We start from the raw sequence: 111,684 nt of genomic DNA, 5'->3' as shown, positions 1-111,684 counted from the left end.
CGACCCGCGCGCGACGCTGCTCGTCGACGCACTCGCCGCCCGCGCGAACCCGAACGCCGCGCTCGACGGCGCGCTGTCGCTCGTCGACGCGGCGCAAGCCGCGCTCGGCGACAAGCCGACGATCGATTTCGCGCTCGTCGCGCTCGAGCGCACGCTCGCGCTGCCGCCGGGCGCCGCGTTCGCGCTGTTCGCCGCCGGGCGCGTCGCCGGCTGGATCGCGCATGCGCTCGAGCAGCGCGCCGACGGCAAGCTGATCCGGCCGCGCGCGCGTTACGTCGGCGTCGACCAGGCGGCCTGAGCGCGCCAGACGGCCGCCGGTCCGGATAGCCGGGTACGCAGGTGCGGATTTCGCGCATGGCCTGCTCCGCTCGTGAAAGTCCTTCGATATCCCGATGATTCATCGCGATGCGCGCGCGTCGCCCCATGCACGCCTGCGCGCGCCGCTCGCTGCACGCATCGCCGGCTTTCCCTACAATGTCGGCTGCCCGCCCGAACGCGCCCGCAGCGCCCCGCTTTCATGCTCCAAGCCCCGCCCGCCGCCCCGAGCGAGAAATCGCTGACCGTCATGCTGTGGCTCGTCGCCACCGGTTTCTTCATGCAGACGCTCGATGCGACGATCGTCAACACCGCGCTGCCGTCGATGGCCGCGAGCCTCGGCGAATCGCCGCTCAGGATGCAGTCGGTCGTGATCGCGTACTCGCTGACGATGGCCGTGATGATCCCCGTGTCCGGCTGGCTCGCGGATACGCTCGGCACGCGCCGCGTGTTCTTCAGCGCGATCCTGGTCTTCACGCTCGGCTCGCTCCTGTGCGCGAACGCGCACACGCTGCCGCTCCTCGTCGCGTTCCGTGTGATCCAGGGCATCGGCGGCGCGATGCTGCTGCCCGTCGGGCGGCTCGCGGTGCTGCGCACGTTCCCCGCCGAGCGCTATCTGCCCGCGCTGTCGTTCGTCGCGATTCCGGGCCTGATCGGCCCGCTGATCGGGCCGACGCTCGGCGGCTGGCTCGTGAAGATCGCATCGTGGCACTGGATCTTCCTGATCAACGTGCCCGTCGGCATCGCGGGCTGCATCGCGACGTTCTATTCGATGCCCGACGCGCGCAACCCGGCCGCGGGCCGCTTCGACCTGAAAGGCTACCTGCTGCTCACGATCGGGATGATCGCGATCTCGCTGTCGCTCGACGGCCTCGCCGATCTCGGCATGCAGCACGCGATGGTGCTCGTGCTGCTGATCCTGAGCCTCGCGTGCTTCGTCGCGTACGGCCTGTACGCGGTGCGCGCGCCGCAGCCGATCTTCTCGCTCGAGCTCTTCAGGATCCACACGTTCAGCGTCGGCCTGCTCGGCAACCTGTTCGCGCGGATCGGCAGCGGCGCGATGCCGTATCTGATCCCGCTGCTGCTGCAGGTGAGCCTCGGCTACGACGCGTTCGAGGCAGGCCTGATGATGCTGCCCGTCGCGGCCGCGGGGATGTTCTCGAAGCGGATCATCACGGTGCTCATCACGCGCCACGGCTACCGCCAAGTGCTGCTCGCGAACACGATCATGGTCGGGCTGATGATGGCGAGCTTCGCGCTGATGAGCGACGCGATGCCGGCATGGCTCAAGATCGCGCAGCTCGCCCTCTTCGGCGGCTTCAACTCGATGCAGTTCACCGCGATGAACACGCTCACGCTGAAGGACCTCGGCACGGGCGGCGCGAGCGGCGGCAACAGCCTGTTCTCGCTCGTGCAGATGCTGTCGATGAGTCTCGGCGTGACGGTCGCGGGCGCGCTCCTCGCGACCTTCACCGGCATGATGCGAAGCGTCACGCCGACGCACACGCTGCCCGCGTTCCATGCGACGTTCGTGTGCGTCGGCCTCATCACCGCCGCGTCCGCGTGGATCTTCGCGCAGTTGTCGCCGGACGTGCGCGGCGCCGCGCGGCGCAAGACCGATCCGTCCGAGCGCGCGTGACGCGGGCGGGACTGCCGCGCGGCCGGCATGGCCGCGACGGCGCGCTCGAGATGGCTGGCGGGCGAGCGGGATTTCGCATCGCCGTCGAAGGAGGCCGTGTGCGGCCGCTTCGGCGCGGTTGCGGCGCGCGCGCGACGGACCGGCCCGCGCGAACGCACGCGCCTGCCCGGACGTCGCTGCGGCCGGCCCTACGCCCCTCGGCTCTGTTCGCCTCCGGCCGTTCGGGCATCCGAGCGCTTCGACACCCGAGCGCGGCGCCTTCGAGCGTCCGATTGTCGCAGCGCGCCCGCCGCGCGCCGGTCCGGCGCATGTCCGGACGCGCCTCGCGGCATCCCGGCGAACTGCCCGAACGCCGCGCGCCGCGCCGCCGCGACGCACGGCGCACCATGCGAGTGCACCATGTCCGCGCTGCGCGCGAAGCGGCGGCGCGCCAGCGCGCCTTTTTGCGCATGGTTCTTGCTCACCTATTCTGTAGGTAAACTGACGGTTCTCAAGCAGCCGAATCATGAGCATGATCGACATCGATCCCCCCAGCTTCCAGTCGCCGCGCCCGATCGCGGGCGACGACGGCAACCGGCGCACCGTGCTGTACGGCGACTACACCGTATTCAGCGTATTCCAGCCGGTCTTCTCGGTGTCGCATCGCCGTGCGATCGGCTACCACGCATCGCTGCGCGCGCACGATTCGCACGGCAACCAGGTGCCGTCGCACGAGGTGTTCACGCAGGCCGCGCGCCGCGGCGATCTGCTCGAACTCGGGCGGCTCGCCGAATCGCTGCATCTCGGCAACTTCCACACGTTCGACAGCCATGACGAATGGCTCTTCCTGAGCCTGCATCCCGCCGCGCTGATGGACACGGTCTACGGCGACGCGCTCCTCGCGAACCTGAAGGCGCTCGGGCTGCCGCCGCAGCGCGTCGTGCTCGAGGTGCCCGAGCAGGCGGGCGGCGAGACGCCGCGCTTCGCGGCGATCGTCGACGGCCTGCGCAAGGCGGGCTTCCTGATCGCGCTCGGCGGCTTCGGCGCGAAGCACTCGAACATCGATCGCGTCTGGCACCTGCATCCGGACATCGTCACGCTCGATCGCGGCATCCTCGCGCAGGCGAGCGAGCATTCGCATCTCGAGCGCGTGCTGCCCGGCCTCGTGTCGCTGCTGCACGAATCGGGGCAGCTCGTGCTGATGGGCGGCATCACGACCGAGCGCGAAGCGCTGATCGCGCTCGAATGCGACGTCGATTTCGTGCAGGGGCAGTATTTCGCCGGGCCGAGCGTCGAGCCGGTGCAGCCGCAGGTCGCGGCAGGCATCATGGATACGCTGTCGGCCGCGCTGCGGCTGCGCGTCGCCGAGCGCTCGCGCGCGCAGGAAGCCCGCCTCGCGCCGTATGTCGCCGCGCTGCTGCGGGCGGGCGCGCTGTTGCGCGAGGGCCGCGACCTGACCGAAGCGTCGAAGGAACTCCTCGAGCTGCCCGAGGCCGCGCGCTGCTTCCTGCTCGACGCATCGGGCCGGCAGATCGGCGACAACGTGCTGCCGCGCGTGCATGCATCGCAGCGCGCGAAGCGCTTCAGCCCGCTGCTGCATTCGGAAGGCGCGAGCTGGGAGCGCCGGCCGTACTTCATCGAGGCGATGCGCGTGCCGGGGCGCGTGCACTTCACGCCGCCCTATCTGTCGATCAACGAAGCGCACCTGTGCGTGACGGCGTCGATCGCGACGCCCGCCGCGCAAGGCATGCAGGTGCTGTGCGTCGACATCAACTGGGAAGCCGCGGCGCACCGCGACTAGCGGGACACGGCCGAGCGCCGGGCGCCCGTCGCCCGGGCGTTCGCGCGGCTGACGCGCGTCATGCGCGTCATGCACGTTAGCCGGCCGCGGCCGCGCGCCTTCTCACGACGAGCCGATGCACGCGCTTGCCGGACGATTCGCTCGTCCGCTCATGCTCAAACAGCACGTCGCACGCATCGCCGAGCGCCGCGTGCACGCGCTTGGCATCGACCACCTCGTAGAGCCGCCCGCGCCCGTCGCGCTGCGCGTCGCCCGTCGTCACCCGCCAGCTCAGATACAGCGTGCCGCCCGGCGCGAGCAGCTCGACGAGCCGCGCAACCGCCGCATCGACGTCCGAAGCCGGCAGATGCATGATCACCGTCTCGCACAGCACGTTGCGAAACGCGCCGGACGGCACGCCCGCGAGCGCCGGCAGCAGCGCCTGCTCGAAGCGCAGCGCCGGATGGCTGCGCCGCGCTTCGGCGACAAGCGACGCGCTGCCGTCGTAGCCGCAAGCGTCGAAGCCGCGGCTCGTGAGCCATGCGACGTCGCGCCCCGCGCCGCAGCCGACGTCCGCGGTCGGCCCGGGCTCGAAGTAGCGTTCGAGCAGCGCATACATGTCCTCAGGCGCCGGTTGTTCGTCCCATTCGCGTGCGTAATCGGCCGCGTGGCGGTCGTATGCGTCGAGTGTCGTGCGATCCATCGTCGTCTCCTCGGTTGGCGGTCGCGCGCCGGCTCGCCGGGGCGGGCACGCGCCGCCGTCATATTAATCGGGATGGGCTCTTCACGCTTCGGACATCGCGGCGTCGCGGTGACGGCCAACGCGATGCGGCGGCCACGCGTCCGGGATGTCGGCGAGGGCCGACGCGCCGTCGCGCCGACTAATTGCGTCGATGTCGACGGCTCGATGCCCGCATCGATTGCCATCCGCGAACGACGTTCGACGTCATCGGCAGGCGAGCGTCGACGATCGGCAATGACGCGTCCGGGCGGACCGCGCACGCCGAACGACCGTCTCCCGCGGCCACGAGCGATCCACCGCGCCCATGCCGACAACCGCACGGCGACACGGCCGCGCGTGCGCGTCGCGAGGGCCTGCCGGCCGATGCGCGCGAAGCACCCGACCGCCTCCCGGCGCTACCCCGCCCGCGCCGCCGCGCGCAATTCGGCGAGCAGCGCGTCGCCGCCCCACGCGGGCCGCGCCTGCGAGCGCTCCGCGTCGTGGACGAGCGCGCAAAGGCGCGCGTTGACGGGCGCCGCGCGTCCGAGCTGGCCGGCCAGACGCACGATCTCGCCGTTGATCCAGTCGACCTCGGTCGTCCGCCCCGCCGCCAGATCGTCCGACATCGACGAACGCGCGAGCGGATCGATCTCGAGCATCTTCCGGCCGAGCCGCGCGAACAGCGGGTCCGGCACGCCCAGCACCCGCGGCACCCATGTGGCGGGCAGCGGCGTGAGCCGCGCGGGGCGGACCCCGGCCGCCGCCAGCAGGCGCAGCGCCTCGATTTGCGCCAGCGCGAAGCAGCGCCGATAGCTGCGCGCCGCGAGCTCTTCCTTCAGCGGCCGGTTCGCGAGCGCGTTGATCGCGTTGTTGAGATTGAGCAGCAGCTTCGCCCACTGAACCGCGCGCATGTCCGCGCACGGCACGAGCGGCAGCCCCGCGCGCGCGAACGCATCCGCGAAGCGCCGCAGCGCGGGCGCGGCCTCGACCCGCAACTCGCCCGCCGTGCCCTGGTGGAACGCGCCCTCGCCGCGCGCGATCACGTTGAACGGCACCATGCCGGCGAGTACGGTTGCGTCGGGCAGCGCAGCGCGCAGCGCGTGCGCGTTGCGCACGCCGTTCTGAAAGCTGATGACGACCGCGTCGGGCCGCGCGATGCGCGCGAGCGCGGCGCCGGCGGCGGGCGTCGCGGCCGATTTCACCGTGACGAGCACGAGCTCGGCCGATGCGGCCGCCGCATCGGCCGTCGAGAACGCGATCGCGGACGGCGGCACGCGCGCGTCGCGGCCGCGGTAATCGGACAGCGCGAGCCCATGCGCGCGCAACTCGCGGCCGATCCGCTCGCGGCCGATCAGCGCGACATCGGCGCCGCCCGCTAGCAGCCGGCCGCCGATATAGCAGCCGACCGCGCCCGCGCCATAGACGCAAATCGCCGCCATCGACGCGACTCAGACGCGCGCGTTGCGCGCGCCGACGCGCACCGGCCCGGCGCGCCGCTCGACCTCGTCGCGCACTTCGCCGCGCAGCCCGGCGAAGAACGCGACTTCGGCGACGACGAACAGCGGGCCGACGACGAGCCCGATCAGGTCGTCGACGAACGCGGGCTTGCGGCCCTCGAAGTAATGGCCGACGAACTGGATCACCCAGCCGGCGAAAAAGAGCCCGAGACCCGCGCCGAGCCAGAGCGCGGTCGTCTGCGCGGCGAGCGCGCGGCCGGCCCAGAGACTCAGCGCGAGCAGCGCGGCCATCGCGACGCCGAAGCGCAGATCGAACCGCAGGTAGAAGAGCGCGGCCGCTAGCGCGACGAGCGCCGCGGGCGTGAGCGCGAGCGCGCCCCATGCGCCGAACGCCGGCCGCGACAGCAGCACCGTCACCGCGACGACGATCATCGGAATGCCGACGAGATGCGTCGCGATGTTGCGCGCGTCGCGGTGATAGGCCGCGTACTGCGCGAGTTGATCGACCAAGGTTCTCATCGTGTCTCCTCCTGCTTCTGATGCGAGTGAGCGCTATCATGCCCGTCACGCGACGTTTTCTCTGTCAGCTACCCGACACCGCGACGGCCGATGCATCCGCTCTTCGAACCCTATCGCCTCCAGCTCGACACGCACCCGTGGTTCGGCGCGCTGCCCGCCGCGCTGCGCGAGGCGCTCGTCGCGGCCGCGGTGCCGCGACGGCTCGCGTCGGGCCAGGTGCTGTTCCGCCGCGGCGACGCGCCGTGCGGGCTCTACGCGGTGCTGAGCGGCGCGCTGTCGGTGGGCGCCGTCGACGCGAGCGGCAAGGAAGCGCTCCTCACGGTGGCCGAGCCGACGACGTGGTTCGGCGAAATCGCGCTCTTCGACGAGTTGCCGCGCACACACGACGCGATCGCGCTCGAAGACGCGCTGCTGATGCACATTCCACAAGCTGCGCTGCAGCAACTGCTCGACGAAACGCCGCGCTACTGGCGATATTTTGCGCTTTTGATGGCGCAGAAGCTGCGCATGTCGTTCATGAACGTCGAGGCGCTGACGCTGATGCCCGCCGCGCAGCGGCTCGCGGCACGGCTGCTGATGATCGCGGAAGGCTACGGCGGGATCGGCACGCGGCATCGGCGGGTCCGGCTGTCGCAGGAACGGCTCGGCGCGATGCTGTCGCTGTCGCGGCAAACGGCGAACCAGTTGCTGAAGGATCTCGCGGCGCGCGGCGTCGTGAGGCTGCACGTCGGCGAAATCGAGATCGTCGATCTGGATGCGCTGCGCGCGGCGAGCGGCGCGGGCGATGCACGAGCGGACGGCAACGCAAACAGCGCCGCCGGCGACGCCAACCGCACAGACGCGTCGCGCGCTTCGCGCCGCCGATCGTAATCGCGCAAGCGGCCGCGGCAACGGCGGATTCGGAATCCGAATCGATATCGATCGAGATCGGGGCCAGCACCGGCAAGAACGAATGCCGTCGCCAACGCGCTTCGTCGCGCAATACGCATGTCCGCCGATGCACGCAACGGCGCGCGCGCCGCAAACCTATCCGTCGCCGCGTCGCCACGCGCCCGCCAATCCGGTCGGCGATTTTCCCACAACGCACACGCGAGCCCGCTATCATCGCGCTTCGCTCCTCTCGCACCTTCATGCGCGGCCGCCATCATATGCACGCCTCCCGCTCCACCATCGGCCGCGCCTGGCCGGTCTTCGTCGCGTTCCTGCGCCTCGGCGTCACGTCGTTCGGCGGCCCGATCGCCCACCTCGGCTATTTCCGCGACGAATTCGTCGTCCGCCGGCGCTGGCTGAGCGAGCGCAGCTACGCGGACCTCGTCGGCCTCTGCCAGTTCCTGCCCGGCCCGGCGAGCAGCCAGGTCGGCATCGCGATCGGCCTGTCGCGCGCGGGCTACGCGGGCGCGCTCGCCGCGTGGGCAGGCTTCACGCTGCCGTCCGCGCTCGCGATGATCGCGTTCGCGTACGGGATCGCCGGCGCGGCAGGCCATGCGCTCGCGCCGGGCGCGCTGCACGGGCTGAAGATCGTGTCGGCGGCCGTCATCGCGCAGGCCGTCTGGGGCATGGCGCGCAATCTGTGCCCCGACGCGCGGCGCGTGACGATCATGACGGCCGCGACGGGCGTCGCGCTCATCGCGCCGTCGACATGGACGCAGCTCGCCGTCATCGCAAGCGCGGGCTGCATCGGGCTGCTGCACGTCGCCCCCGCGCGCGACGGCGCGCACGATCCGCTGCCGATCTCGCTCGGCCGCCGCGCCGGCGCATGCTGCCTCGTGCTGTTCGCCGCGCTGCTGGCCGGCCTGCCGCTCGCCGCGCGCGCGTCGGGCAGCCACGCGCTCGCGATCGTCGACGCGTTCTACCGCGCGGGCGCGCTCGTGTTCGGCGGCGGACACGTCGTGCTGCCGCTGCTGCAGGCGTCGGTCGTCGCGCCCGGCTGGGTCGGCGGCCAGACATTTCTCGCGGGCTACGGCGCCGCGCAGGCCGTGCCCGGCCCGCTCTTCACGTTCGCGGCGTTTCTCGGCGCGTCGATGAAAGACGCGCCGTCGGGCTGGCTCGGCGGCGCGCTCGCGCTCGCCGCGATCTTCGCGCCGTCGTTCCTGCTCGTCGCGGGCGCGGTCCCGTTCTGGGAGCGCTGGCGAACGAACGCACGGATGCAGGCGGCGCTCGCGGGCGTCAACGCGGCCGTCGTCGGCCTCTTGCTCGCCGCGCTTTATCAGCCGGTGTGGACGGACGCGATCCTCGCGCCGCGCGACTTCGTCGCGGCGCTCGTCGCGTTCGTCGCGCTGACGTTCTGGCGCGTGCCGCCGTGGATCGTGGTGATCGTCGCGTGCGTCGCGGGGTGGGTCGTCTTTTCGGCTTGACGCACTTGATGCGCTTGACGGGTCCGTCGATCGCGCGCCGAGCGCGGCGATCGGTTCACCCTCGTCGAACGCGCGCCGCCGCTGCCGGACGATCGCAGGCGCGACAGCGGCCGCGCATCCGGCCACAGCGTCGCCGCGCGTGCGTCGCCGTGCGGATGACGAGACGAAGAAACGAAATTCGGGGAAAGCCATGAACGCGGATCGCGCGGACGTTCCTTGCGATGCGCATCCGATCCGAGACGAGCAGGCGCAATCGCTGCGGCCCGCCCGCACCGCCGTCGCCGGCCGCGCGGACGAGCCGGGCCCCGGTCAAAGGCGCCCGGCGGCAAGCACGCAGTCCGGCCGACGCTCGCCGCCGCCTGCCGGACTCACGCGCCGATCAGGGGAACGCCTTCATCCCGAGCAACGCCGCGACCGCAAACCCGGAGACGTTCGTCTCCTGATCCGGCGAGCCGGGGTAGTCGTGGATGCCGTGCGTCCGCGGATCGAGCACGTTGTTCACGATCCATGGCAGCGTCGTCGACGGCGCCTGCATGCCCTGCGTCGGCGCGCCGAGCAGCAGGATCACGTCGGACAGCGCGTACGCGGGGTCGGTCGACGGCGAGCGGATGCTGCCGTCGGCAGCCGTCTGGTTGGTCATCCACTGGATCGAGCCGATGCTCTGCGAATTCGAGCCGAACACCCACGGCAGGTAGCCCTGCGGGAAGATCGTATCGATGCCGAGATCCGCGTCGAGCGGCGCGCCCGTGTCGCGGCCGACCGAATAGCGCTGCGCGTCCGCCATGTAGAACTGCGACGGCACGTTGTTCCTCAGGAAAGCCGCCTTTGCCGCGTAGTTCGGATTGTCCGGAAACAGCAGCGCGCCCGCATTCATGCCGAGATAGACGTCGCCCTGATCCGCCGCGTACTCGTATGGCCAGAACTGCCACGTGGTGCTGCCGACGGGCAATTGCCACGAGCTGCCCGAGTAGCCGCTCGGATTGATGTTCTTCGCGAGCACGAAATCAAGCGCCGCGCGCGCATTGGCGCCGTACTGCGTGACGAGCGCCGTGCTGCCCGTCAACTGTCGGTCGAGATAAAGCAGGTAGACGAACAGCGCGGACGTCGCGTCCACGCCGCGCACGTCGGCAATCCCGGTGCCCGGCGACGTCGCAATCGCAGCGTACGGCGGCGTCATCGAGTAGGCATAGCGCCAACTGCCCCGCCAGGCCGGATCGGTCATCTCCTCGCGCGCGGCGAGCCACGCGATGCCCTTCTCGAGGCCGGTCAGGTACTTCGCGTCATGCGTCGCGCCGTATGCGGCCGCGAGGCCGATCAGCGCGTACTCCATGTCGGAGTCCGTATTGGCGGTGTCCGTGCCCGCCTCGTCCGGAATCGCGCCGTTGATGTCCTGCTGAGCGAGGATGAAATCCGCGATCTGCAGCGCCATCGTGCTCTGCGTGCCGGTACTCGTGCTGCTCGTGGTACTGCTGGTGGTGCTGGTCGTGCCCGTGGTGCTCGACGTGCCGGTACCGCTCGATGTGCCCGAGCCGTGCGGCGATTTGAAGGCGCTGGCGCCGGGTGCGCCGCCCGAGCCGTCGGAGCCGCCGCAAGCGGCGGTCATCAGCGTCACGGACGCGCAAAGCGTTGCGCCGATCAAGGTACGAGTGCCTCGTAAGAGTGCCATATTGTCTGTCTACCTTTTCTACAAGCAAAGAAAAGTACCGCGCCCCCCCGGACGCGACGGCACACTGAATGCCGGGCGACAGCGAGATCACCGCCGCCCGGCGAAATCGGGCATGGCAAGCACAACGCCATGCCCCGAAAACAACGATGGGATCGCGCCCGCTCACGCGAAGCGCGCGCTGAACGAGCGAACTCGCCGGCCGCCGCGATTCGTCCCCCGACGAGCGGATGCGCTTCGCTCGTCGATGCCGACATTCACGGCTACCGGCCAATCCGCTGAAGGAATGGCAACCTGATGCAAGTAGGGTGGGCCCCCGTTAAAGACGAAAAAAAAGCCCTCCGATGGAGGGCTTGTTCGCCGAGACTGATTCGAGATCTCGTCACTATGTATCGCTCGATTTTTTCCGAACTGTAATCGTCAGATGACGGGCGCGCCTTAAGCGAAGTTCTTCGCGGCGAAGTCCCAGTTCACGATGTTCCAGAACGCTTCGACGAACTTCGGACGCGCGTTGCGGTAATCGATGTAGTAAGCGTGCTCCCACACGTCGATCGTGAGGAGCGGCTTGTCGGCCGTCGTGAGCGGCGTGGCCGCATTGCTCGTCGACACGATGTCGAGCGAACCGTCCGCCTTCTTCACGAGCCACGCCCAGCCCGAGCCGAACGTGCCGACCGCCGCCTTCGTGAACGCTTCCTTGAACGCGTCGAACGAGCCCCACTTCGCGCTGATCGCGTCGCCGAGCGCGCCCGTCGGCGCGCCGCCGCCGTTCGGCGACAGGCTGTTCCAGAAGAACGTGTGATTCCAGATCTGCGCGGCGTTGTTGAAGATGCCGCCCGACGACTTCTTCACGATCTCTTCCAGCGGCAGGCTCTCGAATTCCGTGCCGGGGATCAGGTTGTTCAGGTTCGTCACATAAGCCTGGTGATGCTTGCCGTAGTGATACTGGATCGTCTCCTGCGAGATGTGCGGAGCGAGGGCGTCTTCAGCGTACGGCAACGGCGGGAGCGTATGAGCCATGATCGGTTCCTTCGAAGTGTATGTAGGGAGGACAGTGTTGGGTGCCGCGGAACGCCCGATTGTAGGCGAGTCCGAATAACCCCGCAAACTCGCGGGCCTTTATCCGTCTCATCCGAAAAATCGACGCTCGCGCGGCACGCGCGACGCGCGAACCGGCACGCGCAAGACGCGCGACGTCCGCGTGCCGCGCGTGCGTCGCCGGGTCAGAACGGGTCAGAACGTATCCGAAAGACGCGGTTGCACATCGGCGAGCGACACGTCGGCCGAGCCCTCGGCGAGATGCACGGTCAACCGGCGCTGCGGCTTGAGCGCCGCGGGCGCGCGCACCGCGCGGCCCGTCTGCGCGTCGATGATCGCCGCGTAGCCGCGCTCCAGCGTGCGTTGCGGGCTCAGCACCTCGAGCCGCGCCGCGCACGCGGCGACGCGCGCGGTGTCGCGTTCGAGACGCCGCTGCAGCGTCGCATCGAGCCTTTGCGCGAACGTCGCGAGCACCTGCCGCGCCTGCGTGACGTCGGGCCGCGCGCGCTGCCAGCGCAATTGCACGAGCGCGAAACGCGCGCGCGCGTCGCGCACGGGCCGCGCGCCCGCCGCCGCGAGCCGCGCGGCGAGTTGCCCCACGTGCATGGACTGGCGCTGCAGGCGCTCGGCCGGGCTGATCAGGCGGCGCGCGAGCCAGTCGAGCTGCTGCGCGCGCGAGTCGAGGCCGCGCCGCAAGCCGCGCGCGAGCGCGTTGCGCCGGTCGCCCAGCTCGCGCAGCAACAGCGCGCGCTGCGGGCTCACGAGCTCGGCCGCGCCGGTCGGCGTCGGCGCGCGCACGTCGGCCGCGAAATCGGCGATCGTGAAATCGGTCTCGTGGCCGACGCCGCAGACGACGGGCACGTCGCTCGCCGCAATCGCGCGCGCGAGCCCCTCGTCGTTGAACGACCACAAGTCCTCGATCGAGCCGCCGCCGCGGCAGACGATCAGCACGTCGACCTCGCGCCGCGCGTTCGCGGTCTCGACCATCGCGGCGAGCTTCTCCGCCGCGCCCGCGCCCTGCACGGGCGCCGGATAGACGATCACCGGCACGTGCGGCGCGCGGCGCGCGAGCGTCGTCAGCACATCGCGCAGCGCGGCCGCCTGCAGCGACGTGACGATGCCGATCGCGCGCGGATGCGTCGGCAGCGGCCGCTTGCGCTCGGGCGCGAAGAGCCCTTCGGCCTCGAGCTGCGCCTTCAGCCGCAGGAACGCTTCGTAGAGCCGCCCCTGCCCGGTGCGCCGGATCGCCTCGACGTTCAGTTGCACTTCGCCACGCGGCTCGTACATCGTGACGAGCGCGCGCACTTCGATCTTGTCGCCTTCGCGCGGCATGAACTCCGCGTGTTGCGCGCGGCCGCGGAACATCACGCAGCGCATCTGCGCCTGCTGATCCTTGATCGAGAAATACCAGTGGCCGCTCGCCGCGCGCGTGAAGTTCGACACTTCGCCCGCGACCCACAGCAGCGGGAACGTGCGCTCGAGCATCGTGCCGATCGCGCGGTTGAGCGCGGACACGGGAATGACGCCGTCGCCCGCGGGCGCGCCGCCGGAGCCGGCAAAGGTGGTTTCGGAATGCATGGACGGTCGGAAAATTTCAGGCGCCCAACGATAGACCGCCTCGGCGCGCGCGGCAAGCCGCGCGTGCGGGCCGCCCAGGTGTCCACACGGCGCGCGAAACGGGGACGGGGTTGTAACAATCGCCCCGAAACCCCTGATGATTTCGATCAAATGCTTGATTTCAATGGTTTTTTTATCGAGCCCAACACGCATTGCGCCGACTGGAAGCCCGCCGCACGGCCTTGACGAACGCTTCGACGCGGAGTTTTTCACAGAGTTATCCACAGGCCGTTCACGCACGCGGCCATGCGGCGCGCACCGCATGCCGCGTCCGCGCGACTTGCGGGCCGCGCGGCGGGCGCGCTAGAGTGCCGCCTTTCGAAGACCCCGCGGCCGCCCGCCGCCATCCGGAGAAACCGTGTTGACGAATCCGTCCTCAGCCGCGCCGCGCGGCGCCTCGCGCATCGCGTCATGAGCGCTCGGCCGGGATTGCTCGCGCGCGCCGAAGCGCGCCTCACTCGCGAATGGCAGCGCCGCGGCGCGCTCGCGTGGGCGCTCGCGCCCTTCGCATGCGCGTTCGGCGCGATCGCCGCGCTGCGCCGCGCCGCCTATGCGCGCGGCTGGAAGAAACGCGTCGACTGCGGCGTGTCCGTCGTCGTCGTCGGCAACGTGACGGTCGGCGGCACCGGCAAGACGCCGACGGTGATCGCTCTCGTCGACGCGCTGCGCGCCGCGGGCTTCACGCCCGGCGTCGTGTCGCGCGGCTACGGCGCGAAGATCGTCGCGCCGACCGCGGTCACGCCCGAGTCGCCGCCGCAGCGGGCGGGCGACGAGCCGCTGCTGATCGCGCGCCGCACGCTCGCGCCCGTGTGGGTGTGCCCGGACCGCGTCGCGGCCGTGCGCGCGCTGAAGGCCGCGCACCCCGAAGTCGACGTCGTCGTGAGCGACGACGGCCTGCAGCACTACCGGCTCGCGCGCGCAGTCGAGATCGTCGTGTTCGATCATCGCCTCGGCGGCAACGGTTTCCTGCTGCCGGCCGGGCCGCTGCGCGAACCGCTGTCGCGCCGCCGCGACGCGACGCTCGTCAACGATCCATACAGCCGCGCGCTGCCGCCGTGGCCCGACACGTTCGCGCTCGCGCTCGCGCCCGGCGACGCATGGCATCTCGATCGGCCGTCGCGCCGCAGGCCGCTCGCGCAGTTCGCGGGCGAGCGCGTGCTCGCGGCGGCGGGCATCGGCGCGCCGGAGCGCTTCTTCGCGACGCTGCGCGCGGCGGGCGTCACGCCCGCGACGCGCCCGCTGCCCGACCACTACGCGTTCGCCACGAACCCGTTCGCCGACGATCATTTCGACGCGATCCTGATCACCGAGAAGGATGCAGTAAAATTGGGGACTTCGTGGCGCGACACTCGCATCTGGGTCGTCCCGGTCGAAGCCGCGCTCGATCCCCGCCTTATCGCTCTCGTTGTGGAGAAACTCCGTGGACGCACGTCTGCTTGAAATCCTCGTCTGCCCGATTTGCAAGGGCCCGCTCCACTACGACCGCGGCGCGCAGGAGCTCGTCTGCAACGCCGACAAGCTCGCGTATCCGATCCGCGACGGCATCCCGGTGATGCTCGTCGACGAAGCGCGGCAGACCGTCGAAGGCACGCCGGTCGATCCGGCCGGTCCGGCCCAGGGCCGCTGACGCACACGCGGCGCGCCCGCCGCCGTCGCGCCGTCCGGGCGCTCGCGCCAGGCCGGCGCCCGCCCGATCCAACGCCGCTGCCCGCATGTCACGCGGGCGCATTTTTCGAACCCTTTGCGCTTCGCGCCCGTCCGATGACCTCCCCGCCCCCTTTCGTCGCCGTCGTCCCCGCCCGTCTCGCGTCGACCCGCCTGCCGAACAAGCCGCTCGCCGATCTCGGCGGCAAGCCGATGGTCGTGCGCGTCGCCGAGCGCGCGCGTGAAGCGGGCGCGCAGCAGGTGCTCGTCGCGTCCGATGCGCAAAGCGTGCTCGACGCGGTGCGCGAGCACGGCTTCGACGCGGTGCTCACGCGCGCCGACCACCCGTCCGGCACCGACCGCCTCGCCGAGGTCGCCGCGAAGCTCGGCTTCGGCGATGACACGATCGTCGTCAATGTTCAGGGCGACGAGCCACTGATCGATCCGCAGCTCGTGTGCGACGTAGCGTCGCACCTCGCCGCGCATCCGTCGTGCGCGATCGCGACGGCCGCGCACCCGATTCACGAAGCGCACGAGGTGTTCAATCCGAACTACGTGAAGGTCGTGCTCGACGCGAACGACGTCGCGCTGTACTTCTCGCGCGCGCCGATTCCGTGGTCGCGCGACGCGTACCTGCCGCACTGGCCGAACGTCGCGGCGATGCCCGCGCCGACGTGCCCCGTCTATCGGCACATCGGCCTCTACGCCTATCGCGCGCGTTTCCTGCGCACGTATCCGACGCTCGCGCAGGCGCCGATCGAGGCGGCCGAGCAGCTCGAGCAACTGCGCGCGATGTGGCACGGCGAGCGGATCGCGGTGCTCGTCACCGAGCACGCGCCCGAGGCCGGCATCGACACGCCGGCCGATCTCGAACGCGTGCAGGCCCTTTTTCGGTCTCGCGCCAAATAACCCATGGCATAATCGGGCGATTGTGCGAGCGATCCGCCCGCGCCGCTCACCGAGATTCCGCCCCAAGCCCGACATTCGCCGGCCGCCGCGCGTCGCTTTCGACCCGCCGCAGTCAGACCGGCCGATCGCGCTTGCGGCAGGGTCGCCGAGCCGCGCAGCGGTTCCCGTAGCGTCTCGCGCCAAAGCATTCACATACCGGAGATATCACCATGCGTTTGATCCTGTTGGGCGCGCCCGGCGCGGGAAAGGGCACCCAGGCAAACTTCATCAAGGAAAAGTTCGGCATCCCGCAAATCTCGACGGGCGACATGCTGCGCGCCGCCGTGAAGGCCGGCACGCCGCTCGGCGTCGAGGCGAAGACGTACATGGATGAAGGCAGGCTCGTGCCGGATTCGCTGATCATCGGCCTCGTCAAGGAGCGCCTGAAGGAGGCGGACTGCGCGAACGGCTACCTGTTCGACGGCTTCCCGCGCACGATCGCGCAGGCCGACGCGATGAAGGAAGCGGGCGTCGCGATCGACTACGTGCTCGAAATCGACGTGCCGTTCCCGGAAATCATCGAACGGATGAGCGGCCGCCGCACGCACCCGGCGTCGGGCCGCACGTACCACGTGAAGTTCAACCCGCCGAAGGTCGAGGACAAGGACGACGTGACGGGCGAGCCCCTGATCCAGCGCGACGACGACAAGGAAGAGACGGTGAAGAAGCGCCTCGACGTGTACGAAGCGCAGACGAAGCCGCTCATCGCGTACTACGGCGACTGGGCGGCGCGCGGCGCGGAGAACGGCCTGAAGGCGCCCGCGTACCGGAAGATCTCCGGCCTCGGCTCTGTCGACGAAATCCGCGCGCGCGTGTTCGACGTGCTGAAATAATCGCGCCGCGGCGTGCGCCGCGCATGCCGCACGCGTGACGATGACGAAGGAACCGCCCTCCCCGGGCGGTTTTTTTTCGTCCGGTCGTTCGCTTCGCGCCGGGCTTCGGCGCTCGCTCGTACAATCGTCGCAGCGCGCGTGTCGCTTCACGACATTCGATCGACATTCATTCCAATCAATCCAAGGAGAAGGAGCAAACATGGAGATTCGCGACAACGTCTTCCTGATCACGGGCGGCGCGTCCGGGCTCGGCGCGGGCACCGCGCGCCTCTTGACCGAGGCGGGCGGCAAGGTCGTGCTCGCCGACCTGAATCAGGAAGCGGGAGAAGCGCTCGCGCGCGAGCTGGGCGGCGTGTTCGTCAAGTGCGACGTCGCGCGCGAAGAAGACGCGCAGGCGGCCGTCGCCGCCGCGACGAAGCTCGGCACGCTGCGCGGGCTCGTCAACTGCGCGGGCATCGCGCCCGCGGCGAAGACGGTCGGCAAGGACGGCCCGCACCCGCTCGAGCTGTTCGCGAAGACGATCACCGTGAACCTGATCGGCACGTTCAACATGATTCGCGTCGCGGCCGCCGCGATGGCCGCGAACGAGCCGGCGCAAACCGGCGAGCGCGGCGTGATCGTCAGCACCGCGTCGGTCGCCGCGTTCGACGGCCAGATCGGCCAGGCCGCGTACGCGGCGTCGAAGGCGGGCGTCGCCGGCATGACGCTGCCCATCGCGCGCGACCTGTCGCGCAACGCGATTCGCGTGATGACGATCGCGCCCGGCATCTTCGAGACGCCGATGCTGCTCGGCATGCCGAAGGAAGTGCAGGACGCGCTCGGCGCGATGGTGCCGTTCCCGCCTCGCCTCGGCAAGCCGGCCGAGTACGCGATGCTCGTCAAGCAGATCGTCGAGAACCCGATGCTCAACGGCGAAGTGATCCGCCTCGACGGCGCGATCCGGATGCAGCCGAAGTAACGAAGCGGCGCGCGCGGCCGTCGGGCGCCCCGCCCGGCCGCCCCGCCGCTCAATCGTCGTCGTCGCGCTGCATCCGCTGCCGCAACTCGCTGACCTGCGCTTCGACGATCGTCGCGTCGACCGCGTCGGGCCGCTCGCCGAGATACGTCTGCAGATCCTCGAGCGCGGGACGCAGGTAGTCGAGGCGCGCGTACGCGAAGCCGCGGTCGCGCACTTCGTCGAGCTGCCCCGGCAGCAGGATCACGAGCCGTTCCTGCACGCCGAGCAGCCGCTGCCAGCGCTCCGTCTGCAAATAGACGGCTTTCAGGTTGTTCAGCATCCGCGCGACGATCTCGCGTTCCGTCGCCGGCTGTAGCAGCACGCGCAGCACGCTCGCCGTGCCGCCCTCGGCGTGTGCGACGTAAGGCTCGAGCATCTCGACGAGCTCCGGTTCCGACAGCGAGCGCCCCGTCGTCGGATCGAGGATCGAATCGCCGTCCGGCAGCGCGATGCGCAGCAGGAAATGCCCGGGAAACGACACGCCGCGCGCCGGCACGCCAACCTGCCCGGCAAGCTCCAGATACAGCACCGCGAGCGTAATCGGAATCCCGCGGCGGCGCTTGAGCACCATGTTCAGATAGCTGTTGTCCGGATCGTAGTAGTCATTATGGTTGCACGCGAAGCCGAGCTCGCGGAAGAAGAAGTCGTTCAGGAGCGCGAGCTTCTCGCTCGCGCCCGCGCCGTCCGGCAGCCGCCTCGCGAGCCGCGCGGCGAGCGCGTCGAGCTCGGCGAGCACGCCTTGCAGGTCCACGTCGGGATAGGCGTCCTGCGCGAGCGACAACGCCGCCTCGGTGAGCGGCAGGCCATCGTCTTCGGCGACGAGCGAACTGAAATAGTCGAGAACGCGAGTCATTGGGGTCCGTTACTTGGCGCGCCGTCTGAAGTACGCGTATTTGAAACCCATCAGCCACAACATACCGAAATATAGTGCAGCGAACAGAACGAGGCAGGCGGCCATCAGCGCGATCCGCTCGAGCGGCGCCGCGCGCATCGCGGTCCAGTCGAAGTTGATCGCGAGCCAGTGCATCACGCCGGCGAGCACGAGCGACGCGCCCGCGAGCTGCGCGAAAAAACGCAGCCAGCCGGGCGACGGCTGGTAGATGCCGCGGCGGCGCAACCCGATGAAGAGGAGCAGCGAATTCAGGCACGCGCCGACGCCGATGCTGAGCGTGAGCCCCGCATGGCCGATGATCGGCACGAACACGTAGTTCGATAGCTGCGTGACGACGAGCACGCCGACCGCGATCTTCACGGGCGTCTTGATGTCCTGCTTCGCATAGAAGCCGGGCGCGAGGATCTTGATGAGGATGATGCCGACGAGGCCGATCCCGTATGTCGCGAGCGCGCGCGCGACCATCGTGACCGTGTGCGCGTCGAACTTGCCGTAGTTGAAGAGCGTCGCCGTCAACGGCTTGGCGAAGAAGAAGAGCGCGAGCGCGCTCGGCGCCGCGAGCAAGAACGTGACCCGCAGTCCCCAGTCGAGGAGCGCCGAATACTCGGTCGAATCGGCGTCGACATGCGCCTTCGACAGGCTCGGCAACAGGATCGTGCCGAGCGCGACGCCGAGGAGCGCGGTCGGGAATTCCATCAGCCGGTCGGCGTAATTGATCCACGACACGGCGCCCTGCCCGAGCCGCGACGCAATGTTCGTATTGATGATCAGCGATAACTGCGCGACCGACACCGCGAACGTCGCGGGCACCATCTTCGCGAGCACGCGCTTCACGCCCGGATGCGCGAGCGCGCGCATCGGATTGACGCCGATCGCGGGCACCATGTCGATCTTCTTCAGCCCCGGCAACTGCACCGCGAACTGCAGCACGCCGCCCGCGATCACCGCCCACGCGAGCGCGTAGACGGGCACCTTCAGATGCGGCGCGACGAACACGGCCGCGACGATGAACGCGACGTTCAGCAGCACGGGCGCGAACGCCGGCAGCGAAAAGCTCTTGTATGTGTTGAGCACGCCCGACGCGAGCGTCGTGAGCGAAATGAACACGATGTACGGGAACATGATCTGCGTCATCGCGACGGCGAGCGGGAACGCCTGCCCGTCCGCGCGCAGCCCCGACGCGACCGCGAACACGACCCACGACGCGCCGGCGATCCCGGCGAGCGACAGGAATGCGAGCGCCCACGCGAGCACGGTCGACATCGCGTCGACGAGCGCTTTCGTCACATCATGCCCTTTTTGATTCTTGAACTCGGCGAGAATCGGCACGAACGCCTGCGAGAACGCGCCTTCGGCGGACAGCCGGCGCAGCAGGTTCGGAATGCGGAAGGCGACGTAGAACGCGTCGGTGAATTGACTGGCGCCGAACGCGCGGGCGATCAGCGTCTCACGGGCCAGTCCGGTCACGCGCGACAGCAGCGTGAAGCCGCTGACCGTCAGCAGGGCTCGGAATAGATTCATGGGGCGCTTATTATACGGACCTCGGGCGACAGCGACCGATACGTTCGAGCAAAAGGGGCGTACCGGCGCGGGCGTACCGGCGCGGGCGTACCGGCGCGGGCGTACCGGCGCGGGCGGACCTGCGAGAGGCATCCGGTCATGGGCGCGCCGCCGTCGACATATCGGCACGGACGCCCGCGCCGGCGTTTCGGCGAATGCGTCTTGCGCTTGCCACTCGCTTGATTTTGTTGTTATAATTGCCGGTTTCTGAGCCTGTCATACGATACGCGTGCGTTGCGTGCGTCGCCCAAGCGTCGTTTCGCGGTCAAGCGCGTCGGCCGGCCTCGGTTAAAACCGACGTTTTTTTGCGCTCCCGGGCAATCGCTCCCGGGAGTCGGATCGAAAAGCAGCGCTTGGCCGTCAGGCTCCAAGCTCTGGAAACAGGACAGGATAAGGAACCGTCATGGCTAACTCCGCACAAGCACGCAAGCGCGCCCGCCAGGCAGCGAAGGCAAACTCGCACAACTCGGCGCTGCGTTCGAAATTCCGCACCGCGATCAAGGCCGTCCGCAAGGCGATCGACGCCGGCGATCAGGCAAAGGCCGCCGAACTCTTCAAGGCCGCGACGAAGACGATCGACACGATCGCCGACAAGAAGATCGTTCACAAGAACAAGGCCGCTCGCCACAAGAGCCGCCTCTCCGCAGCCGTCAAGGGCCTGCAGGCACAAGCCGCGCAGTAAAGATCCGGCGCGCCCGCAAGGCGGGCGCCCTGTTTCCTCTGCGATCGACAAAAAAGCCCGCTTCACGCGGGCTTTTTTGCTTCGGATTTTCGCCGTTCTCACGATGCTCGGCCGCCGCGGCCCGATCCACGCCCGCCTGCGTCGCCCGCCCTCGCCTCATTGCCGAAGCGCAGCCGTTTCGCCTATCTTTGCGTCTTGCTGTAATCGGGCAGCTCGCACGCCTCGGTGACAACGAGGTTGTTGTCCTTAGCGAAATTCATCACGAAATCGAACGCCATCGGCTCGACATCGCGCAGCCGGGCATCGACGATCACGCACTTGAGATCGCCGAGCAGCGTCGGCCGCACGTAGCGCGAATATTGAAGGCGGGCATTGGGCCCGCTCGCCCCCGGACCGTAGCACGACATCACGCCTGCGAGACGCTCGGACCAGTCGCTCGGCCGAAACTTCTTCCCATCTTTCGTGATGCCCTGAATGAAATATTCGGTCGGGAGAGTTTCAGCCATGAGGGTACCCAAGTGACGGCCCAGCAGTGCTCCGGCGCCGTTGCGCCTGGACACTTCGAACACAATGGAAGCGGCTTCGCGGCGGCTCTCGACGAGCGCACCCGACCGTGCATTCCGGCTTGCGGCTTGCGGCGCATCGCGCGCAGGCGAGCCGTCACGTCGGCCGATTGTGTCCGGCAGACCAGGCATGAACCTTGCCCGCCGGGCTTGAGAAAACCTTGAAATTATACCGCAGCGCGCCATTGCGCGTCGTGTCGAGGCATGCCGGAAATCGGCGCGGCGGCGCGGCGAGCGCCCGGCGGCCACGCCGCGCGGCTCGTCAAAGCATAAAAAATCCTTTATGCTGGTTCGAGTTATCACATCCGACGGCGGCGCCGTCCGGCGCGTTCGCCGCCGGTTTGAGTCCGCCGTATTCCGTTTCATGACCGCCAAAACCATTCGTCACTACCTGCAGTTCAAGGATTTCTCGCTGGAAGACTACGAGTACGTGCTCGAACGCACGGGTATCCTGAAGCGCAAATTCAAGAACTACGAGACCTATCACCCGCTGCACGACCGCACGCTCGCGATGATCTTCGAGAAGAGCTCGACGCGCACGCGCCTGTCGTTCGAGGCCGGGATCTTCCAGCTAGGCGGCCACGCCGTGTTCATGAGCACGCGCGACACGCAGCTCGGCCGCGGCGAGCCCGTCGAGGATTCGGCGCAGGTGATCTCGCGAATGGTCGACATCATCATGATCCGCACGTTCGAGCAGGACATCATCCAGCGCTTCGCCGAGAATTCGCGCGTGCCCGTGATCAATGGTCTGACGAACGAGTACCACCCGTGCCAGGTGCTCGCCGACATCTTCACGTATTACGAGCATCGCGGCCCGATTCGCGGCAAGACGGTCGCATGGGTCGGCGACGCGAACAACATGCTGTACACGTGGATACAGGCCGCGCGCATCCTCGACTTCAAGTTGCGGCTGTCGACGCCGCCCGGCTACGCGCTCGACGCGAAGCTCGTCGACGCGGAAAGCGCGCTGTTCTATCAGGTGTTCGACGATCCGAACGAAGCGTGCAAGGGCGCGGACCTCGTCACGACCGACGTGTGGACGAGCATGGGCTTCGAAGCGGAGAACGAGGCGCGCAAGCAGGCGTTCGCCGACTGGTGCGTCGACGGGGAGATGATGTCGCACGCGAATCCCGACGCGCTCTTCATGCACTGCCTGCCCGCGCACCGCGGCGAGGAAGTGGCGGCGAGCGTGATCGACGGCCCGCAAAGCGTCGTGTGGGACGAGGCGGAAAACCGCCTGCACGTGCAAAAGGCGCTGATGGAGTTCCTGCTGCTCGGGCGCCTGAACCACTGACGCACGGGCGCGACAAAAAACCTCGCTGATCGACAGCGAGGTTTTTTATCGGTCTACCGCCGATGCGGCCGATGCGCGCGGCCGCGCCCCGCCTACAGGCATACCGGCTCCGGCTCCAGCTCGACGCCGAAGCGCTCGCGCACGTCGCGCTGAATCGCACGCGCGAGCGCGAGGACGTCAGCGCCCGACGCGCCGCCGCGATTGACGAGCACGAGCGCCTGCCGCTCGTGGACGGCCGCCGCGCCGAGCGCGCGCCCTTTCCATCCGCAGCGGTCGATCAGCCAGCCGGCCGCGAGCTTCACGCGGCCGTCCGGCTGCGGATACGACACGACGTCGGGCTCGCGCGCGCGCAGCGCGGCGAACGCCTGCGCGTCGATCACCGGATTCTTGAAGAAGCTGCCCGCGTTGCCGAGCTCGAGCGGATCGGGCAGCTTCGCGCGCCGGATCGCGACGACTGCGTCGAACACGTCGCGCGCGCGCGCGACGTTTGCGTCGATGCCGCGCGCGGCGAGTTCGCGCGCGACGTCCGCATAGCCGATGCGCGGCGTCCATGCCTTCGGCAGCCGGAACGTCACCGACACGATCGCGAAACGGCCGCGCCCTTCCCGCTTGAAGAAACTGTCTCGATAACCGAACGCGCAGCGCGTGGCGTCGAATTCGGCGATCTCGCCCGTCGCGAGCTCGACCGCGCGCAACGACGCGAAACGCTCCCTCATCTCGACCCCGTACGCACCGATGTTCTGGATCGGCGCCGCGCCGACCGTGCCCGGAATCAGCGCGAGATTCTCGAGCCCCGGCATGCCTTCGGCGAGCGTCCATTCGACGAACGCGTGCCAGTTCTCGCCGCCGCCCGCCTCGACGTACCACGCGTCGTCGTCCTCGCGCGCGAGCGCGCGGCCGCGGATCTCGTCGAGCAGCACGAGGCCGTCGAAGTCGCCCGTCAACACCACGTTGCTGCCGCCGCCGAGCACGAGCGTGTCGAGCCCCGCGACGCGCGGGTCGCGCGCGAGCGACGCGAACTGCCCGGGCGAGCCGATCCGCGCCGCAACGCGCGCGCGCACATCGAAGCCGAACGTGTTGTGCGCGCGCAGCGGATAGTCGGGAAGCAACTGGACGGAGGAATCGGGATGGAACATCGGCATTCGCGGTTGCGCCGGCGCGCGGTCAAGTCCGCGGCCTTGGGCAAATGTAGGGGCGCCGGTAAAATGGCGGTCGTCCGCAATTATAGCGAGTGCCCGTGCGCTGGCCGCGTGCGGCACGCTCTACAGGAGAATGCCATGCCATCGTTCGACGTCGTTTCCGAAGCGAACATGATTGAAGTGAAAAACGCAGTCGAGCAATCGAACAAGGAAATTTCGACCCGCTTCGACTTCAAGGGCTCCGACGCGCGCGTCGAGCAGAAGGAGCGCGAGCTCACCCTCTACGCCGACGACGACTTCAAGCTCGGCCAGGTCAAGGACGTGCTGATCGGCAAGATGGCGAAGCGCAACGTCGACGTGCGCTTCCTCGACTACGGCAAGATCGAGAAGATCGGCGGCGACAAGGTCAAGCAGGTCGTGACGATCAAGAAAGGCGTGTCGGGCGACCTCGCGAAGAAGGTCGTGCGCATCGTGAAGGACAGCAAGATCAAGGTGCAGGCGAGCATCCAGGGCGACGCGGTGCGCGTGTCCGGCGCGAAGCGCGACGATCTGCAAAGCGTGATCGCGCTGCTGCGCAAGGAAGTGACCGATACGCCGCTCGACTTCAACAACTTCCGCGACTGACGCCCGGACGGGCGGCGCGTGGGCGGCTCATCCGCGCGCCGCGGGCGAGCGCGCGGATCACGCGCCCGTTTTCTTTCGCCCGATCCGGCTTTCCTCGCCGGCGAGCAGCTTCGAGATGTTCGACCGATGCCGCCAGATCAGCAGCACGCTCATCGCGAGCACGGCCCACGCGACCGGATTGTTGCGCGTGCCGAACAGGAACACGTCGAAAACCGGCGCGAACACGGCCGCGACCAGTGCCGCGAGCGACGAATAGCGAAAGAAGAACGCAATGATGAGCCACGTGAGCGCGGTCGCGAGGCCGAGCGCCGGATGCACGGCTAGCAGCACGCCCGCCGCGGTCGCGACGCCCTTGCCGCCCTGGAAGCGGAAGAACACCGGATACAGGTGGCCGAGGAATACGGCGATCGCCGCGAGCGCGACGCCGATCTCGCCGCCGATGCCGAAGCGCCTGACGAGCCAGACCGCGAGCCAGCCCTTGAATGCATCGCCGACGAGCGTGAGGATCGCCGCCTTCTTGTTGCCGCTGCGCAGCACGTTGGTCGCGCCGGGATTCTTCGAGCCGTACGAGCGGGGGTCGTCGAGCCCCATCGCGGCGCTGACGACGACGGCGAATGACACCGATCCGATCAGATAGGCGGCGACGGTAGCGAGCAGGATCTGCATGCGAAGGACTCTTGTTTCAACGTATGGGTTGGATGGGCGGCCTCGATCGCGAAGCCGCGGCGGCGCTCATTCTACCGAAGCGGCGCGGCGCGCCATGCGGGTGAAACCCTCAGTCGACGCTCGCGCACTGCACCGGCCGCGCGTTCAGCAGCGTCGTCAGCACCGCCGGCGCGAGGCTCACCAGATAGCCGCGCCGGCCGCCGTTCAGGTAGATCGACGGCAGATCGAGGATCGTCGATTCGACATAGACGGGCATCGCCTTCTTCGTGCCGAACGGCGACGTGCCGCCGACGAGGTAGCCCGAATGCCGGTTCGCGACCTCCGGCTTGCACGGCTCGACGCGCTTCGCGCCGATCTGCCGCGCAAGGTTCTTCGTCGACACCGTGCGGTCGCCGTGCATCAGGATGATGAGCGGCTTCGCGTGCTCGTCTTCCATCACGAGCGTCTTCACGACCGCGTGCTCGTCGGCGCCCAGTTGCCGCGCCGATTCGGACGTGCCGCCGTGGTCGACGTATTCGTAGACGTGCTCGCCGAATGCAACGCCGTGGCGGCGCAGGAACTGCGTCGCGGGCGTTTCGGAAACGTGTTTGGATTTGCTCATGCGCGCATTTTAATTGCACGCGGCGCGCGGGACCATTGTCCGAATGGCAGATTGTCCGCGCGGCGGCTGCGTGGCACGATCGTCGCCACACGATCGGCGACGCGCGCGACACCGCGCTCGCGCCGATTCATCGGAGAAACCATGACCATCGAGTTTTCCACCGGCGCGGCGATCGACGTCGATGCGCTGATCGGCGCATTGCCGTCGCGAATCGCGGCGCTGCCCGCGCGCGTCGCCGAGCGCACGCCCGATCACGTCGCACTGATCGAGGACGCCCGTCGGCTCACGTATGCGCAGCTCGCGCGCGCAATCGACGCGGCGGCGGACCGGCTGCGCGGCCTCGGCGTGCAAGGCGGCGACCGCGTGATGATCGTCGCGGAGAACAGCATCGCGCAGATCGTGCTGCTGTTCGCGGCGACACGACTCGACGCGTGGGCGATCGTGTCGAACGCGCGCCTCTCGGCGGCCGAGCTCGACGCGATCGCCGCGCATGCGCAGCCGCGCCTGATCGCGTTCGTCACCGGCACGTCGCCCGATGCGCACGCCCACGCCGAGCGACGCGGCGCGCAGCCGGCCGCGCCGTTCGAGCTCGACATCGGCGCGTGGTCGTACACGATCGATGCACGCCCGCGCGCGGAGCCGGTCGAGGCGGACGGCGCACGCCAGTGCGCGGCGCTCGTCTATACGACGGGCACGACCGGCACGCCGAAGGGGGTGATGCTGTCGCACCGCAATCTGCTGTTCGTCGCCGCGGTGTCGAGCGCACTGCGGCGCGTCGCGCCCGCCGACATCGTCTACGCGGTGCTGCCCGTGTCGCACGTGTACGGGCTCGCGTCGGTCTGCCTCGGCAGCCTCTACGCGGGTGCGACGCTCAGGCTCGCGCCCCGCTTCTCGCCGCAGGCGCTGCGCCGCGCGCTCGTCGACGAGCGCGTGACGATCTTCCAGGGCGTGCCCGCCATGCACGCGAAACTGCTCGAGCATCTGCGCACGCACGGGCATGCGTGGCACGCACCGCACCTGCGCTTCGCGTACTCGGGCGGCTCGCCGCTCGACGCCGATCTGAAGGCGCGCGTCGAACGCGTCTACGGCCTGCCACTGCACAACGGCTACGGAATGACCGAGAGCAGCCCGACGATCGCACAAACGCCGATCGACGCGCCGCGCGCCGATTGCTCGGTCGGCGTGCCGATCCCGGGCGTCGCCGTGCGCTTCTGCGCGGCGAACGGAGCCGATGTCGCGCCGGGCGAAGTCGGCGAGCTGTGGGTGCGCGGGCCGAACGTGATGCTCGGCTACTACCGCAATCCGGAGGGCACGCGCGCGGCGGTCACGGCGGACGGCTGGCTGAAGACGGGCGACCTCGCACGCGCCGGCGCCGACGGCGCGGTGACGATTGTCGGCCGCAGCAAGGAACTCATCATCCGTTCGGGCTTCAACGTCTATCCGTCCGAAGTCGAGCAGGCGCTGAACGCACATCCGGACGTCGTGCAGTCCGCGGTGATCGGACGCGCGGTCGAAGGCGACGAGGAAGTGATCGCGTTCGTCGAGCTCGCGCCGAACGCGGCCGCAACCGAAGGCGATCTGAAGGAATGGTGCGCGGACAGGCTCGCGCCGTACAAGCGCCCCGCGCAAATCCGCGCGCTCGACGCGCTGCCTGCCGCGTCGACGGGCAAGGTGCTCAAGCACCGGTTGCGCGAGATGCGATGATTCGGCGCGGCCCGCGATCACGCCGCTCGTCGGTGAGCCCGCAGCCGCGCGAACGAGACGAGGATGCCGGCGCACGTCGAGATCCGCGCGCATCGACTCCGACGATCACGCGCGCGCAACGGCGCCCCCGATTGCAACGCGAGAGCGTCACCCGCGCGGATGATGCGCCGCATGCAGCATCTTCAACCGCTCGCGGGCGACGTGCGTGTAGATCTGCGTCGTCGAGATATCGCTATGGCCGAGCAGCAGTTGCACGACCCGCAAGTCCGCGCCGTGATTCAGCAGGTGCGTTGCGAACGCGTGCCGCAGCGTGTGCGGGGACAGATGCACGCGAACGTCCGCCTGCTGCGCATGGCGCTTGATGATGTTCCAGAACTGTTGGCGCGTCATGCCGTCGCCGCGCGCGGTGACGAACAGCGCGTCCGCCGCGCGTGCACCGAGGAGCGCAGGCCGCGCGCCGCGCAGATAGCGCTCGATCCAGCCGTGCGCGACTTCGCCGAACGGCACGAGCCGCTCTTTCGAGCCCTTGCCCGTCACGCGCACCACGCCTTCGTTCAATCCGACCTCGACCGTCTTCAGCGTGACGAGCTCGCTCACGCGCAGCCCGCTCGCATACATCAGTTCGAGCATCGTGCGGTCGCGCAGGCCGAGCGGCGTGTCGACGTCGGGTGCGGCGAGGAGCGCCTCGACCTGCGCCTCGGACAGCGTCGACGGAAACCGCGGCGCCTGTTTCGCCGATGCGATCCTGAGCGTCGGATCGACGGCCGTGCGGTGCTCGCGCACCGCCCAGCCGTAGTAGCGGCGAAACACCGACAGCCGGCGATTCGACGACGTCGCCTTGCCGTCGCTGCGTGCGGCGATGTAGCCCTCGAGCATCGGCCTTTCGGCACGATCGAGACTCGCCGCGTGCCGCGCGGCGAGCCACTGCGCGAACAATTGCAGGTCGCGCCGATACGCGTCCAGCGTGTTGCGCGACAGCCCGTGCTCGAGCCACATCGCATCGCAGAACAGATCGATCGACGTGCGGCTGTCGAGCCACGCGGGCGACGCGGCCGACTCGTCGGCCGGACGGTCGGCCGACGGCGCGAGCGCGCGGCCGGCGTCGCCGCCCGCCGGGTCGGTTGCGGGAATGCGTACTGCGCGCGCCATCAGTACCGCACGCCCTCGTGCGCAAGCAGCCAGCGCTTGACCTTCAGGAAGTAGCCTTCGTCGTCGTGGTTCGCGAATCCGCCGATCCCGCCCGACGCGACGACGCGGTGGCACGGAATCACGAGCGGAAAATAGTTCGCCCCGCAGGCCTGGCCGACCGCGCGCGGCGCGCTGCCGATCTGCTTGGCGACCTGCCCGTAGGTCAGCACGATGCCGGGCGGAATCGCGTTGATCGCGCTCCACACCCGATGCTGGAACGGCGTGCCGACTTCGGCGAGCGGCAGGTCGAAACGCGCGGATGCGCGCTCGAAATAGCGCTCGATCTGACGCGCCACCCGCTTCGCGAGCGCCGTGTCCGGCGCGACGCTCTTCATCGAATCAGGCAGATAGACGATCTCTCGCACGACCGACGCGTCGGTGCGGATGCCGACCTTGCCGAACGGCGCATCGATTACTGCGTTGAACATCGTTCTCTCCTGAAAGGGCGCGCCCGCGCGATGCGCCGGCCGCCCGCCAAACCGTCACAAGCCGTCACTTTACGCCGCCTTCACGCGGCGCGCAGCGCCCATTCGACGTGCTCGCGCACGAGCGCGGACACGGACGGGTCGCCCAAACGCGCGCGCAGCGCCGCAACGATCGCCGCGCGCGCGCCGGGCTCGATGCTGCCGGGCGCGGCGCGCAGCGCGTTGCCGAGGCCGACCGCGAGATTGCGCAGCCAGCGCTCGTAGCCGATCCGGCGAATCGCGCTGCCTTGCATCCGCTCGCCGAATTGCTCGGCAGTCCATTCGAACAGCTCGACGAGCGACGCGCGATCGAGCCCGTGCCGCACGTCGAAATCGGCGACGGGCGCCGCCTGCGCAAACTTGTTCCACGGGCAGACGAGCTGGCAGTCGTCGCAGCCGTACACGCGATTGCCGATGAGCGGCCGCAGCGGCTCGGGGATGCTGCCGTGCAATTCGATCGTCAGATACGAGATGCAGCGACGCGCGTCGACGCGGTACGGCGCGACGATCGCGCCCGTCGGGCATGCGCCGATGCAGCGCGTGCAACTGCCGCAATGCGCGCCGGGCGTCTCGGGCGCGGCGTCGGGCGACGTCTGCGCGTCGGTCGGCAGCGGCACGTCGACGTAAATCTCGCCGAGGAAGAAGAACGAGCCCGCGTCGCGCTGCAGCAGCAGCGTGTGCTTGCCGCGCCAGCCGGCGCCCGCCTTCTGCGCGAGCTCGACCTCGAGCACGGGCGCCGAATCGGTGAACACGCGGTGGCCGAACGCGCCGATCTCGGCTTCGATCCGCTCGGCGAGCGTCTGCAAGCGGTTGCGCAATACCTTGTGATAATCGCGGCCGCGCGCGTAGACGGACACGACGGCCGCCTGCGGATCGGCGACGCGCGCCGCCTCTCGCGCGCGCCAGTCGCGCCGCGCGGCCCCCGAATCGGGCGCGTCTTCGAGCGTTTCCGCGGGCAGATACGCGAGCCGCGCGGAGATCACGCGTCGCGTGCCGGCCACAAGTTCGGCCGGCCGCGCGCGTTTCATCCCATGTTTGGCCATATAATCCATCTCGCCGTGGCATCCGGCTTCCAGCCAGGCGGCGAGCCCTGCTTCGGCATCCGAGAGATCGGTATCGCTGATGCCGATCGCCCCGAAACCCAATTCGCGCCCCCAGGACTTGATGCGCGACGCGAGCTCGGCGAGCTCGGCGCCGTCGAGGCGAGACGGCGCGGCGCGCCCGTCCTGCGAGGGGCGCGCATCCGCGACTGCGAGTTCCGGAATTTGGTCCATTGCTCTATTTTACGAGAATGCCCGAGCAGCCTAGCCACGCGCATGCCGCGCCCCCCCTGCCCGCTCCGCTCGCCGAGCGCACGCTCGCGCTCGCCGACGAAGCGGCGACGATCGCGTTCGCCGAACGCTTCGCGCACGCGCTCGACTCGGTGCGCGGCGAACGCGCCGCCGCGCATGCGTTCGGCGGCCTGCAGATCCAGCTATACGGCGATCTCGGCGCGGGCAAGACGACGCTCGTGCGCGCGATGCTGCGCGGCCTCGGCCACGCGGGCCGCGTGAAGAGCCCGACCTACACGCTCGTCGAGCCGTATGCGCTCGCGCGTTCCGATGGGGAACTCGAGGTCTATCACTTCGATCTGTACCGTTTTAGCGATCCGGCCGAATGGGCCGACGCAGGCTTTCGCGAGTATTTCAATTCCGGCGCGATCTGCGTCGTCGAATGGCCGCAACGGGCGGGCGCGCTCCTTGGCGTGCCGGATCTCGTGTTCTCGCTCGACGTGGACGGCGAAGGCCGCCTCCTCACCGCCCGGGCGTACAGCGCATCAGGAAAGGCATGTCTCGAAAGATGTTGATCAAACCGTTCCGCTCGATCGAATCGGCGGCCACCGCGACCCATAACTGGCGACGCCGGCAGATCCTGCGCGCCGGCGCGTCGACGCTCGTGCTCGGGCTCGCGCTGCCGCGCCTCGCGCACGCGAGCTCGGTGCTCGGCGTGCGCGTGTGGCCCGCGCGCGACTACACGCGCGTGACGATCGAATCGGACCAGCCGCTGCAGAACACCCAGCAGTTGCTGCAGGGTCCGGACCGGCTCGTCGTCGACCTGAACGGCCTCGAGCTCGACCAGGCGCTGCGCGACCTCGTATCGAAGATCGCGCCGAACGATCCACAGATCCAGTCGGTGCGGGTCGGCCAGTATCAGCCGCACGTCGTGCGGATGGTGTTCGACCTGAAGGGCTCGGTGAAGCCGCAGGTGTTCACGCTGCCGCCCGTCGGCACCTACAAGTACCGGCTCGTGTTCGACCTGTATCCGGCCGTCGCGCCCGATCCGCTGTCCGACCTGATTGCGCAGACGGAACGCAAGGAACAGCAGTTGAACGATACGCTGCGCGCACAGCAGGCGCAGCCGCCGACGGCCGCGCTCAACGGCCCGACCGCTGCGCCGCCCGCCGCGGCCGACAACAGCGATGCGTTCTTCCAGCGCTTCGCGCAGAACAACCCGCCGGCCGCGCACTCGACGCGGCCAGCGCCCGCCTCACCCGCCAATCCGCCCGTCGCTCAGGCGACGCCGCCCGCCGCGCCGCCGCGGCCCGCGGTCAAGCCGCCGCCCGTCATCGCGCGCAGGAACGACGACGACGATTCGGGCGACGCCGACACCTACGCGTTCACCGCGCCGAAATCGGGCCGCGGCACCGTGCGCCTCTTGACGGTCGCGATCGACCCGGGCCACGGCGGCGAGGACCCGGGCGCGATCGGCGGCGGCGGCACGTACGAGAAGCACATCGCGCTCGACATCGCGAAGAAGCTGCGCGCGAAGATCGACGCCGCGCCGAACATGCGCGCGATGATGACGCGCGACGCCGATTTCTTCGTGCCGCTGAACGTGCGCGTGCAGAAGGCGCGGCGCGTCGGCGCGGATCTGTTCGTGTCGATCCACGCGGACGCGTTCACGACGCCGTCGGCTCGCGGCTCGTCGGTGTTCGCGCTGTCGGACCACGGCGCGTCGAGCGCGGCCGCGCGCTGGCTCGCGAACAAGGAGAACTCGTCGGACCTGATCGGCGGGATCAACATCAAGACGCAGGACGTCGCGGTGAATCGCGCGCTCTTCGACATGTCGACGACCGCGCAGATCCGCGATTCGCTGCGCTACGGCAACTACGTGCTGCGCGAAGTCGGCGGCATCAACAAGCTGCACAAGGGCTCGGTCGAGCAGGCGGGGTTCGCGGTGCTGAAGGCGCCCGACATTCCGTCGATCCTCGTCGAGACCGCGTTCATCAGCAATCCGGACGAAGAGCGCCGGCTGAACGACGACGCGTATCGCGACCAGATGGCCGATGCGATCTTGCGCGGGATCAAGCGCTATTTCGCGGCGAATCCGCCGCTCGCGAAGAGCCGGATGACGTAACCGCGCGAGCGCGGCGCGGCGCGGCACGGCCGCCGCGCCCGAGTTTCCGCCTTCCGGCTCGCGCGCTCGCCGTAGCCGAACCCCGCCCCGCCATCACGACGCGGCCGCGAAAAACCGCCGCGCGATGCGATCGCCGAACACGTTGACCGCGAGCCCCGCCATCACGAGCGCGGCGCCCGCGAGCTGCGCGGGCGTCAGCCGCTCGCCGAGCAGCAGCGCCGAGGACGCCAGGCCGACGATCGGCACGAGCAGCGAGAACGGCGCGACCTGCCCGGCCGGATAGCGCGACAGCAGCCGGCTCCACAGCCCGTAACCGAGCAGCGTCGCGACGAACGCGAGATAGACGATGGCGAAGATCGACGCGCCCGACAGCAACGTCAGCGCGGCCTCGATCCGCCGCGGCCCCTCGAACCAGTACGACAGCGCGAAGAACGGCACCGGGGGCACGAGGCTCGCCCACACGACGAGCGACACGAGATCGACCTTGCCGACCTTCTTCGTCACGACGTTGCCGAGCGCCCAGAGCGCCGCCGCGCCGATCGTGAGCAGAAAGCCCGCGAGCGTCATGCCGCGGCCGCCCTGCACGGCGATCGCGACAAGGCCGGCCGCGGCGATCGCGAGGCCCGCGAGATTGCGCGCGTGCAACCGCTCGCCGAGCACGAGCATCGCGAAGAAGAGCGTGAAGAACGCCTGCGCCTGCAGCACGAGCGACGCGAGCCCGGCCGGCATGCCGACGTACATCGCGGAAAAGAGGAACACGAACTGGCCGAGCAGGATCGTCGAGCCGTACAGCGCGAGCAGCCGCCACGGAATCTGCGGGCGGCGCACGAAGAACACCGCGGGCACCGCCGCGAGCAGGAAGCGCAGCCCGCCGAGCAGCATCGGCGGCACGCCGTGCAGCCCGACCTTGATCACGACGAAGTTCACGCCCCACGCCAGGATCACCACCAGCGCCAGCAACAGGTCTTTCGGGGCCATCGTCGTCTCCTCGGTCTTTTTCGCGCGAACCGCCGAGTCTACCGGCGTTTCGCGAAGCGTGCAGCCCGCCCCGCGCGCCGCGAGCGCGCGCCGCCGCATCGGCCGGGACGCCGTTACAATGGGCCGCATATCCCGCATCCGTCACGCGAACGCGTCGAGCGTTCCGGACGCCTCCAGCCATGACCGACTCGATCAAAGCCATCCTGACGCCGCACGTGCGCGACATCGGCAACCTGACCGTGCGCCGCACGCTGCCCGCGCTCGCCGAGCGCACCGTCGGCCCGTTCATCTTCTTCGATCACATGGGCCCCGCCGGGCAGCCGGCGGGCGTGGGCCTCGACGTGCGTCCGCATCCGCACATCGGCCTTGCGACCGTCACCTACCTGTTCGACGGCGCGATCATGCACCGCGACAGCCTCGGCTCCGTGCAGAAGATCGTGCCGGGCGACGTCAACTGGATGACGGCCGGACGCGGGATCGTCCATTCGGAGCGCACGCCGGACGACGCGCGCGCGAGCGGGCAGACCGTGCACGGCATCCAGACCTGGGTCGCGCTGCCGCGCGCGGACGAGGCGCGCGAGCCGTCGTTCGAGCACCACGCGGCCGCGACGCTGCCGAAGCTCGAGCGCGACGGCGTCGCGCTGACGGTGATCGCGGGCGACGCGTTCGGCGTGCGCTCGCCCGTCACGACGTTCTCGCGCACGCTGTACGCCGCCGCCGTGTTCACGGCGGGCGCCGCGCTCGCGCTCGACGCCGATCACGAAGAGCGCGCGGTCTATCTCGTCGACGGCGACCTGACGATCGACGGCGCGCCGCTCGAGGCCGCGCGGATGGCAGTGCTCGCGCCGGGCGCGCAGGTCGCGCTCGCGAGCGCGCGCGGGGCGCGCGCGATGCTGCTCGGCGGCGACAAGCTCGACGGCGAACGCTTCATCGAATGGAATTTCGTCGCGAGCTCGCGCGACGCGATCGAGCGCGCGAAGCGCGCCTGGGCGGCGCAGCAGATGGGGAGGGTACCCGGCGAAACCGACTGGATTCCGTTTCCGGAGCGCCGCGCGCATTGAAAAACCGCCCGCGCACCCTCATTGTGCATTCATCCAACACCGACGAGGACGCCATGGACACCACGCTCGCCACTTTCGAACGCGACGTCATCGACGCATCGCTTGCCGCCCCCGTGCTGGTCGACTTCTGGGCGCCCTGGTGCGGCCCGTGCAAGACGCTCGGCCCGCTGCTCGAGAAGCTCGAGCAGGAGTACGAGGGCCGCTGGAAGCTCGTGAAGGTCAACGTCGACGAGAATCAGGAGCTCGCCGCGCACTTCCAGACGCGCAGCATTCCGCACGTGATCGCATTCGCGGGCGGGCGGCCGGTCGACCAGTTCGTCGGCGTGCTGCCCGAAGGACAACTGCGCGCATTCCTCGACCGCCTCGTGCCCGCGCCCGACGAAGCCGAGCGGCACGCCGCGCAGGCCGCGCTCGCCGACGAGCGGATCGACGACGCGCTGTCGCACCTCGAGAACGCGCTCGCGCTGAACCCCGGCTACGACGAGGCGCGCCTCGATCTGGTCGAGCTGCTGCTCGCGCTGAACCGGATCGACGACGCCCGCGCGGAGGCCGCGCGCCTGTCGCCGCAGACGACGGGCGGCGCCGACGCGCGCTACCAGGCGATCAAGACGCGCTTCGACGCACTCGATGCAACGGCCGACCTGCCGCCGACCGACGCGCTCGAAGCGCGGATCGCAAGCGACCCCGCCGATCTCGACGCGCGCTTCGATCTCGCGCAGAGCCTGATCGCGCGACGCGCGTACGAAGGCGCGCTCGAGCAGTTGCTGGAGATCGTCCGGCGCGACCGGACGTTCGGCGACGACGTCGGCCGCAAGACGATGATTTCGGTGTTCGAGCTCGCGGCGGACCAGCCCGAGCTCGTGTCCGCGTGGCGGCGCAAGCTGAGCGCGGCGCTGAACTGACGACCCGACGCCCGACGAACGGACAATGACGGGCTCAGGCCGGAGCGGCCATGCGGCGGGCGCGCGCATGGCGCGTGCGCCACTTTTTTCTTTCGCCGCGATTGCACGGCGGCCGCGCCGGCGTTACCGCCCCGCCCGCGCGGCGAGCGCGCGCAGCGCATGCGCGGCCGCCGCGAACCCGAAGCTCGCGGTCACGCACACGCTCGAGCCGAAGCCCGCGCAATTGAGCCCGGTGGGCCCCGGCGCCTGCGCGTCGGTTGCCGTGTGCAGCGCGACGTCGTCGACGTCGCACACGGCCGCCTCCGGGTAGATCAGCGGCTCGTCCGAGTAGACGGCGCTCACCTTGAATTTCGCTTTCGGCCCGCGCGGAAAGCCGTGCTGCTTGCGCAACTGCGCGCGCACCTTCGACAGCAGCGGGTCCTGGATCGTCTGCGCGAGGTCGTCGATCCGGATGCGGGTCGGATCGAGCTGGCCGCCCGCGCCGCCGACCGTCACGAGCGGCTGCCCGCGCGCGACGCACCACGCGATCAGCGCGACCTTCGTGCGCGCGCTGTCGATCGCGTCGACGATGTAATCGAAGCCGCCGCCGAGCAGCGCATCGAGATTGTCCGGCTCGACGAAATCCTCGATCTTCACGACGCGGCACGCCGGATCGATGAGCGCGATCCGCTCGGCCATCGCGTCGACCTTCGGCTTGCCGTAGTTGCCGTCGAGCGCGTGGATCTGCCGGTTCGTGTTGCTTTCGGCGACGTTGTCGAGATCGATCAGGGTCAGTTCGCCGACGGCGCTGCGCGCGAGCGCCTCGGCCGCCCACGAGCCGACGCCGCCGATGCCGACCACGGCGACGCGCGCGCGCTCGAACGCGGCGAGCGCGTCGGCGCCATAGAGCCGCGCGACGCCGCCGAAGCGTCGCGCGCGATCCGCGTCAAGCTGTCCGGATGGCTGCGGAGTAACATCGTGAGGCGTCGCAATGGCGTCGGTACGAGACATACAAGCTGAACGAAAGGCAACGAATAGCCCGCTATTTTGCCTGATCGGCCGGCGGCAAACACGCACCGAACCGCTGCAACGCAGGTTTTTTCCACCTTCGTTATACTGGCCCCGATTGAGCGCCCGCACACCGATGACGACACTTGCCGATCTCCGCACCAACTATTCCCGCGCGTCGCTCGACGCAGCGGACGTGAACCCGAATCCGTTCGTCCAGTTCGACGTCTGGTTCAAGGAAGCGCTCAGCGCGCAGTTGCCCGAGCCCAACACGATGACGCTCGCGACCGTCGACGAATCCGGCCGGCCGTCCGCGCGGGTCGTGCTCATCAAGGGCGTCGACGAGCGCGGCTTCGTGTTCTTCACGAACTACGAGAGCCGCAAGGGGCGCGAGCTCGCGCACAACCCGAACGCGGCGCTGCTCTTCTATTGGATCGAGCTCGAGCGGCAGGTCCGCATCGAGGGGCGCATCGAAAAGACGAGCGAAGCGGAAAGCGACCGGTATTTCGCGTCGCGGCCGCTCGGCTCGCGGATCGGCGCATGGGCGTCCGAGCAGAGCGCGGTGATCGAGAGCCGCGCGCTGCTCGAGGCGCGCGAGAAGGACATCAGCGCGCGCTTCGGCGAAAATCCGCCGCGCCCGCCGCACTGGGGCGGCTACCGTCTCGTGCCGAGCGCGATCGAATTCTGGCAGGGCCGCCCGTCGCGGCTCCACGACCGCCTGCTGTACGTGCGCGATCCCGCGTCGGAGAGCGGCTGGAAGATCTCGCGCCTCGCGCCGTAACGCGCCGCGCGCCCGCACCCGCCCTGCCCGCGTTTCGTTTTTGCTCGCGGGCGGCCGCCGTCCCCGCACGCCGGCCGCCCGCCCGACAACCTGGCGGTATTTCGTTTCAACGAACAAAAGGGGATTCCAAATGTTCTGGGAAAAGAAACTGGCACAGTGGGCGGACGAAGTACGGGAGAAGTCGAACATACCGGCGCGCCTCGTCCTCTGGAACGGACAGCAACTCGATTTCGGCACGTTCGCGGCGCCGCAGGTGACGCTGAAGGTCAACAGCGCGTCCGCGCTGCCGCTGCTGCTCGAGCCGAGCCTCGACAACCTCGGCGAGGCGTACGTGAAGGGCAAGATCGACATCGAAGGCAAGCTTGCCGACATCATCAACATCAGCTATTCGCTCGCGCGCAGCACGGTGACGAGCGCGAGCAAGCTCGCGCGCGTGAAGCGCTACTTCAATCACTCGAAGAGCTCCGACCGGAAAGCGATCCAGTATCACTACGACGTGTCGAACGAGTTCTACGCGCTGTGGCTCGACGAGAACATGGTCTATTCGTGCGCGTACTTCGAGAACGGCGACGAAGACCTCGGCACCGCGCAGATCAAGAAGATCGACCACATCCTCACGAAGATCGGCGTGCAGCCCGGCCAGCGCCTGCTCGACATCGGCTGCGGCTGGGGCGCGCTCGTGCTGCGCGCGGCGGGCAAGTTCGGCGCGCGCTGCGTCGGCGTCACGCTGTCGCAAAACCAGTTCGAGCTCGCGACCGAGCGCGTGAAGCGCGCGGGCCTCGAGGACCGGATCCAGATCAGGCTGCAGGACTATCGCGAGATCGACGGCCAGTTCGACCGGATCACGAGCGTCGGGATGTTCGAGCACGTCGGCCGCAAGAACCTGCCGCTCTACTTCTCGCGAATCCGCGAGCTGCTCGCCGACGACGGCATTGCGATGAACCACGGCATCACGTCGACCGACGCGGAAAGCGGCGAGACGGCGCTCGGCGGCGGCGAATTCATCGACCGCTACGTGTTCCCGGACGGCGAGCTGCCGCACATCAGCCTCGCGCTCGAGGCGGCGCAGCGCGGCGGGCTCGAGGCGGTTGACGTCGAGAGCCTGCGACGGCACTATGCGCGCACGCTCGACATCTGGACCGAGAACTTCGAGGCGAAGGCCGAGGAAGCCAGAAAGCTCGTCGACGACGAAAAATTCCGCATCTGGCGCGTGTATCTGGCCGGCTGCGCGTATGCATTCGAGCACGACGACGTGTCGATCTTCCAGATCGTGTGCCGCAAGGCCGGGCAGAGCGCGAAAACGCTGCCGTGGTCGCGGCGCTACATGTACGAACACGCGCTGCCGCGCTGACGGGCGGCGCCTTTTTGCGATGACGGATGGGTGACGGCAGCACGCGGCGCAAACCTGCGCCGCCACGAGAAGACGACGCGCGAAGCGATCAATTCGACCTGTTCGGGGCGCAGCCGCTGTCGCAGCCGCCTTCACCCGCGTCGTCGTCCGGATCGGGCGGCAAGCGCAAGCGCGCGGCGCGCGGCCGGCCGGGCGACGCGTCGCGGGATGTCGCGGCGTCGGGTGACGCGTCGCCGTCGGACGACATGGCGGGAACGCCGCCGCCCGCGGCGACGCGCGCGCCGGGTGCGAACGGCGGCGCGAACGGCAAGAGCGGAGGCGATGCCGACGCGCCCGCCGCCCCGCCCGCCTCCGCCGCGACACCCACGCTCCCCGGTTTCGACGCGCCGCCGCCCGCCGCCGCGCCCAGGAAGCGCGCGCGCCGGCGCGGCGTCGCGCCCACCGCGATCACGGACGACATCGCCGCCGCCGCGCGCGCGCTGCCGCTGCACGTGCGGCTCGGCACGTCGTCGTGGTATTTCCCCGGCTGGAAGGACATCGTCTACGGCGACGACTACGCGCAATCGAAGCTGTCGCGCGAAGGCCTCGAAGCGTACGCCGCGCATCCGCTGCTCAAGAGCGTGAGCCTCGACCGCTCGTTCTACGCGCCGCTCACCGTCGCCGATTATCTGCGCTACGCGCAGCAGGTGCCGGACGACTTCCGCTTCGTCGTCAAGGCGCCGGCGCTCGTCACCGATGCGGTGCTGCGCGGCGCGCGCGGCGAGCCGACCGGCCCGAACCCGGCGTTCCTGAACGCGCGGCTCGCCGCCGACGAATTCGTGCGCCCGTGCCTCGAAGGGCTCGGCAACAAGGCGGGCGCGCTCGTCTTCCAGTTCCCGCCGATGCCCGATACGCTGCTCGCCGATCCGGCCGCGCTCGTCGATCGCCTGAGCGCGTTCCTCTGCGCGCTGCCGCCGCTGCCGCCGCCGGATGGCTCAGATGGCATAGGCGGCCCGGACGGCCCGCGCTACGCGGTCGAGATCCGCGACGCGAGCCTTCTCACGCCGCGCTTCATCCGCGCGCTCGCGGCGGCGGGGGTGCGCTACTGCGTCGGGCTGCACGCGAAGATGCCGGACCCGCTGCGTCAGGCGGCGGCGCTCGCGCTCCTCGACGGCGAGCCGTCGGGCCCGCTGATCGTCCGCTGGAGCCTGCACAGCGGCTTCAAGTACGAACAGGCGAAGGCGAAGTACGAGCCGTTCGACCGGCTCGTCGACGAGGACCCGCATACCCGCACGGCGCTCGCGGAGCTCGCGGCGCGCTACGTGCTCGCCGGCCAGCCGGTGCTCATCACGGTGAACAACAAGGCGGAAGGATCGGCGCCGCTGTCGTGCATCGCGCTCGCGAAGGAAATCGCGGCCGCGTGCGCGCGCTGGCGCGGCGAGGCGGCGTAACGCGCGGGGGGCGCACCGCGCGCCGGCGGGCGATCCGCACCCCGTCAACGCTCGCCCCGCGCGGCCATGCGACACGCGACGCATCCGGCGTCGCCCCATCGCGTCATGCGCCGGCGTCACGCGCCGCGCGACTTCAGCCGATGCGCGAACTTCTGCCGAAACTTCGCGAGCTTCGGCCCGATCACGACCGCGCAGTAGCCCTGCCCCGGATTGCGCGCGTAATAGTTCCGGTGATATTCCTCCGCGGGCCAGTAGTTGCCGTTCAGCGGCTCGACCTGCGTGACGATCGGCTCGTCGTACAGCTTGTCGCGCTCGAGCGTGCCGATCACGTCGAGCGCCGCGTCGCGCTGCGCGTCCGAGTGCGTGAAGATCACCGACCGGTATTGCGTGCCGACGTCGTTGCCCTGCCGGTTCAGTTGCGTCGGATCGTGCGTCGCGAAAAAGATTTCGAGGATCTCGCGATAGCCGATCCGGCCCGGATCGAACGTCACGTTGACGACTTCCGCGTGGCCCGTGTCGCCGCCGCACACGTCACGGTAGCCGGGATCGCGCGTATGGCCGCCCGCGTAGCCCGATTCGACGGCCGTCACGCCGTCGACGTCGAGAAACACCGCCTCCTGGCACCAGAAGCACCCGCCGCCCAGCGTCGCGACTTCGTTCGTTGCTTGACTCATATCGGTTTCCTTTCGTTCGTTACGTTCGTCCCCCGCGCCACGCCCGCGCCCGTCCCGGCCGCCGCACGCGATGCGCGCCGCGTTCCGCGAAAAATGTGGCGCCGGCCAGTCGCCGGGTGCGGCGGCCCGTCGCAGCCGTGCACGATTGCCGCTAAAATCGTCGCTAACCAGACGAATTTTCCGATGACCGTCCTGCTCTCTTCCCGCCATTTCACCCGCGGCGCCGCCGCCCGTTCCGCTCGCCGCCGCGCGCGCCCGTCGCCCGAGGCCGTCACGCGATGAAACATGGACAGGCCAGCCCGCCGAATTTCGATGCCGCCGCGTTCCGCCAAGCGCTCGGCCAGTTCGCGACCGGCGTGACGGTGATCACGACGCGCGCGCCGTCCGGCCAGTTGATCGGCATCACAGCGAGCTCGTTCAACTCGGTGTCGCTCGATCCGCCGCTCGTGCTGTGGAGCCTCGCGCACAAATCGGCGTCGATGCCGGTGTTCCGCACGAACAGCCATTATGTCGTCAACGTGCTGTCCGCGTCGCAGCATGATCTGTGCATGCGCTTCGCGACGCTGAAGGGCAACCGCTTCGAAGGCGTGTCGCATGCGCAGGGCGACTCCGGCATGCCCGTGCTCGACGGCGCGCTCGCGTGGTTCGAATGCCACAACCGCAGCCGCTACGACGAGGGCGACCACGTGATCTTCGTCGGCGAGGTCGAGCGCTGCGGCGTGCACCCCGACGCCGCCGCGCTCGCGCCGCTCGTGTTCCAGAGCGGCGGCTTCCACGGCCTCACACGGCTTTGATCGCGGGGCCCGTGCGCGCGAGCGCGACGGGCGGCCCCGCTTCGTCCTTCAGCGTCTGCAGCACGATGTTCGAGCGGATGTCGAGCACGCCGGGCGTCTTGTATAGCTGATTCAGCACGAAATCGGAGTAGTGCTTCAGGTTGTGCGCGAGCACGCGCAGCAGATAGTGCGTCTCGCCCGTCACGACGAACGCGCCGACCACCTCCGGCCATTCGCGCACCGCTTGCGCGAAACGCTCGTGCCACTGCGTCTGGTCGTTGCGCATCGACACCTGCACGAACGCCTCCAGCTCGAACCCGAGCTTCTCGCGGCTCAGGCACGCGCGATAGCGTTCGATCACCCCCTGCTCTTCGAGGAGCCGCATCCGCCGCAGGCACGCGGACGGCGACAGCGAAATGCGCTCGGCCAGATCGAGGTTGCTGATCCGGCCTTCTTCCTGAAGGACCGCGAGAATACGGCAATCGGTTGCATCCAGCGTAATCGCATGCATTTTTGGTCTCCGTTTTAGAGCTATTTCGAATTATCTGCCATATTGGTGGATTGTCCATGCTTATTTCGCAAGCACCTGCTTCGCGGCTTTGCCTATCATGCGAATCATCCGAGGTTCTTCGACAACGCATGGACACGATCTGGGACATCTCCCCGTCAATCTCCGCCGCGACGCCCGTCTGGCCGGGCGACACGCCCGTCGGCATCGAGCGGGTGTGGCGCATCGAGGCGGGCTCGCCCGTCAACGTCGCGCGCATCACGCTGTCGCCGCACACGGGCGCGCACGCGGATGCGCCGCTGCACTACGACGCCGACGGCGCGCCGATCGGCGCGGTGCCGCTCGACGCATATCTCGGCCGCTGCCGCGTGATCCATTGCATCGGCGCGCGCCCCGTCGTCGCGCCCGACGACGTGCGCGCGGCGCTCGCCGGCGCGCCGCCGCGCGTGCTGCTGCGCACGTACGGCCAGGCGCCGCAGCGCGCGTGGGACAGCGCGTTCTGCGCAATCGCGCCGCAGACGATCGATCTGCTCGCCGCGCACGGCGTGCGCCTCGTCGGCATCGACACGCCGTCGCTCGACCCGCAGGAATCGAAGACGATGGACGCGCACCGGCGCATCCGCGCGCACCGGATGGCGATTCTCGAAGGCCTCGTGCTCGACGAAATCGCCGCCGGCGACTACGAGCTGATCGCGCTGCCGCTGAAGTTCGCGACGCTCGACGCGAGCCCCGTGCGCGCGGTGCTGCGCGCGCTGCCCGACGCGCCGCGCTGAAAAACGGACGCGCTGCCCCCTTCCCCAACCAGGTTCGACATCATGAAAACACGTGAAGAAGCGCTCGCGCTCGACCGCGACGACCCGCTCGCGTCGTTGCGCGACCAGTTCGCGCTGCCCGCCGGCGTGATCTATCTCGACGGCAATTCGCTCGGCGCGCAGCCGCGCGCGGCGGCCGCCCGCGCGCAACGGGTGATCGGCGCCGAATGGGGCGAAGGCCTCATCCGAAGCTGGAACGCGGCCGGCTGGTTCGCGCTGCCGCGCCGGCTCGGCGACAGGCTCGCGCCGATCATCGGCGCGGCGCAAGGCGAAGTCGCGATCACCGACACGATCTCGATCAACCTGTTCAAGCTGCTGTCCGCGATGCTGCTGCACCAGGCGCGGCACGCGCCGAAGCGCCGCGTGATCGTGTCGGAGCGCTCGAATTTCCCGACCGACCTGTACATCGCGCAGGGGCTCATCGCGCAGCTCGACCGCGATTACGAGCTGCGCCTCATCGACGGCCCGGCCGACCTGCCCGACGCGCTCGACGACGAAACCGCCGTCGCGATGATCACGCACGTGAACTACCGGACGGGCTACATGCACGACATGCCATCCGTCACGCAGACGGTCCGCCAGGCGGGCGCGCTGATGCTGTGGGATCTCGCGCACTCGGCGGGCGCCGTGCCCGTCGATCTGAACGGCGCGCTCGCGGATGGCGCGGTCGGCTGCACGTACAAGTATCTGAACGGCGGCCCCGGCTCGCCCGCGTTCGTCTGGGTGCCCAGGCGCCATCAGCGCGCGTTCGAGCAGCCGCTGTCCGGCTGGTGGGGCCATCGCGCGCCGTTCGCGATGCAGCCCGCGTTCGAGCCCGACGCGGGCATCGCGCGCTTTCTGTGCGGCACGCAGCCGATCGTGTCGATGTCGATGATCGAGTGCGGGCTCGACGTGTTCGCGCAGACCGACATGCACGCGATCCGCCGCAAGTCGCTCGCGCTGACCGACGCGTTCATCGCGCTCGCCGAATCGCGCTGCGCGGGCCAGCCGCTCAAGCTCGTCACGCCGCGCGCGCATCATCAGCGCGGCTCGCAGGCGAGCTTCGAGCATCCGCACGGCTACGAAGTGATGCAGGCGCTGATCGCGCGCGGCGTGATCGGCGACTACCGCGAGCCGCACATCCTGCGCTTCGGCTTCACGCCCCTCTACACGCGCTTCGTCGACGTGTGGGACGCGGTCGAGACGCTGCGCGACATCCTCGAAACCGAAGCGTGGCGCGCGCCCGAATTCGCGACGCGCGCCGCGGTGACCTGAGCCCGCGCGAGCGCCACGCGATCCGTGCGGCAGTCGGCCGGTCGGCCGCCCGCATCCTCACATCCGTTCCATGGAGACAATCGTGAATTCAGGCCACATGCAGCCGCCCGGCAACGACAACGCCCCCCGCTGCCCGTTCGCCGGCGCGCACGCGCCCGACGCGCCGCACGTGCCCATCGCCGAGGGCGACGACGCGCCGGCCGGCTGGCATCGCGCGCAGCTCGACTTCTCGCAGTCGATGAGCTACGGCGACTACCTGTCGCTCGATCCGATCCTCGATGCGCAGCATCCGCTCTCGCCCGATCACAACGAGATGCTGTTCATCATCCAGCATCAGACGAGCGAGCTGTGGATGAAGCTCGCGCTCTACGAGCTGCGCGCGGCGCTCGCGTCGATCCGCAACGACGCGCTGCCGCCCGCGTTCAAGATGCTCGCGCGCGTGTCGCGCGTGCTCGAGCAGCTCGTGCAGGCGTGGAACGTGCTCGCGACGATGACGCCGTCCGAGTACTCGGCGATGCGGCCGTATCTCGGCGCGTCGTCGGGCTTCCAGTCGTATCAGTATCGCGAGCTCGAGTTCATCCTCGGCAACAAGAACGCGCAGATGCTGCATCCGCACGCGCACCGGCCGGCGATCCACGCGCATCTCGCGGCGTCGCTGCAATCGCCGTCGCTGTACGACGAAGTGATTCGCCTGCTCGCGCGCCGCGGCTTTCCGATCGCGCCCGAGCGGCTCGACGCGGACTGGACGCAGCCGACGCGCCACGATCCGACCGTCGAGGCCGCGTGGCTCACCGTGTACCGCGAGCCGAACGCGCACTGGGAGCTGTACGAAATGGCCGAAGAGCTCGTCGACCTCGAAGACGCGTTCCGCCAATGGCGCTTCCGCCACGTGACGACGGTCGAGCGGATCATCGGCCTCAAGCAGGGCACGGGCGGCACGAGCGGTGCGCCGTATCTGCGCAAGATGCTCGACGTCGTGCTGTTCCCCGAACTCTGGCACGTGCGCACGACGCTGTAGCGCCGCGCGCACGCGCGGCGACGCGTCAGGGCGCGGTGCGCGCGAGCTCGTCGCCCGCCGGCAGCCGGCTGCGGCGCAGCCGCGGAATGTGCCGGCGCAGCGCGAGCAACGCGACGAGCACGGCCGTCATCGCGGCGGCGAGCATCGCCAGGTACGCGTTCGCGCCGCCCGCCGAGATCACGTAAGCGCCCGCGAACGCGCTCAGGATCGCGCCGACGCGGCCGAACGCGACAGCGCCGGCGGTGCCCGTCGCGCGCACGGGCGTCGGATAGATGAACGTGCAGAGCGCGTACATCGTCGATTGCACCGCGTTCACGAAGAAGCCGTGCGCGGCGAGGCCGGCGATCAGCCAGCCGGTGTGGCCGCCGGCATCGACGCCGAGCAGCCACGCGGCGCTCGCCGCGCCGCCCGCGCAGCAGAACGCGAGCGGCCAGCGCGAGCCGAAACGCCCGATCGCGAGCGCGCAGCCGAGCGCGCCCAGGACGCCGCCGAGGTTGTATGCGGTGAGCCCGGAACCCGCGACCGACACGCTCAGGCCTTGCGACGTCAGCATCGTCGGCAGCCAACTGAATGCGCTGTAGACGGCGAGCAGGCACATGCAGAACGCGCACCACAACGCGACCGTGTCGCGCGCGTAGACCGCCGAGAACAGCGTGCGCACGCCGCGCCGCTGCCCTTCGTGCGCGCGCGCCTCGGCGAGATCGGTGAAGGCGGTGCCGTCGGCGACGGGCCGGCCCATGCGCGCGAGCAGCACGCCGAGCTCGCGCCAGCGCGCGGGATCGCGCGCGAGATAGCGCGGCGATTCGGGCAGCGCGCGCACGAGCAGCAGGCCGAGCGCGAGCGGCAGCGCGCCGCCGAGCCAGAACAGGCCGCGCCAGCCATATGCGGGCAGCACCTCGTGCGCGAACAGGCCCGCGAGCATTCCGCCCGCCGGCACGCAGACGATCGTCGCCGTCACCATCATCGTGCGGCGGCGCGCGGGCGTGTACTCGGCCGTCATCGTCGTCGCGGTAGGCAGCGCGCCGCCGATCCCGAGGCCCGCGACGAAGCGCAGCGCGGCGATGGTCGCGACGTTCGGCGCGAAGCCGATCGCGCAGGTGGCCGCGCCGAACACGAATACGCTGCCGATGATCGCCCAGCGCCGGCCGAAGCGGTCCGCGAACAGGCCCGCGCACGCGCTGCCGACGCCCATCCCGAACAAGCCCGCCGCGACGGCGGGCGCGAACGCGTCGCGCGCGATCCCCCACTCCTTGATCAGCACCGGAATCGCGAAGCCGATCAACTGGCTGTCGAAGCCGTCGAGCATGATCGCGAACGCGGCGAGCAGCACCGCGACGCGCTGCATCGCGGTGAACGGGCCGTGGTCGAGCGTCGCGCCGATGTCGACCGCAAGCGGCGCACCGCCGTGGCGGGCGCTCATGCGAGCCTCCGGCGCGCGGCGCTCGAACCGGCGATGCGGCGGCGCGCCGCGGCGAAACACGGGGTCGGGGTGTGCTTCATGTCGTCTCCTGAATGTCCTCTGGATCGGCGCGTCGCACTGACCCGCCCCGCCCGGCCTTCTTCGAAACCGTTTGCGATGTCGCGGGCATGCCCTGCGGAGCAAGGGCTTCATCCGCCTCGCACGAGCCGCGCGCGGCGCGGGTCGGCAAGCATCCGCGCGAGCGCGCATTGATCTAGCGCAAGCTTATGAATTTACGCATGGTAAAACCAATTTCGATTAGTTGAATTGCTGGAAACCCCTACGGCGGCTGGCATGCGGCCGTCGGCCATCGCGCCGCCGCGTCGTCACGTTGCCGCACGCGTTCACAGCGCCCCCGAAGCCGCGCGAACGACGTCGCGTGACCTCATGCGCGCCCGCTTCGCCGCCCTGCCGCCGTCACCCGCCCGGCGCGTCGATCAGCCTGACGAGCTGCAACAGCGGTCCGCACATGCGGCACCGCCACGCCGAGCTCGCGCGCGGCCGCGAGCGCCGCGCGCGTGAGCAGCGTCTTCGTGAACACGATCACCAGTTCGGGCGGCGCGTCGACGTGCGCGGCGTTCGCATCGACGAGCGTCACGTCGTGCCCGCCCTCGGCGAGCAATCCGCCGAACAGCGAGCCCATCGCGCCCGCGCCGAGCATTGCGATCTTCATCGTCGTCATTGCTCAGAACGGATAGTGGCGCGGGGCCGTCTGCACGGTGATCCAGCGCAGATCGGTGAATTGGGCGATGCCCGCCTTGCCGCCAAAGTGGCCGAAGCCGCTGTCCTTCACGCCGCCGAACGGCATCTGCGCCTCGTCGTGAACGGTCGGCCCGTTCACGTGGCAGATCCCCGATTCGATCCGCGCGGCAACGCGCATCGCGCGCGCGACGTCGCGGCTGAACACGGCCGACGACAGGCCGAACGCGTTGTCGTTCGCGCACGCGATCGCCGCCTCCTCGCCCGCGACGCGCACGATGCCCTTCACCGGCCCGAACGATTCCTCGGCGTAGATGCGCATCGCGGGCGTCACGCGGTCGACTAGCGTCGCGGGCATCAGCGTGCTGTCGGCCTTGCCGCCGCAGAGCAGCACCGCGCCTTTCGCGAGCGCGTCGTCGATGAGCGCGTTGCAGCGCTCGACCGTCTGCGCGTCGATCACCGAGCCGAGCACGACGGGCCCGTTGCGCGGGTCGCCCAACGGCAGCGACGCGGCCTTGTCGGCGAGCTTCGCGACGAACGCGTCGGCGATCCGCTCATCGACGACGATCCGCTCGGTCGACATGCAGATCTGCCCGGAATTCGCGAACGCGCCGAACGCGGCCGCCGCGACGGCCGCGTCGAGATCGGCATCGTCGAGCACGACGAACGGCGCCTTGCCGCCGAGCTCGAGCACGGCGGGCTTCAGATGCCGCGCGCAGCGTTCGGCGATGATCCGGCCGACCCGCGTCGAGCCCGTGAAGTTCACGCGGCGCACGGCCGGGTGCGCGATCATCGCGTCGACGACAGCGCCGGCGTCGGCGGGCGCGTTCGTCACGAAGTTCACGACGCCGCGCGGCAGCCCCGCTTCGTGCAGCGCGTCGGCGATGAGGCCGTGCGTGGCCGGGCACAGCTCCGAGCCCTTGAACACCACCGTGTTGCCGCATGCGAGCGGCAGCGCGAGCGCGCGCACGCCGAGGATCACGGGCGCGTTCCACGGCGCGATGCCGAGCACGACGCCCGCCGGCTGCCGCACGCCCATCGCGAGCGAGCCCGGCACGTCCGACGGAATCAGCTCGCCGCCAATCTGCGTCGTCAGCGCGGCCGCCTCGACGAGGCCGTTCGCGGCGAGCTCGACGTTGAACCGCGCCCAGATCGCCGATGCGCCCGTCTCGGCCGCCATCGCGGCGACGAACGCGTCGCGCTTCGCCTCGAGCGCGGCGGCTGCCTTCAGCAGCAGCGCGCGGCGCGCGCTCGGGCCGAGCGCGGCCCACGGCGCAAACGCGGCGGACGCGGCGTCCACGGCCGCGCGCGCGTCGCCGGCGGTCGCGGCGGCCGCGCGCGTCGCGAGCTCGCCGTCGAGCGGATTGCGGCGCTCGAACGTCGCGCCGCCCGTGGCCGGGCGGCGCTCGCCGCCGATCAGCATCGAGATGTCCTGCATGCGTGTGTTCTCCTTCTGAATGCCTTCCAATGCTTCGTGATGCTCATGATCGCCGTTGCGCGGGCTTTTCGGGCTTATCGGTCCTCCGGGCCCTCGCGCGCATCACGCGATCTCGACGTCGACGACGACGGGCACGGGCGACGCGAGCGCCCGTTCGAGCGCGTCGCGCAGGCGCGCCGCGTCGCTCACGCGCACGCCGTCGCAACCGAGCCCGCGCGCGAGCGACACGAAATCGAGATCGGGCAGCGCGGTGCCCTGCACCGGCTCGTCGTCGCGAAAGCCGAACACGGGCGCGAAATCCTGCAGCGCCGCGTAGCGCGCGTTGTTCAGGATCATGAACGTGACCGGCAGCTTCAGATGCGCGGCGCTCCAGAGCGCCTGAATCGAATAGAGGCTCGAGCCGTCGCCGATCAGCGCGATCACGCGCCGCCCCGGCGAGCCGAGCGCGATGCCGACCGCGGCCGGCATCCCGTAGCCGAGGCCGCCGCTGTCCATCGTGTAGAACGTGTCGGCGCGCGAGAACGGCAGGTGCTCGTGCATCGCCGGCCGCGCGCTCGGCGCTTCCTCGACGACAACGTCGTGCGAGCCGCGCACGTCGGCGAGCGTCTGCAACGCGAACGCCACCGGCATCCGCTCGCCGGGCGCGCCCGGGCCGACGCGCTCGCGCGGCGCGCGCGGCGCGGGCATCGGCCGCTCGCGCGGCGCGGCGCGCGCGAGCAGGTCGCGCGCGGCGAGCCGCAGATTGCCGACGACCGCGTCGCCGACGGGCGTCCACGCGGCCACCGACGGATCGTCGACGAGCTGATGCAGCGTCGCGCCCGCGGGCACGTGCGGACCGAAGCCTTCGATGTGATACGTGAAGACGGGCGCGCCGAACGCGAGGATGAAATCGTGGCCGGCGAGCTGTTCGACGATCCGCTCGCGGATCGGCGGCAGAAAGCCCGCGAAGAGCGGATGTTCCTCGGGAAAGCTGCAGCGGCCCGACATCGGCGCAGCATACACGCGCGCGCGGTGCCGCTCGGCGAGCCGCACCGCATCGTCCCACGCGCCCGCGCGCGCCACCGCCGCGCCGACCACGAACGCCGGGCGCTCGCTCGCGTCGAGCGCGTCGCCGAGCCGCGCGAGCGCCTCGGGCGCGGGCCGCACTTCGCCGCTCACCGTGCGCGCGGGCATCGGCTCGGCGGGGCGATCCCAGTCGTCGGCCGGGATCGACACGAACACGGGCCCGCGCGGCTCCTGCATCGCGACGTGATACGCGCGCGCGATCGCGGCGGGCACGTCCTCGGCGCGCGCGGGCTCGATGCTCCATTTCACGTAAGGCTTCGGCAATTCGGCCGCCTGCACCGACGCGAGAAACGGCTCGAACGGCAGGATCGAGCGCGCCTGCTGGCCGGCCGTGACGACGAGCGGCGTCTTGTTCCGATAGGCGGTGAACAGCACGCCCATCGCGTTACCGACGCCCGCCGCCGAATGCAGATTCACGACGGCCGCGTTGCCGCTCGCCTGCGCGTAGCCGTCCGCCATCCCGACCGCCACCGCCTCGTGCAGGCCGAGCACATATTCGAAATCGTCGGGGAAATTGCGGAACATAGGCAGCTCGGTCGAGCCCGGATTGCCGAACACCTTGCGGATGCCGAACCGGCGCAGCAGATCGATTACGGCGTCGCGCACCGTGTACGGTGCGCGGGCAGGCGCGTCGGCGCGAGGATCGGGGGGCGTCATGCGGGCGTGTCTCCTCATCGTCATCATCGGTTTCCACAGTATCGGCGGCGCACATATTCCTCGATACTGTATTTTCTGAAATAAGTCATTACACAACGGCATGACTTTCGACCTGCGCCAGTTGCGCGCCTTCACGACGATCGCCGCGAGCGGCAGCCTCGGGCGCGCGGCCGACGCGCTGCACGTCACGCAGCCGGCGTTGAGCCGCATCCTGAAACGGCTCGAGGACCAGATCGGCGCGCCGCTCTTCGAGCGCCATTCGAAGGGCGTGCAACTGACCGCGATCGGCGAGGCGCTGCTGCCGCACGCAGCGCTGCTGCAGCACGAGGCCGAGCACGCGCGCGAGGAAATCGATGCGCTGCGCGGGCTCGCGAAAGGCACGATCAAGGTGGGTGCGGTCGGCAGCATCGCGAGCCTCGTGCTGCCGGTGGCGATCGGGCGCGTGCTCGACCGCTGGCCGAACCTGCGCGTCGTGATCGTCGAAGGCGTGTGGGACCGGCTCGTCGACGCGCTCCTCACGCACGAGATCGACGTCGCGTTGAGCACGCGCGTGCCGGACACCGACGATGTCGTCGCGATCGCCGAGTGCCGGTGGGACGACGTGAGCCATGTCGTCGCCGCGCCCGATCATCCGCTGCGCGCCGCCGCGCGCGCGCCGCTCACGCTCGCCGACACGCGCGCCGCGCGGTGGGCGATCCCGCCGCGCGGCACCGCGCCGTTCGAGCAGATGCGCGCGGCGTTCGACGCGCACGGGCTCGCGCCGCCCGACATCGCGGTCGAGACCCGCTCGGTGACGGCGCTCAAGAGCCTCGTCGCGCACGCGGGCTTCCTGAGCTGGATGGCCGAGCCGATGTACCGCGCGGAACGCCGCGCGCGCACGATCGACACGCTCGCCGTCGAAGGCGTGGCCGCCACCCGCACGCTGACCGCGTTCCGCCGCCGCCACGGCATCCTGCCCGGGCCGGCCGCGCGGCTGCTCGAAGCGCTCGCGCTGCTGACCCGCGAGCCGTTCTGACGCTCGCCGGCGACGCGTCCCGACACCCCGCGCCCATGCGGCGATTGGCGCGCCGCAGCATCGAAAGCCCGCTCGATCGCCTTGACTTTCGCGCCCCCGAATACGATCATTCGCTCACACAAAGAGCAAATGATCTATGAAAAATTCGGCGGGCGCGAGCCGGCCGTCAGGAGACACGGGATGAGCAGCCCATCCACCGCCGCGCCGGCGATCTTGCACATCGGCGTCGGCTCGTTCCATCGCGCGCATCAGGCGTGGTATCTGCATCGCGTCAACGAAGCGTCGCCCGCCGGCGCACGGTGGTCGCTCGTCGTCGGCGACATTCGCGACGACATGCGCGCGACCCGCGACGCGCTCGCCGCGCAGCACGGCGTCTACACGCTCGAAACGGTCACGCCGCAGGGCGAGCGCGCGTACGAGACGATCCGCTCGATCACGCGCGTGCTGCCGTGGTCGATCGATCTGGCGGCGCTGATCGACGCGGGCGCCGATCCGGTGTGCCGGATCGTGTCGTTCACGGTGACGGAAGGCGGCTACTACCTCGACGAGCACGACCGGCTTGACGCGGCGAATCCCGATCTCGCGGCCGATCTGCAAGGCGCGCGGCTCACGATCTACGGCGCGCTCGCGGCGCTCCTCGCCGAGCGCGTCGCGCGCGGCGCGGGCCCGGTCACGCTGCAGAGCTGCGACAACCTGCGCAGCAACGGCGCGCGCTTTCGGGCAGGCATGCGCGAGTTCCTGTCGCGGCGCGGCCTCGTCGAGCTGCTCGCATGGTTCGATGCGAACGTCGCGTGCCCGAGCTCGATGGTCGACCGCATCACGCCGCGCCCGACGCCCGACGTGCGCGAGCGCGTGCGCGCGGCCACGGGCGTCGACGACGCGTGCCCGGTGATGGGCGAGTCGTTCATCCAGTGGGTGATCGAGGATCGCTTCGCGGCCGGCCGCCCCGCGTGGGAGAAGGCGGGCGCGGAGCTCGTCGGCGACGTCCATCCGTACGAGGAAGCGAAGATCCGGGTCCTGAACGCGACGCATAGCTGCATCGCGTGGGCGGGCACGCTCGCGGGCCATTCATACATCCACGAAGGCACGCACGACGCGGAAATTCGCCGCTTCGCGCACGCTTACGTGACGGACGACGTGATCCCGTGCCTCACGCCGAGCCCGCTCGATCTCGCGCGCTATCGCGACGTCGTGCTCGACCGCTTCGGCAATCCGCACATCCGCGACACGAACCAGCGCGTCGCGGCCGACGGCTTCTCGAAAATCCCCGGCTTCATCGCGCCGACGCTCGCCGAATCGATCGCGCGCGGCGCCGAGCCGGTGTCGACCGCGGTGCTGCCCGCGCTCTTCCTGCGCTTCCTGCAGCGCTGGGCGCAGGGCGCGCTGCCCTACGCGTATCAGGACGGCGTGATGGACGCGGACGTCGCACGCGCGATCGCGCGCGCGGACGACCCCGTCGCCGCGCTCGCCGGGCAGCGCCCGCTCTGGGGGACGCTCGCCGGCGCGCCCGCGCTCGAGCGCGCGCTGCGCGCGGGCGCCGCGCGCGTCGACGCATGGCTCGCCCGCCGCTGAACGGCCGCGCGCGTCACTCGGGTCAAATCGCCATTGGCACGGCGGCGGGCGCGCGGCTAAAGTAGCGGCTTCCCGTCGACGCATCGTTTTTCGCCCCATGTATCTCGGCATCGATCTCGGCACCTCCGAAGTGAAGGTGCTGCTGCTTTCGCCCGACGGCGGCGTCGTCGGCACGGCGGGCACGCCGTTTACCGTCGAGCGCGCGCATCCGCGCTGGGCCGAGCAGCATCCGGACGACTGGTGGACGGGCACGCTCGCCGCGCTCGCCGCGTTGCGCGCGCAACATCCGCGGGCGTTCGCCGCGGTGCGGAGCATCGGACTGTCCGGCCAGATGCACGGCGCGGTGCTGCTCGATCGCGACGATCGCGTGCTGCGCCCCGCGATCCTCTGGAACGACATGCGCTGCGCCGACGAATGCGCGGAATTCGAGGCGCGCGCACCCGGCCTGCACGCGATCGCCGGCAATCTCGCGATGCCGGGCTTCACCGCGCCGAAGCTGCTGTGGGTCGCGCGGCACGAGCCCGACGTGTTCCGCGCGATCGCCTGCGTGCTGATGCCGAAGGATTATCTGCGCCTGAAGCTCACGGGCGCGAAGGTGTCCGATCCGTCCGACGCGGCGGGCACGCTGTGGCTCGACGCCGCGCGGCGCGACTGGTCCGACGCGCTCCTCGCCGCGGGCGGCATGACGCGCGCGCAGATGCCGAGGATCGTCGAAGGCAACGCGCCTTCCGGCACGCTGCGCGCGGACGTCGCGCGCGCGCTCGGGCTCGCCGAAGCGGTCGTCGTCGCGGGCGGCGGCGGCGACAACGCGACGAGCGCGCTCGGCATCGGCGCGACGCAGCCGGGCGACGGCTTCGTGTCGCTCGGCACGTCGGGCGTGCTGAGCGTCGTCGGCGACCGCTTCCGGCCGAACCCCGCGTCGGCCGTCCACGCGTTCTGCCATGCGATTCCCGACCGCTGGCAGCAGATGAGCGTCGTGCTGTCGGCGGCGAGCTGCCTGCGCTGGGTCTGCAAGCTCACGTCGACCGACGAGCCGGCGCTCCTCGCCGAAATCGCCGCGCTCGATCCCGCCGCGTGCGAGAACGCGCCGATCTTCCTGCCCTATCTGTCCGGCGAGCGCACGCCGCACAACGATCCGTACGCGCAAGGCGTGTTCTTCGGGATGACGCACGGCACCGATCGCGCGCTCCTCGGCTACGCGGTGCTCGAAGGCGTGACGCTCGCGCTCGCCGACGGCTTCGACGCGCTGATCGCGGGCGGCACGCAGACGGACGCGCTGTCGCTGATCGGCGGCGGCGCGCGAAGCGTGTACTGGGCGCAACTGATCGCCGACGCGCTCGGCGTGCGCACGCGCCGCCACGGCGGCGGCGAAACGGGCGCGGCGCTCGGCGCGGCGCGGCTCGGCTGGCTCGCGGTTGGCGGCGACGCGCACGACGTGCTGGCGAAGCCGCCGCTGCGCGACGAATTCGTGCCGAACGCGGCCCGTCACGCGGCGCTGCGCGCGCGGCTCGACACGTTGCGCGCGCTGTACCGGCACGTGCGGCCGCTCTTCGAGCCGTCGCGCGCGCGGCTCGCGTGAGCGCGGTGCGCTACAGTGCGAGTTTTCCCCGCGCGTGGCGGGCATCGGGCCGGCCTGATGCCCGTCGCGCGCGCCCGACCTGAGATTCCGCCATCGTGTCCAAGTCCTCCGAAAAACTCGATCTCGCGACGCGCGCCGCCTGGCTCTACTACGTCGCGGGCGACACGCAGAACGAAATCGCCGAGAAGCTGCAGGTGTCGCGCCCCGTCGCGCAGCGCCTCGTCGCGTTCGCGGTCGAGAAGAACCTGATTCGCGTGCGCGTCGACCATCGCGTCGCCGATTGCCTCGATCTCGCCGCGCAGCTATCGAAGCGCTACGGCCTCGCGATGTGCGAAGTCGTGCCGATCGACGGCGACGCGCCCGACGCGATCGACCGCAAGCTCGCGGTCGCGGGCGCGCAGGTGATGGAGCGCTATCTGAACGAAGAGAAGCCGATGGTGGTCGCGGTCAGCAGCGGCCGCACGCTGAAGGCCGCCGTCGCGCAGATCGCGCAGCTCGAGCGGCCGCAGCACCGGCTTGTGTCGATGGTGGGCGCGATCGCGCAGGACGGCTCGTCGAACCCATACGACGTCGCGCAGCACATCTCCGAGAAGACGGGCGGCAAGCACTTCCTGCTGCCCGCGCCGCTCTTCGCGGACAGCGAGGCCGAGCGCGCGCAGTGGTGCAATCACCGGCTGTACCGGATCGTCGAGAAGCTGTCGGCGCAGGCCGACGTCGCGTTCGTCGGCGTCGGCAACATCGGCGCACACTGCCCGCTGTTCGAGGACGGCTTCATCACCGAGGGCGAGCTCAACGAGATGGTCGAGCTCGGCGCGGTGGCCGAGATGCTCGGCCTGCCGATCGACGCGCAGGGGCGGCCGATCGTCGCGTCGACGAGCACGCGCGTGACGAGCGTCGCGCTCGACGCGCCGCCGTTGCGCCCCACGATCGGCTTCGCGGGCGGGCCGCGCAAGCGCGCCGCGGTGCTCGCCGCGCTGCGCGGCCGGTGGCTGTCGGGGCTCGTGACCGACGAGACCTGCGCGCGCGCCGCGCTCGCCGAGTAATCGCGCCGGGCGCGTCAACCGATTCAACCGATTCCGCCGGGCCAACCCGCGCGCGATCGCGCCCGTCACGACGCGCGCGCCGCCGGAAACCCGTGGCGGCGCGCGCGCCACGCGCCGAACCACGCAGGCACGAGAAGCGCGACGAGCGCCCACGGCATCACGCCCGCGCCGAACCGCTCGAGCAGCACGCCGCCCGCGACGCCCCCGCCCGCGATCGCGAGATTCCAGACCGTGACGATCATCGATTGCGCGACGTCGGCCGCGTCGCCCGCCGCGTTCGCCGACGCGGTCTGGAAGATCGTCGCCGCGCCGCCGAACGTGAGCCCCCAGGCGGCGACGCTCGCGTAGACGATGACGGGCGACGCGCTCGCCACGCCGAGCAACGCGGACGCGAGCGCGAAGAGCGCGATGCTCGCGAGCGCGAGCCGCCGCAGCCCATTGCCGATCCACGCGCCCGTCAGCCCGATTCCGACGAACGACGCCGCGCCGAACGCGAACAGCGCCGCGTCGATCCGCGCGCCCATTCCCGCGCTCGCGAGAAACGGCGCGATGTACGTGTAGAGGATGTTGTGCGCGAGCACGTAAGCGAACATCACCGTCAGCACGGGCCGCACGCCCGGCACCATCAGCACGCGGCCGATCGGCAGCCGCTCGCCGGACGGCTGCCCCGGCGCATCGGGCAGGCTCGCGCACACCCACCCGATCAGCGCGAGCGTGAGCGCCGTCACGCCGGCGAACGTCGCGCGCCAGCCGAGCGCCGCGCCAAGCGTCGTGCCGAGCGGAATGCCGATCGACATCGCAACCGGCGCGCCGAGCATCGCGATCGCGATCGCGCGGCCACGCAGCCGTTCATCGACCATCCGGCTCGCGTAGCCCGCGAGCAGCGCCCACAGCAGCCCGGCCGCGATGCCCGCGACGAAGCGCGCGGCGAGGACGAGCGCGTAATGCGCCGACGCGGCCGTCGCCGTGTTCGCGACGACGAAGCCCGCGAGCGCGACGAGCAGGAGCGGCCGCCGGCGCATGCCGCGCGTCACCGCGACGAGCGGAATCGCCGCGACGATCGAGCCGATCGCATAGACAGTGACGAGCTGGCCGACGAGCGCCTCGGACACGCGCAGATCGCGGCCCATCAGCGGCAGCAGCCCGGCGGGCAGCGCCTCGGTCACGATCGTGATGAAGCCCGCCGTCGCGAGCGCGAGCAGGCCCGCGAGCGGCAGGCGCGCGGCCGCGCGCGGCGGCAGCGCGAAGCCGGCGGATGGCGTCGTGCAGTCGCTCATGCCGCCCGCTCCCGCGCGGCGGACACCGCGCCGTACACCGCGTCGCGCACGTCGGCGACGAAGCGTCCCGACATCCCCTCGTAAGCGGTATTGGTGAGCGCGACGACGCTCAGGCCGGCCGCGCGGTCGACGAACCACGCGTGGCCATACGCGCCGCCCCAGCGCCACGTGCCGACGGATTCGGGCGATCGCGCGGCGGCCGGGTCGCGCAGCACCGAGAATCCGAGCCCGAAGCCGTAGCCGGGCGCCGTCGGCAGATCGGCCGCGCCCGGCTGGATGCGCGCCATCTCGTCGATCCGCGCGGCGGGCAGCCAGCCGTCGCCCCCGGTGCGCAGCGCCTCGATCAGCGCGAGGACATCAGGCGCCGTGCCGGCCATCCCGGCGCCGCCCGATGCGAACGCATGCGGATCGAGCGCGCGGGCGGGCTCGAAGCGGATGCCGACCGTATCGGGAAATGGCGCCGCGATCTCGAGCGCCGCCATGCGCCGCGGCTCGCCCGACGTGGCGACGCCTGACGTGGCGACATCCGCCTCCGCGACGCCCGCCGCGTCCACATACGCCGCCGCGAGCCGCGCCGCGTCGTGCGCGTAAAAGCGCGTGTCGACCATGCCGAGCGGCGTCGTCACGAGCTCGGCCACCGCGTCTTCGAGCGGCTTGTCGCACACGGCCTCGAGCAGCGCGCCGAGCACGTCGATCGCGAGCGAATACGCCCACGATGTGCCGGGCGCGTACTGCAGCGGCACGCTCGCGATGCGGCGCAGGTTCTCGGCGAGCGAGATGCCCGCGCGATCCATGCCGTCCGACACGCCGGCGCGCGCATACGGGCCGCGCCCGTCGGCTTCGAGAAAGCGGTAGCCGAGGCCCGCCGTGTGCGACAGCAGATGCCGCGCCGTGATGCGCGCCGGGCGGCCGTCCGGCAGCCGCGGCGCGAACTCGGGCAGCCAGCGCGTGATGCTCGCGTCGAGATCGAGCTTGCCCGCCGCGACGGCGCGCATCGCCGCCGCCGACACGATCGGCTTCGACACCGACGCGAACCGGAACAGCGTGTCTTCGCGCATCGGCGCGCCGGCCTCGCGATCGGCCAGCCCCGCCGCGCGCCGATACGCGAGCTCGCCCCGCCGCGCGACGAGCACGACCGCGCCGACGACACGCCGCTCGGCAAGCGCGGCGTCGATGGCCGCGTCGACGCGCTCGCCGAGCGCGGACGACGATGAAAGAGTCATGGCGCTTCCCCGTGAAATGGATGGAGCGCTCATGGTAGGCAGCCGGCGAATGAAGAAAAACTAGGATAGAGTTCCTGACACTGCGGACATTGGTGTCCGTAATCGGGAGCGGCCGGATGGAAAGCCTGAGCGGGTTCGTCGTCTTCGTGCAGGTCGCCGAGACCCGCAGCTTCGTCGCGGCCGCGCGCGCGCTCGGCGTGTCCGCATCGGCCGTCGGCAAGCGGATCGCGCGGCTCGAGGCGCGCCTGAACGTGCGCCTGTTCCATCGCAGCACGCGCAGCATCGCGTTGACCGCGGAGGGCACGCGCTTTCTCGAGCGATGCCGGCGCGTGCTCGCGGAAATCGAGGAGGCGCAGCAGGAGCTGTCGCGCAGCGCGCACGCGCCGAGCGGCCGGCTGCGCGTGAGCCTGCCCGCGCTCAGCTCGCCCGTGCTGCCCGTGCTGGCCGACTTCATGGCGGCGTACCCGGACATCCAGCTCGATCTCGATTTCACCGACCGGCTCGTCGACGTGATCGACGAGGGCTTCGACGCGGTCGTGCGCGGCGGCGAGCCGCACGATTCGCGGCTGTCGGCGCGGCGGCTCGGCACGTTCTCGCAGGTCGTCGTCGGCTCGCCCGACTATTTCGCGCGCCACGGCGCGCCGCGCACGCCCGCCGATCTCGCGCGCCATGCGTGCCTGCTCTACCGCTTCCCGACCACCGGCAAGCTCGAGCGCTGGCCGCTGCGGCCCGCGCCGGGCGACGCCGACGTCGAGCTGCCGAAATCGATGATCTGCAACAACGTCGAGACGCGCGTGTGCTTCGCGATTCGCGGCCGCGGGCTCGCGTGCGTGCCGGATTTCGCGGTGCGCGACGAGCTCGCGAGCGGCAGGCTGCGCACGGCGCTCGACGAGTATGTCGAGCGCTCGCAGTCGTTCCACGTGCTGTGGCCGTCGGGGCGGCACGCTTCGCCGAAGCTGCGCGCGTTCGTCGATTTCATCGCCGGACGCATGTTCGCGTAGGCACGCGCGCGGCTTCGCGGCCGCGCCGCGCGGAGCAAGCCGCGCGCGTCGGTCGCATTTCGACATCCGGATGTCCGATTTCGTCGGGCGCGCCGTTTTATGGGCGACGATGCTGGGCGGCACCCGCCTGTTCCGGCGGATCAGCGGGCGGCCGCGCGGTCCGCCCGGCTTCGGCGTGCGAATCCCCCTTCGGAGAACTCGATGAAAACAGGACGTCGACACTTCGTGCGCTCGGTCGCGAGCGCCTCGGCCGCGCTCGCGGCTGCCGCATGGTCCCCGGCGCGCGCCGCATCCGGCGCGCCCGACGCATCCGCCCCGCCCGCGGCCCCGCTGTCGCTCACGCCCGGCCGCTGGTCGCCGAACAACGTCGCGCGGCTGCGCGCGGTGCTCGCCGAGCATGGCGCGTCGAGCCCGCGCTACCGCGCCGAGCGCCGCCCGTACGCAGTGTTCGACTGGGACAACACGAGCATCATGAACGACTGCGAAGAGGCGTTGCTGATGCATCAGATCGACGGGCTGCACTACCGGCTGACGCCCGGGCAGTTCGCCGCGATCCTGCGCCAGGGCGTGCCCGACGGCCCGTTCGACGCGAAGCTCGGCTATACGACCGTCGACGGCAAGCCCGTGCGGATGGAGGACATCGCGGCCGACGTCGACGCCGATTACCGGTGGCTGCACGCGAACTACCGGGGCCTCGCCGGCGACAAGCCGCTCGACGAGATCCGACGCAGCGAGCGGTTCCTGGATTTCCGCGCGAAGCTCTACTTCATGTACGACGCGATCTGCGACACGTACCCGGTCGAGATAGGCTACAAGTGGATCATGTACTGGTATGCGGGAATGACGCGCGACGAGTTGCAGGCGATGGCGTTCGACAGCAACCTCGCGAATCTCGGCGACGCGCTGCGCAAGATCACCTACGAAAGCTCGCGCGCGCTGCCGGGCAAGGCGGGCGTCATTGCCGCGACGCACTTCCATGGCATCCGCATCCATGAGGAAATCCGCGCGGTGATGGACACGCTGCGCTCGAACGGCATCGACGTGTACATCAGCACCGCGTCGCTCGACGACGTCGTGCGCGTGTTCGCGGGCCATCCGGCGTTCGGCTACGGCGTGCCCGCCGAGAACGTGATCGGCATGCGGCTCGTCATGGCGGACGGCAAGTACGTCAACGAATACCTGCCGAACTGGCACTTCAACTACGGGCCGGGCAAGACGGTCGGCATCCGCCGCGAACTGGAGTCGAAGAAGGGCTACGGGCCGCTCTTCGTATTCGGCGACAGCGACGGCGACGCGTGGATGCTGCGCGACTTCGCCGACACCGCGGTCGGCGTGATCGTCAACCGGATGAAGAAAGGCGAGATCGGTCTCGACAGCCGCATGGCGGCCGAGCAGATCGGCGCGGCGAACGCGCGTCTCGTGCTGCAGGGGCGCGACGAGAACACCGGGCTGATGGTCGCCGACGAGCGCTCGATCAAGTACGGCAAACGCGAGCCCAAGCTGCTCGCGTGATCGCGACGGCGCGCGGGCCGCGCGATACGTATCGGGCGGCCCGCACGGCCCGCCGCCGCGTCACGCCGCCAACGCGTGCTTCGGCTTGCGCTTGAACGCGCGCCCGTTGGCGTCGAACAGATGGCAGTGCTCGGGCTGCGCGCCGACGCGCAGCCGCTCGCCCGCCCGATGCGTATCGAGCGGCGGAATGCGCGCGATCAGCCCGTCCGGCGCGACGGCCGATTCCGCATACAGATACGCGGCGTCGCCGAGCGATTCGACAGCCATCGTCCGCGCGACGACGCCGTCGCCGCCCGTCGCGCCGACGTGCAGGTGCTCGGGCCGGATACCGACCGTCACGCGCTCGCCCGCGCGCAGCGTCGGCGCGTCGACCGCGGCGCGCTGCGTCTCGTCCGATTCGAAGCGCACGAGCACGCCGTCGGCCGACGCCGATTCGACGACGCCCGCGAGAAAATTCATCTTCGGCGAGCCGATGAAGCCCGCGACGAACTGGTTCGCGGGTGCGTGATACAGCTCGTTCGGCGCGCCGACCTGCTGCACGCTGCCCGCCGACAGCACGACGATCTTGTCGGCGAGCGTCATCGCCTCCACCTGGTCGTGCGTCACGTAGATCATCGTCGTCCTCAGCTCGTCGTGCAGCCGCGCGAACTCGAGCCGCATCTTCACGCGCAGCGCCGCGTCGAGGTTCGACAGCGGCTCGTCGAACAGGAACACCTTCGGCTTCCTCGTGATCGCGCGGCCGATCGCGACGCGCTGCCGCTGTCCGCCCGACAGTTGCTTCGGCTTCCTGTCGAGCAGGTGATCGATGTGCAGGATCCTCGCCGCCTGCCTGACCGCGTCGTCGATCTCCTGCTTCTTCGCGCCCGCGAGCTTCAGGCCGAACGCCATGTTGTCGTAGAGCGTCATGTGCGGATAGAGCGCATACGACTGGAACACCATCGCGATGCCGCGCTTCGCGCTCGGCACGTCGTTGACCTTCGCGCCGTCGATCAGCAGGTCGCCGTCCGAGATGTCCTCGAGCCCGGCGATCATCCGCATCAGCGTGGATTTGCCACAGCCGCTCGGCCCGACGAACACGACGAACTCGCCGTCGGCGATGTCGAGATTCACGTTGCGCAGCACTTCGTTGTCGTCGTAGCGCTTGCCGATATTGCGCAGGAGCACGCTTGCCATGATTTGTCTCCGTTCAGTTGTGCGGCCGCGCGGCGCATCGGGCGCGCGCGGCGCGATCGTTCAGTGCGGCTCGACCCCACCCGTCTCGACCCACCGCGAGACGAGGCCGGGCAGCTCGCGCATGTCGTCGAACACGCGCTGCGCGCCGATTCCGCGCAGCGCGTCGACCTGCCGCGGCGACGCGTGGCCGCCGCCGACGAAGCCGAGCACCGTCATGCCCGCCGCCGATGCGGCCGTCACGCCGGTCGCGCTGTCCTCGACGACGAGGCATTGCCGCGGCGCGACGCCGAGCGTTTGCGCGGCGGCCAGATAAACATCGGGCGCGGGCTTCGGGCGCGCGACGCCGTCCGCGCAGAACAGGCGCTCGCCGAAGAAACGCTTGAGGCCCGTGCGGCGCAGCGCGGCGTCGACGTAAGGCCGGCGGCTGTTGCTCGCGCACGCGATCGTCAGATCGATCTGCGCGAGCGCAGCATCGATGCCGTCGACGATCGGCGCCTGAACCGCGGCCGCCTCGACGCTGCGCCGAATCGCTTCGACGTCCGAATCGGCGAGCGCACGGCCTGCGCGCGCGCTCGCGCAGCCGAGCACGCGCTCGGTGCGCAGGCCGAGGAGCGGCATCACGATCGGCCGCGCCGCGACGCCCGGCCAGCGCGCCTCGAGCTCGCGCACGAGCACGTCGGCCGCGATCGTCTCGCTGTCGATCAGCACGCCGTCGCAATCGCAGACGAGCACGCGCGCGTCGTTCGTGTCTGTCGTCATTTGACCGCCCCGAACGTGAGGCCGCGCACGAGCTGCTTCTGCGACAGCCAGCCGACGACGAGGATCGGCGCGACCGCGAGCAGCGACGCCGCCGACAGCTTCGCCCAGAAGAGCCCTTCCGGGCTCGAATACGACGCGATGAACACGGTCAGCGGCGCGGCGTTCGAGCTCGACAGATTGATGCTCCAGAACGCCTCGTTCCACGACAGGATCACGAGCAGCAGCGCGGTCGACGCGAGGCCCGGCAGCGCCATCGGCATCAGCAGATAGACGATCTCCTGCCACGTCGACGCGCCGTCGATGCGCCCCGCCTCGAGGATGTCCTTCGGAATCTCGTTGAAGTACGTGAACGTCATCCACACCGCGATCGGCAGGTTGATCAGCGTGTAGACGATCACGAGCCCCGAGACGGTATCGAGCAGGCCCGCGTTCTTCCACATCAGATAGATCGGCACGAGCACGCCGACGGACGGCATCATCTTCGTCGACAGCATCCACAGCAGCACTTTCTGCGTGCGCCTGCCCGGGAAGAACGCCATCGCGTACGCGGCGGGCACGGCGAAGAGCAGGCAGATCACGGTCACGCCCGCCGAGATCAGCACCGAGTTCCACGCGAACGCGAAGTAGTTGCTGCGCGCGAACACCTCGCGGAAGCTGTCGAGCGTCGGCACGAAGAAGAGCGCCGACGAATACGCCTGCTGCTCGGTCTTGAACGCGGTGATCGCCATCCAGAAGATCGGGAAGAACAGCGCGAGCGCGACGAGCCACGCGAGCACGCCGGGCAGCGCGCGCCTCACCGCGCCGAGCGCGGCGGGCAGCCCGCCGCCCGCGCCGCGCGGCGCGCCGTGTGAAGTCGATGCGGTCAGATCGCTCATGCTTCGTACTCCCCTTTCAGATTCCGCGCGAGCATTCTCACGAGGAAGAACGACACGACGTTCGCGAGCACGACGGCGAGAATGCCGCCCGCCGACGCGAGCCCGACGTCGAACTGCTGCAGCCCGAGCGCGTAGATCAGGTACGACAGGTTCGTCGTCGCGTCGCCCGGGCCGCCGCCCGTGGTCGTATAGATTTCCGCGAAGATCGACAGCAGGAAGATCGTCTCCATCATCACGACGACCGCGATCGCGCGCTTCAGGTGCGGCAGCGTGATGTAGAAGAACATCGCGACGGGGCCCGCGCCGTCGATCCGCGCGGCCTCCTTCTGCTCCTGGTCGAGCGACTGGATCGCGGTGAAAAGAATCAGGAACGCGAACGGCAGCCACTGCCATGCGACGATCATCACGATCGACGTGAGCGGATACTGCGCGAACCAGTCGATCGGCTGCATGCCGAGCGCGCGCATCGCGCGCGCGACGAGCCCGTACACCGGATGCAGGATCATGTTCTTCCAGATGAGCGCCGACACCGTCGGCATCACGAAGAACGGCGCGATCGCGATGAGGCGCGCGACGCCCTGCCCGTAGAACTTGCGGTCGAACAGCACGGCCATCAGCACGCCGCCCGCGACCGTGATCGCGAGCACCGAGCCGATCAGCGCGAGCGTGTGCCAGATCGCGGGCAAAAACGACGGATCGGTCGCGAGGAAGCGGTAGTTGTCGAGGCCCGCGAAACCCTTGACGTCGGGATTCAGCAAGTTGTAGCGCGTGAGCGAGAACCAGATCGTCATCGCAAGCGGAATCGCCATCCACAGGAACAGCACGGCGACGGGCGGCGCGGCGAGCCAGCGCGCCGGCTTGCCGCGCGCGCGCTCGTCGGCAACGGGCCCCGCGTCGCCGAGCGACGCCGAGTGAGCGAGAGGAAGACGTAAGTGACGCATGATCGGGACCACCTCTTTCGATGCGCGGGCGCGCACCCCGCTTGCCGCCCGCGCTGCTGCGATGCCGTGCGCGCCGCGCCCGCATCGGGCGCCGCGCGTGCGGCGCTTCACTTCCGGTAGCCGGCCTGGCGCACCGCGCGGTCGGCCGCCGCCTGCCCCGCGGCGAGCGCCTGATCGACGCTCATCTGGCCCGCGACCGCCCCCGCGATCGCCTGGCCGACCACCGTGCCGAACGACTGGAATTCAGGAATCCCGACGTACTGGACGCCCGTGTACGGCACCTTCTTCAGCGACGGATCGGTCGGATCGGCGGTCTGGATCGCCTTCAGCACGAAATCGGAGAACGGCGCGGCGGCCTTGTACTCGGCGCGCTGATAGGTCGACTGGCGCGTGCCCGGCGGCACCGACGCCCAGCCCTCGTCCTTGCCGACCATCTCGACGTACTGCTTCGACGTCGCCCACATGACGAACTTCTTCGCCGCGTCCTGTTGCTTCGATGTCTTCGGAATCGCGAGCGCCCACGCCCACAGCCAATGCGAGCCCTTCGGCGTGACGGCCACCGGCGCCGCCGCGAAGCCGATCCTGTCCGCGACCTGCGACTGCTGCTTGTTGTACAGCATGCCGGCGGCGACCGTCGCGTCGATCCACATCGCGCACTTGCCCGACGCGGTGAGCGTCAGGTTCTCGTTGAAGCCGTTCGAGCTCGCGCCCGGCGGCCCGTTCTTCTTCAGCAGGTTCACGTAGAAGTTGATCGCCTTCTTCCACTCGGGCGACGTGAGCTGCGCGTTCCAGTTCTCGTCGAACCAGCGGCCGCCGAACGTGTTGACGACCGTCGACACGTACGCCATGTTCTCGCCCCAGCCCGCCTTGCCGCGCAGGCAGATCCCGTAGGTGCCGTTCGCGCGGTCGGTCAGCTTGTCGGCGAATTCGGCGATCTGGTCGTAGGTCGGCTGCTCGGGCATCTTCAGGCCCTTCGCCGCGAACAGATCTTTCCGGTAAAACGTCATCGAGCTCTCTACGTAGAACGGCAGCGCGTAAAGCTGGCCGTTGTACGACAGCGAATCCCGCGCCGTCTTGATCACGTCGTTCAGGTCGTAATCGGCGGAGAGGTTCGTCATCGGCGCGAGCCAGCCGCGCTTGCCCCACTGCGGCGCCTCGTACGTGCCGATCGCCATCACGTCGAACTGGCCGCTGCCCGTCGTGATGTCGGTCGTCGCGCGCTGGCGCAGCACGTTCTCCTCGAGGATCACCCAGTTGAGCCGGATGTCCGGGTTCGCCTTCTCGAACGCGGACGACAGCTTCTTCAGCTCGATCATGTCCGGGTTGTTGAGCGTCGCGATCGTCAGCGTCGCCGCCTGCGCGGCGAGCGCCGGCGACGCGAGCGCGACGAGCGCGGCAACGCGTGCGGCGGCGGCGATGAGCGTCTTTCGTTGCATGGCATGTCTCCTGTTTTGATATCGTGTTGCCGCCCGGCGGGCGGACTGCTTCAAGCGCTTTGCTGCATCCCGCACGCGCGCGCGTAGCGCGAGATCACGTCCCGGACCCGGTGGCGCACCCACGCGACGGGCTCGCGCGCGAGCGCGCCGCGCCGGCATGCCGCGTACACGTCGGGCAGCCATTGCGCGACGAGCGTCTCAGGCGGCGCGCGGCGCGCGAGGTTGTCGAAAAGGCGCTCGAGCGCCGCCGCGACCGCGGGCTGCAGCCAGTAATAGCGAATCCGGTCACTGTAGCTGAACTGGCGCGCGATCCGCTGCGCGAGCGCGTCGCCGCGGTAATACGGCGCCCAGTATTCGGGGCGCTCGCGCATCGCCGCGTCGATCACGTCGCGCAGTTGCGAGCGCTTGGACGCATCGTCGAAGAGCGCGTCCTCGATGTAGGTCAGCGCGAACAGCGCCTCGCGCAGCGCGAACGTCAGCGCCGGCCCGACCTTCAGGATCGCGAAGTGATCGCGCACGAGCGCGGCGAGCGCGCCTTCCGTCTGATAGTCGGTCGAATGCGCTTCGAACACGAGCGGCGGCGTGCGCAGGATGCTCGCGCCGAGCGCGGCCGCGCGCGCCGGATCGTAGTCGAGCACGCGGCGATCGTCGAAATCGACGCCCGGCTGCGCGACGATCGCGATCACGCGCGACCATGCATGCTGCAAGCCGCACCGCGCGAAGGCGTCGCGGTGCGCGGCGAGCGTCGCGCTCACGCTGTCGGCGCGCGTGACTTCGATCTGCGAAAACGCGCCGCCGCCATCGGCCGCCTCGCCGTGCACATCGCGCGCATCGCACGCCGGCCGATTCGCTTCGTCGTCCGCATCGTTGGCCGTGCCCGTTGCCGCCGCGCTCACCTCGCCGCCCGGCGTCGGCACCTCGGTGCCGATCACGTAGACGGGCGATACGCCCGCCACGGCCGCCGCTTCCTCGGCGGCCGCGCACAACTGCGCGGCGCGCTCGGCGATCGTCTCGTCGGACAGCGGCGCGGCGTCGTCCGCGCACGCCATGCTCGCGTCGAGATGGATCTTCGTGAAGCCCGCGCCGACGTACGCGGCGACCATCGCCCGCGCCTCGCGCATCGCATCGCGCGCGGCGAGATGCCGCCACGGATTCGGGCCGAGATGATCGCCGCCGAGAATCAGCGCCTGCGCCGGAAAGCCCGCGTCGCGCGCGAGCGCGTCGACGTCGCGCCGAAAATCCGCGGGCGTCATCCCGGTATAGCCGCCGCGATGATTGACCTGATTGCAGGTCGCCTCGACGAGCAGCGGCGATTCGTCGGCGCGCGCCGCTTCGAACGCTGCTTCGAGCACGAGGCGATGCGCGCTGCATACCGAATAGATGCCGCTCGCGCGGCCCGCGCGGTTCGCGTCGAAGATCTCGCGCAGCAACTGCGCGTGGTCGCCCGCGCGCGGGCGTTCGGCGACCGTGCTCACGCTGCGCATCGCACACCCCGCTCGGCGAGAAAACGGTCGATGTCGTCCGGCATGCTGTTGCCCTCCATCGGCCCGACGCGCGACACCGCAAGCGCGCCCGCCGCATTCGCGCGCGCGAGCGCGGTCGCGACGGGCAGCCCCGCGATCGTGCACGCGACGAACGTGCCGCCGAAACAGTCGCCCGCGCCCGTCGGATCGATTTCGACGGTCTCGTAGGCGGGCGCGGCGACGCTGCCCGTGCGGTCGAACGCGGCGCTGCCCGCCGCGCCGCGCTTGAGCACGACGCGCTCGAGAAGCGGATGCGTCGCGAGCAGCCCCGCGATCGCGCGCTCGGCCGGCTGCGGTCCGCAGAAGAACGGCAGATCGGCCTCGCTCGGCAGGAACAGGTGGCACGCGTCGAGCATGTCGTGCAGCGCCGCGCGCATCGGCGCGAACGCGAGCATTTCGGCGCGCACGTTCGGATCGAACGAGATCTTTGCGCCGACGCGCGCCGCCTCGATCACGCCGCGCTTGACCGCGGCGATCGCGTTCTCGCTCGTGAGCGACGAGCCCATCACGTGGAAATAGCGGCAGCCCGCGAACATCGACGGATCGACGTCGGCCGGCTCGAGCAGCGCGCTCGCGCTGCCTTCGATGCTGAACACGAATTGCCGGCCGCCGTCCGCGCGATACGCGACGCACGCGATGCCCGTGGGCCGCGAGCCGCGGCGGATGCGCGCGACGTCGACGCCGTGGCCCGCGAGCCGCGCGACGATCGCATCGCCGAACGCGTCGCGGCCGACGCAGCCCGCATACGCGACCGACGTGCCCATGCGCGCCGCCTGATCGGCGAAGATCGCGGGCGCGCCGCTCGGGAACGGGCCGGCGAACTCGCCCGGCGCGTCGAAGCCCTGGCCGCGCTTCGCGGCGACGAATTCGGCGAGCAGCTCGCCCGCGGCGACGATCGCGGCCATGATGTCAGCTCATCCAGTTGCCGCCGTCGACGTTCAGCGTCTGGGCGGTGATGTAGTCGGCGTCCGCCGATGCGAGAAAGAGCGCGGCGCCCGTCAGATCGTCGGGCACGCCCATCCGGCCGAGCGGCACCGCTTCGCCGACGAGCCGCTTCTTCTCGCCGAGCGGCCGGTTCTCGTAGCGGGCGAAGAGGGCATCGACCTGCTCCCACATCGGCGTGTCGACGACGCCCGGCGCGATGCCGTTCACGTTGATCCCGTGCTTGGCGAGCGCGAGCGCGGCCGACTGCGTATAGCTCAGCACCGCGGCCTTCGTCGCGCAGTAGTGCGACACGAGCGCCTCGCCGCGGCGTCCCGCCTGCGACGACATGTTGATGATCTTGCCGCCGCGCCCCTGCTCGACCATCCGCTGCGCGACCGCCTGCATCAGGAAGAACATGCCCTTCACGTTGACGGCGAACAGGCGGTCGAACACGTCCCACGATTCGTCGAGGAGCGGGCGCATATCGAAGAGCGCCGCGTTGTTGAACAGGATGTCGACGCCGCCGAAGCGCTCGACGGCGGTGGCGACGATGCGCGCGATGTCGTCGCGGCGCGTGACGTCCGCCGACACGGCGATCGCGCGCTCGGCATGCGCGCCGATGAGCCGCGCGAGCGCGCCGTCGGCCGGTTTCAGATCGACGAGGACGCAGCGCGCGCCCTCCTCCAGATAGCGTCGCGCCACCGCTTCGCCGATACCGCTTGCCGCACCCGTCAGGATCGCGACCTTCTGCTGCAGTCTCACTGGTGTCTCCGATTCGTTATACGTCGTGCCGCCGGCCGTGGAGCCGAGCGTTCGCCCACCAACCGATCATTTGCTCTATCAGCGAACGAATGATCGACCACGAAACCGGCACTGTCAAGGCGGGAAATCGGTGTTTCGATGATGCGCCGCCGCATTGCGATCCCGGGCGGAGCGCGCGGAACAAAGGCGACGGGCAAGGCGGGCGGCACGGGGATGCGGCGCGGCCAGATACGTTATATCATCACGCCATCTCCCCGCCGACCGGTTCGCACGATGGCCTCGACCCACTCCCTCGCCGCCCGCCTTTCCCGCGCCGACGCGTTCGCCGCCGAGCACGGCCTCGCGTGGACGCCGCTGCGCCGCCAGGTCTACGAGCGCGTGCTCGCCGCCGGCCGGCCGATCGGCGCGTACGATCTGCTCGCCGAACTCGAGCCGCAGCGCGGCCGCGTGCCGCCGACGACCGTCTACCGCGCGCTCGAATTTCTCGTCGAGCACGGCTTCATCCACCGGATCGAATCGAAGAACGCGTTCATCGCGTGCTGCGAGATCGGCAAGCCGCACGAAGGGCAATTCCTGATCTGCGAGGAATGCGGCGACACCGTCGAGATTCCCGGCGGCGATCTCGCGAAGCAACTGTCGTCGAGCGCGCCCGCGCACGGCTTCGAGGTGCATCGGCAAGTCGTCGAGCTGACCGGCCTGTGCGGACAGTGCAAGACGAAGCACGCGCACCACGGCTGAACCCGCCCGCCGCGCTTTCCGGCCGCGGGGCGGCTCGCCCGGTTGGTCACCGGGCTGGCCGCCTGACCGAGCGGCCGGCCGCTTTTCCCGGCTTTTGCTTTTTCCGGCCTTTCATTCCGTCAACCGAATCGAGGATCAACCACATGTCCCTTGCCGCCACGTTGCGCGCGCCGCTGCGCAAGTTCGCCTCTTCGCCGGGCCCGGCGCACTCGTCGCGCTCCGCGCGCCCGGCGCTCGAGCTGCGCGCGTCGCCGCTGCTGCGCGCAGCGCGCACGCTCGCCGCCGGCGTCGCCGCGCTCGCGCTCACGGGCGCCGCGTTCGCGCAAAACGCGACGCTCAAGGTCGTCGCCGCCGAGAACTTCTACGGCGACGTCGCGAAGCAGATCGGCGGCGCGCGCGTCGCCGTGTCGAACATCCTCAGCAATCCCGATCAGGACCCGCATCTGTTCGAGGCGAGCCCGAAGGTCGCGCGCGAGCTGCAGCGCGCGGATCTCGTGATCTACAACGGCGCCGACTACGATCCGTGGATGGCGAAGCTCCTCGCCGCGTCGAAGAACGCGAAGCGCGCGACCGTCGTCGTCGCCGAGCTCGTCGGCAAGAAGGCGGGCGACAACCCGCACCTGTGGTACGACCCGGCGACGATGCCCGCCGCCGCGCGCGCGCTCGCCGCGGCGCTCGGCTCGGCGGACCCCGCGCACAAGGCCGAGTACGATGCGAATCTCTCGAAGTTCATCGCGTCGCTGAAGCCGATCGACGCGAAGGTGGCCGAGCTGCGCGCGCGCTACAAGGGCGCGCCCGTGACCGCGACGGAGCCCGTGTTCGGCTACATGGCCGACGCGATCGGGCTCGACATGCGCAACCAGCGCTTCCAGCTCGCGACGATGAACAGCACCGAGGCGAGCCCCGCCGACATCGCCGCGTTCGAGAACGACCTGAGGAAGCGCCAGGTGCGCGTGCTGATCTACAACAGCCAGGCGGTCGAGCCGATGACGAAGCGCATGCTCGGGCTCGCGCGGGACGCGCGCGTGCCGATCGTGAGCGTCACGGAGACGCAGCCCGCCGGCAAGACCTTCCAGCAATGGATGCTCGCGCAGCTCGACGCGCTCGCCGCCGCGCTCGGCGCGCGCCCGTAACGACGTTCGCGATGGCAACGACATGACCCACCCCATGCATGCGCTCGAACTCGATCGCGTGACGCTCGCGCTCGGCGGCCGCACGATCCTGCGCGACGTGAGCTTCGCCGTCGAGCCCGGCGAATTCGTCGGCGTGCTCGGGCCGAACGGCGCGGGCAAGACGACGCTGATGCGCGCCGTGCTCGGCCTCGTGCCCGCGCAGTCCGGCGCGATTCGCGTCGCGGGCGAGCCCGTGGCGCGCGGCAATCCGGCGATCGGCTACATGCCGCAGATCCGCAGCGCGCTCGCCGGGCGGCGCGTGCGCGGCCGCGACTTCGTCGCGATGGCGGCAGACGGCCACCGCTGGGGGCTGCCGCACGCGAGCGCCGCGGTCGCGGCCGACGTCGATCGCGTGCTCGATCTCGTCGACGCTGGCTCGCTCGCGAAACGGCCGCTGTCCGAACTCTCCGGCGGCGAGCGCCAGCGTCTCCTGCTCGCGCAGTGCCTGCTCGGCACGCCGAAGCTGCTGCTGCTCGACGAGCCGCTCATCAGCCTCGATCCGAACCATCAGCGCGGCGTCGTCGAGCTCGTGCGGCGCGTGCAGCGCGAGCTCGGCATCACCGTGCTGTTCTCCGCGCACGAGCTCAATCCGCTCCTGAACGCGCTCGACCGCGTGCTGTATCTCGGCAACGGCGTCGCGGCGCTCGGCACCGTCGACGAAGTGATCACGAAGCCCGTGCTGTCGCGCCTGTACGGCTCGCCGATCGACGTGATGCGCGTGAACGGGCGCATCTTCGTGATGTCCGGCGGCGTCGAAATCGAGAAGCACGATCACGGGCACGAGGACGAGCGCGACCACGGTCACGGACACGATCATGGCCACGCGCACGGTCACGGGCATGCGCATTCACACGGCGGCGGGCACTCACACGATGTTTGAATACGAATTCATGATCAACGCGTTCGCGGCGGCGGGGATCGTCGCCGTGCTCGCGGGCATCGTCGGCTACTTCCTCGTGCTGCGCGGGCAGACGTTCGCGGGCCATGCGCTGTCGCACGTCGGCTTCACCGGCGCGACGGGCGCGGCGCTGTTCGGGCTGTCGCCGATCTGGGGGATGCTCGGCTTCACGCTCGCCGCCGGCATCGGGATGGGCGCGCTCGGCGAGCGGCTCGCGGGCCGCGACGTCGCGATCGGCGTGATCCTGTCGGTCGCGCTCGGCTGCGGGCTGCTGTTCCTGCATTTCTACACGAGCTACGCGACGCAGGTCACGGCGCTGCTGTTCGGCAACGTGCTCGGCGTGAACCACGCCACGCTCGTCGTGCTCGCCGCGATCGGCGCGGTGAGCCTCGCCGCGCTGGCGGCGATCGCGCGGCCGCTCCTGTTCGCGTCGCTGCAGCCGGAGCTCGCGGAGGCGAAAGGCGTGTCGCTGCGGCTCGTGTCGATCCTGTTCCTGTCGATCTGCGCGCTCGCCGTCGCCGCGTGCACGCAGATCGTCGGCGTGCTGCTCGTGTTCACGCTGCTCGTCGGGCCGGCCGCCGCCGCGCAGAATCTCGCGACGCGGCTGTCGGCGGGCGTCTGGCTCGCGGCCGCGTTCGCGCTCGGCGAAGCATGGCTCGGCATCGCGCTCGCGTACTACACTGACTGGCCGACGAGCTTCTGGATCACCGCGCTGTCGGCGCTCGTCTACGGCGCGAGCCTCATGGGGAAACGGCATCACGCGTGAAGCATGACGCGCGGCGGCTCGCGAAGCGAGTCGCTCGATGTTCGGCGCGACGCGACACAACGCGCCGCGTCACGCGCGCTCACCGGCTCATCGGCCGAGCACGCGCGCGTGATGCTCGATGTGATCGGCGATGAACGTCGAGATGAAGTAGTAGCCGTGATCGTAGCCCGCGTGACGGCGCAGCGTGAGCGGCTGGCCCGCCGCGCGGCACGCGGCCTCGAACACGTCGGGGTTGAGCTGCGTCGGCAGGAACGGGTCGGCGAGCCCCTGATCGATCAGGATGCCTTCGGCGAACCGCTTCGCGTCGGCGCGCGCGACGAGCTCGCTCGCGTCGTACTGCTTCCACGCTTCGCGATCGGCGCCGAGATAGCCCGAAAACGCCTTCTCGCCCCACGGGCAGCGCGACGGCGCGGCGATCGGCGCGAACGCCGACACCGAGCGATACAGGTCCGGATGGCGCAGCGCGAGCACGAGCGCGCCGTGGCCGCCCATCGAGTGGCCGAAGATCCCGAGCCGCGCGCCGTCGATCGGCAGCTCGGCCGCGGCCACGCCGCGCAGCTCATCGGCGACGTATGACTCCATCCGCCAGTGCGTCGACCACGGCGCCTCGGTCGCGTTCAGGTAGAAGCCCGCTCCGACGCCGAAATCCCACGCATCCGCCTCGCCCGGCACAAGCGCGCCGCGCGGGCTCGTATCGGGCGCGACGAGCGCGATGCCGTGCTGCGCGGCGAAGCGCTGCGCGCCCGCCTTGATCGCAAACGTCTCCTCGGTGCACGTGAGCCCCGCGAGATAGAACAGCGCCGGCACGCAGCCGTGCGCAGCCTGCGGCGGCAGGTACGCAGAGAACTTCATCGGCAATCCGATCGTCTTCGACGCGTGCCGATAGAAGCGCTGCTCGCCGCCGTGACACGCGTGCGACGAAACGAGTTCGAGCATCGTCGTCCCCATGCAAGACTCCTGATCAGTACAGCACGACCGAGCGGATCGACTCGCCCTTCTTCATCAGGTCGAAGCCGTCGTTGATCTTCTCGAGCGGCAGCGTGTGCGTGATCAGGTCGTCGATGTTGATCTTGCCTTCCATGTACCAGTCGACGATCTTCGGCACGTCGGTGCGCCCGCGCGCGCCGCCGAACGCGGAGCCCTTCCACTCGCGGCCCGTCACGAGCTGGAACGGCCGCGTGCTGATCTCCTCGCCCGCCGCCGCCACGCCGATGATGAACGACTGGCCCCAGCCCTTGTGCGTGCACTCGAGCGCCTGGCGCATCACCTTCACGTTGCCGATGCATTCGAACGAGTAGTCGGCGCCGCCGTCGGTGAGCTGCACGATGTGATCGACGACGTTCTCGACCTCGTTCGGGTCGATGAAGTGCGTCATGCCGAACTTCTTCGCGAGCGCGACGCGCTTCGGGTTGATGTCGACGCCGATGATCTTGTCCGCGCCCACCATCTTCGCGCCCTGGATCACGTTCAGGCCGATGCCGCCCAGGCCGAACACGACGACGTTCGCGCCCGCCTCGACCTTCGCCGAGTAGACGACCGCGCCCACGCCCGTCGTCACGCCGCAGCCGATATAGCAGATCTTGTCGAACGGCGCGTCCTCGCGCACCTTCGCCACCGCGATCTCGGGGACGACAATGTAGTTCGAGAACGTCGACGTGCCCATGTAGTGGAAAATCGGCTTGCCGCCGATCGAGAAGCGCGACGTCGCGTCCGGCATCAGGCCGCGCCCTTGCGTCGCGCGGATCTTCTGGCACAGGTTCGTCTTGCGAGACAGGCAGAACTTGCACTCGCGGCATTCGGGCGTGTAGAGCGGAATCGCGTGATCGCCCTTCTTCAGCGTGCCGACGCCCGGCCCGACATCGACGACGACGCCCGCGCCCTCGTGCCCGAGGATCGCCGGGAAGAGGCCTTCGGGGTCCGCACCCGACAGCGTGTAGTAATCGGTGTGGCAGATGCCGGTGGCCTTCACTTCGATCAGTACCTCGCCCGCGCGCGGTCCTTCGAGATCGACCTCTTCGATCGTCAGCGGTTCGCCCGCCTTCCAGGCGATCGCGGCTTTCGTCTTCATGCGTGTTCTCCGGAGAAGTCACAGGATGGAATATCGCCCAGTGTAGCCGCATGCGCGGCCGGCCCGGCGGCTGCGGCGCGGAAATTGGCAGGATTCGGCGGAAAGTTGTCAGGCTCGGGCGGCCGTGCCGCACCAAGTGGGTTAAGATCGGCGCGGTCTCGGCAAGTCGATGGTGAAGCGGCATGGCAGCGGAAATTTCCCCCCGGCATCGGACGACGACCGTCGACGTCGTGATCTATCCGGGATTCAAGGCAATCGAGGCCGTCGGCGTCATCAACGTGTTCGACTACGCGAATGCGCGGCTCGCCGCCGCCGGGCTCGCACCCGTCTACGATCTTCAGATCGCCGCGCCCGCGAAGGGCCCGGTCAAGTCCGACACCCTCATCGTGCTCGAGGCGACAAAGGCGCTCGACACGCTCGCCGTGCCGGACACGGCGATCGTCGTCGGCGCGCGCGACATCGAGCGCGCGCTGCGCGACACGTCGATGCTCGTCGGATGGTGCCGCGACGTGTCGCGCCGCATCGGCCGGATGGTCGGGCTGTGCTCGGGCTGCTTCTTTCTCGCCGAGTCCGGAATGCTCGACGGCTGCCGCGCGACGACGCACTGGAGCGTCGCCCCCATGTTGCAGGCGCGCTATCCGGCGGTGAAGGTGGAGCCCGATGCGATCTTCGTCCGGGAAGGCAACGTGTGGACGTCGGCGGGCGTCACGGCCGGTCTCGATCTCGCGCTCGCGATGGTCGAGGAGGATCTCGGCCGCGAGATCGCGCTCGCCGTCGCGCGCGATCTCGTGATCTATCTGAGGCGGCCGGGCGGCCAGTCGCAGTTCAGCGTGTATCTGGCGAGCCAGATGACCGCGCACGCGTCGGTCCGCGACGTCCAGGACTGGATCCTGAACTCGCTCGACGAGCGTCTGGGCATCGCGCAGCTCGCGAAGCGCGCCGCGATGAGCGAGCGCAACTTCGTCCGCGTGTTCGTGCGGGAGACCGGCTATCGCCCGGCCGAATTCATCGAAATCGCGCGGCTCGAAAAAGCGCGCCGCCTGCTCGAGCAGGAAACGCTGCCGCTGAAGACGGTCGCCGTGCGCAGCGGGTTTCATTCCGACGACCAGTTGCGGCGCGTATTCATGCGCCGCCTCGGCGTGACGCCCGGCGCGTATCGAGAGCGGTTCTCCGGCACCGGCGTGCGCGACGTGCCGGTGAGCGGCGACGCGAACTGACGCATTGGGCGCGGCGGCCATGCAACTCATGCGAAGCGCATCCCGCCGGCGCGGCGGACCGGCTCACCCGCCTGCGTCGAACCACCCTTCGGTCCGCCGATACAGGTCGATGAAACGCGCGTGGCGCGCGGCGAGCGCCGCATCGTGCGTCGGCGCGGCGACGCGCGTCGCGCCCGGCGCGAGCGCGGCGAGCTCCGCCGCGCGCCAGCGCCCCGCCGCGACGCCGCCGAGCAGCGCCGCGCCGCGCGCGGCGGCGTCCGCGCCGTCGACCGCGTGCAGCTCGACATCGAGCGCATCGGCAAGCAGTTGCCGCCAGCGCGGCTCGACCGAGCCGCCGCCCGCGAGCCGCAGCGTGCGCACGGGCGAGCCGTCCGCGCGAATCGCGTCGAGCCCCGCGCGCAACGCGAACGCGACGCCTTCGAACGCCGCGCGCATCAGCGCGCCGCGCGAATCGCCGAGCGACAGGCCGAGCCAGCCGCCGCGCGCGGCGGGATTCATCCACGGTGAGCGCTCGCCCGTCAGGTACGGCAGGAAGCTGATCCGCGGCGATGCGCTCGCGCCGAACGCGTCGTCGTATGCGGCGCGCCAATCCGGATAGACGAGCCAGCCGCGCGCCGATTCGAGCGCGATCCCGACGTTCTGCATCGCGGCCATCGTGTAATAGCGCGCGCCGCCCGCCGCGCGATAGCGGTGCAGGCCCGCGCGCGGCGCGGCGCCCTGCGCGGTCAGCACGACGATCTGCCCGCCCGTGCCCGTCGTGAGAAGCGCGTCGCCGTCATGCGCGAGGCCGCTGCCGAGCGCCGCGCACGGCGTGTCGCCCGCGCCCGTCGCGAGCGCGATTCCGGCTGGCAGGCCGAGCGCGCGCGCCGCGTCGGCCGACAGCGCGCCGCACCGCGCGTCCGACGCGCGCGGCGCCGCGAACAGCGCACGCGGCAAGCCGAGCGAGGCGATCAGCGCATCGTCCCAGTCGCCGTCCGGGCCGGCGAGCGCGGTCGCGCACGCATCGGACGGATCGCTCGCGAGGTCGCCGCCCAGCGCGACGCGCAGCCAGTCCTTCGGTTGCAGCGCCCAGCGCGCGGCGCGCAGCGTGTGCGGCTCGTGCGCGGCGAGCCACGCGAGCAACGGCCCCGCCATGCCGGGCGACACCGGATTCGGCGACGCGGGCCAGCGTGCGACGAGCGCGGTCGCGCGCGCATCGGGCCACAGCATCGCGGGCCGCAGCGCGCGTCCCGACGCGTCGGCCAGCACGACGCCATGCATCTGCCCCGAAAAGCCGATCGCGCGCACCTGCGCGCGTTCCTGCCCGGACAGCCGCATCGCGGCGTCGACGAGCGCGCGCCACCATATGTCGACGTCGATCTCCGCCCAGCCGGGCTGCGGCGTCGCCACCGCATACGCGGCGCCCGACGACGCGCACACGCGGCCGTCGCCGTCGACGATCGCGAGCTTGAGGGACCCGGTCCCCAGATCGATGCCGAGATATCGCATAACGGAACATGGATTCGAATGAGCCGACGCCGATGATACCTTGCGGGCCGCCGATGCTCGCGCGCGCCGCGCGCATGGCCCTGATTCCCGGCCGAAGCGGCTGCGCAGGGGGTAAACCCGCTGCGCTTTTCGCGCATCGCGCACGGCCACTATGCCGATACGACGATACAGACCATAAACCAGACGATATTTGGCGGCGTCGACCGATCAATTTTGGCTGGCGATAAAACGGCATCACTCACCCGCTCGCGCAGGCCCCCGAGATGAACACATCGCTCCAGCATGCCCGGCGCGCATATCGACGCAGCGAAGCACGGAATAGAAACCCGCGCTCTTGTTGCGATTCGTCAATGCGCATAACGTTGAACCACCGTCAAAACAAGATCATGGAGTGAGACAAATGCAATCGAACACGGTCCATCCGTGCGACGAGGTATTGCCGTCCGGCAAGCTGCTGACGCTCGGGCTGCAGCACGTTCTCGTCATGTATGCGGGCGCCGTCGCGGTGCCGCTCATCGTCGGCGGCGCGCTCAAGCTGCCGAAAGACCAGATTGCATTCCTCATCAGCGCGGACCTGTTCGCGTGCGGAATCGCGACGCTGATCCAGACGCTCGGCGTGTGGCTCTTCGGCATCCGCCTGCCCGTCATCATGGGCTGCACGTTCGCGGCCGTCGGCCCGATGATCGCGATCGGCACGAATCCCGGCCTCGGCATCCTCGACATCTTCGGCTCGACGATCGCCGCGGGCGCGATCGGCATCGTGCTCGCGCCGATGATCGGCAGGCTGTTGCGGTTCTTTCCGCCCGTCGTCGTCGGCACCGTGATCTCGGTGATCGGGCTGTCGCTGATGGAGGTCGGCATCAACTGGGCGGCGGGCGGCGTCGGCAATCCGAACTACGGCGACCCCGTCTATCTCGGCCTGTCGTTCATCGTGCTCGCGCTGATCCTCGTCATCAACAAGTTCGGCCGCGGCTTCGTCGCGAACATCTCGGTGCTGCTCGGCATGGTCGCGGGCTTCGCGATCGCGTTCGCCGCGGGCCGCGTGAACACCGACGGCGTGGCGGCAGCGCCGTGGGTCGGCTTCGTCGCGCCTTTCCATTTCGGACTCCCGCATTTCGATCCGCTGTCGATCGCGACGATGGTGATCGTGATGTTCGTCACGTTCATCGAATCGACCGGGATGTTCCTCGCGGTCGGCGACATGGTCGAGCGCCCCGTCGATCAGGAGACGCTCGTGCGCGGGCTGCGCGTCGACGGGCTCGGCACGCTGATCGGCGGTATCTTCAATTCGTTTCCGCACACGTCGTTCTCGCAGAACGTCGGGTTGATCGGCGTGACGGGCGTGAAGAGCCGCTTCGTCTGCGCGACGGGCGGCATGATCCTCGTGCTGCTCGGGCTCTTTCCGAAGATGGCGCAGCTCGTCGCGTCGGTGCCTCCGTTCGTGCTCGGCGGCGCGGGCATCGTGATGTTCGGGATGGTGGCCGCGAATGGCGTGAAGGTGCTGTCGAAGGTCGACTTCGTGCGCAACCACCACAATCTCTTCATCGTCGCGGTGAGCATCGGCCTCGGGCTCGTGCCCGTCGTGTCGCCGAACTTCTTCTCGAAGCTCCCCGCCGCGCTCGCGCCGATCCTCCATAGCGGGATCCTGCTCGCGTCGGTATCGGCCGTCGTGCTCAATCTGGTGTTCAACGGCATGAAGGGCGAGAAGGACGCACGCTGCGACATTCGCCGCGCGGGGCACGACTTCGACGGGCGGCCGGTCGATCTGCATTGAGCCGCCATCGCGCGGCGCGGCCGAAGCGGCATCGCATCATGGAACCGACACGACGCCGGCCGGAACCGACAGCCACACCCCAACAAAAACCCCGCGCTCCGAAGAACGCGGGGTTCTTGTTTGTGCGTCGCGATGCGGCGAATCCGCTGCCGATCGCGTGCCGCGCGACGAACGAATCGGCTGCCTTCGTCCGGCGCGCGGCGCCGGCGAACGCTCAGCCGGCCGCCGGCGCGCTGGCTGCCGCAGCCGGCGTCGCCGACGCCGGCGCGGCCGCCTTGCCGTAGTCGACGGGCGCATCGGCCGGGCGCGGCGTCTCGCCCGCGCGCTCGATCCAGCCGCCGCCCAGCGCGCGATACAGATCGACGAGGTTCGTCCAGCGCGCGAGCCGCGCGCTGATCAGTTGCTGCTGCGCCGAGTACAGATCCGTCTGCGCGGTCAGCACCGACAGATAGCTGTCGACGCCGTTCTTGTAGCGCAGGTCCGACAGATCGTAGCGGCGCTGCTGCGCATGCTCGTTGCGCTCGAGCGCCGCGATCTGCTGATCGTACGTGCCGCGCGCGGCGAGCCCGTCCGACACCTCGCGGAACGCGCTCTGGATCGCCTTCTCGTAGTTCGCGATCTCGATGCGCTTCTGCACGTGCGCGAGATCGAGGTTCGCGATGTTCTGCCCGCCTTCGAAGATCGGCAGCGCGATGCTCGGCGCGAACGACCACGCCGCCGTGCCCGCCTTGAACAGGCCGCCGAGCGTCGGGCTCGCGGTGCCAAACGCGCCCGTGAGCGAGATCTTCGGGAAGAACGCCGCGCGCGCGGCGCCGATGTTCGCGTTCGCCGCGCGCAGCGTCTGCTCGGCCTGCATGATGTCGGGGCGCCGCGTCAGCAGATCGGACGGCAGCCCGGCCGGGATGTCCGTCAGCAGGTTCTGCGCGTTCAGCGGCAGGCCGGCCGGCAGATCGTCGGGCAGCGGCTCGCCGATCAGCAGCACGAGCGCGTTGAGCGCCTGCGCCCGCGCGCGCGCCTGCGCCTGCTGGTTCGCGAGCGCCGTCTCGACGACCGTCTGCGCCTGCCGCAGATCGAGCTCCGAGCCGGTGCCGTTGTCGAACTGCAGCTTCGTCAGGTCGTACGACGCGCGCGCCGTCTTCAGCGTGTTCTGCGTGATCTGCAGCAGGTCGTCGGTCGACAGCAGCGTCAGATACTGATCAGCGACTTGCGCGACGAGCGAGATCTCCGCCGCCTTGCGCGCCTGCGCGGTCGCGAAGTATTGCGCGAGCGCCTGGTCCTTCAGGCTCTGCACGCGGCCGAACAGGTCGAGCTCCCACGACGCGGACACGCCGACGTTGTAGGTCCGCGTGATGAGCGGCTGGCCCGTCGTCGACACGCCGGCCGGATAGCGCTGGATCGTGCCCGTGCCGGTGCCGTCGAGCGTCGGGAACAGGCCCGCGCGCGTGATCTGATACTGCGCGCGGGACGCCTCGACGTTCAGCACCGAGACGCGCAAATCGCGGTTGTTCTTCAGCGCGATCTCGATCAGCCGCTGCAGGCGCGGATCGACGAAGAACTCGCGCCAGCCGATGTCGACGGCCGACTGGCCGTTCGCGCTGCGCGCGCCGGACGCGGCGCCCGGCTGCGCGGCGTAGACGCCGTCGGTCGGGAACGCGCCCGACACCGGCGCGGCCGGACGCTCGTAGCGCGGCGCGAGCGTGCAGCCCGCGGCGAGCAGGGCAACTGCGAGTGCAGTCAAAGCATGTTTTCGCTTCATCTGTTAATCCTTCTTGCCAGCGTCGTCGCCGTGCTCCGGCTTTTCGTCACGGTGCATGTGCTCGTGCGCGAGGCGCAGCGCTTCGTCGACGTCTTCCTTCTCGCCGCTGAACACGGCCCGCACCTTCACGAAGAACATCGGGATCATGAAGATCGCGAGGAACGTCGCGGTGATCATCCCGCCGATCACGCCGGTGCCGATCGCGTGCTGGCTCGCCGAGCCGGCGCCGTTGCTGATCGCGAGCGGCAGCACGCCGAGAATGAACGCGAGCGACGTCATCAGGATCGGACGCAGCCGCAGCCGCGCCGCCTCGAGCGCCGCCTCGATCGGCCCCATCTTTTCCGTCCGCTGCAGCTCGCGCGCGAACTCGACGATCAGAATCGCATTCTTCGCGGACAGACCCACCGTCGTCAACAGACCGACCTGGAAGAACACATCGTTCTCGAGCCCGCGCAGCGTCGCCGCGAGCAGCGCGCCGATCACGCCGAGCGGCACGACCATGATCACCGAGAACGGGATCGACCAGCTTTCATACAGCGCGGCGAGACACAGGAACACGACGAGGATCGAGATCGCGTACAGGATCGGCGCCTGCGAGCCCGACTGGATTTCCTGGAACGACAGCCCCGTCCACGAATAGCCGATGCCCGTCGGCAGCTTCTTCGCGAGCGCTTCCATCGCCGTCATCGCCTGGCCGGTCGACTTGCCCGGCGCGGCCTGGCCCTGGATTTCCATCGCCGAGATGCCGTTGTAGCGCTCGAGCTTCGGCGAGCCGTAGGTCCAGTGGCCGGTCGCGAACGCCGAGAACGGCACCATCCCGCCCGAGCCGTTGCGCACGTACCAGATGTTCATGTCCTCAGGCGTCATCCGGAACGGCGCGTCGGACTGCACGTACACCTTCTTGATCCGGCCGTCGGTGTCGAGGAAGTTGTTCACGTACTTCGACGCCCACGCGATCGAGAACGTCTGGTCGATCGCATCCGCGGTCACGCCGAGCGCGTTCGCCTTCTCGCGATCGATGTCGACCTTGTACTGCGGCGTGTCGTTCAGCCCGTTCGGACGCACGCCTTGCAGCGTCGGGTCCTTCGCGGCCATCCCGAGCAACTGGTTGCGCGCGGCCATCAGCGCGTCGTGGCCGAGACCCGCGCTGTCGGTCAGCTCGAAGTCGAAGCCGGCCGCCGTGCCGAGTTCGGGAATCGACGGCGGGTTGAACGGAATCACGAGCGCGTCCTTGTAGCCCGCGTAGCGTCCGAACATCCGGCCGATCAGCGCCTGCACCTTCTGGTTCGCGCTCTGCCGCTGCGAGTAGTCCTTCAGCTTGACGAACACGAGGCCCGAGTTCTGGCCGCGGCCCGCGAAGCTGAAGCCGTTCACCGTGAACGCGGATTCGACGATGTCCTTTTCCTGCTTGAGCAGGTAGTCGGAAATGTTCGCGAGCGTGCGCGCGGTCGTCTCCTGCGTCGAGCCCGACGGCGTCTGGACGATCACGAACATCAGGCCCTGGTCCTCGTCGGGCAGGAACGACTTCGGCAGGCGCACGAACAGCAGGCCGACCGCGACGATCACCGCGAGATAGATGATGAGCCAGCGGCCCGAGCGCTTGATCACGTGGTGGACGCCGACGTGGTACTTGTCGCGGCTCGAGTTGAAGGTCCGGTTGAACCAGCCGAAGAAGCCCTTCTTCTCCTCGTGATGCCCTTGCGGAATCGGCTTGAGGATCGTCGCGCACAGCGCCGGCGTCAGAATCAACGCGACGAGCACGGAGAGCACCATCGCCGACACGATCGTCAGCGAGAACTGACGATAGATCGCGCCGACCGAGCCGCCGGAGAACGCCACCGGCACGAACACCGCCGACAGCACGAGCGCGACGCCGACGAGCGCGCCCGTGATCTGGCCCATCGCCTTGCGCGTCGCTTCCTTCGGCGGCAGGCCCTCTTCCGCCATCACCCGCTCGACGTTCTCGACCACGACGATCGCGTCGTCGACGAGCAGACCGATCGCGAGCACGAGACCGAACATCGACAGCACGTTGATCGAGAAGCCGACCATCGACATGATCGCGAACGTGCCGAGCAGCACGACGGGCACCGCGATCGTCGGGATGATCGTCGCCCGCAGGTTCTGCAGGAACAGATACATCACGAGGAACACGAGGACGATACCCTCGAGCAGCGTCTTCACCACTTCCTCGATCGACAGGCGCACGAACGGCGTCGTGTCGTAGGGGTACTTGACGACGAGGCCGTGCGGGAAGTACGTCGACATCTCGTCGATCTTCGCGCGCACCGCCTTCGCGGTCGCGAGCGCGTTCGCGTTGGTCGCGAGCTGGATGCCGAGCGCCGCGGTCGGCTGGCCGTTGTACTTCGTGTCGAAGTTGTACGTCTCGCCGCCGAGGCCGATCTGCGCGACGTCCTTCAGCCGCACCTGCGAGCCGTCCTGGTTCACCTTCAGCAGGATGTTGCCGAACTGCTCGGGCGTCTGCAGCAGCGTCGCCTCGGTGATCGTCGCCTGCAGCACGGTGCCCGGCACGGCCGGCGTGCCGCCCAGTTGGCCGCCCGCGATCTGCACGTTCTGCGCGGAGATCGCGGTCGTCACGTCGACCGGCGTGAGCCCGTAGTTCGTGAGCTTCGTCGGGTCGAGCCAGATCCGCATCGCGTACTGCGAGCCGAACAGCGTGACGGTGCCGACGCCGTTGATCCGGCTGATCGGGTCCTTCACGTGCGACGCGACGTAGTTCGCGAGGTCGTACTTGTTCATGCTGCCGTCTTCGGAGTTGAAGGCGAGCACGAGCAGGAAGCTGCTGCTCGACTTCGTCACCGACAGGCCGAGCTGCTGCACCACCTGCGGCAGGATCGGCGTCGCGAGCGACAGCTTGTTCTGCACCTGGACCTGCGCGATGTCCGGGTTCGTACCCGGCGCGAACGTGAGCGTGATCGTCGCGTTGCCCGAGTCGTCACTCGTCGACGACATGTACAGGAAGTTGTCAAGACCGCTCATCTGCTGCTCGATCACCTGCGTGACGGTGTCCTCGACGGTTTTCGCCGAAGCGCCCGGATAGTTCGCGGTGATCTGGATCGACGGCGGCGCGATCGTCGGATACTGGGCGATCGGCAGCGTGAAGATCGCCGCGACGCCGGCCAGCATCAGGATGATGGCGATCACCCACGCGAAGATCGGGCGATCGATAAAAAACTTTGCCATGAAGCAGGCCCCCTGTTATTGCGCGCTCGACGCGGCAGCGGCGCTCGACGGCGCGGCGCCCGACGCGGCCTGGGCAGGCGATGTGCCCGCAGGCGCGGCGCCCGGCGCGCCGGCCGCGGCGGCCGGCAGTTGCGCCTCGGCGGCCTTCACGCTCATCCCCGGGCGCACCTTGTCGATGCCCTGCACGATCACGCGGTCGCCCGCCTGCAGGCCGCCTTCGACGACCCAGTTCTGGCCCTGCGTGCCGCTCGTGGTGAGCACGCGCGGCGCGACCTTGCCCTTGCCGTCGACGATCATCGCGATCGCCTGGCCCTTCGGATCGTGCGAGACGCCGATCTGCGGGACGAGGAACGCGTTGTCGTTGACGCCCTCTTCGATGCGCGCGCGCACGAACATGCCCGGCAGCAGCACGCGCTGCTTGTTCGGGAAGATCGCGCGAATCGTGACCGAGCCCGTCGTCTGGTCGACGGTGACGTCGCTGAACTGCAGCTTGCCCGGCTCCGAGTACGGCTTGCCGTCCTCGAGGATCAGCGTGACCTTCGCCGCGCCCGGGCCTTCCGTCTTGATGCGCCCGCTCTGGATGTCCTGGCGCAGCTTCAGGCCGTCGAGGCTCGACTGCGTGAGGTCGACGTAGACCGGATCGAGCTGCTGGACGGTCGACATCAGCGTCGCCTGGCTCGCCTGCACGTACGCGCCCGGCGTGACCTGCGAGATGCCGACGCGGCCCGTGATCGGCGAGACCACGTCCGTATAGCCGAGGTTGATCTGCGCGGTCTCGACCGCGGCCCTGCCGGCGCCGACGTCGGCGGCCGCCTGCCCTTGCGCGGCGACCGCGTCGTCGTACTGCTGCTTGCTGACCGCGTTCGCGGCGACGAGCACCTTGTAGCGCGCGACGAGCGCGTTCTGCGTCGCGAGGTTCGCCTGCGCCTTCGCGAGCGTCGCCTTCGCGCTGTTCAGTTGCGCGACGTACGGCGCGGGATCGATCTTGTAGAGACGCTGGCCGGCCTTGACGTCGCTGCCTTCCGTGAACTCACGCCGCAACACGATGCCGTCGACCCGCGCGCGCACCTGCGCGACCAGATACGCGCTCGTGCGGCCCGGCAGTTCGGAGACGACCGGCACGGCTTGCGGCTGGACGGTGACCACGCCGACTTCGAGCGTTTGAGGGGGCGGAGCCGATTCTTTTTTTCCGCACGCGGCCAGGAAAACGGCAGCCGTCGCGACAGTGATTAAGCGGTATGGAACCCGTTCGACGCGCATGGAGCGACCTCGTTTGTAACTAGATGAAATAAGTGCCGGCCTCGGGGACACAACACGAACGCGCCTTGCGGCGCGGATCGGACAACTGGATTGCTTGACTGCGAATACAACAGCGGCACGCGACTGCCGTGCCGGGATGCCGCCGCGCGCAGCACGCGCGGAACAACAATGAGGAGGGAAATCAGCAGAGACGGATATTAACTGATTGCCTCGAAGGCCATTCGGCCGTAAGCTGGCATTGTATATACATTCACGAATGTATGTAAAAGTCCTTCGTGCGCTGCACAATTTCTTACACATTACCAAGGTTTACAGCGGTGACGCCGAGCGTGCGACCCCGGTGCGGCGCTTATGATGCAACCCTGTTATTCACGCAATGACCTCGATCTTGTACACAATGAGCTGTTGAATGGCCAGACGCACGAAGGAGGAAGCGCTCGCGACGCGCGACCGCATTCTCGACGCCGCCGAGCACGTCTTCTTCGAGAAAGGCGTGTCGCACACGTCGCTCTCCGACATCGCCCAGCACGCGGGCGTCACGCGCGGCGCGATCTATTGGCACTTCGCGAGCAAGAGCGAGCTCTTCGACGCGATGTTCGACCGCGTGCTGCTGCCGATCGACGAACTGAAGGCCGGCACGGGCGAGCCGCATGCGGACCCGCTCGGCCGGATTCGCGAGATCCTGATCTGGTGCCTGCTCGGCGCCGCGCGCGATCCGCAGTTGCGGCGCGTGTTCAGCATCCTGTTCATGAAGTGCGAGTACGTCGCGGACATGGGGCCGCTCCTGCAGCGCAACCGCGAAGGGATGCGCGACGCGCTGCGCAACATCGAGGCGGATCTCGCGCAGGGCGTAGCGAACGGCCAGTTGCCGGCCGATCTCGACACGTGGCGCGCGACGCTGATGCTGCATACGCTCGTCAGCGGCTTCGTGCGCGACATGCTGATGCTGCCGGGCGAGATTGACGCGGAGCGGCATGCGGAAAAGCTCGTCGACGGCTGCTTCGACATGCTGCGCACGAGCCCCGCGATGCGCAAGGACGATTGAGCGCGGAGCGACGAAGGGGCCGCGCGCGCAGGGCCCGCGCGTTCGCGGCAATCAGGCGGGAACGGATGCGAGGAAAAAGGCGGACGCGCGGCGTTCGGGGCGGCGCGGCGGCGGGAATCGCGCGGCTCAGCCGCCGTTGAACCAGCGCGCCGCGTACAGCAGCAGCGCGACGAAAAAGATCATCGCGGCCCACGCCCAGAGCGGCACCGGGTTCGATTCGCGATGATGCAGCGCGCTCGCCGCGCGCCCCGTCAGCGCGCCGCCCAGGTGCTGCGCGTGCGCGCGGCGCGCGATGCCGGCGGCGAACGCCGCGGGCCGCAGGAACACGTGCTGCCGCTGCGGCGCGCCATCGCGCACGCGGTTCGGCGCGAGCCCGTGCTTCGCCTGCACGACCGCGCAGAATTCGGTGAAGAAATCGTCGGCAAGCTCATGCAGCGCGTTCCGGATCTGACGCCCCGGCAGCTCGGCGAGCGGGCCGGAGGCCGTCGCCCACACCGCGTATTCGATCCGCGTCGCCGGTGCGCCGCGGCTTGCGCCCCGCTCGTCGTCGGCGGGCGCGAGCACGACGTCGATCTGGCCGCGCAGCGCGCCGATGCCGTCCGCTCGGGCCCGGAAGTTCAGCGTGCGCCTCGTGTGCTCGGGCTCGTCGCGGCGCTCGCTGACGACGTGCGCGCGCACGTCGTAGCGCGCACGCAGCGGACCGAGCGGCACCGTCAGCGCGAGCGCGTATTCACCGCGCGCGAGCCGCGAAAACGACTCGCAGTGATCGAGGCTCGCGCGCACGAGCGCGAGATCCTGCAGCGCATCCCAGACGACGGACGGCGCGAGCGGAATGTACAACGCGTCGTTCAGTTCCATGATCGCCTCCCCCGAAGAACCGCCGCGTCAGGACGTCACGTCGATGCGGTCGACGCGCGCGGCATCGAACGCGACATACTGCCGGATCGCGTCCGTGATCCCGGACGGCTCCTCGTAACTCCACGCGGCGTTCTCGATCACGCCGTCTTCGGTATGCAGATGGAAATAGGTTGCCGGCCCCTTGTGCGCGCAGTGCGCGACACGGCCGGACGGCACGAGCCGCGACATGTTGACGTCGTTGCGCGGCAGATACTGGACGTCGGGCGTGCCCGATTCCTTCAGCGTGTAGGCGGCAAGCGAATCGGCATAGGTGATCCCCCGATGGATCACGCGAACGCGATGGCGGTTCGGCACGATTTCGATGCGATGGCCTGCGGCGTCGGACATCGGTTTCCCCTGCGGCCGCTGCGCGCACGCGCCGGCCGAAAATAAGCATGGCCGCGGCGAAACGCCGCTTGTTATCGCATTATCGGCCAAACCGCCGCAAATTGCGCGGCGTCATCGCCGCAGCAGGTCACTGCGCCTTCCACGAGAACGCCGCCTTCGTGCCGCCCTTCGCCGGCACCGTGACCGCGTGGGTCTGCTCGCTGCCGTTGTAGCTCGCATGCACGGTGTAGCGCCCCGGCTTCAGCCTGACGAGCATGTAGGGGCCGCGTGCATCGGTCTTCAGCACTTCGCCGCCTTGCGCGTCGAGCACGGACACGTGCACGTCGGACAGATACTCGCCGCCCGCGCCCGTGAAGCGCAGCGCGAGCGGCCAACTGCCTTCGCTGCGCTGGAACGCGGTGGACTCGTCGAGCCCCACGCCGCCCGACACGAAGCCGACGTCGCCCTGGTGCTGCACGTCGGGCAGGCCGGGCTGCGCGCTCGCGACGCCCGCGAGGCCGAAGGCCAGCGCCGCCGCGATCAGGTATCTGGAAACGTTTTGCTGTCGCATGATTCGCTCCTTGAATCCGCCAGCCGAAGCCGGAGGCCCCGCAGGACCGCCGGCGAAGACGACGGGCGAAGGCCGGCCGCGCGAAGCGAGGGACGGCCGTCATGCCGCCTGCGCGCCTTGCCGCCGCGCCGGCCGGCCCGTCGCGCCGGGCCCGACCCGGCTCAGCCCAGATCGACCGGCACGAAAATCTGGGCGTCGTCGCGCTGGATCAGCAACGCAAGGCTGTTGCCCGCGCGCTTGACCGCATCGCGCAATTGTTCCGCGCTCGTGACGGGCCGCCCGTTCACCGCGAGGATCACGTCGCCCGGCTGGATGCCCGCGCTCGCGGCGGGGCCCGTCGACTGCTGGACGACAAGGCCGTGCGTGAGCGACGAGCCGTTGCGCTCGCGCGGCGAAAGCGGCCGCACCGCGACGCCGAGACGCCCCTGCTCGACGGGCCCGTCGACGCCCGCCTTCGCCTGGTCGTCGGTCAGCGACGCGAGCGTCACCGACACCGTCTTCTTCGACCTGTCTCGCCAGATCTGCAGATCGGCCTTCGTGCCGGGCTTCATGCCCGCGATCTGCGCGGGCAGCATCGTCGAATCCTGAACCGGCACGCCGTCGACCCCGAGGATCACGTCGCCCGGCTGCAGCCCCGCCTTCGCGGCCGGCCCCTTCGGATCGACCGAGCTGACGAGCGCGCCGTCGGGCTTCTGCAAGCCGAACGAGCTCGCGAGCGTCTGGTTGAGCCCCTGCACGGCGACGCCGAGCCGGCCGCGGCTCACGTGGCCCGTCTTCACGAGCTCGTCCTTCACCTTCATCGCCTCGTTGATCGGGATCGCGAACGACAGGCCCTGGAAGCCGCCCGTCTGCGAGTAGATCATCGAGTTGATGCCGATCACCTCGCCGTTCAGGTTGAAGAGCGGACCGCCCGAGTTGCCGGGGTTCACCGGCACGTCGGTCTGGATGAACGGCGTGTAGTTCTCGTCGGGCAACGCACGCGACTTCGCGCTGATGATGCCCGACGTGACCGTGTTGTCGAACCCGTACGGCGAGCCGATCGCGACGACCCACTGGCCGACCTTGCTCTGCGCCGGATCGCCGATCTTCACGGTCGGCAGGCCCGACGCGTCGATCTTCAGCACCGCGACGTCGGACTGCTTGTCGGTGCCGACGACCTTCGCCTTGTACTCGCGCTTGTCGGTGAGCTTCACGGTGACGACGTTCGCGCCGTCGATCACGTGCGCGTTAGTCAGGATATACCCGTCCGCGCTGATGATGAACCCGGAGCCCAGGCTCGTGCTCGGCTGGTCGTCCGGCTGCGGCTGGCGGCCGCCGCCCATCCCGGGGATCTGCCCGTAGAAATGTCGGAAGAACTGGTAGAACGGATCGTCCGGGTCGATCGGCAATTGTTGCGGCGCCGCACGACGCTGCGCGGCGCGCTGCACGACGTGCTTCGCGCTGATGTTCACGACGGCCGGCCCGTAGGTCTCGACCAGCCCGGAAAAGTCGGGAATGCCTGTCTTCGCGGCCGCCTCGGCCGGCATCAGCGCGGCGACGGCCGGCGTGATGACCTGCGGCTCCGCATGGCGGGTGCCCGCCACATACCCCGCCGACAACGCCGCGGCGACGGCCACGGCAACTGCGCCACGCGCAAGGATTCGGGTAGTCATCGATCGTTCTCCTCGTCTAACGGTTCGAAGCGTAACGACCCTGACTTAAAGCAGGCTTAATCGGCTTCGGGAACCATTGAGCGGATGAAGCAAGCGAGGGGCCCGCGCCAGGGCGCACGCGGCCGCACGCCGCCGCAGCCCCGCGACGCGTACGCGTACGCGTGCCGTCAAGCGCCGCCCGAGCACGGCAGCGAGACGCTGACGAGGAGCCCGCCCGCCGCCGCCTCGCCGAGCGTCACGGTCGCGCGCTGCTGCGCGGCCACCCGCTTGACGATCGCAAGGCCGAGGCCGCTGCCCGCGACGTCGGTGCGCGCCCGCGCGGACGTGTCGCGGTAGAAGCGGTCGAACACGCGCTCGCGCTCGGCGGCCGGAATGCCGGGGCCGCTGTCGCCGATCTGCACGCATGCGCGCGCGCCGCCGCGCGCGAGCGACACGTCGATGCGCCCGCCCGCCGGCGTGTACTTCACCGCGTTGTCGAGCAGGTTGTTGAACATCACGCGCAGCGCGGCGGGATCGGCGTCCACGCTCGCGTCCTCGAGCTGCTCGAAGCCGAGGTCGATGTCGCGCCGCTGCGCGAGCGGCGCGTGCGCGGCGACGCACTCCTCGACGATCGCGCGCAGATCGACGCGCTCGCGCACCGTCGCGTTGCCGGGCTCCGCGCGCGCGAGCGCGAGCAGTTGCTCGGCGAGACGCGTCGCGCGCGTGACGCCGCTTTGCAGATCGACGATCGCCTCGCGGCGCGACACGTCGTCCTGCGCGCGCGCGACGAGCTGCGCCTGGATCTGCACGGCGGCAAGCGGCGTGCGCAACTCGTGGGCGGCGTCCGCGACGAACGCCTTTTGCGTGTCGAGCGCGGCCGAGAGCCGCGCGAGCAGCCCGTTGAGCGCGTGCACGAGCGGGCGCACTTCGAGCGGCAGCGGCGAATCGGGCAGCGGGTCGAGCGCGTCGGGCCGGCGCGCCTCGACCGCGCGCGTCATGCGCGAGAGCGGCGCGAGCCCGCGCCCGACGATCATCCAGACGGCCGCGCCGAGAAACGGCAGCAGCACGATGAGCGGCCAGAGCGTGCGCAGCGCGACGCTCGCGGCGAGCCGGTTGCGCACCGACAGCGGCTGCGCGAGCTGCACGACGTTGTCGCCGACGATCGCGCCGTACACGCGCCAAGCGCCGCGCTCGGTGCGCTCGGTCGAGAAGCCGAGCTCCGCGCGCGGCGCGATCGGCGCGCGCGGATGCGAGAAATACATCAGCACGCCGTTGCGGTTCCAGATCTGGATCACGATCCCTTCGTCGCCGTTCGTCTGCGAGCCGAGCACCTGCGAGAACGGCTCGGACGGCAGCGCGGCCGCGATCTGCTGCAACTGATAGTCGAACAGCTCGTTCGCGGCGGCGAGCGCCTGCCGATAGATCATCCAGCCGGCGAGCCCCACTCCGGCCACGACGATCGCGAGCAGCCAGATCAGCAATTGATGGCGAATCGACCTCACGCGCTACGCTTCCTTCACGACCATGTAGCCGAGGCCGCGGACGTTGCGGATCAGGTCCGAGCCGAGCTTCTTGCGCAGCGCGTGGATATAGACTTCGACGGTGTTGCTGCCGATCTCCTCGCCCCAGCCGTACATCTTCTCTTCGAGCTGGCTCTTCGACAGCACCGCGCCCGGTCGCGCGAGCAGCGCTTCCAGCAGCGCGAATTCGCGCGCCGACAGCGCGACGGGCGCACCGCCGAGCGTCACCTGGTGCGACGCCGGATCGAGCGTCAGCGCGCCGTGCCGGATCAGCGATTCGCTGCGCCCCGACTGGCGGCGGATCAGCGCGCGCATCCGCGCGGCGAGCTCGTCGAGATCGAACGGCTTGACGAGATAGTCGTCGGCGCCGGCGTCGAGGCCCTTCACGCGATCGGCCACCGCGTCGCGCGCGGTCAGGATCAGAACCGGCAGCGCAAGCCCGCGCGCGCGCAGCGTGCGCAGCACGTCGATGCCGTCGCGCTTGGGCAGCCCGAGATCGAGCAGCAGCAGATCGTACGCCTCGCCGCCGAGCGCGGTGAGCGCCGCATCGCCGTCCTGCACCCAGTCGACCGCGCAGCCGTCGGCCTTCAGCGCCTTGCGCACCCCTTCGGCGATCATCCGATCGTCTTCAACCAGCAATATCCGCATCCTGAAAAACGTCCATCGCATGCGTTCGAGATGGCGGACATTGTAGCGCCGCCGCGCGCGCGAACGGACCTTCGGCCGATTTCGGCGCTGCTCGCGCGCCGTTTTCTCTACATTCTCTACAATGTGCGGCTTGGCACCGCGCGCCGCCCGCGCACGCCCATTGCTCACGTCGCCTTCCTCTCCCGTATTCGTCGATGAATCACAACGCCTCCCGCTACGCCGCCTCGCCACGTCCGACCGGTCCCGCCGCCCGCGTGCCGCGCGCGCTCCTGCGCGGCGCGATGCTCGCCGCGGCGTGCGCCGCGCTCGCGTTCGCCGCGCCCGCCGACGCCCGCAGGAAGCCGAAGCCGCCGCGCTATCCGGCCGCGGTGTCGGCCGCGCGCAACGTGCTGCCCGCGTCGGTGCTCGTCGCGCTGCAGCGCGCGCGCGTGCCGGCGTCGAGCCTGAGCGTCGCCGTCGAGCGGATCGGCGATCGCACGCCCGTCGTCGCATGGAACGCGAGCCGGCCAATGCAGCCCGCATCGACGATGAAGCTCGTGACGACCTACGCGGGGCTGTCGCTGCTCGGCGCCGACTATCGCTGGCGCACGAGCGCGTATGCGGACGGCGACGTCGACGAGAACGGCACGCTGCACGGCACGCTGTACGTGAAGGGCACGGGCGATCCGAAGCTCGTGCCCGAGGAACTGATCGACCTCGTCAACAAGATCCGCCGCGCGGGGATCGTCAACGTGGACGGCGCGCTCGTGCTCGACAAGACCTTCTTCGCGCCCGAGACGCGCGACCTGCCGCCGCTCGACGACGACGCGAGCGCACCATACAACGTCGGCCCCGATCCGCTTCTCTACGCGTTCAAGGCGCTGTCGTTCACGGTGACGCCGACCGACAACGGCGCGGTCGCGGTCGACGTCATGCCGCCGCTCGCGAACCTGAGCGTCGACAACCAGCTCGTCGAAGGACAAGGCTCGTGCGGCTCGGCGCGACCGACGCTCGCGACCGACGCGAACGGCGAGCTCACCGCGTCGTTCGCGGGCGACTATCCGCCGAGCTGCGGCCCGACGACGACCAATCTCGCGGTGCTGAACCATTCCGCGTTCTTCGCGCGCGGCTTCCTCGCGCTGTGGCGCCAGACGGGCGGCTCGTTCTCGGGGACGATCGCCGAGGGCAAGGTGCCGGGCCGCGCGCGGCCGGTGGCGTCGCACCACGGCCCGGTGCTGTCGAGCGTCGTGCACGACATCAACAAGTTCAGCAACAACGTGATGGCGCGCAACCTGTTCCTCACGATCGGCGCGGTCGAGCACCAGCCGCCCGCGACGCCCGCTCAGTCGGCGGACACGATCCGCGCGTTCCTCGCGAAAAGCGGGCTGCCGATCGACGGGCTCGCGCTCGAGAACGGCTCCGGGCTCTCGCGCGACGAGCGCGTGAGCGCGCTGTCGCTTGCCGACATGCTGCAGGCGGCGAACGCGAGCCCCGTCGCGCAGGCGTTCGTCGATTCGCTGCCGGTCGCGGGCGTCGACGGCACGATGAAGAACCGGCTGACGAACGCGCCCGTCGGCGGCAACGCGCACATCAAGACGGGCACGCTGCGCGACGTGCGTGCGATCGCGGGCTACGTCGCGTCGGCGGACGGGTCGAGCTACGTCGTCGTCAGCTTCATCAACGACGACCGCGCGGCGGCCGCGCGCGCGGCACACGACGCGCTGCTCGAATGGGTGTACGAAGGGCCGCACTGATTCGCGTCCGGCACGCACGGCGGCGGCGCGGCCTTCGCGCGGCCGCGCGCGGACCGGAACCGATTCCGCCCCCGCCGTTTTCCTCGCTGCTTTCCTCGCTGTTTCCCGGCCATGTTCCACGCGGACGTCCGTCCCCGTGGGTTTCGCCGATGGCCGCCGCCGCGGCTCGGCGCGCCGCACCATGCCGCGCGCCCGTCGAAGACTCCCTCTACGAAACACTCTCGCGTCCGGTACGCCGATTGCGTACCCTTTTGGCTGCAATTGACGCCGCCGAACCGCGCGCGTGGGCCGCAAGCCGCATGCGCCGGATCGCGCGAACCACAACAAGAGGGAGACACTCATGCAATTCAACGTCGAATTGCTTCTGCTCGCGCTCGCGCCCGTCTTCCTGCTCTGCATCGGCTGGGAAGCGTGGCACCTCGCGCGCACGCGCCCCGGCGAGCGCGTCTACAACCTGCGCGATACGCTCTGCAACGCAGCGCTCGCGCTGATGCACCAGGGCGCGGACAAGATCGCGTGGATCTTCGTGATCCCGATCTATGCGTACTGCTACACGCACTACCGGCTCTTCACGTGGGACAGCACGTGGGTGTCGTTCGCCGTGCTGTTCGTCGCGCAGGACCTGCTCTACTACGTGTTCCACCGCTGCAGCCACCGCGTGCGCTGGCTGTGGGCCGCGCACGTCGTCCACCATTCGTCCGAGCGCCTGAATTTCTCGACCGCGATGCGGCAAAGCCTGATGTATCCGATCGCCGGCATGTGGGCGTTCTGGCTGCCGCTCGCGTTTCTCGGCTTCGCGCCGCAGCAGATCGTCGGCATCGTGCTCATCAACCTCGCGTTCCAGTTCTTCGTCCATACGCAGACGATTCCGAAGCTCGGCTGGCTCGAATACGTGCTGAACACGCCATCGATCCACCGCGCGCACCATGCGCGCAACCCGCGCTACATCGACCGCAATTACGCCGGCGTGCTCGTGATCTGGGATCGCCTGTTCGGCAGCTACGTCGACGAGGACCCGCGCGATCCGCCCGAATACGGGATCGTCGAGCCGCTCCGGTCGAACAATCCGCTCGTCGCGACGTTCCATGAATGGCGGTCGATGGCGGCCGACGCGTTCGGCGTCGAAGGCTGGCGCAACAAGCTGCGTGCCGTTTTCGGCCCGCCCGAATGGGCGAGCGCTTATCATGCTCGGGTTGCGCATGCGCGCGCGCAGCCGCACGAGCCGCCCGCGCTCGCCGCCGCGCCCCGCGAACGATAACGAAACACGGCTTCACCACCATCGCGCCGGGCCGCGTCGCCGCCACACGTTGCGGCGCGGCACGGCGCAGGCCATGCAGCACAAGCATATCTACGAGGAGAGACCCGCATGAATCAGCAGCAACGACAACAACAACCCGCCGGCACCGCACGCCGCCGCTTCTGGCGCGGCGCGCAGGTCGCGCTCGCGAGCGCCGCGTTCGCGCTCCTCGCCGCGTGCGGCGGCGGCGACGACAACGGCTCGTCGCAGCCGAGCGCCGGCGTGAACATGCAGGTCGTGTCTTTCGGCGACAGCCTGTCGGACGCCGGCACCTACTCGCCGCAGATCCTGATCGGCTTCGGCGGCGGCCGCTTCACGACGAATCCGGGCCAGGTGTGGACGCAGGACGTCGCCGCCTACTACGGCAGCACGCTCACGCCGGCGTTCGAGGGCGGCTTCGGCGTGCCGCTGCAGGCGGCAGGCGGCTTGGGCTACGCGCAGGGCGGCTCGCGTGTCACGCAGCAGCCGGGTATCGGCCACGCGGACGCGAGCGTCGCGAACGCCGATTACGCGCAGGCGACGACCGTGCCCGTCGCGACGCAGGTGCAGCAATACCTGCAGCAGCACGGCAGCTTCAACGCGAATCAGATCGTGCTCGTCAACGGCGGCGCGAACGACATCTTCTATCAGGTGCAGGTCGCGCAGGCTCAGGGCAATACGCCCGCCGCGCAGCTCGCCGCCGCGCAGCAGATCGGCCTTGCCGCGCAGCAGCTCGCGGGCATCGTCCAGCAGATCGTCGCGGCGGGCGCGACGCACGTGTTCGTGTCGAACGTGCCGGACATCGGCGGCACGCCGCTCGCGGTGTCGACGGGCCAGCAGGCCGCGCTCACGCAGTTGTCGACGGTCTTCAACAGCACGCTCGCCGCGGCGCTGAAGGCGCTGAACGTCGACCCCGCGAAGGCCGTGCTGATCGACGCGTTCACGTGGCAGGACGGCATCGCCGCGAACTATCAGGGCAACGGCTTCTCGGTGGCGAACACGGGCACCGCGTGCAACCTGCAGTCGATGATCGCCGCCGCGACGAAGGCGGGCGTCTCGAACCCGAGCGCGTTCGGCTCGTCGCTGTTCTGCTCGCCGCAGATGTACACGGTCGCGAACGCGGACCAGACCTACATGTTCGCCGACACGGTCCACCCGACGACGCGCCTGCACGCGCTCTTCGCGCAGTACGTCGAGCAGCAGATCGCGAAGACGGGCGTCGGCAAGTAAGGCGCCGGCGCGCGGCGGGCGGCGCGTCTCGCACGCCCCGCCCGGTCGCGACGCGGAGACGAATCCGCGTCGTGAAGCGAAAACGCCCGGTTCGCGTGATGCGAACCGGGCGTTTGCCATTGGAGCCGGCCCTGCAGGGCTTTTCGTCGCTTGGGCGACAAGAGCAGCATAACGAAGCCACGCCCGGCTTCGCCGGCCCGCCGAATCAACCGCCTCGCCGCCCGGCGTTCACGTTCACTCCAGCGCGTCGAACGCAGCCGCCGCACGGCCGAGCCGGTCGTTCACCGCGATCCATTCGGCCGTATCCGGCAGCTTCTCGACGAGAATGCGCGCGACCTGCGCACGATCGAGCGCGCGCAACAGCCCGTAGAGCTCGCGCGCGTAGACCTGCGGGTCCTCGGGCGCCGCGACGAAATGCACGCCCTGCGCGTGCGCCCACGCGCCGGCACGCGATGCGCGCGCGACGAGCGCGACCCGCTCGCCGGCATCGCGCGCGGCCGCGAGCAGCGGCTCGATCCGCTCGAACGGCGCAAGCGCGAGCGGCGTGCGCGGCGCGTAATGCGCCTTCAGCGTGCCGGACGCGCGCGGCGCGGCGGCGTCGCTGCCGTCGGGCAGGCGCGGCGCGACGCCGAGCACGTCGGCGATCTGCCGCGGCGTCACCTGGCCCGGGCGCAGCAGCGCCGGAAAGCCGCGCGACAGATCGAGAATCGTCGATTCGATCCCGACGTCGGACGGGCCGCCGTCGAGCACGTGGACGGCATCGCCGAACTCGTCGCGCACGTGCTGCGCGGTGGTCGGGCTCACGTGGCCGAAGCGGTTCGCCGACGGCGCGGCGACGCCGCCGTGCCCGCCGCGACGCGCGTCGAACGCGCGCAGCAGCGCCTGCGCGACCGGATGCGACGGGCAACGCAGGCCGACCGAGTCCTGCCCGCCGCTCACCGCGTCCGGAATATGCGCGGCGCGCTTCAGGATCAGCGTGAGCGGGCCGGGCCAGAACGCGTCGATCAACTTTTGCGCGTCGGCGGGCAACGAATCGACCCAGTAGCCCGGATCGCTGCCCGGCGCGAGGTGGACGATCACCGGATGGTTCGCCGGCCGCCCTTTCGCCGCATAAATGCGCGCGACGGCGGCCGGGTTCTGCGCGTCGCCGCCGAGCCCGTAGACGGTCTCGGTCGGAAACGCGACGAGCTCGCCCGCATCGAGCAGCCCGGCGGCTTCGTCGATCTGCTCGGCGGTCGGAATCGGTCGATCGTTCGACATCGCGCGCCCCGTCAGTCGAGCGGAATGCGCAGCAGCCGCGCGCAGGCGGTCGCGCCCGCGACCGCGCCGTCGAGCGTCGCCGCGGTGAAGTTCACGTGGCCCATCTTGCGGCCGGCGCGCGCGTCTTCCTTGCCGTACAGATGCAGCCGCGCGGTCGGCATCGCGGCGACCCGGTCCCACGGCGGCGTGACGGGCTCGCCCGACGCGCCGTCCGCGAACCACACGTCGCCGAGCACGTTGAGCATCGCGGCGGGCGAATGCTGGCGCGTGCTGCCGAGCGGCAGCCGCGTCATCGCGCGCACCTGCTGCTCGAACTGGCTCGTCTCGCACGCATCGACCGTGTAGTGGCCGGAATTGTGCGGCCGCGGCGCCATTTCGTTCGCGACGAGCGAGCCGTCCTCGAGCACGAAGAACTCGACGCACAGCACGCCGACGTATTCGAGCGAATCGGCGATCCGCACGGCCGCCTGCTGCGCGTCGCGCACGAGCGCATCGTTCGCGGCGGGCGCGGGCACGACGGTCAGCGACAGGATGCCGCCGTGATGCGTGTTCTGCGCGAGCGGAAACACCGCGGACGCGCCATCCGCGCCACGCACGATCAGCGCCGACACTTCGTATTTGAGCGGCAGGCGCTTCTCGAGCACGCACGGCACGCCGCCGAGCGACGCGTACCCGTCTCTCGCTTCCCGCACGGTCGCGACGCGCACCTGCCCCTTGCCGTCGTAGCCGAGGCGCGCGGTCTTCAGGATGCCGGGCAGCACCGCGGCGAGATCCGCATCGGCGAGCGCCGCGAGCTGCGCGGGCGACTCGATCACGACGTGCGGCGCGACGGGCACGCCGGACGCCGCGATGAACCGCTTCTCGGCGATCCGGTCCTGCGCGATCGCGACGCATCGGCCGGCGGGCGCGACGAACGTCGATTGCGCGAGAAAGTCGAGGCTCGCGGCGGGCACGTTCTCGAACTCGGTCGACACGGCGTCGCACCATTGCGCGAGCTCGGCGAGCGCGGCCTCGTCGTCGTACGCGGCGCGCAGATGCTTGTCCGCGACGGCGCCCGCGGGGCTCGTCGGATCGGGATCGAGCACGGCGACGCGGTAGCCCATCGCCTGCGCGGCGAAGCAGAACATGCGGCCGAGCTGGCCGCCGCCGACCATGCCGAGCCAGGCGCCCGGCAGGATCGGGGAATTCGGGGTGGGGAGTGCAGTCATGATATGTAAAACAGACCCTGGGGTCGGTGTCGGCGGGCGGCGGCGCCCGCCGCGGTCAGGACGATCGATGTTGCAAGCGGCTCGCGCGGCGGCCTCACAGCGGCGGCAGCGCCATCGCGTGCGCGGCCTCGTTCTGCCGCACGCGGAACGCGGCGAGCCGGTTCGCGTAGTCGACCGACGTGCCGGCCAGGATCGACACCGCGAAAAGCGCCGCGTTCGCCGCGCCGGCCTCGCCGATCGCGAACGTCGCCACCGGCACGCCCTTCGGCATCTGCACGATCGAATGCAGCGAATCGACGCCCTTCAGGTACTTGCTCGCCACGGGCACGCCGAGCACGGGCACCGTCGTCTTCGCGGCGAGCATGCCGGGCAGGTGCGCGGCGCCGCCCGCGCCCGCGATGATCGCGCGCAGGCCGCGCTCGCGCGCCTTCTGAGCGTAATCGAACATCTCGTCGGGCATCCGGTGCGCGGACACGACCTTCGCCTCGTACGGCACGTCGAATTCCTGCAGGATCGCGACGGCGTGCTTCATCACGTCCCAGTCGGAGCTGGAACCCATCAGCACGCCGACGAGCGGCGCGCTGTGCGTGTGGGCGGTCTGGACTTCGCTCATCGTGCGCTTCCTCGTTTCGGTGAATCGGACGATGCTCAGTCGAGCGTCTTGCCCGTGATGCGCTCGAGCGCTTCCTGATACTTCGCGCTCGTCTTCGCGACCACGTCGTCGGGCAGCTTCGGCGCGGGCGGCTCCTTGCTCCAGTTCTGCGCCTCGAGCCAGTCGCGGACGAACTGCTTGTCGAACGACGGCGGATTCGTGCCGACCCGGTATTCGTCCGCCGGCCAGAAGCGCGACGAATCGGCCGTCAGCGCCTCGTCCATCAGGAACAGCTTGCCGTGCTCGTCGAGGCCGAATTCGAACTTCGTGTCGGCGATGATGATGCCGCGCGTCGCCGCGTAGTCGGCCGCTTCCTTGTACAGCTTGATCGAGATGTCGCGGATCGTCGCGGCGAGCTCGGTGCCGATGCGGCGCTCGGTTTCCTCGAACGAGATGTTCTCGTCGTGATGGCCCATCTCGGCCTTCGCGGCGGGCGTGAAGATCGGCTCGGGGAGCTTCTGCGCGTTCGAGAGGCCGGCCGGCAGCTCGACGCCGCACACCTTGCCTGTCGCCTGGTAGTCCTTCCAGCCGCTGCCCGCGAGATAGCCGCGCACGACCGCCTCGACGAGGATCGGCTCGAGCCGCTTGACAACGACCGCGCGCCCCTTCACCTGCCCGACTTCGTCGTCGGCGACGACCGTCTCGGGCGCGACGCCCGTCAGATGGTTCGGGACGATGTGCGCGAGCTTGTCGAACCAGAAGTTCGCCATCTGGTTCAGCACGCGGCCCTTGTTCGGAATCGGCTCGCCCATGATGACGTCGAACGCCGACAGGCGATCGGTCGTGACGATCAGGAGCTTGTCGTTGCCGACCGCGTAGTTGTCGCGGACCTTGCCGCGACCGAGAAGCGGCAGCGAGCGCAGCGTGGATTCGTAGAGGGTAGACATCGTCTTTTCGCAGATAAGGAGCCAAACAAAAAGGGAAACGCCGTTCCCCGCGGCTGGCGGGAACGGCGGCCTTGCAATACTTCGGCGAACCGGCCGGGCGGCTTGGCCCGGCGGGGCCGGCCGGCTTCGGGGCCGGACCGGGCGTATCCGGCCGCCCCGCCCGCGGGCCGGCCAGATCGTACTACAGACTCAACGCACCACTTGCGCGAGAGCGCCGGCCTTGTACTTCTCGGCGATCTTCTCGAGCGGCACCGGCTTGATCTTCGCCGCCTGGCCTTCGCAGCCGAACGCCAGATAGCGCGCGACGCAGATCTTCTTCGCCGCTTCGCGTGCGGGCTTCAGGTAGTCGCGCGGGTCGAACTTGCCCGGATTCTCGAACATGTAGCGGCGGATCGCGCCCGTGATCGCGAGACGCAGGTCGGTGTCGATGTTGACCTTGCGCACGCCATGCTTGATGCCTTCCTGGATTTCCTCGACGGGCACGCCGTAGGTTTCCTTCATGTCGCCGCCGAACTCGCGGATTTCCGCGAGCAGATCTTGCGGCACCGACGACGAGCCGTGCATCACGAGGTGCGTGTTCGGGATGCGCGCGTGGATTTCCTTGATCCGCTGGATCGACAGGATGTCGCCCGTCGGCTTCTTCGTGAACTTGTACGCGCCGTGCGACGTGCCGATCGCGATCGCGAGCGCGTCGCACTGCGTGAGCTTGACGAAGTCGGCGGCCTGCTCGGGGTCCGTCAGCAGTTGCTCGCGCGTCATCGTGCCTTCGGCGCCGTGGCCGTCTTCCTTGTCGCCCTTCATCGTCTCGAGCGAGCCGAGCACGCCGAGCTCGGCCTCGACCGTCACGCCGATCGAGTGCGCCATCTCGACGACCTTGCGGGATACGTCGACGTTGTACTCGTACGATGCGACCGTCTTGCCGTCGGCCTCGAGCGAGCCGTCCATCATCACGCTCGTGAAGCCGCTGCGAATTGCCGTCATGCACACGGCGGGCGACTGGCCGTGATCCTGGTGCATCACGACGGGAATGTGCGGGTACGACTCGACCGCCGCTTCGATCAGGTGGCGCAGGAACGCCTCGCCCGCGTACTTCCGGGCGCCCGCCGACGCCTGCATGATCACGGGCGCGCCGACTTCGTCGGCGGCCGCCATGATCGCCTGCACCTGCTCCAGGTTGTTCACGTTGAACGCGGGCAGGCCGTAGCCGTTCTCCGCTGCGTGATCCAGCAGTTGACGCATTGATACGAGAGGCATTGTGGTACTCCTTGAATGAAAACCTTGCGCCCTACGCGGCGCTTGACGGCCCGCCCCGGATGACAGGCGGGCGGACCGGCGCGGCCGAGCGTCGAATAGCCGCATTTTATCGCGAAGCGCCCCCGATTCAGGCCAAATGGCGGATTCGCTGGCAATTTGTTACGTCTTTCAGGCCGCCTTCAAGCGAAAAAGCCGCGGGGCGTCGGACCCCCGCGGCTTTTTCGTTCCCGCGCAAGCGGCATGCCCGGCAGGCGCTCGCGCTCGCCGGGCGTCCGTTCCGCTTCAGTAATGCTCGCCGACGCGCACGATCTTCAGCGTGTTCGTGCCGCCCGCCTGCCCCATCGGCTCGCCGACCGTCAGCACGACCATGTCGCCGTGCGCGACGTAGCCGCGCCGCACGATCAGCTCGAGCGCCTGCTGCAGCGCGGAATCGCGGTCGCTGTCGAAGTCGACGTGCAGCGGCGTCACGTTGCGAAAGAGCGCCATCGTGCGCTCGCTGCCGACCCGCGGCGTCAGCGCGAAGATCGGCACGTGCGTGTAGTGGCGCGACATCCAGAGCGCCGTCGCGCCCGATTCGGTCAGCGCGACGATCGCCTTCGCGCCCAGGTGATACGCGGTGAAGAGCGCGCCCATCGCGATCGACTGGTCGATTCGCGTGAACGTGCGGTCGAGGAAGTCCTTGTCGAGCTCGACGTGCTCGGATTTCTCCGCCTCGACGCAGATGGCCGCCATCGCCTCGATCGTCACGGCCGGGTACTTGCCCGTCGCCGTCTCGGCAGACAGCATCACCGCGTCGGTGCCGTCAAGCACCGCGTTCGCGACGTCCGACACCTCCGCGCGCGTCGGCACGGGCGCGTGGATCATCGATTCCATCATCTGCGTCGCGGTGATCACGAGCTTGTTCGACTCGCGCGCCATCCGGATCATCCGCTTCTGCAGCGCGGGCACGGCCGCGTTGCCGACCTCGACGGCCAGGTCGCCGCGCGCGACCATGATCCCGTCCGACGCGTCGAGAATCTCCTGCAGCGCCGGAATCGCCTCCGCGCGCTCGATCTTCGCGATCATCTTCGGCTTGATGCCGTAAGGCGCGCCCGCGATGTTCGCGAGCTGGCGCGCCATCTCCATGTCGGTCGCGTTCTTCGGGAACGACACGGCGACGAGATCCGCGCCGAGCGACATCGCGGTGCGAATGTCCTCCATGTCCTTCGCGGTCAGCGCGGGCGCCGACAGCCCGCCGCCCTGCCGGTTGATCCCCTTGTTGTTCGACAGATCGCCGCCCACCTTGACGGTCGTGTGAATCTCGTCGCCGAGCACGCGATCGACCTTCAGCACGATCAGGCCGTCGTTGAGCAGCAGCACGTCGCCCGGCTTCAGGTCGCGCGGCAGATCCTTGTAGTCGAGGCCGACCCGCTCGTCGTTGCCGAGCTCGCACGTCGCATCGAGAACGAACGGCTGGCCGGGAGCGAGCGTCGTCTTGCCCGCCTCGAACTTGCCGACGCGGATCTTCGGCCCCTGCAGGTCCGCCATGATCGCGATTTCCCGGCCGACCCGGCGCGCGGCCTCGCGGACCATCTCGGCGCGCTCGCGGTGATCGTCGGCTGAGCCGTGCGAGAAATTGAGCCGCACGACGTCGAGACCCGCGTGCATCATCTGCAACAGGACCTCCGGCGAGCTGGATGCCGGGCCGATCGTGGCGACTATCTTGGTGGCGCGGTGCATGAATCTCCTCGTCTGACTGAGTGAAAGCGCTGGATGTACCGCCGCGAGAGCCGAAGCCGCGCGGCCCAGCCGCCGCCGCTTCGGAACGCGCGCCGGTGCGTGCGCCCGGCGTCGCTTTGTCCGCGGGCGCCGGCGTGGACGGCCGGCGCCGCATCGTCGATTCGGGTCCGGCGCGCCCGCCCCGGGCGCGCCGCCGGCGGCCTGACGAGAGCCGCCGGCCCGACGGAGCGCGCAACGCGCGTGCCCGCCGGCGTCACGCGGGCGGCTGCCGCCCGCGCTGCGCGCTTACGCGCGCGTTTCCAGCACTTCGACGGCGGGCAGCTTCTTGCCCTCGAGGAATTCGAGGAACGCGCCGCCGCCCGTCGAGATGTAGCTGACCTTGTCGTGGATCCCGTACTTCGCGATCGCGGCGAGCGTGTCGCCGCCGCCCGCGATCGAGAACGCGGCCGAGTTCGCGATCGCGTCGGCAAGCGTCTTCGTGCCGTTGCCGAACTGGTCGAACTCGAACACGCCGACGGGGCCGTTCCAGACGATCGTGCCCGCCTTCTCGAGCTGGCCGGCGAGCGCCTTCGCGGTGTCCGGCCCGATGTCGAGGATCATGTCGTCGGCTTCGATGTCGGCGACCTTCTTCACGGTGGCGGCGGCCGTCGGCGAGAACTCTTTCGCGACGACGACGTCGGTCGGGATCGGCACGGACGCGCCGCGCTTCCTCGCCTCGTCGATGATCGCCTTCGCCTCGCCGGCGAGATCGGCTTCCGCGAGCGACTTGCCGATCGCAAGGCCCGCCGCGAGCATGAACGTGTTCGCGATGCCGCCGCCGACGATCAGTTGATCGACCTTCTCCGCGAGCGACTTCAGGATCGTCAGCTTCGTCGACACCTTCGAGCCCGCGACGATCGCCACCAGCGGACGCTTCGGGTTGCCGAGCGCCTTGCCGAGCGCGTCGAGCTCGGCGGCGAGCAGCGGGCCCGCGCACGCGACGGGGGCGTACTTCGCGATGCCGTGCGTGGTCGCCTCAGCGCGGTGCGCGGTGCCGAACGCGTCGTTCACGTAGACGTCGCAGAGCTTCGCCATCTTCTGCGCGAGCTCGTCCGAATTCTTCTTCTCGCCCTTGTTCACGCGGCAGTTCTCGAGCAGCACGACCTGGCCCGGCGCGACTTCGACGCCGTTCTCGACCCAGTTCGCGACGAGCGGCACGTCGCGGCCGAGCAGCTCGGCCAGCCGCTTCGCGACGGGCGCGAGCGAATCCTCGGGCTTGAACTCGCCTTCCGTCGGGCGGCCGAGGTGCGACGTGACCATCACGGCCCCGCCCGCGTCGAGCGCCGCCTCGATCGCGGGCACCGACGCGCGCACGCGCGTGTCTTCGGTGATGTTGCCGTGATCGTCCTGCGGCACGTTCAGATCGGCGCGGATGAACACACGTTTGCCGGAGAGCTTGCCTTCGGCGATCAGGTCGGTAAGACGCTTTACTTGGCTCATGGGACTGATGGAGGTTGATGAAGGAAGGCGGTTCGACGCGCGCGGCGCCGCCGCGCCGGGCGCCTTGCGCGGCCCGCCGGCTTTGCGCGGCAGGGCCCGCGCGGCGCGCGCGAAAAAATTCCGGAAGGGGTCATTCTAGCCGATCCGCCCGGCGCGCTGCCCCGCCGCGCGGCGAAATCCTGCTGAATTCCCGCCGAATTCCTGTTATTTCGCAGCATTGCGCGCCGTTGCGGCGCGCATGCCGCGGCAGCCCGCCCGGCATGCCGGGCGACCGTGCCGGAACCGGTCAGAACAGGACCCGCAGCGCGGTGAACACGAGCATCCCGACGACGATCGTGCCGAGCATGCTTCGCCGCCACAGGAACCACGCGAGGCCCGCCGCCGCCGCGTAGAAATCGTGGTTCGACAGCGCGAACGAGATGCCTTCGGGCGTCTCCAGCACGTCGGGCAGCACGACCGCGACGAGCGCCGCGGCGGGCGCGTAGCGCAGCGAGCGCTGCACGCGCTCGGGCAGCACCGTGCGCTCGCCGCCGGCGAGAAAGAACGCGCGCGTGATCGCGGTGACGAGCGTCATCCCGGCGATCGCGAGCCAGACTTGCCAGCCGCTCATTCGGCGTCCTCCGTGCGCGCCGCCCGGATGCGCCGCCAGTCGGCGCGCTCGACGAACCAGTCGGCGACGCTGCCCGCCGCAAGCGCCGCGACCACCGCGAGCGGCAGCGCGAGCCGGTACGGCAGCTCGAACGCGACGAGCGACACGCCCCCCGCCACCGCGACGGCCGTGAGCGTCGAGCGGTTCGCGATCGCCGACACCATGATCGGAATCAGCGCGAGCGTGCCGGCGAGCGCGAGCCCCCAACTGTCGGGAAACGCGCTCGCGAGCGCGATGCCGACGAGCGACGACGCCTGCCATGCAAGCCAGCTCGTGAGCGCCATCCCCCAGAAGTACGCCTCCTTGCCGGGCACGTGGCCCGCCGCGAAGCCCTGCTTCTGGAACAGCAGGTAGATCACGTCGCCGTTGAAATAGCCGATCGCGAGCCGCCGCCACAGCGGCAGATATGAGAAATGGGGTGCGAGCCCCGCGCTGAAGATCACGAAGCGCATGTTGACCATCGCGGCCGTCAGGAGAATCGTCCAGACCGGCAGCTTCGCGGCGAAGAGCGGCAGCACCGCGAGCTGCGACGAGCCCGCGTAGACGAGGATCGACATGCCGAGCGCCTGCCCCGTCGTCAGCACCGACTTGCTCATCGCGATGCCGGTGACGAGGCCCCACGACAGGATCGCCATCAGCGTCGGGGAAAAGTCGCGGAAGCCCTGGGCGAGGGCGAAACGGTCGGTGGCGGAGAGGCGAGCGAGCATCGAGGAGGCGCCGCGAAGGCGAAAAGCCGGACCGCTCGCGCGCATCGCGCGCCGCCGCCCGTTATTTTTTCACGCAGATTGCGCGTCGATTATAGCGCCGGACTCTGCCGTACCGACCGTTGCGCGTACAAAAACGCTAAAATGAGCCCTTTTGCGACGCGGCGCGGTTTCGAGCCGCCGCGCGCCCTTTCTGCGCATCCCCGCATCCACCAGGAGAAGACCTATGTCAATGGCCGATCGCGACGGCAAGATTTGGATGGACGGCAAGCTGATCGAATGGCGCGACGCCAAGATCCACGTGCTGACCCACACGCTGCATTACGGCATGGGCGTCTTCGAGGGCGTGCGCGCGTACAAGACGGCCGACGGCAGCACGGCGATCTTCCGCCTGAAGGAGCACACGAAGCGCCTGCTGAACTCGGCGAAGATCTTCCAGATGGACGTGCCGTTCGACCAGGAAACGCTCGAGGCCGCGCAGCGCGACGTCGTGCGCGAGAACAAGCTCGAGTCGTGCTACCTGCGCCCGATCATCTGGATCGGCTCGGAGAAGCTCGGCGTGTCGGCCAAGGGCAACACGATCCACGTCGCGATCGCCGCGTGGCCGTGGGGCGCGTACCTCGGCGAGGAGGGCCTCGCGAAAGGCATCCGCGTGAAGACCTCGTCGTTCACGCGCCATCACGTGAACGTATCGATGGTGCGCGCGAAGGCGTCCGGCTGGTACGTGAACTCGATCCTCGCGAACCAGGAAGCGACGGCCGACGGCTACGACGAGGCGCTCCTGCTCGACGTCGACGGCTACGTGTCCGAAGGCTCCGGCGAGAACTTCTTCCTCGTGAACCGCGGCAAGCTCTACACGCCGGATCTCGCGTCGTGCCTCGACGGCATCACGCGCGACACGGTCATCACGCTCGCGAAGGAAGCCGGAATCGAAGTGATCGAGAAGCGCATCACGCGCGACGAGGTCTATACGGCCGACGAAGCGTTCTTCACCGGCACCGCGGCCGAAGTCACGCCGATCCGCGAGCTCGACAACCGCACGATCGGCAGCGGCGCGCGCGGCCCGATCACCGAAAAGCTGCAAAGCGCGTTCTTCGACGTCGTCAACGGCAAGAGCGCGAAGCACGCGGACTGGCTCACGAAGATCTGAGCCCGAATGCGGCGCGCGGCGCAACGCCGGCGCGCGCCGCTCGCCATCGCCATAACGAGAAAGCCCCATGAGTGAAATCAAGGAAATGCCGCTCATCGAACTGACGGCCAAGGATCTGCCCGCTTACTGCCCGAATCCCGCGATGCCGCGCTGGAGCGCGCACCCGCGCGTGTTCATCGACGTCTCGCACGGCGAGGCGCGCTGCCCGTACTGCGGCACGCGCTACAAGCTGCGCGACGGCGAAGTGCTGCGCGGCCACCATTGAGCGCGCGGCGGCTTCGCCGCCCGACGCGGCGCGCACCGGCCGTCCGGTGCGCGCCGCCGCCCCTCCCCCGCAACCCGAGCGCGGCGCACGAGCGTCGCGCTTCATTACGACATCGGAAATCGACCTGATGCGTCGCGCGTTGGTAATCGCACCGAACTGGATCGGTGACGCATTGATGGCGCAGCCGCTTTTCGCGCTGCTGAAGAAACTGCATCCCCGCATCGTCATCGACGCCGTGGCGCCCACGTGGGTCGCGCCCGTGCTGGAGCGGATGCCCGAGATCCACGATGTCCACGCGACCGAGCTCGCGCACGGCAAGCTGCAGATGCTGCACCGCTGGCAGCTCGCGAGCGATCTGCGCGAGCTCGGCTACGACGCCGCGTACGTGCTGCCGAACTCGCTGAAATCCGCGCTGATCCCGTGGCTCGCCGGCATCCCGCTTCGGGTCGGCTACACGGGCGAGCATCGCTACATGCTCCTGAACGTGCGGCACGCGAATCCGGGCAAGGCGCGCGACACGCGCGCGCCGATGGCCCAACATTACGCGGCGCTTGCATACGCGCCCGGCGCGAAGCTGCCCGAATCGCTCCAGACGCTGCCGCCGCCGCGGCTCGAAGCGGACCTGAACGAGACGGCGCGCGTCTCCGCGCGCTTCAACCTCGACACGCGCAAGCCGCTCGTCGTGTTCTGCCCGGGCGCCGAGTACGGCCCGGCGAAGCGCTGGCCGCCCGAGCATTTCGCCGCGCTCGCGCAGAGCGTGAGCCAGTCCTTTCCGTATACGCAGATCGTCGCGCTCGGCTCGCCGAAGGACGCAGCGGCCGCACAGGCGATCGCCGAGCGCGCGCCGAACGTGCGCAGCCTCTGCGGCCAGACCTCGCTCACCGAGGCGTGCGCGCTGATCGCGCGCGCGAACGCGGTCGTCACCAACGATTCCGGGCTGATGCACGTCGCGGCGGCGCTGCGCCGGCCGCTCGTCGCGCTCTACGGCTCGACCGATCCGCGTCATACCCCGCCGCTGTCGGAGCTGGCAAAGGTACAATGGCTGCATCTCGAATGCAGTCCCTGCTTCGAACGCGAATGCCCGCTCGGCCATCTGAAATGCCTGCGCGAGCTGAGCCCGGAGCAGGTGTTCGGCGATTTGCGCGGGATGCTCGTCGGACAGCGCTGACGCCCGCGGCCGCGCGGCCGCCCGTCGCGCGCCCGCGCACCCGCACCCGACTCACCGCTTGAGCGGGCGGCCCCGTCGACGACGAGGCCGCCACGATGAAACGGCGCGCGCCGCGCGCGAGAGATAGACCCGATGCCACGTTTTGCCCGCCTCTTCGAAGCCGCCGCCGATACGCTGAACGCGTACTACCAGGCAATCGCCGACGCCAACCTCGACGCGCTGATGGTCCTCTGGATCGACGAGGACTTCGCCAGTTGCATCTGGTCGGACGGCACGCACCTGCACGGCCTCGAGCAGATCCGAAGCGGGTTCGGCGCGCGGCTGTCGACACAGCCCGTCACGATCGAGCCGCTCGACATCCGCGTCTACGACAGCCTCGGCACCGTCGTCTACACGGTCGCGGAAGCGCACCAGCAGGCCGATCTCACCGCCGAGCCGCAGATGGTGTTCACGACCTACGTGATGATCCACGAGCGCGGCGAATGGCGGATCGCCCACATCCACGCGAGCCCGATCCCCGAGCAGACGGCGACGCAGTTCGCCGCGAAGATCCGCCACGCGCAGGGGCCGCTCCACTGAGCAACGGGCGTTCGCAGCGATGAGCACCGCACTCCCCCCGCTTCCCGCTGCCGACGAGACCGCCCCCCCGGCAGCCTCGTCCCTCTACCGCGCGCCGCTCTGGCTGCCGACGAGCCACGCGCAGACGATCGTCCCCGCCCTCTTCGCGCGCCGGCCCGACGTCGAATACCGGCGCGAGCGCTGGGACACGCCCGACGGCGACTTCATCGACGTCGACTGGCTCGCGCCGGCGGCGGGCGCGGCGCCCGAGCCGGGCGCGCCGCTCGCCGTGCTGTTCCACGGCCTCGAAGGCAGCTCCGATTCGCATTACGCGCGCGTGCTGATGGCGGCCGCCCGCGAGCGCGGCTGGCACGGCGTCGTCCCGCACTTCCGCAGTTGCAGCGGCGAGATGAACCGGATGCCGCGCTTCTATCACCTCGCCGACAGCGCCGAAGTCGACTGGATCCTGCGGCGGCTCGCGAAAAGCCATCGCGGGCCGCTCGTCGCGGTCGGCGTGTCGCTCGGCGGCAACGTGCTGCTGCGCTGGCTCGGCGAACGGCGCAGCGATACGTCGATCGTCGCGGCGGCCTCGGCGGTGTCGACGCCGATCGACGTCCACGCGGGCGGCCGCGCGCTGTCGCAAGGCTTCTCGATGGTCTACACGCGCAGCTTCCTGAAGACGCTCAAGCTGAAGGCGCTCGTGAAGCTCGACCAGTATCCGGGGCTCTTCGACAGGCACGCGATGCTCGCCGCGCGCACGATGCACGACTTCGACGATATCGTCACCGCGCCGCTGCACGGCTTCGTCGACGCGAACGATTACTGGACGCAGGCGACCACGCGCCCGCTCCTCGCGGCGATCGACGTGCCGACGCTGATCCTCAACGCGCGCAACGATCCGTTCCTGCCGGCGTCGGCGCTGCCCGGCCCGCGCGACGTGTCGCGCGCGGTCGTGCTCGACCAGCCCGAGCACGGCGGCCACGCGGGCTTCATGACGGGCCCGTTCCCCGGGCGCATCGACTGGCTGCCCGCGCGCATCTTCGAATTCTGCTCACGCTTCACCGATCATGGATGACATCGTCAAACAGGCGCTCGCCAAGTGGCCGAACGTTCCGCACTGCACCGGATGGCTGCTGCTCGACCGGCGCGGCGGCTGGCGGATGCGCGACGACGCCGCGCAGGCGGCGGGCGCGCTCGGCTCGCCCGTGCGGCACCCGGCGCTCGTCGACTTCATCGCCCGCAATTACGAGCGCGACGAAGATGGCCAGTGGTTCTTCCAGAACGGGCCGCAGCGCGTGTACGTCGAACTGGCGTATACGCCGTGGATCGTCCGGCTCGCGGCCGATCGCGACGGCCGTCACGATCATGACGATCCGGCGCGCGTCGCGCTGACCGACCACACCGGCCGCGCGTTCGAGCCGGCGAGCGCCTGGCTCGACGACGCGGGCGGCGTGCTGTTCGCCGACCGCGCAACGCCGCCGCGCGTCGCCGCGCTGCACGATCACGATCTGGCGCTCTTCGCCGATTGCGCCGACCTCGATGACGACGGCGCGCACGGCGTGCTGCATCTCGGCGGCGGCGTCGATCTGCCGCTCGAGCCGATCCGGCGCGACGACGTCGCGCAGCGGTTCGGGTTCGTCGCAAGCCCGGCCGCGCGCGCGGGAGGGCGGGCGGCGGGCTGACGCGGCGCGCGATGGCCGATGGCGGCTGAACCGCGCGCCGTGCTTTGCGTCGGCGCTTCGTCTGCTTCGTCTGCTTCGGCCGATGCGTCTGGCTCTTCGGCTTCTTCCGATTCCTCGGACTCTTCCGCGCCGCGCGTCACCCGCGCCGGTTATCCTTGTCCTCTTCCCGCTCTTCCTTGTAGCGCGCCTCGAACTCGTGCAGCCGCGCGCTGATGATCGACTGCTCGTAGAAGCTGGCCGACTTGAGGTCGCGCGCCTCGCGCAACTGCCGGATCGCCGACGGCCACGCGCCTTCGAGCGCGAACTTCTCCGCGAGCGCGCGGCGCTGCGTGACCGCGTCGCCCTGGCCGCGGCTCGCCTGCGCGAGATAGTTCCACCAGTCGGGCTGGCCGGAATCGGCGCGCGCTTCGGATTGCGCGAGCGTCTGCGCCTGCCCGTAGCGCCGCGCGGCAAGGAGCGCCTGCAGATGCGCGGCGATTGCCGCGTGCGAGCCCGGCCAGCGCGCTTGCGCGGCGGCGGCGAGCCGCACCGCGTCGTCCGCGCGGCCGGCGCGACGCGCGATCTCCGCCGCGAGCACGTCGAGGCTCGGCGAAGTGCGCGCCGCCTCGCCCTCGCGCGCGGCCGTGCGCATGAGGGCGTCGCGCGCCGCGGCGAGCGCGCGGTCCGCGTCGCCGTAGCGGCCGCCCAGCATCTCGCCGAGTGCGATCCCGTACCAGTTCGCCGCGACGTTCGGCGCGACCCTGTCGTCGAGCTCCGCGCGCATCCGCCGCACCTCGTTCGCGTAATCGGTCGGCGAGCGGTTCTGCAGCATCCGCAGGCGCGCGCGCACGAAGCCGTATTCCGACGACTGTCGCGGCTGCCGGTACGGCGCGCGCCGCGCGCGATCGTCCATGTCGGCGATCCGCTCGCCCGTCAGCGGGTGCGTGCGCGCATACGCGGGCACGCCCGCGTCGCCCATCGACGCGCGCTCGAGCCGCTCGAAGAAGCCCGGCATGCCATACGGATCGTAGCCGGCGCCCGCGAGCAGTTGAAAGCCGACGCGATCCGCCTCGCGCTCGGCCGAGCGCGAGAACCGAAGCTGGCTGTCGACCGCG

The 111,684-nt window shown here is 69.8% G+C and carries 105 protein-coding genes and 2 pseudogenes (2 of these 107 only partly in view); 50 read left to right on the top strand and 57 right to left on the bottom strand.

What is annotated here, in order from left to right; genetic code table 11:
* The 3 genes from WS92_RS15060 to WS92_RS15045 all read left to right on the top strand — a co-directional run.
* Positions 1–298, top strand: partial view of a citrate/2-methylcitrate synthase gene (locus tag WS92_RS15060; RefSeq protein ID WP_059932230.1) — the end only. The gene continues 1,040 nt to the left of window position 1, outside the view; only the last 298 of its 1,338 coding nucleotides appear in the window; its start codon lies off the left edge, out of view; it ends in the stop codon at positions 296–298.
* Positions 299–517: 219 nt separating this feature from the next.
* Positions 518–1,954, top strand: a complete 1,437-nt coding sequence (gene mdtD / locus WS92_RS15055) for a multidrug transporter subunit MdtD (RefSeq protein WP_009911484.1) — start codon at positions 518–520, stop codon at positions 1,952–1,954.
* Positions 1,955–2,459: 505 nt separating this feature from the next.
* Positions 2,460–3,734 (top strand): EAL domain-containing protein, encoded by a 1,275-nt coding sequence (locus tag WS92_RS15045; RefSeq protein WP_006024793.1) that lies wholly within the window; start codon positions 2,460–2,462, stop codon positions 3,732–3,734.
* Positions 3,735–3,810: 76 nt separating this feature from the next.
* Here WS92_RS15045 and WS92_RS15040 read toward each other — a convergent pair whose 3' ends face one another.
* The 3 genes from WS92_RS15040 to WS92_RS15030 all read right to left on the bottom strand — a co-directional run bounded on the left by WS92_RS15040 (position 3,811) and on the right by WS92_RS15030 (position 6,410).
* Positions 3,811–4,416: a class I SAM-dependent methyltransferase gene (locus WS92_RS15040; protein ID WP_059932056.1), complete on the bottom strand. Its 606-nt coding sequence runs from the start codon at positions 4,414–4,416 to the stop codon at positions 3,811–3,813.
* Positions 4,417–4,850: 434 nt separating this feature from the next.
* Entirely contained in the window at positions 4,851–5,873 is a 1,023-nt protein-coding gene (locus WS92_RS15035; protein ID WP_015601956.1) for a 2-dehydropantoate 2-reductase, read from the bottom strand.
* 9 nt (positions 5,874–5,882) lie between these two features.
* Positions 5,883–6,410: an Mpo1 family 2-hydroxy fatty acid dioxygenase gene (locus tag WS92_RS15030; protein ID WP_059932054.1), complete on the bottom strand. Its 528-nt coding sequence runs from the start codon at positions 6,408–6,410 to the stop codon at positions 5,883–5,885.
* Positions 6,411–6,500: 90 nt separating this feature from the next.
* On the opposite strand from WS92_RS15030, the gene WS92_RS15025 reads away from it, so the two are divergent.
* Together WS92_RS15025 and chrA are read left to right on the top strand one after the other, a co-directional pair.
* A complete protein-coding gene (locus WS92_RS15025; protein WP_006024789.1) occupies positions 6,501–7,280 on the top strand; it encodes a Crp/Fnr family transcriptional regulator in 780 nt (259 codons plus the stop codon).
* Positions 7,281–7,558: 278 nt separating this feature from the next.
* Positions 7,559–8,764: a chromate efflux transporter gene (gene chrA / locus WS92_RS15020; RefSeq protein WP_059932228.1), complete on the top strand. Its 1,206-nt coding sequence runs from the start codon at positions 7,559–7,561 to the stop codon at positions 8,762–8,764.
* 379 nt (positions 8,765–9,143) lie between these two features.
* Here the strand turns inward: chrA and WS92_RS15015 are convergent, their stop codons facing one another.
* The 3 genes from WS92_RS15015 to xseA all read right to left on the bottom strand — a co-directional run bounded on the left by WS92_RS15015 (position 9,144) and on the right by xseA (position 13,040).
* A complete protein-coding gene (locus WS92_RS15015) occupies positions 9,144–10,430 on the bottom strand; it encodes a hypothetical protein (RefSeq protein WP_041861751.1) in 1,287 nt (428 codons plus the stop codon).
* A gap of 435 nt (positions 10,431–10,865) precedes the next feature.
* Positions 10,866–11,444 (bottom strand): superoxide dismutase [Fe], encoded by a 579-nt coding sequence (gene sodB / locus WS92_RS15010; RefSeq protein ID WP_006024786.1) that lies wholly within the window; start codon positions 11,442–11,444, stop codon positions 10,866–10,868.
* 213 nt (positions 11,445–11,657) lie between these two features.
* Entirely contained in the window at positions 11,658–13,040 is a 1,383-nt protein-coding gene (xseA, locus tag WS92_RS15005; protein WP_006024785.1) for an exodeoxyribonuclease VII large subunit, read from the bottom strand.
* On the opposite strand from xseA, the gene WS92_RS37190 reads away from it, so the two are divergent.
* The 6 genes from WS92_RS37190 to WS92_RS14980 all read left to right on the top strand — a co-directional run bounded on the left by WS92_RS37190 (position 13,035) and on the right by WS92_RS14980 (position 17,462).
* Positions 13,035–13,265, top strand: coding sequence for a hypothetical protein (locus tag WS92_RS37190; protein WP_082743727.1), 231 nt, complete (start codon positions 13,035–13,037; stop codon positions 13,263–13,265). The genes xseA and WS92_RS37190 overlap by 6 nt on opposite strands.
* Before the next feature lie 225 nt (positions 13,266–13,490).
* Positions 13,491–14,519, top strand: coding sequence for a tetraacyldisaccharide 4'-kinase (lpxK, locus tag WS92_RS15000; RefSeq protein ID WP_059932052.1), 1,029 nt, complete (start codon positions 13,491–13,493; stop codon positions 14,517–14,519).
* Positions 14,500–14,706 carry a Trm112 family protein gene (locus WS92_RS14995; RefSeq protein WP_006024783.1) on the top strand — a complete coding sequence of 69 codons (207 nt, stop codon included), beginning with the start codon at positions 14,500–14,502 and terminating at the stop codon, positions 14,704–14,706. Before lpxK ends, WS92_RS14995 begins: the two co-directional genes overlap by 20 nt.
* Positions 14,707–14,840: 134 nt before the next feature.
* On the top strand, positions 14,841–15,632 hold the full coding sequence (kdsB, locus tag WS92_RS14990) for a 3-deoxy-manno-octulosonate cytidylyltransferase (RefSeq protein WP_059932049.1): 792 nt from the start codon (positions 14,841–14,843) through the stop codon (positions 15,630–15,632).
* Between the two features lie 209 nt (positions 15,633–15,841).
* On the top strand, positions 15,842–16,504 hold the full coding sequence (gene adk, locus WS92_RS14985; protein WP_015602017.1) for an adenylate kinase: 663 nt from the start codon (positions 15,842–15,844) through the stop codon (positions 16,502–16,504).
* A gap of 199 nt (positions 16,505–16,703) precedes the next feature.
* The gene (locus WS92_RS14980) at positions 16,704–17,462 is read left to right on the top strand and encodes a 3-hydroxyacyl-CoA dehydrogenase (protein ID WP_009911462.1); all 759 of its coding nucleotides are present in this window, start codon (positions 16,704–16,706) and stop codon (positions 17,460–17,462) included.
* Between the two features lie 49 nt (positions 17,463–17,511).
* On the opposite strand, the gene WS92_RS14975 is transcribed toward WS92_RS14980, so the two are convergent.
* Both WS92_RS14975 and murJ read right to left on the bottom strand, forming a co-directional pair.
* A complete protein-coding gene (locus WS92_RS14975; RefSeq protein ID WP_059932047.1) occupies positions 17,512–18,354 on the bottom strand; it encodes a SirB1 family protein in 843 nt (280 codons plus the stop codon).
* Between the two features lie 9 nt (positions 18,355–18,363).
* Positions 18,364–19,914 (bottom strand): murein biosynthesis integral membrane protein MurJ, encoded by a 1,551-nt coding sequence (gene murJ, locus WS92_RS14970; RefSeq protein WP_006024778.1) that lies wholly within the window; start codon positions 19,912–19,914, stop codon positions 18,364–18,366.
* A gap of 442 nt (positions 19,915–20,356) precedes the next feature.
* Here murJ and rpsT point away from each other — a divergent pair, with 442 nt between their 5' ends.
* A complete protein-coding gene (gene rpsT / locus WS92_RS14965) occupies positions 20,357–20,635 on the top strand; it encodes a 30S ribosomal protein S20 (RefSeq protein WP_004189743.1) in 279 nt (92 codons plus the stop codon).
* Between the two features lie 182 nt (positions 20,636–20,817).
* Here the strand turns inward: rpsT and WS92_RS14960 are convergent, their stop codons facing one another.
* Positions 20,818–21,141 (bottom strand): DUF3579 domain-containing protein, encoded by a 324-nt coding sequence (locus WS92_RS14960; protein WP_015601884.1) that lies wholly within the window; start codon positions 21,139–21,141, stop codon positions 20,818–20,820.
* Positions 21,142–21,562: 421 nt separating this feature from the next.
* Here WS92_RS14960 and argF point away from each other — a divergent pair, with 421 nt between their 5' ends.
* A complete protein-coding gene (gene argF / locus WS92_RS14955) occupies positions 21,563–22,492 on the top strand; it encodes an ornithine carbamoyltransferase (protein WP_009911459.1) in 930 nt (309 codons plus the stop codon).
* A 92-nt stretch (positions 22,493–22,584) separates the two neighbouring features.
* On the opposite strand, the gene murB is transcribed toward argF, so the two are convergent.
* Positions 22,585–23,634 (bottom strand): UDP-N-acetylmuramate dehydrogenase, encoded by a 1,050-nt coding sequence (gene murB / locus WS92_RS14950; RefSeq protein WP_059932045.1) that lies wholly within the window; start codon positions 23,632–23,634, stop codon positions 22,585–22,587.
* A 135-nt stretch (positions 23,635–23,769) separates the two neighbouring features.
* On the opposite strand from murB, the gene WS92_RS14945 reads away from it, so the two are divergent.
* Positions 23,770–24,255, top strand: a complete 486-nt coding sequence (locus WS92_RS14945) for a YajQ family cyclic di-GMP-binding protein (RefSeq protein WP_059932043.1) — start codon at positions 23,770–23,772, stop codon at positions 24,253–24,255.
* A 57-nt stretch (positions 24,256–24,312) separates the two neighbouring features.
* On the opposite strand, the gene plsY is transcribed toward WS92_RS14945, so the two are convergent.
* Positions 24,313–24,921, bottom strand: a complete 609-nt coding sequence (gene plsY / locus WS92_RS14940; RefSeq protein WP_015600394.1) for a glycerol-3-phosphate 1-O-acyltransferase PlsY — start codon at positions 24,919–24,921, stop codon at positions 24,313–24,315.
* 109 nt (positions 24,922–25,030) lie between these two features.
* Complete coding sequence (ybaK, locus tag WS92_RS14935) at positions 25,031–25,522, bottom strand: Cys-tRNA(Pro) deacylase (RefSeq protein ID WP_059932041.1); 492 nt, start codon at positions 25,520–25,522, stop codon at positions 25,031–25,033.
* A 141-nt stretch (positions 25,523–25,663) separates the two neighbouring features.
* Between ybaK and WS92_RS14930 the strand changes: the two genes are divergently transcribed.
* Positions 25,664–27,226: a class I adenylate-forming enzyme family protein gene (locus WS92_RS14930; RefSeq protein ID WP_059932038.1), complete on the top strand. Its 1,563-nt coding sequence runs from the start codon at positions 25,664–25,666 to the stop codon at positions 27,224–27,226.
* Positions 27,227–27,373: 147 nt separating this feature from the next.
* Here the strand turns inward: WS92_RS14930 and xerD are convergent, their stop codons facing one another.
* The 3 genes from xerD to queG form a co-directional block, all read right to left on the bottom strand.
* Entirely contained in the window at positions 27,374–28,375 is a 1,002-nt protein-coding gene (gene xerD, locus WS92_RS14925; protein ID WP_015600900.1) for a site-specific tyrosine recombinase XerD, read from the bottom strand.
* Positions 28,375–28,842, bottom strand: a complete 468-nt coding sequence (locus tag WS92_RS14920; RefSeq protein WP_015601174.1) for a methylated-DNA--[protein]-cysteine S-methyltransferase — start codon at positions 28,840–28,842, stop codon at positions 28,375–28,377. The genes xerD and WS92_RS14920 overlap by 1 nt, the downstream gene beginning before the upstream one ends.
* Before the next feature lie 80 nt (positions 28,843–28,922).
* Entirely contained in the window at positions 28,923–30,152 is a 1,230-nt protein-coding gene (gene queG, locus WS92_RS14915; RefSeq protein ID WP_059932036.1) for a tRNA epoxyqueuosine(34) reductase QueG, read from the bottom strand.
* 17 nt (positions 30,153–30,169) lie between these two features.
* Between queG and tsaE the strand changes: the two genes are divergently transcribed.
* Together tsaE and WS92_RS14905 are read left to right on the top strand one after the other, a co-directional pair.
* Complete coding sequence (gene tsaE / locus WS92_RS14910; RefSeq protein ID WP_059932034.1) at positions 30,170–30,724, top strand: tRNA (adenosine(37)-N6)-threonylcarbamoyltransferase complex ATPase subunit type 1 TsaE; 555 nt, start codon at positions 30,170–30,172, stop codon at positions 30,722–30,724.
* Positions 30,706–32,274 (top strand): N-acetylmuramoyl-L-alanine amidase, encoded by a 1,569-nt coding sequence (locus tag WS92_RS14905; protein WP_015601141.1) that lies wholly within the window; start codon positions 30,706–30,708, stop codon positions 32,272–32,274. Before tsaE ends, WS92_RS14905 begins: the two co-directional genes overlap by 19 nt.
* A gap of 93 nt (positions 32,275–32,367) precedes the next feature.
* On the opposite strand, the gene WS92_RS14900 is transcribed toward WS92_RS14905, so the two are convergent.
* The gene (locus WS92_RS14900; protein WP_059932226.1) at positions 32,368–33,252 is read right to left on the bottom strand and encodes an EamA family transporter; all 885 of its coding nucleotides are present in this window, start codon (positions 33,250–33,252) and stop codon (positions 32,368–32,370) included.
* Positions 33,253–33,431: 179 nt separating this feature from the next.
* Between WS92_RS14900 and WS92_RS14895 the strand changes: the two genes are divergently transcribed.
* On the top strand, positions 33,432–34,313 hold the full coding sequence (locus WS92_RS14895) for a pirin family protein (protein WP_059932032.1): 882 nt from the start codon (positions 33,432–33,434) through the stop codon (positions 34,311–34,313).
* 53 nt (positions 34,314–34,366) lie between these two features.
* Entirely contained in the window at positions 34,367–35,215 is an 849-nt protein-coding gene (gene trxA / locus WS92_RS14890; RefSeq protein WP_006024763.1) for a thioredoxin, read from the top strand.
* A gap of 123 nt (positions 35,216–35,338) precedes the next feature.
* On the opposite strand, the gene tcdA is transcribed toward trxA, so the two are convergent.
* Positions 35,339–36,205 (bottom strand): tRNA cyclic N6-threonylcarbamoyladenosine(37) synthase TcdA, encoded by an 867-nt coding sequence (gene tcdA, locus WS92_RS14885; RefSeq protein ID WP_059932030.1) that lies wholly within the window; start codon positions 36,203–36,205, stop codon positions 35,339–35,341.
* Between the two features lie 133 nt (positions 36,206–36,338).
* On the opposite strand from tcdA, the gene pdxH reads away from it, so the two are divergent.
* The 3 genes from pdxH (at position 36,339) to WS92_RS14870 (ending at position 39,764) form a co-directional block, all read left to right on the top strand.
* A complete protein-coding gene (gene pdxH, locus WS92_RS14880; protein WP_015602122.1) occupies positions 36,339–36,983 on the top strand; it encodes a pyridoxamine 5'-phosphate oxidase in 645 nt (214 codons plus the stop codon).
* Positions 36,984–37,113: 130 nt separating this feature from the next.
* Positions 37,114–38,334: an SAM-dependent methyltransferase gene (locus tag WS92_RS14875; RefSeq protein WP_059932028.1), complete on the top strand. Its 1,221-nt coding sequence runs from the start codon at positions 37,114–37,116 to the stop codon at positions 38,332–38,334.
* A gap of 26 nt (positions 38,335–38,360) precedes the next feature.
* Positions 38,361–39,764, top strand: coding sequence for a DUF72 domain-containing protein (locus WS92_RS14870; RefSeq protein ID WP_059932026.1), 1,404 nt, complete (start codon positions 38,361–38,363; stop codon positions 39,762–39,764).
* A 116-nt stretch (positions 39,765–39,880) separates the two neighbouring features.
* Here WS92_RS14870 and msrA read toward each other — a convergent pair whose 3' ends face one another.
* A complete protein-coding gene (gene msrA, locus WS92_RS14865) occupies positions 39,881–40,438 on the bottom strand; it encodes a peptide-methionine (S)-S-oxide reductase MsrA (RefSeq protein ID WP_015600603.1) in 558 nt (185 codons plus the stop codon).
* A gap of 278 nt (positions 40,439–40,716) precedes the next feature.
* Here msrA and WS92_RS14860 point away from each other — a divergent pair, with 278 nt between their 5' ends.
* Positions 40,717–41,232, top strand: coding sequence for a flavin reductase family protein (locus WS92_RS14860; protein ID WP_015601807.1), 516 nt, complete (start codon positions 40,717–40,719; stop codon positions 41,230–41,232).
* Here the strand turns inward: WS92_RS14860 and WS92_RS14855 are convergent.
* Complete coding sequence (locus tag WS92_RS14855; RefSeq protein WP_004189016.1) at positions 41,219–41,722, bottom strand: Lrp/AsnC family transcriptional regulator; 504 nt, start codon at positions 41,720–41,722, stop codon at positions 41,219–41,221. The genes WS92_RS14860 and WS92_RS14855 overlap by 14 nt on opposite strands.
* Positions 41,723–41,850: 128 nt before the next feature.
* On the opposite strand from WS92_RS14855, the gene kynB reads away from it, so the two are divergent.
* The 3 genes from kynB (at position 41,851) to kynA (ending at position 44,803) form a co-directional block, all read left to right on the top strand.
* Positions 41,851–42,492, top strand: coding sequence for an arylformamidase (kynB, locus tag WS92_RS14850; RefSeq protein ID WP_059932024.1), 642 nt, complete (start codon positions 41,851–41,853; stop codon positions 42,490–42,492).
* A gap of 42 nt (positions 42,493–42,534) precedes the next feature.
* Positions 42,535–43,785 carry a kynureninase gene (kynU, locus tag WS92_RS14845; RefSeq protein WP_059932022.1) on the top strand — a complete coding sequence of 417 codons (1,251 nt, stop codon included), beginning with the start codon at positions 42,535–42,537 and terminating at the stop codon, positions 43,783–43,785.
* Between the two features lie 97 nt (positions 43,786–43,882).
* Positions 43,883–44,803 carry a tryptophan 2,3-dioxygenase gene (gene kynA, locus WS92_RS14840; RefSeq protein ID WP_015600141.1) on the top strand — a complete coding sequence of 307 codons (921 nt, stop codon included), beginning with the start codon at positions 43,883–43,885 and terminating at the stop codon, positions 44,801–44,803.
* A 25-nt stretch (positions 44,804–44,828) separates the two neighbouring features.
* On the opposite strand, the gene WS92_RS14835 is transcribed toward kynA, so the two are convergent.
* On the bottom strand, positions 44,829–46,283 hold the full coding sequence (locus tag WS92_RS14835) for an MFS transporter (RefSeq protein ID WP_059932020.1): 1,455 nt from the start codon (positions 46,281–46,283) through the stop codon (positions 44,829–44,831).
* Between the two features lie 9 nt (positions 46,284–46,292).
* Here WS92_RS14835 and WS92_RS36595 point away from each other — a divergent pair.
* Positions 46,293–46,480: pseudogene (locus WS92_RS36595) on the top strand (hypothetical protein).
* Positions 46,481–46,767: 287 nt separating this feature from the next.
* Here WS92_RS36595 and WS92_RS14825 read toward each other — a convergent pair.
* The 3 genes and pseudogenes from WS92_RS14825 to mdlC form a co-directional block, all read right to left on the bottom strand.
* Positions 46,768–46,935, bottom strand: a pseudogene (locus WS92_RS14825) (2-dehydropantoate 2-reductase N-terminal domain-containing protein); the annotation flags it as partial.
* Between the two features lie 12 nt (positions 46,936–46,947).
* Positions 46,948–48,399 (bottom strand): aldehyde dehydrogenase, encoded by a 1,452-nt coding sequence (locus WS92_RS14820; protein ID WP_059932224.1) that lies wholly within the window; start codon positions 48,397–48,399, stop codon positions 46,948–46,950.
* 102 nt (positions 48,400–48,501) lie between these two features.
* Positions 48,502–50,121: a benzoylformate decarboxylase gene (mdlC, locus tag WS92_RS14815; protein WP_059932222.1), complete on the bottom strand. Its 1,620-nt coding sequence runs from the start codon at positions 50,119–50,121 to the stop codon at positions 48,502–48,504.
* Positions 50,122–50,221: 100 nt separating this feature from the next.
* Between mdlC and WS92_RS14810 the strand changes: the two genes are divergently transcribed.
* The 4 genes from WS92_RS14810 to WS92_RS14795 all read left to right on the top strand — a co-directional run bounded on the left by WS92_RS14810 (position 50,222) and on the right by WS92_RS14795 (position 55,330).
* Entirely contained in the window at positions 50,222–51,136 is a 915-nt protein-coding gene (locus WS92_RS14810) for a LysR family transcriptional regulator (protein WP_015601767.1), read from the top strand.
* 129 nt (positions 51,137–51,265) lie between these two features.
* Positions 51,266–52,708 carry a D-arabinitol 4-dehydrogenase gene (gene dalD / locus WS92_RS14805; protein ID WP_051139186.1) on the top strand — a complete coding sequence of 481 codons (1,443 nt, stop codon included), beginning with the start codon at positions 51,266–51,268 and terminating at the stop codon, positions 52,706–52,708.
* Positions 52,709–52,805: 97 nt separating this feature from the next.
* Positions 52,806–54,287 (top strand): xylulokinase, encoded by a 1,482-nt coding sequence (gene xylB, locus WS92_RS14800; RefSeq protein WP_059932018.1) that lies wholly within the window; start codon positions 52,806–52,808, stop codon positions 54,285–54,287.
* A gap of 95 nt (positions 54,288–54,382) precedes the next feature.
* Positions 54,383–55,330, top strand: coding sequence for a sugar-binding transcriptional regulator (locus WS92_RS14795; protein WP_006024745.1), 948 nt, complete (start codon positions 54,383–54,385; stop codon positions 55,328–55,330).
* Between the two features lie 65 nt (positions 55,331–55,395).
* Here the strand turns inward: WS92_RS14795 and WS92_RS14790 are convergent, their stop codons facing one another.
* Both WS92_RS14790 and WS92_RS14785 read right to left on the bottom strand, forming a co-directional pair.
* The gene (locus WS92_RS14790; RefSeq protein WP_059932016.1) at positions 55,396–56,607 is read right to left on the bottom strand and encodes an MFS transporter; all 1,212 of its coding nucleotides are present in this window, start codon (positions 56,605–56,607) and stop codon (positions 55,396–55,398) included.
* The gene (locus tag WS92_RS14785) at positions 56,604–57,830 is read right to left on the bottom strand and encodes a serine hydrolase domain-containing protein (protein WP_059932014.1); all 1,227 of its coding nucleotides are present in this window, start codon (positions 57,828–57,830) and stop codon (positions 56,604–56,606) included. The genes WS92_RS14790 and WS92_RS14785 overlap by 4 nt, the downstream gene beginning before the upstream one ends.
* Before the next feature lie 116 nt (positions 57,831–57,946).
* On the opposite strand from WS92_RS14785, the gene WS92_RS14780 reads away from it, so the two are divergent.
* Positions 57,947–58,831, top strand: a complete 885-nt coding sequence (locus tag WS92_RS14780) for a LysR family transcriptional regulator (RefSeq protein WP_009911417.1) — start codon at positions 57,947–57,949, stop codon at positions 58,829–58,831.
* Positions 58,832–59,032: 201 nt separating this feature from the next.
* Positions 59,033–60,343 (top strand): haloacid dehalogenase-like hydrolase, encoded by a 1,311-nt coding sequence (locus WS92_RS14775; protein WP_006024742.1) that lies wholly within the window; start codon positions 59,033–59,035, stop codon positions 60,341–60,343.
* Between the two features lie 60 nt (positions 60,344–60,403).
* On the opposite strand, the gene ugpC is transcribed toward WS92_RS14775, so the two are convergent.
* From ugpC to WS92_RS14735, 8 genes are all read right to left on the bottom strand, one after another.
* A complete protein-coding gene (gene ugpC / locus WS92_RS14770) occupies positions 60,404–61,516 on the bottom strand; it encodes an ABC transporter ATP-binding protein (RefSeq protein ID WP_059932012.1) in 1,113 nt (370 codons plus the stop codon).
* Positions 61,517–61,576: 60 nt separating this feature from the next.
* The gene (locus WS92_RS14765) at positions 61,577–62,275 is read right to left on the bottom strand and encodes an HAD family hydrolase (protein ID WP_059932011.1); all 699 of its coding nucleotides are present in this window, start codon (positions 62,273–62,275) and stop codon (positions 61,577–61,579) included.
* Positions 62,272–63,150, bottom strand: coding sequence for a carbohydrate ABC transporter permease (locus tag WS92_RS14760; RefSeq protein ID WP_006024739.1), 879 nt, complete (start codon positions 63,148–63,150; stop codon positions 62,272–62,274). The genes WS92_RS14765 and WS92_RS14760 overlap by 4 nt, the downstream gene beginning before the upstream one ends.
* Entirely contained in the window at positions 63,147–64,091 is a 945-nt protein-coding gene (locus tag WS92_RS14755) for a carbohydrate ABC transporter permease (protein ID WP_059932009.1), read from the bottom strand. The genes WS92_RS14760 and WS92_RS14755 overlap by 4 nt, the downstream gene beginning before the upstream one ends.
* Positions 64,092–64,198: 107 nt before the next feature.
* Positions 64,199–65,527, bottom strand: a complete 1,329-nt coding sequence (locus WS92_RS14750; RefSeq protein WP_059932007.1) for an ABC transporter substrate-binding protein — start codon at positions 65,525–65,527, stop codon at positions 64,199–64,201.
* Positions 65,528–65,577: 50 nt separating this feature from the next.
* Positions 65,578–67,011, bottom strand: coding sequence for a D-tagatose-bisphosphate aldolase, class II, non-catalytic subunit (locus WS92_RS14745; protein WP_059932005.1), 1,434 nt, complete (start codon positions 67,009–67,011; stop codon positions 65,578–65,580).
* Positions 66,999–67,955 carry a sugar kinase gene (locus tag WS92_RS14740; RefSeq protein WP_059932002.1) on the bottom strand — a complete coding sequence of 319 codons (957 nt, stop codon included), beginning with the start codon at positions 67,953–67,955 and terminating at the stop codon, positions 66,999–67,001. The genes WS92_RS14745 and WS92_RS14740 overlap by 13 nt, the downstream gene beginning before the upstream one ends.
* 4 nt (positions 67,956–67,959) lie before the next feature.
* Positions 67,960–68,736: an L-iditol 2-dehydrogenase gene (locus tag WS92_RS14735; protein WP_006024734.1), complete on the bottom strand. Its 777-nt coding sequence runs from the start codon at positions 68,734–68,736 to the stop codon at positions 67,960–67,962.
* 273 nt (positions 68,737–69,009) lie between these two features.
* Here WS92_RS14735 and WS92_RS14730 point away from each other — a divergent pair, with 273 nt between their 5' ends.
* From WS92_RS14730 to WS92_RS14715, 4 genes are all read left to right on the top strand, one after another.
* Entirely contained in the window at positions 69,010–69,474 is a 465-nt protein-coding gene (locus WS92_RS14730; RefSeq protein WP_006024733.1) for a Fur family transcriptional regulator, read from the top strand.
* Between the two features lie 143 nt (positions 69,475–69,617).
* Positions 69,618–70,607: a metal ABC transporter solute-binding protein, Zn/Mn family gene (locus WS92_RS14725; RefSeq protein WP_059932000.1), complete on the top strand. Its 990-nt coding sequence runs from the start codon at positions 69,618–69,620 to the stop codon at positions 70,605–70,607.
* Positions 70,608–70,641: 34 nt separating this feature from the next.
* Complete coding sequence (locus WS92_RS14720; RefSeq protein WP_041861755.1) at positions 70,642–71,526, top strand: ABC transporter ATP-binding protein; 885 nt, start codon at positions 70,642–70,644, stop codon at positions 71,524–71,526.
* Positions 71,486–72,310 (top strand): metal ABC transporter permease, encoded by an 825-nt coding sequence (locus WS92_RS14715; protein WP_331457922.1) that lies wholly within the window; start codon positions 71,486–71,488, stop codon positions 72,308–72,310. Before WS92_RS14720 ends, WS92_RS14715 begins: the two co-directional genes overlap by 41 nt.
* An 87-nt stretch (positions 72,311–72,397) precedes the next feature.
* On the opposite strand, the gene fghA is transcribed toward WS92_RS14715, so the two are convergent.
* Together fghA and WS92_RS14705 are read right to left on the bottom strand one after the other, a co-directional pair.
* Positions 72,398–73,258: an S-formylglutathione hydrolase gene (gene fghA, locus WS92_RS14710; RefSeq protein ID WP_082743724.1), complete on the bottom strand. Its 861-nt coding sequence runs from the start codon at positions 73,256–73,258 to the stop codon at positions 72,398–72,400.
* Between the two features lie 13 nt (positions 73,259–73,271).
* A complete protein-coding gene (locus WS92_RS14705; RefSeq protein ID WP_006024728.1) occupies positions 73,272–74,378 on the bottom strand; it encodes an S-(hydroxymethyl)glutathione dehydrogenase/class III alcohol dehydrogenase in 1,107 nt (368 codons plus the stop codon).
* A gap of 182 nt (positions 74,379–74,560) precedes the next feature.
* Here WS92_RS14705 and WS92_RS14700 point away from each other — a divergent pair, with 182 nt between their 5' ends.
* Positions 74,561–75,595: a GlxA family transcriptional regulator gene (locus WS92_RS14700; RefSeq protein WP_059931998.1), complete on the top strand. Its 1,035-nt coding sequence runs from the start codon at positions 74,561–74,563 to the stop codon at positions 75,593–75,595.
* Positions 75,596–75,658: 63 nt separating this feature from the next.
* Here WS92_RS14700 and WS92_RS14695 read toward each other — a convergent pair whose 3' ends face one another.
* Entirely contained in the window at positions 75,659–77,083 is a 1,425-nt protein-coding gene (locus WS92_RS14695; RefSeq protein WP_059931996.1) for a xylulokinase, read from the bottom strand.
* Between the two features lie 400 nt (positions 77,084–77,483).
* Between WS92_RS14695 and WS92_RS14690 the strand changes: the two genes are divergently transcribed.
* On the top strand, positions 77,484–78,857 hold the full coding sequence (locus tag WS92_RS14690) for a nucleobase:cation symporter-2 family protein (protein ID WP_015600163.1): 1,374 nt from the start codon (positions 77,484–77,486) through the stop codon (positions 78,855–78,857).
* Positions 78,858–79,071: 214 nt separating this feature from the next.
* Here the strand turns inward: WS92_RS14690 and oprB are convergent, their stop codons facing one another.
* Genes oprB through WS92_RS32215 form a run of 4 tightly spaced genes read right to left on the bottom strand, consistent with a single transcriptional unit; the run spans position 79,072 to position 85,243 of the window.
* Positions 79,072–80,613 carry an efflux RND transporter outer membrane subunit OprB gene (gene oprB, locus WS92_RS14685; protein ID WP_061083863.1) on the bottom strand — a complete coding sequence of 514 codons (1,542 nt, stop codon included), beginning with the start codon at positions 80,611–80,613 and terminating at the stop codon, positions 79,072–79,074.
* A gap of 3 nt (positions 80,614–80,616) precedes the next feature.
* Positions 80,617–83,817 carry an efflux RND transporter permease BpeB gene (bpeB, locus tag WS92_RS14680; protein ID WP_015601799.1) on the bottom strand — a complete coding sequence of 1,067 codons (3,201 nt, stop codon included), beginning with the start codon at positions 83,815–83,817 and terminating at the stop codon, positions 80,617–80,619.
* A gap of 15 nt (positions 83,818–83,832) precedes the next feature.
* A complete protein-coding gene (gene bpeA / locus WS92_RS14675) occupies positions 83,833–85,077 on the bottom strand; it encodes an efflux RND transporter periplasmic adaptor BpeA (protein WP_043282033.1) in 1,245 nt (414 codons plus the stop codon).
* Between the two features lie 19 nt (positions 85,078–85,096).
* A complete protein-coding gene (locus WS92_RS32215) occupies positions 85,097–85,243 on the bottom strand; it encodes a hypothetical protein (RefSeq protein WP_009911389.1) in 147 nt (48 codons plus the stop codon).
* A 243-nt stretch (positions 85,244–85,486) separates the two neighbouring features.
* On the opposite strand from WS92_RS32215, the gene bpeR reads away from it, so the two are divergent.
* Entirely contained in the window at positions 85,487–86,122 is a 636-nt protein-coding gene (gene bpeR, locus WS92_RS14670; protein ID WP_006024721.1) for a TetR family transcriptional regulator BpeR, read from the top strand.
* A gap of 126 nt (positions 86,123–86,248) precedes the next feature.
* Here the strand turns inward: bpeR and WS92_RS14665 are convergent, their stop codons facing one another.
* The 6 genes from WS92_RS14665 to WS92_RS14640 form a co-directional block, all read right to left on the bottom strand.
* Positions 86,249–86,980, bottom strand: a complete 732-nt coding sequence (locus tag WS92_RS14665; RefSeq protein ID WP_006024720.1) for an SRPBCC family protein — start codon at positions 86,978–86,980, stop codon at positions 86,249–86,251.
* 27 nt (positions 86,981–87,007) lie between these two features.
* Positions 87,008–87,367, bottom strand: a complete 360-nt coding sequence (locus tag WS92_RS14660) for a DUF427 domain-containing protein (RefSeq protein WP_059931281.1) — start codon at positions 87,365–87,367, stop codon at positions 87,008–87,010.
* Between the two features lie 127 nt (positions 87,368–87,494).
* Positions 87,495–87,917 (bottom strand): carboxypeptidase-like regulatory domain-containing protein, encoded by a 423-nt coding sequence (locus WS92_RS14655; protein ID WP_015601664.1) that lies wholly within the window; start codon positions 87,915–87,917, stop codon positions 87,495–87,497.
* A gap of 161 nt (positions 87,918–88,078) precedes the next feature.
* Complete coding sequence (locus WS92_RS14650; RefSeq protein ID WP_015600854.1) at positions 88,079–89,569, bottom strand: DegQ family serine endoprotease; 1,491 nt, start codon at positions 89,567–89,569, stop codon at positions 88,079–88,081.
* Positions 89,570–89,736: 167 nt separating this feature from the next.
* Positions 89,737–91,050: an ATP-binding protein gene (locus WS92_RS14645; RefSeq protein WP_015601431.1), complete on the bottom strand. Its 1,314-nt coding sequence runs from the start codon at positions 91,048–91,050 to the stop codon at positions 89,737–89,739.
* A gap of 3 nt (positions 91,051–91,053) precedes the next feature.
* On the bottom strand, positions 91,054–91,716 hold the full coding sequence (locus WS92_RS14640) for a response regulator (protein WP_059931279.1): 663 nt from the start codon (positions 91,714–91,716) through the stop codon (positions 91,054–91,056).
* Positions 91,717–91,746: 30 nt separating this feature from the next.
* Here WS92_RS14640 and WS92_RS35825 point away from each other — a divergent pair, with 30 nt between their 5' ends.
* The 4 genes from WS92_RS35825 to WS92_RS14625 all read left to right on the top strand — a co-directional run bounded on the left by WS92_RS35825 (position 91,747) and on the right by WS92_RS14625 (position 95,955).
* Positions 91,747–91,914 carry a hypothetical protein gene (locus tag WS92_RS35825; protein ID WP_156442991.1) on the top strand — a complete coding sequence of 56 codons (168 nt, stop codon included), beginning with the start codon at positions 91,747–91,749 and terminating at the stop codon, positions 91,912–91,914.
* The gene (gene dacB / locus WS92_RS14635; RefSeq protein WP_059931277.1) at positions 91,911–93,449 is read left to right on the top strand and encodes a D-alanyl-D-alanine carboxypeptidase/D-alanyl-D-alanine endopeptidase; all 1,539 of its coding nucleotides are present in this window, start codon (positions 91,911–91,913) and stop codon (positions 93,447–93,449) included. The genes WS92_RS35825 and dacB overlap by 4 nt, the downstream gene beginning before the upstream one ends.
* Before the next feature lie 340 nt (positions 93,450–93,789).
* Positions 93,790–94,707: a sterol desaturase family protein gene (locus WS92_RS14630; RefSeq protein ID WP_006024713.1), complete on the top strand. Its 918-nt coding sequence runs from the start codon at positions 93,790–93,792 to the stop codon at positions 94,705–94,707.
* A gap of 108 nt (positions 94,708–94,815) precedes the next feature.
* Entirely contained in the window at positions 94,816–95,955 is a 1,140-nt protein-coding gene (locus WS92_RS14625; protein ID WP_059931275.1) for an SGNH/GDSL hydrolase family protein, read from the top strand.
* Positions 95,956–96,189: 234 nt separating this feature from the next.
* Here WS92_RS14625 and WS92_RS14620 read toward each other — a convergent pair whose 3' ends face one another.
* The 10 genes from WS92_RS14620 to WS92_RS14580 all read right to left on the bottom strand — a co-directional run bounded on the left by WS92_RS14620 (position 96,190) and on the right by WS92_RS14580 (position 105,770).
* Positions 96,190–97,215 (bottom strand): L-threonylcarbamoyladenylate synthase, encoded by a 1,026-nt coding sequence (locus tag WS92_RS14620; RefSeq protein ID WP_059931273.1) that lies wholly within the window; start codon positions 97,213–97,215, stop codon positions 96,190–96,192.
* Positions 97,216–97,226: 11 nt separating this feature from the next.
* Positions 97,227–98,423, bottom strand: a complete 1,197-nt coding sequence (locus WS92_RS14615) for a 5-(carboxyamino)imidazole ribonucleotide synthase (RefSeq protein WP_015600949.1) — start codon at positions 98,421–98,423, stop codon at positions 97,227–97,229.
* A 94-nt stretch (positions 98,424–98,517) separates the two neighbouring features.
* On the bottom strand, positions 98,518–99,036 hold the full coding sequence (gene purE, locus WS92_RS14610; protein ID WP_006024709.1) for a 5-(carboxyamino)imidazole ribonucleotide mutase: 519 nt from the start codon (positions 99,034–99,036) through the stop codon (positions 98,518–98,520).
* Positions 99,037–99,071: 35 nt separating this feature from the next.
* A complete protein-coding gene (locus WS92_RS14605; protein WP_059931271.1) occupies positions 99,072–99,962 on the bottom strand; it encodes a phosphoribosylaminoimidazolesuccinocarboxamide synthase in 891 nt (296 codons plus the stop codon).
* Between the two features lie 189 nt (positions 99,963–100,151).
* Complete coding sequence (fba, locus tag WS92_RS14600) at positions 100,152–101,216, bottom strand: class II fructose-bisphosphate aldolase (RefSeq protein ID WP_009911367.1); 1,065 nt, start codon at positions 101,214–101,216, stop codon at positions 100,152–100,154.
* A 282-nt stretch (positions 101,217–101,498) separates the two neighbouring features.
* Positions 101,499–102,935: a pyruvate kinase gene (gene pyk, locus WS92_RS14595; RefSeq protein ID WP_009911366.1), complete on the bottom strand. Its 1,437-nt coding sequence runs from the start codon at positions 102,933–102,935 to the stop codon at positions 101,499–101,501.
* Positions 102,914–103,192 (bottom strand): hypothetical protein, encoded by a 279-nt coding sequence (locus tag WS92_RS37185; RefSeq protein ID WP_082743648.1) that lies wholly within the window; start codon positions 103,190–103,192, stop codon positions 102,914–102,916. Before WS92_RS37185 ends, pyk begins: the two co-directional genes overlap by 22 nt.
* A gap of 28 nt (positions 103,193–103,220) precedes the next feature.
* A complete protein-coding gene (locus tag WS92_RS14590) occupies positions 103,221–104,414 on the bottom strand; it encodes a phosphoglycerate kinase (RefSeq protein ID WP_059931269.1) in 1,194 nt (397 codons plus the stop codon).
* Between the two features lie 286 nt (positions 104,415–104,700).
* Positions 104,701–105,024, bottom strand: coding sequence for an AzlD domain-containing protein (locus WS92_RS14585; protein WP_059931267.1), 324 nt, complete (start codon positions 105,022–105,024; stop codon positions 104,701–104,703).
* Positions 105,021–105,770, bottom strand: coding sequence for an AzlC family ABC transporter permease (locus tag WS92_RS14580; RefSeq protein ID WP_006024701.1), 750 nt, complete (start codon positions 105,768–105,770; stop codon positions 105,021–105,023). Before WS92_RS14580 ends, WS92_RS14585 begins: the two co-directional genes overlap by 4 nt.
* Positions 105,771–105,993: 223 nt before the next feature.
* Here WS92_RS14580 and WS92_RS14575 point away from each other — a divergent pair, with 223 nt between their 5' ends.
* From WS92_RS14575 to WS92_RS14550, 6 genes are all read left to right on the top strand, one after another.
* Positions 105,994–106,917, top strand: coding sequence for a branched-chain amino acid transaminase (locus WS92_RS14575; protein WP_009911362.1), 924 nt, complete (start codon positions 105,994–105,996; stop codon positions 106,915–106,917).
* 67 nt (positions 106,918–106,984) lie between these two features.
* Positions 106,985–107,182 carry a zinc-finger domain-containing protein gene (locus tag WS92_RS14570; protein ID WP_004197553.1) on the top strand — a complete coding sequence of 66 codons (198 nt, stop codon included), beginning with the start codon at positions 106,985–106,987 and terminating at the stop codon, positions 107,180–107,182.
* A gap of 127 nt (positions 107,183–107,309) precedes the next feature.
* Positions 107,310–108,350, top strand: coding sequence for a lipopolysaccharide heptosyltransferase II (waaF, locus tag WS92_RS14565; RefSeq protein WP_006024699.1), 1,041 nt, complete (start codon positions 107,310–107,312; stop codon positions 108,348–108,350).
* A 132-nt stretch (positions 108,351–108,482) separates the two neighbouring features.
* Positions 108,483–108,929: a nuclear transport factor 2 family protein gene (locus tag WS92_RS14560; RefSeq protein WP_006024698.1), complete on the top strand. Its 447-nt coding sequence runs from the start codon at positions 108,483–108,485 to the stop codon at positions 108,927–108,929.
* Positions 108,930–108,948: 19 nt separating this feature from the next.
* The gene (locus tag WS92_RS14555) at positions 108,949–109,983 is read left to right on the top strand and encodes a hydrolase (RefSeq protein WP_059931265.1); all 1,035 of its coding nucleotides are present in this window, start codon (positions 108,949–108,951) and stop codon (positions 109,981–109,983) included.
* Complete coding sequence (locus WS92_RS14550; RefSeq protein WP_006024696.1) at positions 109,976–110,590, top strand: DUF2946 family protein; 615 nt, start codon at positions 109,976–109,978, stop codon at positions 110,588–110,590. The genes WS92_RS14555 and WS92_RS14550 overlap by 8 nt, the downstream gene beginning before the upstream one ends.
* A 136-nt stretch (positions 110,591–110,726) precedes the next feature.
* Here the strand turns inward: WS92_RS14550 and WS92_RS14545 are convergent, their stop codons facing one another.
* Positions 110,727–111,684, bottom strand: partial view of a M48 family metalloprotease gene (locus WS92_RS14545; protein ID WP_059931263.1) — the 3' portion only. 761 nt of this gene lie beyond the right edge of the window; the window shows 958 of its 1,719 coding nt (coding positions 762–1,719); its start codon lies beyond the right edge, outside the window; the stop codon is at positions 110,727–110,729.

The organism is Burkholderia sp. MSMB1588, from assembly GCF_001546925.1.
Classification (GTDB): Bacteria; Pseudomonadota; Gammaproteobacteria; order Burkholderiales; family Burkholderiaceae; genus Burkholderia; species Burkholderia humptydooensis.
Note: the sequence above shows the minus strand (reverse complement) of the source record. Positions and strands in the feature narration are given on the sequence as shown.

Bases quoted from the DNA above. Each gene is read 5' to 3' on its own strand.
- mdtD (WP_009911484.1), top strand. From the start codon at position 518: ATGCTCCAAGCCCCGCCCGCCGCCCCGAGCGAGAAATCGCTGACCGTC.
- WS92_RS15045 (WP_006024793.1), top strand. From the start codon at position 2,460: ATGAGCATGATCGACATCGATCCCCCCAGCTTCCAGTCGCCGCGCCCG.
- WS92_RS15040 (WP_059932056.1), bottom strand. From the start codon at position 4,416: ATGGATCGCACGACACTCGACGCATACGACCGCCACGCGGCCGATTAC.
- WS92_RS15035 (WP_015601956.1), bottom strand. From the start codon at position 5,873: ATGGCGGCGATTTGCGTCTATGGCGCGGGCGCGGTCGGCTGCTATATC.
- WS92_RS15030 (WP_059932054.1), bottom strand. From the start codon at position 6,410: ATGAGAACCTTGGTCGATCAACTCGCGCAGTACGCGGCCTATCACCGC.
- WS92_RS15025 (WP_006024789.1), top strand. From the start codon at position 6,501: ATGCATCCGCTCTTCGAACCCTATCGCCTCCAGCTCGACACGCACCCG.
- chrA (WP_059932228.1), top strand. From the start codon at position 7,559: ATGCACGCCTCCCGCTCCACCATCGGCCGCGCCTGGCCGGTCTTCGTC.
- WS92_RS15015 (WP_041861751.1), bottom strand. From the start codon at position 10,430: ATGGCACTCTTACGAGGCACTCGTACCTTGATCGGCGCAACGCTTTGC.
- sodB (WP_006024786.1), bottom strand. From the start codon at position 11,444: ATGGCTCATACGCTCCCGCCGTTGCCGTACGCTGAAGACGCCCTCGCT.
- WS92_RS37190 (WP_082743727.1), top strand. From the start codon at position 13,035: ATGCATGGACGGTCGGAAAATTTCAGGCGCCCAACGATAGACCGCCTC.
- xseA (WP_006024785.1), bottom strand. From the start codon at position 13,040: ATGCATTCCGAAACCACCTTTGCCGGCTCCGGCGGCGCGCCCGCGGGC.
- lpxK (WP_059932052.1), top strand. From the start codon at position 13,491: ATGAGCGCTCGGCCGGGATTGCTCGCGCGCGCCGAAGCGCGCCTCACT.
- kdsB (WP_059932049.1), top strand. From the start codon at position 14,841: ATGACCTCCCCGCCCCCTTTCGTCGCCGTCGTCCCCGCCCGTCTCGCG.
- adk (WP_015602017.1), top strand. From the start codon at position 15,842: ATGCGTTTGATCCTGTTGGGCGCGCCCGGCGCGGGAAAGGGCACCCAG.
- WS92_RS14980 (WP_009911462.1), top strand. From the start codon at position 16,704: ATGGAGATTCGCGACAACGTCTTCCTGATCACGGGCGGCGCGTCCGGG.
- WS92_RS14975 (WP_059932047.1), bottom strand. From the start codon at position 18,354: ATGACTCGCGTTCTCGACTATTTCAGTTCGCTCGTCGCCGAAGACGAT.
- murJ (WP_006024778.1), bottom strand. From the start codon at position 19,914: ATGAATCTATTCCGAGCCCTGCTGACGGTCAGCGGCTTCACGCTGCTG.
- rpsT (WP_004189743.1), top strand. From the start codon at position 20,357: ATGGCTAACTCCGCACAAGCACGCAAGCGCGCCCGCCAGGCAGCGAAG.
- WS92_RS14960 (WP_015601884.1), bottom strand. From the start codon at position 21,141: ATGGCTGAAACTCTCCCGACCGAATATTTCATTCAGGGCATCACGAAA.
- argF (WP_009911459.1), top strand. From the start codon at position 21,563: ATGACCGCCAAAACCATTCGTCACTACCTGCAGTTCAAGGATTTCTCG.
- murB (WP_059932045.1), bottom strand. From the start codon at position 23,634: ATGCCGATGTTCCATCCCGATTCCTCCGTCCAGTTGCTTCCCGACTAT.
- WS92_RS14945 (WP_059932043.1), top strand. From the start codon at position 23,770: ATGCCATCGTTCGACGTCGTTTCCGAAGCGAACATGATTGAAGTGAAA.
- plsY (WP_015600394.1), bottom strand. From the start codon at position 24,921: ATGCAGATCCTGCTCGCTACCGTCGCCGCCTATCTGATCGGATCGGTG.
- ybaK (WP_059932041.1), bottom strand. From the start codon at position 25,522: ATGAGCAAATCCAAACACGTTTCCGAAACGCCCGCGACGCAGTTCCTG.
- WS92_RS14930 (WP_059932038.1), top strand. From the start codon at position 25,664: ATGACCATCGAGTTTTCCACCGGCGCGGCGATCGACGTCGATGCGCTG.
- xerD (WP_015600900.1), bottom strand. From the start codon at position 28,375: ATGGCGCGCGCAGTACGCATTCCCGCAACCGACCCGGCGGGCGGCGAC.
- WS92_RS14920 (WP_015601174.1), bottom strand. From the start codon at position 28,842: ATGTTCAACGCAGTAATCGATGCGCCGTTCGGCAAGGTCGGCATCCGC.
- queG (WP_059932036.1), bottom strand. From the start codon at position 30,152: ATGGACCAAATTCCGGAACTCGCAGTCGCGGATGCGCGCCCCTCGCAG.
- tsaE (WP_059932034.1), top strand. From the start codon at position 30,170: ATGCCCGAGCAGCCTAGCCACGCGCATGCCGCGCCCCCCCTGCCCGCT.
- WS92_RS14905 (WP_015601141.1), top strand. From the start codon at position 30,706: ATGTCTCGAAAGATGTTGATCAAACCGTTCCGCTCGATCGAATCGGCG.
- WS92_RS14900 (WP_059932226.1), bottom strand. From the start codon at position 33,252: ATGGCCCCGAAAGACCTGTTGCTGGCGCTGGTGGTGATCCTGGCGTGG.
- WS92_RS14895 (WP_059932032.1), top strand. From the start codon at position 33,432: ATGACCGACTCGATCAAAGCCATCCTGACGCCGCACGTGCGCGACATC.
- trxA (WP_006024763.1), top strand. From the start codon at position 34,367: ATGGACACCACGCTCGCCACTTTCGAACGCGACGTCATCGACGCATCG.
- tcdA (WP_059932030.1), bottom strand. From the start codon at position 36,205: ATGTCTCGTACCGACGCCATTGCGACGCCTCACGATGTTACTCCGCAG.
- pdxH (WP_015602122.1), top strand. From the start codon at position 36,339: ATGACGACACTTGCCGATCTCCGCACCAACTATTCCCGCGCGTCGCTC.
- WS92_RS14875 (WP_059932028.1), top strand. From the start codon at position 37,114: ATGTTCTGGGAAAAGAAACTGGCACAGTGGGCGGACGAAGTACGGGAG.
- WS92_RS14870 (WP_059932026.1), top strand. From the start codon at position 38,361: ATGGGTGACGGCAGCACGCGGCGCAAACCTGCGCCGCCACGAGAAGAC.
- msrA (WP_015600603.1), bottom strand. From the start codon at position 40,438: ATGAGTCAAGCAACGAACGAAGTCGCGACGCTGGGCGGCGGGTGCTTC.
- WS92_RS14860 (WP_015601807.1), top strand. From the start codon at position 40,717: ATGAAACATGGACAGGCCAGCCCGCCGAATTTCGATGCCGCCGCGTTC.
- WS92_RS14855 (WP_004189016.1), bottom strand. From the start codon at position 41,722: ATGCATGCGATTACGCTGGATGCAACCGATTGCCGTATTCTCGCGGTC.
- kynB (WP_059932024.1), top strand. From the start codon at position 41,851: ATGGACACGATCTGGGACATCTCCCCGTCAATCTCCGCCGCGACGCCC.
- kynU (WP_059932022.1), top strand. From the start codon at position 42,535: ATGAAAACACGTGAAGAAGCGCTCGCGCTCGACCGCGACGACCCGCTC.
- kynA (WP_015600141.1), top strand. From the start codon at position 43,883: ATGCAGCCGCCCGGCAACGACAACGCCCCCCGCTGCCCGTTCGCCGGC.
- WS92_RS14820 (WP_059932224.1), bottom strand. From the start codon at position 48,399: ATGCAGGACATCTCGATGCTGATCGGCGGCGAGCGCCGCCCGGCCACG.
- mdlC (WP_059932222.1), bottom strand. From the start codon at position 50,121: ATGACGCCCCCCGATCCTCGCGCCGACGCGCCTGCCCGCGCACCGTAC.
- WS92_RS14810 (WP_015601767.1), top strand. From the start codon at position 50,222: ATGACTTTCGACCTGCGCCAGTTGCGCGCCTTCACGACGATCGCCGCG.
- dalD (WP_051139186.1), top strand. From the start codon at position 51,266: ATGATCTATGAAAAATTCGGCGGGCGCGAGCCGGCCGTCAGGAGACAC.
- xylB (WP_059932018.1), top strand. From the start codon at position 52,806: ATGTATCTCGGCATCGATCTCGGCACCTCCGAAGTGAAGGTGCTGCTG.
- WS92_RS14790 (WP_059932016.1), bottom strand. From the start codon at position 56,607: ATGAGCGACTGCACGACGCCATCCGCCGGCTTCGCGCTGCCGCCGCGC.
- WS92_RS14785 (WP_059932014.1), bottom strand. From the start codon at position 57,830: ATGACTCTTTCATCGTCGTCCGCGCTCGGCGAGCGCGTCGACGCGGCC.
- WS92_RS14780 (WP_009911417.1), top strand. From the start codon at position 57,947: ATGGAAAGCCTGAGCGGGTTCGTCGTCTTCGTGCAGGTCGCCGAGACC.
- WS92_RS14775 (WP_006024742.1), top strand. From the start codon at position 59,033: ATGAAAACAGGACGTCGACACTTCGTGCGCTCGGTCGCGAGCGCCTCG.
- ugpC (WP_059932012.1), bottom strand. From the start codon at position 61,516: ATGGCAAGCGTGCTCCTGCGCAATATCGGCAAGCGCTACGACGACAAC.
- WS92_RS14765 (WP_059932011.1), bottom strand. From the start codon at position 62,275: ATGACGACAGACACGAACGACGCGCGCGTGCTCGTCTGCGATTGCGAC.
- WS92_RS14760 (WP_006024739.1), bottom strand. From the start codon at position 63,150: ATGAGCGATCTGACCGCATCGACTTCACACGGCGCGCCGCGCGGCGCG.
- WS92_RS14755 (WP_059932009.1), bottom strand. From the start codon at position 64,091: ATGCGTCACTTACGTCTTCCTCTCGCTCACTCGGCGTCGCTCGGCGAC.
- WS92_RS14750 (WP_059932007.1), bottom strand. From the start codon at position 65,527: ATGCAACGAAAGACGCTCATCGCCGCCGCCGCACGCGTTGCCGCGCTC.
- WS92_RS14745 (WP_059932005.1), bottom strand. From the start codon at position 67,011: ATGCGCAGCGTGAGCACGGTCGCCGAACGCCCGCGCGCGGGCGACCAC.
- WS92_RS14740 (WP_059932002.1), bottom strand. From the start codon at position 67,955: ATGGCCGCGATCGTCGCCGCGGGCGAGCTGCTCGCCGAATTCGTCGCC.
- WS92_RS14730 (WP_006024733.1), top strand. From the start codon at position 69,010: ATGGCCTCGACCCACTCCCTCGCCGCCCGCCTTTCCCGCGCCGACGCG.
- WS92_RS14725 (WP_059932000.1), top strand. From the start codon at position 69,618: ATGTCCCTTGCCGCCACGTTGCGCGCGCCGCTGCGCAAGTTCGCCTCT.
- WS92_RS14720 (WP_041861755.1), top strand. From the start codon at position 70,642: ATGCATGCGCTCGAACTCGATCGCGTGACGCTCGCGCTCGGCGGCCGC.
- WS92_RS14715 (WP_331457922.1), top strand. From the start codon at position 71,486: ATGCGCATTCACACGGCGGCGGGCACTCACACGATGTTTGAATACGAA.
- fghA (WP_082743724.1), bottom strand. From the start codon at position 73,258: ATGGGGACGACGATGCTCGAACTCGTTTCGTCGCACGCGTGTCACGGC.
- WS92_RS14705 (WP_006024728.1), bottom strand. From the start codon at position 74,378: ATGAAGACGAAAGCCGCGATCGCCTGGAAGGCGGGCGAACCGCTGACG.
- WS92_RS14700 (WP_059931998.1), top strand. From the start codon at position 74,561: ATGGCAGCGGAAATTTCCCCCCGGCATCGGACGACGACCGTCGACGTC.
- WS92_RS14695 (WP_059931996.1), bottom strand. From the start codon at position 77,083: ATGCGATATCTCGGCATCGATCTGGGGACCGGGTCCCTCAAGCTCGCG.
- WS92_RS14690 (WP_015600163.1), top strand. From the start codon at position 77,484: ATGCAATCGAACACGGTCCATCCGTGCGACGAGGTATTGCCGTCCGGC.
- oprB (WP_061083863.1), bottom strand. From the start codon at position 80,613: ATGAAGCGAAAACATGCTTTGACTGCACTCGCAGTTGCCCTGCTCGCC.
- bpeB (WP_015601799.1), bottom strand. From the start codon at position 83,817: ATGGCAAAGTTTTTTATCGATCGCCCGATCTTCGCGTGGGTGATCGCC.
- bpeA (WP_043282033.1), bottom strand. From the start codon at position 85,077: ATGCGCGTCGAACGGGTTCCATACCGCTTAATCACTGTCGCGACGGCT.
- bpeR (WP_006024721.1), top strand. From the start codon at position 85,487: ATGGCCAGACGCACGAAGGAGGAAGCGCTCGCGACGCGCGACCGCATT.
- WS92_RS14665 (WP_006024720.1), bottom strand. From the start codon at position 86,980: ATGGAACTGAACGACGCGTTGTACATTCCGCTCGCGCCGTCCGTCGTC.
- WS92_RS14660 (WP_059931281.1), bottom strand. From the start codon at position 87,367: ATGTCCGACGCCGCAGGCCATCGCATCGAAATCGTGCCGAACCGCCAT.
- WS92_RS14655 (WP_015601664.1), bottom strand. From the start codon at position 87,917: ATGCGACAGCAAAACGTTTCCAGATACCTGATCGCGGCGGCGCTGGCC.
- WS92_RS14650 (WP_015600854.1), bottom strand. From the start codon at position 89,569: ATGACTACCCGAATCCTTGCGCGTGGCGCAGTTGCCGTGGCCGTCGCC.
- WS92_RS14640 (WP_059931279.1), bottom strand. From the start codon at position 91,716: ATGCGGATATTGCTGGTTGAAGACGATCGGATGATCGCCGAAGGGGTG.
- WS92_RS35825 (WP_156442991.1), top strand. From the start codon at position 91,747: ATGGCGGACATTGTAGCGCCGCCGCGCGCGCGAACGGACCTTCGGCCG.
- dacB (WP_059931277.1), top strand. From the start codon at position 91,911: ATGAATCACAACGCCTCCCGCTACGCCGCCTCGCCACGTCCGACCGGT.
- WS92_RS14630 (WP_006024713.1), top strand. From the start codon at position 93,790: ATGCAATTCAACGTCGAATTGCTTCTGCTCGCGCTCGCGCCCGTCTTC.
- WS92_RS14625 (WP_059931275.1), top strand. From the start codon at position 94,816: ATGAATCAGCAGCAACGACAACAACAACCCGCCGGCACCGCACGCCGC.
- WS92_RS14620 (WP_059931273.1), bottom strand. From the start codon at position 97,215: ATGTCGAACGATCGACCGATTCCGACCGCCGAGCAGATCGACGAAGCC.
- WS92_RS14615 (WP_015600949.1), bottom strand. From the start codon at position 98,423: ATGACTGCACTCCCCACCCCGAATTCCCCGATCCTGCCGGGCGCCTGG.
- purE (WP_006024709.1), bottom strand. From the start codon at position 99,036: ATGAGCGAAGTCCAGACCGCCCACACGCACAGCGCGCCGCTCGTCGGC.
- WS92_RS14605 (WP_059931271.1), bottom strand. From the start codon at position 99,962: ATGTCTACCCTCTACGAATCCACGCTGCGCTCGCTGCCGCTTCTCGGT.
- fba (WP_009911367.1), bottom strand. From the start codon at position 101,216: ATGCCTCTCGTATCAATGCGTCAACTGCTGGATCACGCAGCGGAGAAC.
- pyk (WP_009911366.1), bottom strand. From the start codon at position 102,935: ATGCACCGCGCCACCAAGATAGTCGCCACGATCGGCCCGGCATCCAGC.
- WS92_RS14590 (WP_059931269.1), bottom strand. From the start codon at position 104,414: ATGAGCCAAGTAAAGCGTCTTACCGACCTGATCGCCGAAGGCAAGCTC.
- WS92_RS14585 (WP_059931267.1), bottom strand. From the start codon at position 105,024: ATGAGCGGCTGGCAAGTCTGGCTCGCGATCGCCGGGATGACGCTCGTC.
- WS92_RS14580 (WP_006024701.1), bottom strand. From the start codon at position 105,770: ATGCTCGCTCGCCTCTCCGCCACCGACCGTTTCGCCCTCGCCCAGGGC.
- WS92_RS14575 (WP_009911362.1), top strand. From the start codon at position 105,994: ATGTCAATGGCCGATCGCGACGGCAAGATTTGGATGGACGGCAAGCTG.
- WS92_RS14570 (WP_004197553.1), top strand. From the start codon at position 106,985: ATGAGTGAAATCAAGGAAATGCCGCTCATCGAACTGACGGCCAAGGAT.
- waaF (WP_006024699.1), top strand. From the start codon at position 107,310: ATGCGTCGCGCGTTGGTAATCGCACCGAACTGGATCGGTGACGCATTG.
- WS92_RS14560 (WP_006024698.1), top strand. From the start codon at position 108,483: ATGCCACGTTTTGCCCGCCTCTTCGAAGCCGCCGCCGATACGCTGAAC.
- WS92_RS14555 (WP_059931265.1), top strand. From the start codon at position 108,949: ATGAGCACCGCACTCCCCCCGCTTCCCGCTGCCGACGAGACCGCCCCC.
- WS92_RS14550 (WP_006024696.1), top strand. From the start codon at position 109,976: ATGGATGACATCGTCAAACAGGCGCTCGCCAAGTGGCCGAACGTTCCG.